Here is a 115,343-nt window from a genome sequence, read left to right as displayed (position 1 = left end):
TAAACTTTTCTTATATCACACCGAAATATAGATTAGAACCAAAACAAAAACGGTTCGCAGTCCTTTTGGTATCTTCTTCCACCGGCAGGGCCCGCCTTGTGGGAGTGGTGCATAAATAAACAGGCTAGGGCATGGACGCCCTTTCCCTATACCGCAGGGTTTCACCTGTGGAATAAAACAAAATTCAGGAGGAAAAAATTATGCGTATTCAACACAACATTTCTGCGATTAACGCAAACAGACAGCTCGGCATCAACAACAACAGTGTTTCCAAGAACTTGGAGAAGCTCTCTTCCGGTTATAAAATCAACCGTGCAGGCGATGACGCTGCTGGTCTTGCTATTTCTGAGAAAATGCGTTCCCAGATTCGTGGCCTCGACCAGGCTTCCAGCAATGCGAACGACGGTATCTCTTTGGTACAGACCGCTGAGGGTGCTCTGAACGAGACACAGTCCATTCTTCAAAGAATGAAAGAGTTGGCTACCCAGTCCTCCAACGGTACCTACCAGAATGATGTTGACCGTGAGAACATCGGTAAGGAAGTTGAAGCTCTGAAGAGCGAAATCGACAGAATTTCTACCTCTACCAACTTTAACAAAATCAATCTGTTGGATGGATCTTTGAGTGCTAAGGGTGCCGCTTCTGCATCTGCAATTGGTAAGGTTGAGGGCGCAGCAACTGGCGATGTAGCTGCTGTAGCAGGTGTTTATGCCTCTTCTGCTGCTCTTCAGGGTGGCGCAAAAGCCGGAGAATCTATGAGTTTCAGCATTGGTCTGGACAATGGAAAATCTTATACCACTAATTTCACGGTGGTTCAAGATCAAACTGGTACAACAGGTAAGTTGATTGACGCCAACGGCAAAGAGTATGGAACTGTTGCCGATGTTACTGCGGGCGTAACCGCCGGAGAAGCTTCCAAGGCTATTGTTGAAGCTTTGAAAGGAACTGGCTTGGCTAATGAATTCAATATTGCAGCACCCAGTGATATTATTACTTTAACTGCAAAAACTGCAGGAACTAGTGCACCAAAAGTTGTTTCTGTTGCTGAAGTTAACAACGGCACTGCAGAATCTCTTAGTGTAAACAATTCCACTGTGGCCACTGATGCTGGTATTTCTATTGCAAATGGCGAAGTAAGTGCTTATGATGGTACATCTGCAACTAAAGCTGAAGATGCAACATTCAGCATTAACGGCAAGAAGTTTGCATTGGTTACCGCTGGTACTGTTGATGCTTCTGTATTTGGAAAAGATGTAACTGTTTTAACAGGCGCAGATCTTGAACATGCAAATTTAAGTCTAATAGAGAAGCAGACTGGTTTAACGATGAAGGCAGAGACTGGAAAAGGTATTCAGTTGTTCGCTGGCACTGCTACTTCTGAATCTGGCGCATTGAAACTACAGATTGGTGCTTCAGCTTCTAAAGACCAGCAGGTTTCTTTGAGCATTGGCGATATGAGTTCCAAAGGTCTTGGCATCAATGGCATCAGCGTAGCGACTCAGGATGATGCTCTGGAATCCATCCAGACAATTGAAGATGCGATCAACCAGGTATCTGGTACTCGTGCTGACTTGGGTGCTTTGCAGAACCGCCTTGAGCACACCGTGAACAACTTGGGTGTGACCAGTGAGAACCTGACCAGTGCCGAGAGCCGCGTACGCGACGTCGACATGGCGAAGGAAATGATGGAGATGACTAAGAACAACGTTCTTACTCAGGCTGCTCAGTCCATGCTGGCTCAGGCCAATCAGCAGCCCCAGAACGTTCTCAAGCTCCTCCAGTAATTTATAATTTTCTTATTGAACTTGATTTAGCTACCCAGCAATGGGGTTGGATAAGGCAGACAGCGAAAGCTGTCTGCCTTATCTTTTTTTATTCATGCACCCGTCCAATGCAAAGCATATACTATTTAATATGCTTAAAAACTATTCACTTAAATATGATAAATTGATAGAAAAAAGAAGCGCATAAGAGCAGCTACCCCTCATACACTCCTTATTCACATTGTGCTTGATTTCTTCCATTTTGCTTGGCTAAATACAGCTTTTTGTCTGCACGTTCTACTAGCATTGCTGGCACCTGATTGGTTTGCGGCTGCATAGTCGCGGTTCCTAGACTAATCGTATGCGCACAAAGATTTTGCTCGCCCACAGCTGAAAACAGCATATCCCCTACACTGGTAACTAGTTTTTTCCCAATCGCTCTTGCTCTCGGAGCATCCAGACCCGGAAGAAGCACGGCAAATTCGTCGCCGCCATAGCGGTAAATAAAATCGGTTACGTGCTGAAGATCCTGCTTGAGCGTTTGCGCCACCGTTTGCAGCATGAAATCTCCGTGGCGATGCCCATAAGTATCGTTATATTCTTTAAACTTATCTACATCCAGCATCATCATGCTCAACCAGCTTTGCTCCCTCACCGCTCGATTCCATTCGTATTGAAGCTGTATATCAAATGCACGCCTATTTGGGATTTTTGTTAAGCCGTCCATTAAACTTAGCTGTTCAATCATTCGTATTTGCTCAATAATATGTATTTGAGTATCCACTCTGGCTAATACAATCGCATTTCTAAACGGGCGTTTAATATAGTCTACGGCCCCTAATAAAAAGCCCTTTTCTTCATCCTCGTCACTTTCAAGTCCAGTAATAATAATGACTGGAATATTGCGCGTATGTTCCAATTGCTTTAGCTCTTTTAAAACATTAAAGCCATTTGCCTCCGGCAGTATAATATCTAGTAAAATCAGGTGTGGTTTGAATGTTGCTATTTTCTCCATTGCATTTTGTACGGTGGATGCAGTTTCTACGGCATACTTTTCTTGAAGTATTTTTCTTAGCAGCGTCTGATTAAATAAACTATCTTCAATAATTAAGATTTTATATTTTTCAATACACTCATCAATCACTATACTTCTCCTCCGCACTTTTTCATTTCCAATACATATTTATTGGAATCAATGCCTTATCTTACCATATTGTAGCAGAAATGAGGGGGCTTCACAAGGAATCTTTCTTATTTTTATAGAAATTATCTTCCTATTATCCTGAAGATAATTCGCTCTTTTCTTTAGCCACACCCTTAAAGGTTGTACAGTATATGTGTCCACCATACAAAAAATCACATATGATGGTATGTACCTTTTTATTAAGAAGGTAACTTTATAGTAAATGAGGGTAGAGTGAATGGCATGTTATGAACCCGAAATGAGAATATATAAAAGCTGCGACCCTTGCTGCTCATGCGAGCCTGTATGCTGTTGTAACCTAATTGGTCCCACAGGTCCAACGGGTCCCACAGGCCCTTCTGGTGGCCCAACTGGTCCCACAGGCCCCACGGGTCCTACTGGCCCGACCGGAGCAATTGGTTTTACCGGTGCAACCGGTCCTACCGGCCCAACAGGTCCCACAGGCCCAACCGGAGCAATTGGTCTAACCGGTCCCACTGGAGCAACCGGAGCTACTGGTGCAACAGGTCCCACAGGCCCAACTGGCCCAACCGGAGCAATTGGTCTAACCGGACCCACCGGAGCAACCGGAGCAACCGGAGCTACTGGTGCAACAGGTCCCACAGGTCCCACAGGCCCAACCGGAGCGGATGGTCTAATCGGCCCAACTGGTCCCACAGGCCCAACAGGGGCAATTGGTGCTACTGGCCCAACAGGGGCAATTGGTGCTACTGGCCCAACTGGTCCCACAGGCCCAACCGGAGCGGATGGTCTAATCGGTCCAACGGGTCCCACAGGCCCGACCGGAGCAATTGGTGCTACTGGCGCGACTGGCCCCACAGGCCCAACCGGAGCAGATGGTCTAATCGGTCCAACGGGTCCCACAGGCCCGACAGGAGCAATTGGTGCTACTGGCGCGACCGGCCCCACAGGCCCAACCGGAGCAGATGGTCTAATCGGCCCAACGGGTCCTACAGGTCCAACCGGTGCTGTTGGCGTAACTGGTCCTACTGGACCTACAGGCCCCACAGGCCCAACCGGTCCTACCGGTCCAGCTGCCGCACTTGCTGGCTTGCTGGTTCAGCTTCAGGGAAGCAGTGGAGACACGGTAGCAGATAATAGCGATGTGATATTTGATACGATAATCAATGCTCCATCGGCAGGTATCACCTATGTTGGCGGAATATTCACCATCCAGCAGCCGGGCAATTACCTTATCAATTGGTGGGTAAATACAGATGGCGCAGGTGCACAACCTGTTGTAAACTTTGGAATTCGTGTATTAAGCGGCAGTATTTTCCCATCTGTCTTTTCCAGCTCGCCGTCTCCAGTAACCACATTACAGCTGACTGGTAGTGTTCTGTTAACCGTTACGGGATCCCCCACTACTTTCTCGCTATTCAACAACTCTGGAGCAACAGTAAACTATGGCACATCACCAGTACAGGCAAACCTTACCATTACAGGCCTTAACACGTAATACAATCTCGTTTTAAAAAAGCCTCCGAATTCTTTCGGAGGCTTCTCGTTTATTCTTCCTGAGGCGTCACATACATGGTGTGGTAATTATCGTATATTACCATGCCGGGTTTTGCTCCAGCTGGCTTGTGCACATGGCGTACCTGTGTGTAATCCACCGGAACCTGAGAAGAAGACTTCCCTTTACTGTGCAGTGCAGCCAAGCGTGCTGCATCCAAGAGCGCAGCTTCTGTGGGAGCCCTTCCATCTGTAATTAAAATCGTATGTGAACCTGGAATGTTTTTGGTGTGAAACCAAATATCGTTATTGTTCGCCAGCTTCAGCGTTAAGCGGTCGTTCTGTTTGTTGTTCCGGCCGACCAAAACCTGAAAACCGTCTGAAACGGTAAATTCCAGTGGCGCCGCTGCTGCTGCAGGCTTTTGCTTACCACCTTTTGGTGTTTTTAAATAGCCCTGTTCTTGCAGCTCCTGACGAACCTCCATTAAATCTCGCTCTGTTACCGCACGGCTTAACTCCTCTAGAACTGAATCTAAATAAAGCAGCTCATGCTGGGCGTGGGCAATCTGCTCTGTAAGCTTCTCTTCTGCTGTGCGAGCTTTGCGGTAATCTTTATAGTATTTCTGTGCATTTTGAGCTGGAGTTAATCGAGGGTCTAACCGAATGCGTATTTTAGGCAGAGATTCTTCGTAGTAGTTTTCCAATTCAACGCTAGACAGGCCGGATTCAATTTGATACAGATTTGCATTGAGCAAATCGCCGCAAATTCGCAGATGCTCGCGTTCTGCACATTGCACCAGTTCCGCCCGCTGTGCATTGATTTTTCTGCTGAGACGGTCTGATATTGTAGTCAAGTGGCGTAACAGATCCTGCTCACGAACTCTCATACGGTCAATGTGATCTCGTTCCTCATAGAAAGCATCCAGCAATTCAGAAGAGCTACTGTATTCTCGTACCACTGCACTGGTACCATATTGCTCTGGGCGCAAAAAAGTAAAGTCCAGCGGCTTTTTATCTGACCCAAGCACAAGGTGCGGCGTACCAGAGCACTGCTCTACCTCTTGCTTCAAGCGGCCTAAAAAGAACTCTAACCGCTCCCCGTGTGTATCTGTCATTTGGTGAAGCAATAGCTGCTCCCCCCTACCTACCCTGTGCTGTATTTCACGGCACACAATCGGTGACACTCCTTGCAAAACGGAGAGGAGCGCCTTTGAGAGCTCCATCTCTTTTGACTGCAATTGCAATGCTGCTATTACCTGCTTTGGTTCAACTTCCAGTAAGCACAATTTCCCCTGAGCAGGAGGAAGTTCGTACCGAAGTCCCGGAAGCACAAGGCGTTCAGAGGTCATTTCGGGGTCTACTCTTTTAAGCGCATCTACAATGCGACCGTCTTCATCTACTAAAATAATGTTGCTGTAACGCCCCATAATCTCTGTTACTACCGTAAGGCGTACGAAATCTCCCAGTTCATTAACTGCATCGAAATCCAAAAACAAGAGTCTTTCTAGCTGCGGCTGACGAATTTGCACAAGTTTCGCTCCAGAGAGTCGTTTCCGCATGAGCATGCAAAGCATGGGTGGCTGTTTTGGATTTTCCGGTACAAACTTTGTAAAATGGATTCGTGCACTATTCGCACGTGCTGAGATTAAAAGCTTAAATTGCTCTGCACGGGTACGAAGAACAAAGACCATTTCTTCCCGGTTGGGCTGGTATATCTTTTCAACCCTTGCACCCTGTGCCGATTGCTCTAATTCCTGCGATATATGTCTTAAAAAAGCTCCGTCTAAAGCCATTGGGGCACCCCCTTACAGGTATTGTGCAGGATCACACAGCACCTTAGATTTTTGAAAATGTACGGTTGGGAATTGCTCCTGCAAATTATTTTTTAAAGGCAGAATCACAACATCCTCCGTGTTAAAATGGCCTGCATCAACGAGTGTGATAAAAAGCTCTTTGGCTAATAGCAATTGATGGTGCTTGGTATCTGCCGTAACAAAGGCATCTGCTCCGGCATTGAACGCATCTTCAAGCAAATCTGCGCCAGCACCTCCGCATAAAGCAACCTTTTTAATTGCTTTGCCGCCGTCAACATATTTTAACCCGGCACAAAACAGGCTCTGTTTAACATACTCCGCAAACTCTGCCGGAGTATATTCTTGCGGGAGTCTCCCAACAAGGCCTTCCCAAAGTCCGTCATTCCCATAGGGCTTGAGCCCTTCTATATCGGTAAGTCCCAGCGCTTCCGCTAGGCAGGTATTTACTCCACCCGGAGCAAAATCTAAATTAGTGTGTGCGCAAATGGCGCCAATGCCAAACTGAGCCAACAGATACGGAACATCTTGAGGACTCATGCGGCGAAGCGGCTGAAAAATAACCGGATGGTGGCTAATGATTAACTCCGCACCAAGCTGTGCCGCTTCATGTACTATCTTTGGAGTAATGTCGAGAGCCAGCAACACAGTTGAAAGCGGAGTCTGCCGTTCCCCTACAAGAAGCCCCACATTATCAAAACCCATTGCGGTATGGAATGGAGCAGAAACATTGATAAAATCGTAAATATCGCCAGAGGTAACCATTTTCATTTTACATCCTCCTTTGGTATAATCTGTTCCAATTGATCTGCTATTTGTAAAAGTCGTGCTGATTTCTCCGGTTCTTTCTCCTTTAAGCCTTGTCCACGAACACGCAGGGACGTGATTTGTTTTTTAAAATATTGACAAGCCGCAGGAGTATTTGGCTGAAGAATACCGATATAAGGGTATAGTTCTCCGGTAACGGCTCGTCCCAGTTGCCATTGCAACAGCATTACACTGTATACATGGCCGCGCGACTCTACCGCTTCTTCCCGTAACACAACGAAACCATTCGTTCGTAGGTACTCCCTTAGCTCTGGAGCACAGGTCATCGGCTGTAAAATCAGGCGACGTTCCTCCTGTTTCACCCACGGTGCGTGCGAAAGGATTTGAGCAATTAATTCGCCGCCCATTCCGGCAATCACAATATCTTCTGCTTCTTCTGGTAAAATCGCTTCTAATCCGTTTGACAAACGAACCGAAATATGTTCTGTTTCATACCGCCTTAAGTTTTCTTCCGCATTTGCGAGTGGCCCACTGCGAACATCTGCTGCCACTGCCGAGCGTATAAGGCCCTGCTTTTCCAGCCAAACAGGCAAATAGGCATGGTCGGTACCAATGTCTGCCAATTTTGCGCCTGGCCTTACAAAATTTGCACATAGCTGAAGCCGTGCATCCAGATGAAATAAAGGTCTGCTCACACAATTCCTCCCCGTTATTCAGTGACAAGGGAGCACAAAAAATCCCCTCTCACCATACAAAACAACCGCCCGGGCAAAGAAACTGCCGGGCGGCGTAAATAGCGGATTCCTTTTGCTTATTTTGCACCTAGGTGTGCGTTCAGCTTGTCCAAAAGAATAGTAGGATCAACACCATGCACCATGCAGGCCTGTTCAATGGATTCACCACGAGAAGCGGGGCAGCCTAGGCAATGCATGCCCATTTCTAAAAAGAAAGGTGCAGTAGTTTCATCTAAATCAAGAATATCGCCAATCACGGTATCCTTTGTAATTTTCACATCTGCCATCATAATATCCTCCGTTTTTTAAACTGATTTTATTATAATACCCGAAAGTAAAAAAATCAATCCCTGCGTCATACTACAAAAAACACCCCCGCGTAAACGCAGGGGTGTTAATCGCTCGCATTTATTAGTCTTCTTCTCTCATTTTTGCAAAGCATTCGCTGCAATAAACCGGGCGATCTTCACGGGGCTTAAACGGAACCTTTGCTTCTTTACCACAAGACGCACAGGTTGCTATAAACATTTCACGTTCTGGCTTCGCCGCGTTTTTGCGATTATCGCGGCAGCTTTTGCAACGCTGGGGCTCATTAACGAAACCCTTAGCAGCGTAAAACTCCTGCTCTCCGGCAGTAAATACAAATTCTGCACCGCACTCTTTGCATATGAGAGTCTTGTCCTCGTACATTTGATGATACCTCGCTTTGAATAAAGATATTTGCCCTTAGACGGATTCGCACCGACTCCTTTGATTACCAACGCTCTACGTAAGCTACCCGGGCATAGTCTAGCTAAAATGGATTTTTAAGTTTTTTACGCACCCTCTGAATCGCATTATCCACTGCTTTTACAGTTACCACTTGTTTTTGTGCAATCTCTTGGTACGTGCAACCATTTAAATATAAAAATAGCACTTCCTGCTCCATTTTAGACAAGCTTTGATTGATACGGGCTCGTAGTCCTTCCAAGTTTTCCCTGTCAATCAACAATGTTTCCGGATTGGCAATTTGATCGGACATAAGCGAAGTTGTCCAGCAGTCATTCTGCTCCGCATCATGAAAAGAAACAAAATTATGTAAAGGTAAATTCTTTCGGCTCAGTGCCGAACGGCACGCCGTTACCATTTGATGATAAATACAAACTCCTGCATACGTTTTAAAACTGGCAGAACCACTAGAACGGTAGCTGTGTGCCGCATGAAGCAGGCCTAACAGCCCCTCCTGGTACAAATCTTCAGCATCAATTGGTACACCTCGGAACGCAGAGGCTTTCCCCCGTATCAACCCTATGTAGCGCGCCGTTAATTCAACGAAAGCATCCATATTCCCTTCGTTTACAAGCTCTGCTACTTGCTGGTCGGAAAGTTCCGGCAATTGATCATACAAAATAAGCACCTCAGGTATCAGTGATTCTTTATGGTTTTTATTTTACACGCTTTTCTCATTAAAGTCAATAAAAATTACAAAATTATTTGTATTTAATTGTAAAAATAGTAATACACGCACAAAATTTTTCTTTTTTTGATAAAATACGATATTTTTAATGTGCAAATTTTTCCCCAATTATGGAAATAGCTTAAAATGCTAGATATAATGTAATGATAATTAGGGGGGATTTTTGTGGTTTCTTTTTTATACAGCCTTGGGCTGCACGGTATGAATGCTTTTTTAGTAAAAGTGGAGGCCGATCTTTCAAATGGGCTTCCCTCATTTGAATTGGTAGGACTTCCCGATGCCGCTGTAAAAGAATCTCGCGACCGTGTTCGTTCCGCACTAAAAAACTGCGGATTTACATACCCGGTTTCTAAAATTACCGTAAATTTAGCACCCGCTGACAAACGAAAAGAAGGGCCAATTTATGATTTACCGGTATTGGCAGCTCTTCTGTATGCTTCCGGTCAACTAGAGGGGAATGTTGGGCACTGTGCCATGGTTGGTGAGCTATCGCTCTCCGGTGAAGTTCGCCCTATAAAGGGAGTTTTACCCATGGCTCTCGCCGCAAAGGAAGCCGGAATCACAGAACTGTTCGTTCCCTCTGAAAATGCGCCGGAGGGTGCTGTGGTAGAGGGACTGCGTGTATACCCGGTAAAGGATGTTTCTTCCTTAGTGATGCACTTAACGGGACAAAACCTTATCTCTCCCTGCACTACCGACCCCTTTACTGGCAGAAATGCCCCTTCTCTCCTCCCCGATTTTGCGGAGGTACGTGGGCAGGAGGCAGCGAAACGTGCCTTAGAAATAGCAGCCAGCGGCAGCCATAACGTTCTATTAATCGGCCCTCCCGGTTCTGGCAAGAGCATGCTCGCGAAGCGTGTGCCATCCATTTTACCAGATATGACCCTCAACGAAGCCATTACCACCACGCAGATTTATTCAGTTGCTGGAACACTTCCAAAGGAAAGCACGCTCATTTGGGAGCGCCCTTTCCGCTCGCCGCACCACACCATTTCCCCTGCCGGGCTTTCGGGCGGGGGAACCATCGTACGCCCCGGAGAAATCTCATTGGCGCATAACGGCGTACTGTTTTTGGACGAGCTGCCGGAATTCCATCGTGATACAATGGAGGTGCTCCGCCAGCCGCTCGAGGATGGAATCGTAACCATCTCAAGAGTAAGCGGCAGTGTTACCTACCCCAGCTCCGTTATGCTGGTCGCGGCTATGAATCCTTGCCCTTGCGGTTACTTTGGTCACCCTACAAGGTCATGCGTTTGTTCCTCCAAGGTTGTAGACCGTTATCTTGGCAAAATCTCCGGCCCACTTTTAGACCGTCTTGATTTGCACGTTGAGGTCCCCCCAGTGGAATTCGATGTTCTTTCTTCCAGCGAAAAAGCAGAATCGTCTGCTCGAATCCGTGAACGAGTTAACGCCGCAAGAGAAAGACAAAACCAACGTTTTCGAGGAACAGGAATCACCTGCAATGCACGTATTACTCCAGATTTACTGCATGAAGCGTGCCAACTGAGCCCCAGTGCCCAAACATTGCTGAAAACCGCATTTGAGCGCATGAGTCTTTCGGCAAGAGCATTTGACCGTGTACTAAAAATCTCTCGTACCATAGCAGATTTAGATAATAGCGATACCATTGAACCGCGCCACGCAGCTGAAGCGGTTCAATACCGTTCACTGGACAGAAAATATTGGCGCAGCCAATGATAACCGTAATATTAGAAAGAATCAAAACTGTGTACCGGAGGATATTTCTCACTGGAAATGAGATTGAATCGAACGACAAGCCAGTGTATAATAGAAGCATCGGAGCTGGCGAAGATGGCTTTGCTCTCTTATCTTATTAAAAAGGTGACTTTTATGAAAACACTGCTGCATACCTGCTGTGCCCCCTGTTCCATTATGTGTATTGAAACACTGCGCAGCGAAGACATTGAACCGGTAGCTTTTTGGTTTAACCCGAACATTCATCCCTATACGGAATATCGAAGCCGCAAAGAGACTTTGGTTCAATACGCAAAGAACATTGAAATGGAACTTATTTTAGAAGGAGAATATGGTCTGCGAGAATTTTTGCACAACGTATCTCCCGATTATGACCACCGCTGTGGGTATTGCTATTCTGTTCGTGCCGATGCCGCAGCCTCCTATGCTGCCGAGCACGGCTATGAAAGCTTTACCTCAACTCTTCTGATTAGCCCTTATCAAAACCATGAGCTGCTGCGAGAAACAATGGAAAGAAGTGCTGAAAAATACGGAGTACAGTTTTTGTACCGTGATTTTCGTCCCTATTTTCGGGAAGGCCAGCAAAAAGCAAGAGAATTGGAATTATATATGCAAAAATACTGTGGTTGTATCTTTAGCGAAGAAGACCGCTATCGCAAGCCTAAGAAAAAGAAAGAAACTGCTATGGCAGATGGAAAGGGCTAAATACATGTATAAAAATGACAATCTGCTTCATGCAATCTGCTCCGGTACTGCAGAACAATATCTCAGCCAAGAAAAATCAAAAAAATGGCTTACCGTTCAATCCTTAGGTGAACTCTTTTTGCCAACTGGCAAAATCGTTGCCAACGACCCCTTATGTCTCTATGAAACAACACCCTTTGAGAGAACCGTTGCACCTGGGAAATACCCAGTGAAATTACATTTGCTTCATATTGATACCGATATACGGGTTGCTTATGCTGAAATTCAATTCAGCAATACCGATCCGGTGTCTTTTGAATTAGCGACACATGCCGGAGAAGATATTACCAGTTTAAATGAAGATGAATTTTATGGCTACGGAGTCGATAGCGGAACAGGCGGTTTCATGGATTATGAAACGTGCATGGAATACGACAAGAAGCTGAAAGCGAGTAAAGATTATTCGTGGTCAGAACTGGATGATATGCTGGAAGAAAGCTATGTGGATACCTATTCCACCGCAAACATTTGCTTACCGGAAAGCGAAAAGAATGTGATTGCGTTTTCCTCCGGATACGGAGACGGAGTTTACCCCTCCTTCTGGGGACTGGATCAAAATAACCAACCCTGCCGCCTCATCACTGATTTTTGTATTTTTGATGATGGTGAAGACGACGAAGATGAAGATGTCGAATCATAAATAAACGAAATGATAATTTCTTTTACTTAAAAAAGACCCGTAAGCAGCCTACACTGCATTTACGGGTCTTTTTGCATTGTTAAATAATAGAAACCTGCCCCATCTGTTTACTCAGATAGGGCAGATTTATCTTTTATTATTGTTCGTAAGGTTGTGCAGAAACAGGGTATTTAAACCCATAAGTGTTCTTTTTGTAGTTGTAGCTGGCACTGTCCGCCTCTGCATAATTGCCAAAGGTAAACACCTTTGCTTCGCCCAAACGGCGGTAAACAAGGCCTGCATATACCTTGCCTCCTGCCTGATTCCAGCGCAGCCACTCGGTAGCAATTGCGTGAGCATCGGTATAGGCTAAATCACGCTGCATGCTTGCGGCATTGTCAAAGCGGACGTAACCAGAACGTGCCCAACCCACGGTTCCATCCGGTACCTGAACCTGGTACCAAACGGATTTTGTAGAAGCCTCTGTCATCGTTTGCAGCACTTGCAGCGAGGTAGAAGCTGCCACCTCCGTTAATCTTCCACCTGCTGAACTGGGGGAAGGATACAAATCAAAGTTTAATGTAGCCGTTGCGGAAAGCGAACCGTAAACCGATGGCGGTGCAACGGAATTAAGCATGATTTCGCGTATGTCAAACGCACTGTTGCCGTTCCAATAGCCCGCTCCTACGTTATAAGAGAAGCTGACCATAGCGTCAAAATTCTGCTGATTTGCCTTTATGTTATTATTGGCAAGGAAGGTGTTAACCGCCTGTGTATAAGAACCATTTACTGAATTCAAAAGCTGTGACCAAGCCTCCGTTTTGGTTTGGTTGTTGTAGAACAGCGTGCCCGCAGGGAAGGTTTGTCCGTAGCCAATGGTAGGAATATTATTGGCCAATGTATCTGGGTAGACCGCTGCGCTATAACCCTCCCACTTTCCAATTAACGTTAACATCTCATTGCTGACGCGTCTATTTTCACGTGATGACGTCGTTTTTTCCTGTGTGCTTACAACATAGCTGCTGGTTGTAACCCCCGTGCTGCTGTAATTAGATCCGCCAGTTGCGGAATAAACTGCTACCTGGTATGTACCGGGTGTAGAGAATGAAACGGCGGTCTTCCAAACACGGGTATTGTTTGGTGCCAAGTTTCCATTGTTGGAGTTCTCTGCGGTAAAGCTGCTTACATCATACGTTTTCTTTGAGCCATCATTCATTGTTACAACAAATCGCACCGAAGAACGGGTATTATCTGTTACTGCTACCAACTCCACCTGCTGACCAATACTTGCTAAGTTTGGCGTAGTATAGGCTGTTTTTACAGGCTCTGCTGCCGTTACAGTTACATTGCAGGTGGCCGTGCTTGAGCCTGCCCGGGCTGTAATAACCGCACTGCCGGGCTGATTGCCGTATATAAAGCCGTTGCTCACGGTCGCCACATTCGTATTGCTCGAGGTCCAAGTAACAGGAGTACCCGAGGGATTCACCGAAGCCGTCACGTAGTAGCTTTTGCCCATAGGTATCGTACCGGATGAATGAGAAATTCGCAGGCCGGATACCGTACTTTCTCCCCCATACAAATATTCAATGTAATCATTTGATAAGTACCCAACCACACCGCTGCTTGTTTTCACCTGCGTCCAGCCCGGGTAAGAAGTCGTATTTAAAACATCAACAACCACGCCTGAGCTCAGTAACGCTAAAATGGAGCAGTTGGTATTGGGTTCTTTGCGTAAATTTACACTGGTGGTCGTTCTGGCACCGGTAATGGTAGAGGAATCATTTCCGCCGGTTCCGTTGTTCCCACTATTTGAATTATTACCATTACTCCCACCGGAACCCGGTACGGTGGCCGATAAAAATGCCGTGTACCCTCCATTGGTTACGGTAATCACTGCTGAACCAGCTGAAACCGCTTTAATCTCATACAGATACCCTCTGGGGTCATTTGCATTTTTTAGCGATACACTCACCACAGAAGAATCGGAGGAAGTTGCAGTAGGATTATTACCTTTTGCAATTCCCTTCGCTAAAAACTGATAGACCTGACCAACCGATGGAAACGAATAGCTCGAGGTGTCTAGCGTTAATGGGCCGGTGTTCCCACCCGTATTACCCGAGTTATTGGAACCTGGTACTGTGGCAGTCATTTGAGCAGACGCATTGCCGTTGCTTACGGTAATTACCGCTGTACCCGCCGAAACCGCCTTAATCTCATAAATATACCCACGGGAATCGTTGGCGTTCTTCAGCGAAACACTCACCACGGAGGAATTGGAAGAAGATACGGTGGGGCTGCTGCCCTTTGCAATTCCTTTTGCCAGAAACTGATATACCTTACCAACCGAAGGAAACTGGTAACTTTTCGTATCTAATGTGATAGCTGCGGTCTGACCACCGGAAGAGGAATTCCCACCAGAGGAAGAATTGCCGTCAGACGGCTTGTTTGGATGATTCCCCAATAAAGAAATAGAACGGGTGGATTCTCCCCAAGCCTTTACGCCCTTTTTCACGGTGATCTTAATCGAGGCGTGCACTCCGGCAACCTCTGCCATTACATAGCAAACGCCCTCCCCTTTTGCCGTTACACGGTACTTGTCCGTACCTGCAACACGGGAAATAGACGCAATTCCAGTTCGGGAGGAATACACTTTCACATCTGCCTGCGTAAGTCCCATTCCCTCTACCTTTGCCCGAAAATCATAGATATTGCCCGGAGCCATAGTATAGCTGCGTGTATCAAGTGTTAACGTGCCATAGGTAGATGAAGATGAGGATCCACTTGAGCTTGAACTGCTGCTACCAGAGCTGCTGGAGCCACCGGAAGACAGAGTAGAGATATATTGTGAGCTGCAATAGCCCTGCGTTCCGTCCTGCAATTTGATTTTGTACCAGCCAGAGGATCCGGAATCCAGAGTTTCTACCGTAGTTCCTTTGCTAATGGTTTTTACAATTTGGTAGTTCGTACCCGGACCAGAGCGAACGTTTAAGCTATCTAACGTTGTGGCTTGCGCCGCCATTGCCACCGGCACCATATGAATAAACGCTGCGGAAGTGATCGCAGCCGATAGTGCAACTGAAAAAATGCGTTTGGTTAGCGCTGTATTCATTCGTTTCATTCTATAAATACCTCTCTGATTCCTAATTAATCTTCTTCCTTATTCATTCGTCCTTCTCTGTATGCAACGTAATTTAGCTCCAATAAACGACATTATAAAATACAGATTCCGGCAAAAAGCCGCTTTCTTTTCGATTATACCGCATGCATTCTTCTTACGCAACCAAAATGAGAAAACTTAAGAATTCTACCAGTCTTAACCAGAAGTTTCAGCAAAACAAAAATCCCTCCCGGTAAGGGGAGGGATTATCTTTACACTATTATTCCAGATTCAGTTTGTTTTTGAGTATATACTTTGTACCGTAATAGAATATAGCACCCAGAACGATGACTGCAATAATCATAACCCAGAGCACCCACTGTATTTGGCCCGCGGGGTTCATTCCGTTGAGAAATTTAAACCAGCCACTTTTCGAGGAAACTTCAATAAAGACTGTCATAATAATCTGCTCGGCTAACCCAATTACGAAGAATGCTCCCAATGCACCGGCTACTCGATGCTTTTGCACCAGATGTCCAATTGCCATTGCAACATACATATTCAAAATAGCAACCAGTATGGAGAGTAAAATGAGTACAATCGACTGAAATATGATTATATAGACCGAAGAATTCATCTTCGACATAACCTCGAGCATTTCGTTCCACATATTGGTAAACTCTCTCAATGATTCTTGATCAAGAGCCAATACCAACACCGAAAATACAGAAACAACCGCACTAGTAATATTCCAAAGAGTTGCTACCAGCAGCTTACTAAGGATATTGGCATCCACACTTACGGGCAGTGTAAACATCAGGTAGCCTTCATCTGTTAAAAGGTTCTTATAAAAACGCTGAATGGTTACCACCAGAGTAATTACGGAGATTGCTACGATAATCGACACATACGCCATCATAGAAATAACCATGGGAGTCTCAAGGGTTTCAGAATTAATTGATATGAACACGCGATTAATCACTGCCATTAAAAACAGCAAAAGGTATAATGGGAGATAAATGCGTGCTGTAGATTTAATCTCAAATTTTAGCAATCGACTCAGCATCGGAACACCTCCCGGAACAACTCATCTACCGATTTATTGTTTTGCTCGCGAATCTCTTCTACGGATGATGTTAACGCGATTGTTCCCTGATTAATAAAAATAATATCATCCAGAATCTTCTCAACATCACTGATTAAATGAGTCGATATAATAACGGTTGCATTTTCACTGTAATTTGAGATAATCGTATTTAAAATATAGTCTCTCGCTGCCGGGTCTACGCCGCCAATGGGCTCATCGAGTAAATAAAGAGAAGCATTACGGCTCATTACTAATATGAGCTGCACCTTTTCTTTTGTACCTTTAGACATAGTTTTCAGCTTGGCATCGCTCTTAATGTCCAGCCGCTGGAACATATCGTACGCCTTCGCCTTATCAAAATCAGTATAAAAATCATCAAAGAAATCTACCAAATTGCGAACGGTCATCCAATCGTTTAAATAGGTGCGTTCCGGTAGGTACGAAACAATCCGCTTTGTTTCAATACCTGGTGCATTTCCATCGATTAACAAATCTCCATTTGTAGGGGTTAATAACCCGTTGCACATTTTAATAAGTGTGCTTTTGCCGCTGCCGTTCGGGCCAAGTAGACCAACAATTCTGCCGCGCCCAATCTCTAGGTTTACACCAGACAGCGCAACTTTACCGGGAAAAACCTTGGTTAGGTTTTTACACTGTAAAATCGGTTCCATTACAACCTCTCCTCCTTCAACTGCTCAAGCAATGTAATCGTTTGCTGGAAGTCGTACCCCAGAGAGCTCATTTTTTCCATGAACTCCTTAATAATGTTCTGTGCTAAAGAATATTTCATGGTTTTAATAGCCTCCTCATCTTCCGTAACAAACCTACCGCTTGTTCTTTGTGAATATAACAACCCCTGTGTTTCGAGTTCCGCAAGCGCTCTTTGCATGGTATTCGGGTTTACAGACGCTTCCGTTGCCATATCTCTTACTGACGGTAGCCGAGAACCTGGTGGGTATATACCAGAAACAATTCTCAGTTCAATCTGTTCTATCAACTGAAAATAAATTGGTCTGTCAGACTTCAGATCCCAATTCATTCTTATTTCACCTCCGTCTGTATTATTGTACTAGTGGATTAATACAATAATACAACTATCTCTTTCGTTTGTCAAGCGCTTCTTTCGGCATTGTTTTAAATTTGCAAATATTGGCAGTACATGCTATAATAATAACAAATTGCGAGAGTGGGCTTTGGTTTACTTTGTGCAGAAAAGCATCGGCTTAGTGAAACCACAAGCAGGGTGTTTTTTTTAAACTTTTTTAATATTAAGGAGATAATTCGAACACATTTTATCTACTGATGTAAGACCATTAACACAATTAATTTAGATAACTTAAAACATTTTAAAACAATGTAGTTTATTGTTTTTATGGAAGAAAAGAATTTGAAATGAGGTATTTTTTCCATGAATGATTTTGTAATTTTAACAGATTCCTGCTGTGATCTTCCTGCCGATTTAGCCCGAGAATGGGAGCTTGAGGTGTTACCTCTCTCCGTACATTTAGGGGAACAAGAATTTTTGAATGATTTGGATGGCAGAAGTATTAGCTTTCATGAGTTTTACGAACAATTAAGGCAAGAGGCTTTGTGCACGACTGCCGCTGTTAATATGGGAACCTTCCAGCAGAAAATGGAAGCCCTGCTCAAACAGGGAAAGGATGTACTTTGCATCCTTTTTTCTTCCGGGCTTAGCAATACTTACAATGCCGGGCAGCTCGCGGCAAAGGAGCTCGTGGAGAAATACCCCGAGCGCAAGCTCTACACGGTAGACAGCCTTTGTGCTTCCTTGGGGCAAGGCCTGCTGATTGCCCATGCTGTTAAACTGAGAAAGAGCGGGAAAAGCATTGATCAGGTACGGGATTGGATAGAGGAAAATAAGCTCAAGCTGTGCCATTGGTTTACGGTGGATGACCTCAACCATTTAAAAAGAGGTGGCCGTGTATCTTCGGCAACCGCTTTAATTGGTACGGTATTGGGAATCAAACCGGTTTTACACGTAGATGATGAGGGACACCTCATTAATGTAGGCAAAGCACGCGGTCGCAAGGCTTCGCTGAGTGCTCTGGTTGACCAAATGGAAGAAACCATTATTGACCCCGAAAAGCAAATGATTTACATAAGCCACGGAGATTGCTTGGAAGACGCCGAATGGGTACGTGATGAGATTTTAAGGCGTTTTCATGTAAAAGAAATTCTCATTAATTATGTTGGTCCGGTCATTGGAGCGCATTCTGGCCCCGGAACCGTCGCATTGTTTTTCCTTGGTATTCACCGCTAAGCATTTCGCGTAGATGATAAGAAGATAAAAAAAGAACCTGCAAATAGCAGGTTCTTTTTTTATCTTCAGGCTCTTTGTCCTACATTCTTCTGTTTTGTAACAAAGTAAACAATAAAACCAACCACAAGACCAGCCGCAAGCGGTATTACCCACCCCATGCCTAGCGAGAAGAATGGAAGTGATTCACGGTAAAAGCCCAAAATCGTCTTAACGGTAGGCTGTTCTGTAAGCTGCTTTGGCAATGCCGCAAGAAAATCCCCCACACCGGCAAACAGCGTGAAAATGGTTGGAATGAGGTACACACAACGCCGGTTATGAAACAGAGGGCTTAATATCCCAAGCAGTATCAGCGAAATAGCAAGCGGATACAGGAACATCAGCACGGGGATGGACAAAGAGATAATCTGCGTAAGACCAATATTTGCAATAAGCAGCGATACCAGCGTAAACAATATGGTATAAGTGCGGTAGCTTAGGCGATTCGGGAACAGCTCACAGAAGGTTTGTGAGCAAGCCGTAATAAGACCAATGGCAGTTTTTAGGCAGGCAACGGTTACGATGATTGCCAAAAGCACACTGCCTGCGGTACCAAGGTAATAGTTTGCGATTTGTGCCAACGCAATTCCACCGTTTTCAGACACAGCAAACTTACTGGCACTGGTTGCACCCATATAAGCCAAAAAGGCATAGATTAAGCCCATTAAAATCACACTGACTGCACCCGAACGAATGGTATCGAGCGCTATGCCGCGTGGGCTTTTCACACCTAGCTCTTTCAGGCTGTTCACAACAATAATACCAAACGCCAAAGAGGCAAGTGCATCCATGGTGTTATAACCTTCCAAAAATCCTTTAAAAAAGGGAGACGCCGCGTATGGCTCTGCAACAGCGATTTGGCTTACGGAGCCCATGGGGGAAACAACACTCAAAACAATTAAAATAGCTAGAACTGCTAAAAACAATGGATTTAGCACCTTGCCTACCCACATTAAAAGCTTGTTGGGACGCATAGAAAACGCCAGAGCCACAGCAAAAAACACGAAGGTAAACACAGCCAGGCCCAGTTGGTGTACTTCCTGCGGTAAAAATGGAACCAGACCAATTTCATAAGACACCGTAGCAGTACGTGGCAACGCAAAGAACGGGCCAATGGTTAAGTACAGCAGTATTGTCATTACATAGCCGTAAACCGGGTGAACCCGCCCGGCAAGATCAAACAAACCTGAACTGCCGGAAATTCCAATTGCAATGACGCCAAGAAAGGGCAAACCGATTGCCGTAGCCAAAAAGCCAATGGTAGCCAGCGGTGTGGATGCTCCAGCAAGCTGCCCCATATGAACTGGAAAAATGAGATTACCGGCTCCAAAAAATAAACCAAACAGCATAGAGCCTACCAACAGATAGGATGAAAAAGACAACTTTTTATCCATGTTATTAACTCTTCCCCTCAATATTAAATCTCTTATAAGTGCAAATCAGCAATTAAGCACCCTTTATTTTATTTCGTCCTGTTACAATTTAACTTTATACTCTGCCAACCACTCCGGCCGAATTTCTTCCAGAATCGCCTGGGGTACACGGTATGCCCAAGGGTTGCGCTGAAGCTTTAACGATTCAATGGTTCGGTGCAGCTTTTCTTTGGTAATATTATCTACCTCACCTGCAATTAAATCGTGGTAATCTTTGGGAGAGGTAAACTGAAGCATATACATAAAATCTGCCCACTCAGAATACTCCGTGAGCCAAACATTTTCTTTGGGAACTTTTAAAATTAATTTAACGCTATTTGAGGTACTTCCCCCGGTATTTTTACGGTGGAACCTTAAATTCCCAAAAATGGGGCATTCGCAGTTCAGGTTTAGCATGTCGACTAAACAATCATATGCATGCCCGTACTTTTGGCTGCGGTGGGCACGGTGCACTTCGCCGGACTTTAGTATTCGAAGCACTCTTACAGATTGGTAAGTGTATATAATCACTCACGATCCTCCTTACAATATGGTTCAGTAGCCCATCGGTATAACAACTGTTCACTTTCTGAAACAGCCGGGTCATACAAGAATTTATGAAGCAGCTGGTCGTTTTCGAAGCCAGTATCTTTATAATATGCTTCTGCAATAGCGCCGGTAATACACGCCACCGTATCGGTATCGCATGTAATGCTAAGCACATTGCGAATGCTGCTTTCCCATGAATCACTTTCCATGAAACAGCGGATGGCTAGCGGTACCGAGCCTTCACAGCTCATGTCAAATTTAGAAAATGGTCTGTACATAAACAACCGACGGTTCAAAGAATACCCGTATCGGGAAGAAATCTGTTTTTTTATCTCCCTTTTAGAAAAACCATTTCTCGCTAAAAAGACACTAACTGCCACCGCCTGCGCTCCGGCAATTCCCCTCGGGTGGTTGTGGCTGCACTCAGCGCTCTTTTTTGCCTCAAGCTCCACTTCCTCCAGCGTATTAAAATACTCTCCCACAAAGCTTACCCTCATTGCAGAACCATTGCCATGGCTTTGGTAAGGGGAATGCAGGTGATCACATATCCATTCTTTAAACATAGGCCCATACCCCGCATAAGGGTAACGCTTGCCAAATAATACATACGCATCGCGATAGGAGATTTTATTTAAAATAGCGTACTTGGTTGCCACCGTCATTACAGTATCATCCGTATAAAAACAGCCATTTTCAAACAGAGAGATTTTCTTGTGATTAAACCCTTTGGGTTTGCTGAATTCATAACGGGAACCTGCGATATCGCCCAGAAGAGCTCCATCCAAAGATACCCCCCCTTTTTCCACGATTTGTACAAGAGATAAATTGCACATACCCGAACAAATCTCTAATTAATTCTCTTTTTTCTTTTTCATCCATTGGTAAACGGGCAAACCCAAGAGGGTAATGCCTAACCCGATGATTGAACGCAACGGGGCATCCATTAGTGTGCTGATTAAAATATAAATGCCGCCTACTGCACCGATAATCGGGGTAACGGGATACAGGGGAACTCGATAATTCCCCTCCTTGGGCTGCTGTTTTTTACGCAAAACAAATACACCCAATACGCCCATAGTAAAGAATATCCACAACACGAACACCAATAAATCAGTGAGAGTATTAAACGTTCCCGAAAGAATATAAACCAGTGCCAGTACACTCTGGAATATCAGGGCGTTTGCAGGGGTACGCAGCTTGGGGTGAACTTCTCCCAGGATTCTTGAAAATGGGAGCTGTCCTCTCTCGCCCATTGCCTGAGGTACTCGAGCCGCTGTCATCAAATAGCCATTGAGCGCACCGAAAACCGAAATCATAATGCCTGCGGTAATAAATGAGGCTCCACCTTCTCCAAACAGAACATCTGCCGCATCGGCTCCCGGCGTGGGAGAAGATACAATCTGCTCGAGTGGCAGTGCACGAAAAATTGCTAAATTAAATAGAGCATACACTACAATAACAAACAGCACTCCAATGGAAATGACCTTTGGTAGAGTTTTGGATGGATTTTTCAGCTCCCCAGCCATATTGGTTACACCAATCCAGCCATCGTAAGCCCATAAGGTACCTAAAATGGCGGCGCCAAAGCCTGCGCCTTGCAGCGCCTGCTGGGTAGAACCTGCAAATCCCGGAATACTGGGAGAAAGCAGACCTACCCCAATAATGGCAACAATGGGAATCAACTTACCGACCGTTGCAAGAGTCTGAATAATGCCACCGCATTTGGTAGATAAAATATTCATAACCAAAATAAAGACCAAAACACCTGCCGCCAAAAGCTTTTGCTGTACGCCGCTGATCGGAATAAAATAAGCAGCATAAATGGAAAACGCAATTGCCTGTGCCGCAACCGATGCCGGGTACGAAATGACCGTTTGAACCCAGCCAAGCATAAACCCGGCTCTTTCATCGTAGAGCTCTTCCAAATAAGTATAAAGCCCACCCGATTTGGGAATCGCCGATGCAATCTCGGCAACCGAAAGTGCCGAAGCCAGCGTGATGATACCACCCACTACCCAAGCAGCAATACTCATAGCTGGGCTGCCTGCATTGTTAAGAACAATGCCAGGTTTTAAAAATATGCCGGAACCGATGATCATACCCACAACGATTGCCATTGCTTCTACAATCGTTATTGATTTTTTTAATGTGTTTTTTTCCATAGATGTTCCACAATCCTTACTATTCTCCAATTTTGCTAACCTAGAGCAGAACATAATCAGGTTCCTTCTGCGCTACAACCTCACTATCCTGCGATTCTGTACTATTATACACGCTGCTGAAAGAATAGAAAAGCATTTTTTCTCTCATATACTAATCTCGTTCCTACAAAGAAACAGCAGCACTTCGGCCAAAAAACGGCTGTTGTGCTGCTGAAAGAAAATTCTAAAAAGTAAAAATTTATGTTTTTCATCGACAGTATCAATGAACCACCGATTTACCAATAAATTTTATTCACTTTTATTTCTTTATAACGAGCGGTGTTATTATTTCAGTTCCCAAAAGAAATTATTTTGCTACAATATTTACCAACTTACCCGGTACATAAATTTCTTTTACAATCTGCTTGCCGGCAAGTTCCGCCGCAATTTTTTCTTGCTCTTTTGCTGCCTGAATTGCCTGCTCTTTTGTATAATCTACGGGAATTTCAATGCGGGCGCGAACCTTGCCGCTCACCTGCAAAGCAATTTCGACCGTGCTCTCTTGGCATTTTGCTTCATCGTACTTGGGCCAGCTTTGCTCTGAGGCAAAACCAGAACCAAGCTTTGCCTGCTCCCAAACTTCTTCGGTAATATGCGGCGCAAAGGGATTCAAAAGCAAGGTAAATACACGCAGCTCTTCGTGGTTAATCGAACCTGCGTCGTAAATCTCGTTAATCAGAGCCATTAAAGCAGCGATTGCGGTATTAAACTTGAGGCCCTCAACATCTTCGCCGACCTTTTTGATCGTTTTATGGAACGCATGCTCCAACGCAGGAGTGATTTTATCTCCCGGAACCATGCGCTCAGCTAAGGCATAATAACGCTCTAAGAAGCGACGGCTGCCTTTAATACTGGCGGTATTCCATGGTGCGGCTTTTTCAAAGTCACCAATGAACATTTCATATAGACGCATGGTGTCAGCACCATACTCGTCCACAATCACATCCGGATTCACAACGTTGCCGCGGGATTTGCTCATTTTCTCGCCGTTTTCGCCCAAAATCATACCGTGGCTCGTGCGCTTGGCATAAGGCTCAGCAGTGGGAACCACACCAATGTCATATAAGAATTTATGCCAGAAACGGCTGTACAGCAAGTGAAGCGTTGTGTGCTCCATACCACCGTTGTACCAATCAACCGGTGACCAATACTCCAGTGCCTCTTTGCTGGCCAAAGTCTCTGCGTTGTGGGGGTCCATATAGCGCAGGAAATACCAGGAAGAGCCTGCCCACTGGGGCATGGTATCTGTTTCGCGCTTGGCGGGGCCGCCGCAGTGCGGGCAGGTCGTGTTTACCCAGTCTGTCATATGTGCCAGCGGTGATTCTCCGTTGTCCGTTGGCTCATAGGATTTTACTTCCGGCAGAGTTAAGGGAAGCTCGCTTTCCGGCAGACCAACATAGCCGCATTTATCGCAATGCACAATCGGGATAGGCTCGCCCCAATAACGCTGGCGGGAGAATACCCAGTCGCGCAGCTTAAAGTTCACCTTCTGCTCGCCAATGCCCTTTTCAGCAAGATACTCGATGATTTTCTTTTTGGCTTCATCTACTGACAAACCGTCCAAAATGCCGGAATTCACCATAATGCCGGTATCACAATCCGTGAACGCTTCTTCCTCTACATTGCCGCCTTTTACGACTTCAACAATGGGAAGGTCAAACTTCTTTGCAAATTCCCAGTCGCGGGTATCGTGGCCGGGAACCGCCATAATGGCGCCGGTACCATAAGAAACCAGAACATAATCGGAAATAAATATGGGAATTTCTTTCCCCGTAAGCGGGTTCGTTGCCGTTACGCCCTGCAAACGAACGCCGGTTTTCTCTTTTGCTACTTCGGTTCGCTCAAAGTCGGATTTCTTCGCCGCTGCCTGCTGGTAAGCGTGAATTTCGTCCAGATTTTGCAGGCTCTCTGCCCATGTTTCCAAGAAAGGATGTTCGGGAGAAAGCACCATATAGGTAGCACCATAAAGTGTGTCTGGTCGAGTGGTATAAATGGTCAACTCTTCTCCATGGCTGGTACCAAAGCGAACCTCAGCACCGGTGGAACGGCCAATCCAGTTCCTTTGCTGTGCCTTTACACGGTCGGGGTAATCCACCAAATCCAAATCGTCTACCAAACGCTGTGCATACTCGGTAATTTTGAGCATCCACTGCGATTTCACCTTGTGAACAACCTCACTGCTGCAACGCTCACAAACGCCGTTTACAACCTCTTCGTTTGCCAAAACACATTTACAGGAGGTGCACCAGTTAACAGACATCTCTTTTTTATACGCTAAACCACGGTGAAACATCTGCAAGAAAATCCACTGGGTCCATTTATAATAGGATGGGTCCGTTGTGTTGATTTCTCTGGACCAATCGAACGAAATGCCCAGTGCTTGAAGCTGCTGCTTAAAGCGGGCAATATTTTTCTCGGTTACAATTGCCGGGTGAACATGGTTTTTAATCGCAAAGTTTTCGGTTGGCAAGCCGAACGCGTCCCAGCCAATTGGGTACAGTACATTATAGCCCATCATTCTGCGGCGTCGCGACACAATATCAAGCGCTGTATAAGAGCGCGGGTGCCCAACATGCAGCCCCTGCCCTGAAGGATACGGGAACTCAATCAACGCGTAAAACTTCGGCTTCTCCGTAGTGGATGAAGCATGAAAAATCCCTGCTTCTTCCCACTTTTTCTGCCACCGTGCCTCAACCGGCTTATGTTCGTATTTCACTTGGTGCTCCCCCTTATTCCGCTTGGTTCAAAAAATCCAAATCGATCGATTCTGCGTCTTTCCACAGGCGGTCTAAATCATAAAACTGGCGTGCTTCGCCAGTAAATACATGAATTACAACATGGCCGTAGTCCAGAAGAATCCAAGCATTGGAGCGGTAGCCCTCTACGTGGTCTGCCATAATTCCATTCTCTTTAAGCTGGAACTCCACTTCGTCCGCCAAAGCCTTTACATGCGTGCTGCTCGTACCTGTTGCCAACACAAAATAATCTGCCAGAACAGAAAGCTCTTGAATACCAAGCACCTTAAGTTCATCGGCTTTTTTGTTGTCTAAAATAACTGCGGCCTTTTGGGCCAGCTCTAATGCCGTCATCTGGTAACCACCATTTCTATAATCAAATTTGTATTACTTGCCGCGTGCAACAATCTCTGCGTTATATGCGGCTAAACTATCGGGATGAATCGGTTTTTGATTCTGTGATAAATCTTGTATGGTAAAAATAAGCCCTGCCATTACGGCGTCCTGTAAGCCGTGGTGTGCTGCCTCACGCAGCTCTTGCACACCTTCGTAATCACGTTCATCCGAAATAAAATCTGCCACAAACACGATTTTTTCAAGAGCAGACATATTGGCTCGACCGGTGGTGTGGTAACGCACCGCGTTGACCACCTCTGCATCCTCAATACCCAGAACGTTTTGAAGGTACGCTGCGCCAGCCATCGCATGCCAAAGCTTTGGTGCAGAGCGCTCCACATCTGTGAGCATTATACCAGAGCTTTCCATGATTTTCAACTGCTCCTCGGGTGGGGATTCCTTCATAATATCGTGAAGAATACCGGCTAATCTAGCCTTTTGCGGGTCAGCACCGTTTTGTACTGCAAGCTCCTCTGCCGCCTTTGCAACATTCATGCTGTGTACAAAGCGCTTCTCCGACAGACGGCTGCGAACCATTTCTTCATACTGTTTTTCATCCATTGGAATTCCCCCCGTATAAATGATGCTGCAAAATATAGTCCTCCACAGCCGTTGGTACCAAATTAGCAATCGGTAGACCCTGCTTGACACGCTCCCGCACCAATGTAGATGAAATCGGCAAAAGCGATAACTCCTCCACATGTGTTTTTGCACCCAGAGCATTCAGCTTTTCAGCATACGACAAAAGCTCATTTCTACCGTTTTCATCCCGTGGAACCGCACACATTCGTGCCAAACGGAAGAGGTCTTTGTACTCCCGCCATTGTTCCAAGGTTAAAAACATATCGGCCCCCATCAAAAGGTAAAGCTCGGTATCTGGATAAGCAAGGTGAAGCTGGCGGAGTGTGTCTACCGTATAGCTTGGCCCCTTGCGGTGCAGCTCTATGTCTGACACCTCAAGCCCATGTGGCTGTGCTGCCAAACGGCACATGGCAAGGCGGTCGTTTGCGTTTGCCAAATCTTCTGCGGCCTTGTGTGGCGGCACAAGAGACGGCACCAGCATTACACTATCAATCCCCAATCGTTCGCGAAACCCCTGCACCAAATGCAAATGCCCGTTATGAATTGGGTTAAAGGTACCGCCAAAAATCGCCAGCTTTTTCATGGGTACTTCTGTTTTTAAACACAACTCGATTCCGCTCCTTTACTTTTCCCTGTAATGAATGGGAAAAATTCAGTTCTAAAGATAAAATCAAGTATTCTGTGACCCATTATTTTCTAGGAGCTCTTGGCAGAACAATTTTGGGCTCCTTGTGGTTTTTACGGTAGAGAACAAACTTGCTGCCAATCACCTGTACCACTTCTGCGGAAAGGGGACCCGCAAGCTCATCCGCTGCCTGGCGGGCGGTCATACCGGCGCTTTCCAGCACCTTGCCCTTAATCAGTTCACGAGCGGTGAGCGCATCGTCTGCCTGCTTTTCAATATCGCTGCTCATTCCGTCCTTGCCAATCATTAAAATCGTGTCAATCGAGTTTGCCAAAGAACGAAGATGCGCCCGCTGCTTACTAGTAATCATTCTATATACTCCTTTATTTTAACCGTTTTTCTTCCAATTTTCCAGTTCCTGCGCTAATTTTGATAGCGCAAGTCCGCGATGGCTGATGCTGTCTTTTTCTTCTGCCGTCATTTCCGCATAGGAACGATCCCCTACAAGGAAAACGGGGTCGTATCCAAAACCGCCCTCACCTGTTGGCCCGTAAGCGATTTTGCCCTCACAGGTTCCCTCAGCGGTAATTACCTTACCATCCGGGAACACACAGCAAACGGCACTTGCGAAACGTGCAGTCCTTTTTTCTTCAGGAACTGCCTCAAGCTCGTTTAACAGCTTTTCATAACGCTGTTTGTCGGTTGCACCCTCGCCCGCATAGCGTGCAGAATACACACCGGGTGCGCCGTCAAGTGCGTCTACCATAAGGCCGGAATCGTCTGCAATGGCAGGCATACCGGTTTCTTTGCAGGCAGATTCCGCTTTGAGCAGAGCGTTTTCCGCAAAGGTAGTGCCGGTTTCTTCTACCTCCGGCAAATCCTCGCGAATCATCGCCTCAAAGCCCAGGGGCTCTAAAATACGCTTTAGCTCTTTTAGCTTTTTTGCATTGTGTGTTGCAATTACAAATGTCATTCTTCTTCCCTCTCAAACAATGCCGCCGCGAAATCATCCGCCTCAAACGGCTGCAAATCATCTATTTTTTCACCAAGACCAATGAGCTTTACCGGCAAACCCAGCTCCTGCCGAATAGGCAGCACCACACCGCCGCGAGCGGTACCGTCTAGCTTTGTGAGCACAATACCCGTAAGACCCGCTGCATTCTGGAACTCCCTTGCCTGATTCACAGCGTTTTGCCCGGTTGTTGCGTCGAGCACCAAGAGAACCTCTTTGTCGCACTCCGGCAATTCACGGTCAATGATTCGGCTGATTTTAGAAAGCTCATCCATCAAATGCTTTTTGTTGTGCAGACGGCCGGCGGTATCGCAAATCACCACATCCATGCCGCGCGCCTTGGCAGCCGCAATGGTATCAAATACCACAGCCGCAGGGTCAGAGCCCTCTGCGTGCTTTACCATCGGCACATCGGCACGGTCTGCCCACACCTGAAGCTGGTCGATTGCCGCCGCACGGAATGTATCTGCCGCACCGAGGATGACCTTCTTCCCCTCACGCGAAAGCTTAGCGGCAAGCTTGCCGATGGTAGTTGTTTTACCTACGCCGTTCACACCGATGATAAGAATAACCGACGGCCTTGTGTTAAGCTGCAGTTCTTCCCCACCGCTAAGCATTTCAGAAACGATTTCACGCAGCAGGCCGTGCACCTCTGCCGGGTTGGTAACGCCGTTCTTTTTAACGCGAACGCGCAGCTCTTCACAAATCTTAGCAGAAGTTGCGGCACCAACATCCCCCATAATCAGCAGCTCTTCCAGCTCTTCAAACAGCTCTTCGTCAATTTTGGTAAAGCTGTTGAGCATGGTGTCGATTTGCCCGGTAATGCTGTCTCGCGTTTTCTTTAGTCCCTCTTTGATTTTATCAAAAAATCCCATCGCAAACTCCTTTTACATGCACTTTGGTATTGGTCTTGTATTTCTTAGTTTGTAGTCAACACACGGTAAAATAGCTGTTTCAAACTTACAGCATCTTGTGTGCCATTATCCGATACCAAGCTTCTGCTCCATTTCAGATGCACGAAGCTCAAGCAATTTGGAAACGCCTTCGTCCTGCATGGTAACCCCATACAGCACATCTGCTTCTTCCATTGTACCACGGCGGTGTGTAATTACTATGAACTGTGTGTTTTGATTCATTCCACGCAGGTAGCCCGCGAAACGGTCAACATTTACGTCATCAAGAGCAGCCTCAATTTCATCGAGCACACAAAACGGAGGTGGATTGACCTTCATAATCGCAAAATAGAGTGCGATGGCAACGAGTGCTTTCTCACCGCCGGAAAGGGACTCTAAATGTGCAACAATTTTGCCCGGCGGCTGAACTGCAATTTCGATTCCAGACGTAAGCACATCCTCCGGCTGGCTAAGTGTGAGCTCGGCAGAGCCTCCCCCAAACAGCGAACGGAACGTCTCTGAAAAATGCTGCCGAATCTTCTCAAACCGTTGAAGGAACAGCTCCTGCATTTTTTGAGTCAGCTCACTGATGAGTTTTCGGAGTTCATCGCGAGATTTCTCTACGTCGCCGATTTGTTCCTTCATAAACTCATAGCGCTCGGCAACCTCTTTGTATTCTTCCATGGCCGCCACATTCACCGTACCCAACGCCTTTATTTTGCCTTTGAGCTCATTGAGGCGGCGCTTAGCAACAGAAACATCTTCTAAACGCGGGCAAATTTCTTCTGCTTCACGCCGGGTTAATTCGTATTCTTCCCATAAGCGAGAAATAATTTCATCGTATTCCTTTTGCACATTGGCACGCCGTTCCTCCAACCGAGCCATTTCTTGCCCAATGGTATCGCGCGAGGAAGATTGCTCCCGCTCTAGCGAACGAAGCTGCGACGCCTTTGTTTCATATTCTGCCCGCTGCTTCGCGATTCCTTCCACGCTTTCACGAGAGACTACGGCGGTATTTCGCAGTTCTTTGGCTTGCAGGCGAAGCTGTTCTGCCTGCTCCTTTATTTCACAGTCTTTATCACCAAGCTGTGAAAGTTCTTCATTTAAGCGCTGTACCACACCAGAAAAGTTTTGGCGGCGGTTCTCAAGCTCCACCGCAGCGGCGGCAAGTGCTTCTTTTTCTTTTTGGGCTGAAAGCACCGTCATGCGAGCTTCCTGCAACGCATCCGTCAGTGCTTGGTAACGTTTCTCCAGCTCTTCACGGTCACCGGTGATTTGGCTTACGCTCTCTTTCAGAGTAAGAATTTGCTCTTCTAGCGCTTTGGCTTCACGAAGAGCCTGCTCTTTTTGTTCCTGAAGCTGCGTTAGCCTTTGTTCGGCTTGCTTTTGTTCTTTTACAAGCTCATTCGCGCCGTTCTCCAAAGACTGCCGCTCCGCTTTAATGCGGCCATGCTCGGCCTGCAAATGCACACGGTCTTCCTTTGCGGTGCTCAGCTCTGCCTGTGCGGCAACGAGCGATGCCTGTGCGGAAGAATACTCTGCCTGTGCGGCTTTGAGTGCGGCTTCCGCTTCCTCCGCCTTTTGAGAAAGCAGCAAAGCTTGCTTTTTTGCTTTCTCCATCTGTGCGGCACGGCTTAAAAGCCCTGCATTTTTTGCAAGCGAGCCGCCGGTGAGTGAACCACCTGCGTTTACTACCTGACCATCCAGTGTTACCACACGGAAGCGGTAGGAATAACGCTTAGCAATGGCAACGGCACTGTCGAGATCTTCCGCTATGACAATTCTACCCAGTAAAGAACGCATGATTCCCGCGTATTTTGCATCGCAGCCGCAAACGGAAAACGCAACACCCACAAACCCAAGGCAATCGGCAAGTCCTTGCTCCTGCAACAGATTCCCGTGGATTGTGGAGATTGGCAGAAAGGTCGCACGGCCAGAATCCTTTTTCTTGAGCAGCTCAATGGCTCGCTTGGCATCCTGCTCTGTTTCCACTACAATGTTTTGCATGGAGGCACCCAGCGCTGTTTCAACCGCTACGGCATATTCGGCAGGCACCTGCAACAAGCGGGAGACTGGACCATGAACACCACTGAGGCTACCATGGCCAACTTCTTTCATCACCGTTTTTACGCTGTGAGCAAAGCCCTCCAGATTTCGCTCCATCTCTTCAAGGAGTTTAACTCGCCTTGCTTGCTCTCCGGCATCCAGCCGAAGCTGCTCACTGTTTCGCCTAGCTTCTTCCAAGCGCTTTTGCCGGGAATCGAGGCGCATTTCGAAGCCGCGTGTCGTATTGGTCAAGGCTGCAATGGCATCCTCTGCTTTTTGCAAAAATGCACTGCACTCCTGCTCCTTTGCTTCAAGCTCCTGCTTCAGCTTTTCCCTGTTTTCCAGTGCCTGCTGCACAGTGGTGCGGCGCAATTCAATTTCGGTAACTGCCGTAACTGCCGTCATTTCGCGTATTTTTACCTGTGAAACGTCTGCGGTAAGCTGCGCAAGTAAGCGGGTCTGCTCCTCCATTTGGCCGGAATACTGCTCCATAGAGCCTTTTAGTTCCTCCAGCCGTTTTGAAACAGCCTCTACTTCTTCTTGCTGCGCCTGTACAAAGCGGTCTTTTTCCAGCATCTCGCTTTGTTTGTCATCCATTTCTTTGCGCAAATCTTCATCGGAGAGAGAGGATTGCTCCAGCTCCTTTACAATACGCTCCTGATTCTGCCGATTATGTTCTCGGTCGTTTTCTAATACGGCCGCCTCGCCGTCCTTTCGGGCAGCTTCCTCCTCCTTGGCGGAAGCGAGGGCTCTCGCCTCATCCATACGGGAGGTACAGGCATTCACTGCCTGATAATTTTCTTCTATCTGCCGTTCAATTTCAGTAGCCTTTTTATCGATCTCTTCCTGCTGGCTGCGCGCCAGTAAGAGCTTATCCTCATAGTCCCGCAAAATCTGGCCGGAACGCCCCAAAGTGTTAAGCCATAGCCCAATTTCAAGCGTGCGCTTTTCCTCGGAATACTCTAAAAACTGCTTTGCTTTTTCCGCCTGCTCTCGCAGAGGGCCAACTCGAGCTTCCAGTTCTGAGAAAATATCGTGCAAGCGCACCAAATTCTCTTGTGCCTGCTGGAGGCGCCTTTCGGACTCCCCCTTGCGGTAACGGAAGCGGGAAATTCCCGCGGCTTCCTCAAAGATTTCGCGCCGGTCTTCACTGCGGGCTGCAACAATACTATCGATTTTGCCCTGCCCAATCATCGAATAACCATCTCGCCCCATGCCGGTATCCATAAAAAGCTCATGAATATCGCGCAGGCGAACCGTGTTTTTATTGAGCATATATTCGCTCTCACCGGAACGGTAATACCGGCGGGTAACCGCAACCTGGTCACTGTCGAACGCAAGCTGACGGTCGGTATTGTCAAAGGTGAGGGTTACTTCAGCATAGCCTTGCGCTTTGCGCGCATGAGTACCGCCAAAAATAACATCCTCCATTTTGGAGCAACGGAGCACACGGGCTGACTGTTCCCCCAATACCCAGCGAATGGAATCGCTAACATTGCTTTTTCCACTTCCGTTCGGCCCTACAACCGCAGTAATACCGCGGTCAAACTGCAATACGGTTTTATCGGGAAAGGTTTTAAAGCCTTGCAGCTCCAAAGACTTTAACAGCACTCGTGTTCACCTGCTTTCACTTTGAAGTAAGGAATGTACGATAAACTCTGAGGGGAGTACCGAAGCATCCGGTGCAATTTTTGCTATGTAGCCTAGCCTGGCAAGCTCCTGTAAATTACACCGGCTCTGCCCCACTGCTTTGGAAACCCACTGCGGTGATACATGAATTTCGACACAGCCCGGCAAAATTCGCTTCTGCTCTAGAAAAACAAGGAGTCGGCGTAAAAAGAGCCTGCTTTCGCAAAGCTCACGAAACGCTGGGTGCCACGGCCCTGCAATTTGATTTTGCTGCATTTCAGGCGAGCTGTGAAGCCCTAGGCGAATCACCGGAATAGAGTGCTCATGAAATAACTCGAGCAGCTCACAGCATAGCTCCACCGTATCCTCCAAATTCATTGGATGATACTCACCGGAGCGGTAGCGTTTTGCCAGCTCCGTACCGTTCATTACAATCGTTGGGTAAATGCGAACACAATCCGGTTTTAGTGCTGCAAATGCCTGCGCTGTTTGCAGTGCACCGGCGGCAGTATCCCCCCAAAGCCCGGTCATCATTTGCAGGCCAAGAGAAAAGCCTGCGCTGTGTATCATACGGGATGCCGCACATACCTGCTCGGCGGTATGGCCTCTCCGGTTCATTTGCAGCACGGTGTCATCCATGCTCTGTGCGCCAAGCTCAATCATTTTCACGCCATAATGCTTGAGCAGTGCGAGCACCTCGTCATCAATTGCGTCCGGCCGGGTAGAAATTCGAATACCCGAGAAAACTCCATCCCATACAGAAGGAGCGGCGGCTTCCAGCAGTGCGAGCATATCGCCGCGATTGATTGCTGTGAAGCTGCCGCCGAAAAAAGCGATTTCAGCGAAACGACTTTTTTCTTTCAAATTTTCTTTTGCTATTTCGAGTGTACTTCGAACCTCATTGGGCGTAGGCAATCGATCTTTGCCAGTAATGCTGTTCTGGCTGCAAAAGGAACAATGCTGCGGGCAGCCTGCGTGTGGTACGAATATGGCTACATTTGCGTGCTTCAATAGCCCATCAGCTCCAGTGCTTCTCTAGCCGCTTGCTGTTCGGCTTCCTTTTTACTGCGTCCGCCGCCTTTGCCAATCACGTTGCTATTGAGGCAAACCTCCACGGTAAAGTGCTTGTCGTGATCGGGGCCACTTTCCCCAATGAGCACATATTCCAGTTGCTCTTCCGGGTTTTGCTGAATGATTTCCTGCAAAGCAGTTTTATAATCCTTAAATGCCTTCGGCCGCGAGGTTTGCAGCACGGGCAGAACAAAGCGCAAAATAAACTCTCTTGCCTTTTCCATTCCGGCATCCAGATAAATGGCTGCGATGAGGGCTTCAAACGCATCCGCAAGGATGGACGGCCTTTGGCGCCCACCGGAGTTCTGCTCGCCACGGCTGAGCAGGAGGTAATCCCCTAGGCCTAGTTGGCGAGAAAAACCGCAAAGCGCCTTTTCGCACACAAGCGCAGCACGATTTTTGGTTAAATCCCCTTCCGGCAAATTCGGACAGTGCTTAAAAAGGTAATCTGCCACTACAATGCTCAGAACGGAATCGCCCAAAAACTCCAAACGCTCGTTGCTGTGCCCCGCCGACTTCACCTCATTCGCATAAGAGGAATGGGTCATGGCGGTAATCAAATACTGCTGATTATTAAAATGATACTGCAATTTTTCTTCTAAATCTTTTAAATTCGGTTTAAGCATACGCACACTCCTTCCCTTATTCCATGAGGTGCCAGGTTACTCCTGCTGGGTGATGGCACGGCTAATTTCTTCGGTAACGTTTTTCTCTACATAAGCTTTGGTAAGGCGCAACGCACTTTCGAGCGTGCGTGCCTTGGCACTGCCATGCACTTTAAATACCGGTTTCGAGGCACCCATGACCGGCGCACCGCCGTACTCATTATAGTCCATGGTTTTCTTCAGCTCCGTCATATCTTTCAGGAGTATGGCGGTCGCCATTTTGTTCTTGGTGTTTTTGGTAAATACCTCTTTAAACTTACCCATGACCATTGTGACAACACCTTCAAACATCTTTAGGATGATGTTACCGGTAAAGCCATCTGTCACCACAACATCTGCCCCATCGTTTGAAATATCGCGTGCTTCAATATTGCCAATAAAGTTCAATTTCGATTCTTTAAGCATGGCAAACGCTTGGCGCTGCAGTTCACCGCCTTTGTGATCTTCGGTTCCCACATTTGCAAGACCTATTCGGGGTTTTTCGACTCCGATTACCTTCTCTAGGTAAATAGAACCCATTATGCCAAACTGCAAAAGCATTTCAGGGCGGCAGTCCACATTAGCACCGCCGTCAATCAACATAAAGAAACCGTTGCTGTTCGGCACCATTGGCGCAAATGAAACACGCTTAATTCCTTTAATGCGCTTTACAATCATGGTTGCACCAACCACTAAGGCGCCGCTATTGCCCGCAGAAACAAAGGCATCACCTTTTCCCTCAGCAACAAGACGCAAGCCCTCTGCCATGGAGGAATCCTGCTTTTCTTTCATGATAGCGCCAGCGTGGTCTTCCATTGTGAGCACCTCGGGTGCATCCACAATTTCCATTCGCTCCAAAGAGACTTGATTTTCTTCCGCGACCTTTCGGATTTCATCTTCACGGCCCGTAAGAATAATATCAATATCCAGACTCTTTATGGCGGCTTCGCAGCCTTTTAGAATTTCGAGCGGCGCATTGTCGCCACCAAACGCATCCACAATGATTTTCATCAGATTAGCCTCCCATTCCAACTACATCTTTTTGAGTATATGGTAGAAGCATGTCCAAAGAACGCTGCGCCAATGCCTCATACCGTTCTCTTTTATCTCGAATGTGTTCCTCAAGGGGCGGAAGAATACCAAAATTCGCTCCCATTGGCTGAAAATGAGCCGAATCGCATTCCACCAAATAACGGCTCAATGCACCAATCATCGTCTCGCGCGGGAGAACGACGGTTTCTTGTTCGTTCAATAGCCTTGCCGCATTCCAGCCTGCAATCAAGCCTGAGGCGGCGGACTCCATGTAGCCCTCCACACCGGTGAGCTGACCAGCAAAAAAGAGCGTGGGGTCTGCCTTTAGGCTAAAATCGGAGTGCAGAACTTTGGGCGAATTAATAAATGTATTGCGGTGCATGACACCGTAGCGAACAAAGTCGGCATTTTTCAGTGCCGGAATCATCCCAAACACTCGTTTTTGTTCTGGAAATTTGAGGTTTGTTTGAAAACCTACCAAATTATAGAGTGTAGCGGCGGCATTTTCTTGCCGAAGCTGAACCACCGCCCATGGGCGGTGCCCAGTTTTCGGGTCTCGCAGGCCAACCGGCTTAAGTGGCCCAAAGCGCAGGGTATCGTGCCCACGGCCTGCCATGACTTCAACCGGCATACAGCCCTCGTATACCTTGGGGTCGGCTACATCGAACCCATGCACCGGTGCTCGCTCTGCGGTAACTAAAGCATCGTAAAAACGCTCGTATTCCTCTTTGTTCATGGGACAATTGATATATGCGTTATCACCGCCCTTATCGTAACGAGATGCGGTAAAGCAGGCGTCCATATCGAGGCTTTCTGCGGTAACAATGGGCGCAGCAGCATCGTAAAAGCTGAGGCTGCCTGCACAGATAATCGCAATATCATCCGCTAGCTCCTGTGCCGTTAAAGGGCCAGATGCAATAATGCGAATGCCATCATCCGGAATACACTTTACCTGCTCTGTGTGAACGGTAATGAGAGGGTGATTACGAATTTGCTCTGTAACAAGTGAAGAGAATACATCACGATCAACGGCAAGCGCACCGCCTGCCGGAACACGAGCCTTGTCTGCACACTGCATGAGAAGAGAGCCCAAACGCCGCATTTCTTCTTTCAAAAGACCAGCCGCACTGGCTACCCGCTCTGCTTTTAATGAATTGGAGCAAACCAATTCGGCAAACCCGGAATTTTTATGAGCAGGAGTATAATGATTGGGTTTCATTTCAAATAAATCTACCGAAATTCCCCGTGATGCAATCTGCCAAGCTGCTTCACAGCCGGCCAGACCGGCCCCTATGACAGATATTCTCATTGTTCCTCCACTTTCTCATAGCCGCAATCGGGTGTTACACAATACAACTTGGGACTTTTCCCCTTTTTACGCAGCAAGGTTTTACCACAACGGGGGCATTTCTCCATGGTAGGCTCATCCCAAGAGACAAAATCGCAATTGGGGTATTCGTTGCATCCATAGAAAACACGGCCTTTTTTGGTTTTCTTCACAACCACCTTGCCGCCGCATTTGGGGCATTCTGCTCCGTTTTCAATAACAAGCTTCTTTACGTTTTTACAGTCTGGGTAGCCTGGGCAAGCCAAGAACTTGCCATAACGCCCAACTTTAACGACCATGTTGCGTCCGCATTTTTCACAGATGACATCCGTTTCGTCTTCTTTGAGCTGAATTTTAATGCCTTCCATGTCTTCCTTGGCTTTTTTCAAAGTCTTTTCAAAATCACCATAGAAGTTGTGGAGAGTTTGCACCCAATCGGTTTCTCCGTTTTGAACGGTATCCAAATCCTTTTCAACCTGAGCCGTAAACTTTACATTTACTATTTTGGGGAAACGCTCTCGTATTAATTGTGTAGTAACCTCTCCCAGCTCCGTGGGGTGCAGGGCTTTTCCGTCACGAACCACATATTCACGGCTTGTGATGGTAGAAATAGTGGCGGCGTAGGTAGACGGACGGCCGATTCCGTTTTCTTCCAGAGCCTTGATGAGTGAGGCTTCTGTAAAGCGCGGTGGCGGCTGAGTAAAGTGCTGGTTACCCGCCAGCTCTTTCTTTTTCAGGGGCATATCCTGTGTTAATACTGGCAGCGCACCGCCCTGCTCAGTCTCTTCGTCTTTGCCCTCTTCGTACAGTACGGTAAAGCCATCAAACGTGACGGTATAGCCGGAAGCCTTAAACAGGTACTCTCCAGCAGTAATATCGGCTTGTGTGGTACTTTGCATACAATTCGCCATCTGGCACGCAATAAAGCGCTCCCAGATTAACTTATACAATCGAAACTGGTCATTGGTAAGGCTGCTTTTTACCTGCTCTGGCGTAATGCTGGGTGTAGATGGGCGAATCGCCTCATGTCCATCCTGTGCATTCGCTTTTGTTTTAAAGTGGCGGGGAGCATCTGGCAAATACTTTTTACCCCAGCGCTCTTCTATATACGTGGTTGCATCATGAAGCGCGTCTTCTGAAATACGCAAAGAGTCGGTTCTCATATAGGTAATCAAACCGATTGCACCCATGCCCTCAATCTCAACGCCCTCATACAGCTCTTGCGCCGCTTTCATGGTACGGCGAGCCTGAAAGCCCAACTTACGGGAGGCCTCCTGCTGTAAGGTAGAGGTAATAAACGGTGGTGCGGGCGACTTTTTGCGGGACCCCTTTTTCACTTTAGAAACAAAGAAATCTGCTTCTTCCAAGCTTTTCAGGATTCCATCCGCCTGCTCTTGATTTGTAATTTTGATTTTTCCGTTCGCATCTCCGTAGAAAGAAGCCGCAAAAGCCTTTCTTTCCCCTTTGGGAATCAGCTTTGCATCAATGCTCCAGTACTCTTCTGGTACAAAAGCACGGATTTCTTCCTCACGGTCTACCACAAGGCGAACCGCAACAGATTGCACACGCCCGGCAGAAAGGCCGCGGCGAATTTTCTGCGATAAAAACGGACTCAGCTTATAGCCCACCAGGCGATCCAAAATTCGGCGCGCCTGCTGTGCATTTACTAAATCAATATCGATTGAGCGAGGGTGCTCCATACCGTTTGTGATTCCAGTTTTGGTAATTTCATTAAAGGTAATTCGATTTTGCTTCGATATATCAAGGTCAAGAATATAGGCAAGGTGCCAAGAGATTGCCTCTCCCTCACGATCAGGGTCAGTTGCGAGCAAAACTTCTTCACTTTTTTCTGCCGCACTTTTTAGCTCCTGAACCAGCTTTTCCTTCCCTTTAATAATTTCATACTTGGGTTTAAAGTCGTGCTTTATATCCACGCTCAAACGGTTTTCTTGCAGGTCGCGAACATGTCCCATGGACGCTACGACCTCGTAACCGGAGCCTAAATACTTTTTGATTGTTTTTGCCTTGGCAGGTGACTCAACAATCACCAGTTTTGACATATACAAACCACCTCTTTCTCTTAAGATTGTATCCACTCAACGTGTAGAACGCAAGAGGTAGCAGAAAATAATTGGAAAAAACTGCCACCTTTTGCAAATTATTAGCTTAAATTATAAAATTCATGAATGTAAATGAGCTGTAATCCTTCTGCCAATCATGGATGATACAACACTTATCATTCCAGACAAAGGCTCGTTTTACCATACAAGATTTGTTTTAACAGAATCTGAGAAATTAAATTATTCCCAAATATATAAAAATGAATCTTAGTAAAAAACAAAACCAAATCTAAGCGCTGTGAAAACCGACTGAATTCAGGCGATTTTCACAAAGCTTACCATAAAAATATCAATTTGTCACGAGCAGCGGTATCTTCCGCCGCCGAGTGGGCGCACTCGATCTAGTAGTTCTAGCTCAGTTAATGCTGCCAATACCCTTTGCGGTGCAAAACTACTTTTTTGTACCAGCACCGAAAGATGAATCGCATCTTCTGTAAGTAGAGAATCAATTAAAACTGCATCCTGCGAAGCTTGCTCTGTTGTAAGGGTAGCTTTTTGCTGCGGCTCATGCAATGTAACTGTTACCGGTGTGCCTGCGAGAAAGCTAGGAAGAGTTTCGGACTCCAACTCATCAAAAACAACCGCCTTTTTCTGTGGCACTCTTTTTTTAATCGGATTACCAGTGCCCGGTACAGAACGTCGCTCAGGAATCACGGCAAACGGAACATTCGGGTTGTCCTGATTTATGATGCGAATCTTATCTGGAAAACGGTCAAGGTATTGCTCCAACAGCTCTTCAGCACTGCTGATTGGAATCGCACCATTTCGAATGAGTGTATTGACTCCGCGAGAAACTGGATTATCAATCCCACAGGGAACGGCAAAAACATCTCTTCCCTGCTCCAAAGCCAAATCTGCTGTGATAAGAGAACCGCTTTTTGCCGCGGCTTCTACCACCAGAACGCCGCAGGAAAGGCCGGATATAATGCGGTTACGAATGGGAAATGCCCCTCTAGAAGCCGGAGCATCGGGAGGATATTCCGAAACCAAGGCGCCAAATTCAGCCACACATTCCCGCAGACTGGCGTTTTCCATTAAGTACGGGTAATTCACTCCACAGCCGAGCACACACACGGTTTTGCCCTGTGCTTGCATGGCGCCCTTGTGGGCGGCTGTATCGATTCCGCGCGCACCTCCGCTGATAATAACCGCACCTGCTCGAGCCAATTGATACGAGAGTGAAAATGCTATTTTTTTGCCCGAAATTGTGGCGTCCCGTGTACCGACCATCGCAATGGATGGCATTTCATCCACTTTGGGCAGTTTTCCTTTTACATACAGTACACAAGGAGGATTTGCAATTTCCCACAAAGAACGAGGGTAATTCTCCGACTCTGGAGTCACAAGGCTTATCCCCAATTCTTCACAGCGTTCGATTACTTTCTGTGCATCCTGTAATGAAAAGGAACGCAAAGCGCTTAACTCGCGAACGGTAAAAAGCTCTTGCTGTTTCCAAAACTGCGGGCCCGCCTCCCAAAATTCACGCAGGCCGGTACAACAGGATAGAACATCCCGCAGCTTGCCGCTGCCTGCACCAATCCCGTGCTGAAGCCACACCCAATAAGCGTTTTCACAGCTCATCTTAAATTCCCCCGCGTCCTCATAATCTCCCACATTAATATAGCCGCACTCGATGCCGCATTCAGGGATTCGGCTCTTCCGAGCATTGGGATGGTCACGCGTGCTTCACAAGCAGAAATGGCGGCACTCGAAAGGCCGGCACCTTCGTTCCCCACAGCCAGTAATACCGCACTGGGAAAGGTAACGCCGGTAATGGGAGCCGCATCCTCCGCTGGAACAGCGGCAGCGGTATAATAGCCTTTTTCGCGCAAGCGGCTTACACAAGGAGCAAGTTCCTGTTCATAATAAAGGGGTAAGCGAAACACCGCACCCATACCTGCCCGCAGCGCTTTTGCACCAAAGGGGTCACAACATGAACCCGCAAGAACCACGCCAGAAATACCGAGAGCCTCCGCTGTACGGAGAACTGCCCCTAGATTCGATGGGTCCTGAATTTCCTCCAAAGCCAAATAACAGCCATTCTGCCCTATTTCAGCAGTAGTTGCACGCTTCGGCAGCTCTGCCGTGCAGTACACCCCTTGCGGCTGGCGGGTATCGCTGAGTAGCTCTGCCACAGAATCGGCAACCTGATAAATCTGCTCCGCTTTGGGGAAAATCTTCTCCAAATAGGCAGCGTATTTCTCCCCTGCCCGTTCGGTATAGAACACACTGTGTATTACAAGCCCACTTTCGGTAGCATCGGCGCATAGGCGCGCACCTTCCGCAAGGAAAGTGTTTTCTTCCCGCCGCTGTGAAGCGGATTCCCGCAATTTTGCGGCGGCTTTTACTATTTCATTTTTACGGCTGGTAATTACTTGGCAGGGTATCATTTTTTATTCTCCAGACAAATTATAGTTTTAAATAATGCCCGGGCTTTAGCCCTGCATAGCAAAAATTATGCGCCCGGGCAACGACCCGGGCGCAATCACAGCTTATTATAAGGCCGCTTTCGCCTTCTCTACCAGAGCCTTGAAAGCTGCTTCATCAGAAACAGCGATTTCGGAGAGCATCTTACGGTTGAGGGTAATGTTTGCTTTTTTGAGGCCATTCATAAAAGTAGAATAGTTCACGCCGTTCATTTTGCATGCTGCGGAAATACGGGTAATCCACAAGCGGCGGAAATCTCTCTTTCTGTGTCTACGGCCGATGTAAGCGTAATTGCCGGATTTCATTACGGCCTGTTTGGCCATTTTAAAATGCTTGCTCTTTGCACCCCAGTAGCCCTTAGCAAGCTTTAGTACCTTTTTTCTTCTTTTGCGTGTTGCCAACGCACCTTTCACACGAGCCATGATCTGTTACCTCCAAATATATGGTCAAAATAAGATTTCTTTTTTTAAGTTGCTAGCCTTAGCTGTAGGGCAGCATTTTCTTAACCTTCGCCACATTGGTAACGTCGGTCACAGTGGTCTGGCGCAGTACTCTCTTGCGCTTAGTGGACTTTTTGTTCAGAATATGAGATTTGAACGCGTGACCGCGAATAACTTTGCCGTTCTTCGAAATTTTGAAGCGCTTTTTCGCGCCGGAATGTGTCTTCATTTTAGGCATAACAGTTGCCCCTCCTTAAAATAATTACTTCGTGGGTTTTGGAGCAAGGAACATGAGCATATTGCGCCCCTCAAGCTTTGAGGATTTCTCTACGTTCGCGATTTCGGAACACGCCTGCGCAAATTTCTGCATGATTTGGTGTCCCTGTTCCGGGTGACCCATTTCACGGCCACGGAAGCGGATCGACACTTTTACCTTGTCCCCATCCTGTAAAAAGCGGGTTGCATGACCCACCTTTGTATTAAAGTCATGGGTATCGATATTCAGAGAAAGACGAATCTCTTTAATATCTACAACATGCTGATTTTTTCTTGCTTCTTTTTCACGCTTGGCTAGTTCAAAGCGGTATTTGCCGTAATCGATGATTTTGCAAACCGGAGGCTTCGCCTGCGGTGCAATCTTCACCAAATCCATATTGCTTTCCGCCGCCTTTGCCATGGCCTGCGCAATCGGCATAACGCCTAGCTGACCGCCGTCTTTATCTACGACGCGCACTTCTTTATCCCGAATTTCTTCGTTGATCTGCAGTTCCTTGTTGCTAATTGGTAAGCACCTCCAAAATACGTTTCAAGCTAACAAAAAGCGCGGACAGAATTACTCCATCCGCGCATCAATACCAAATCACATGCCCTTAACTATGTTAAAAACACCGTTGTATTGACCCATGACGGACGAAACCCCATAGGTGAGAACAAAATTATGTCCTGCTTTGTTTACAGATAACATTATAGCAACCTCATTTTCTTTTGTCAAGAAAATAATTTTATAAACGGGAAGCTCCCTCGCCCACAAAAGGAAGTTCACCGGTAACCACTTGACCCAACGCAAAGGAGTACAAGGCACACTCCTTTACGGGAACCTCCAACACACGCTCGATTGCCATTTTGTAAAGGGCAACCTGCACACGGTAACGGCTCCAAAGCTCCTCCGGAGAGGATGCCCGGTCTGTTTTATAGTCTATAATCACCGCACCGTCCGGCTCAACAAACACACAGTCTACCGCACCCTGCAAAATCACCTGCTGTTCTTCGGGTACTTCCTCTTTCAATAAAGATGCAGGAATTTCTACTGTAAAACGAAATTCTCTATGGCATATTTCTGCCGCAAGCATTCGCTTTGCAATTGAACTTTGAAAGAACGCTGACACACGGTTCAGCTTTACCGCTGCCGCCTCTTCTTCTGATAAAAATCCGCCGGTTTGCAGTCGTTCCAGCTCCTTTTCCGGGTGTTCTGCCGCCGAAGCATAATTGGCAAACTGCATATACTGGTGCAGCGCCGTGCCTCTCTCCGCTGGAGTAAGGCCCGATTTGCCCAAGAACGCGGGGCGAGACATAATTTCGTAATCCTCCCCCGCACTCTCCGCGGCAAGCTCGGAGGCAGACACCTTAGCCGGCACTCCAAACAAAGAAGCATCCGGGTAAACAAAACCGATTTCCCCGGCAATACGAGAAAGTAACTCTTCATCTGGCGGTGGCATAGCCACAACAGAATCCGCCTGCTCCCATTCTTCTTCTACAAGCGGAGCAGGAAGAACACGTATCTCCCACGGTGCACCGCCGCAATCGGCAATCAGTTCGCCGCTGCACAGAGCACGGTCGCGAAGAGCACCTCCGCTCGGATGGCGCAAAGCGCAGGAAAGAAGCCAGTCTGAAATACTGGATGCCGAGCGCACCACGTATGGAGAGATTCGTTCGTCTGCCGTAAGCTTTGGTGCAATCGAGGCGAGCGAGCTGTTTAAATCTCGTACCGTAGTGAGCAGTATCAGTTTTTCTCTCGCCCGGGTCATCGCAACATACAGCACACGCAGTTCTTCAGACATTGACTGCCGCTCCTGCTCCAACGCAATTGCTTCTCTTGGCAGAGTCGTTACTCGGGCAAGCCCGCCCTGCTCCTTACGCTTAATGCCGAGGCCAAGCTCCGGGTGCAGCAAAGCGTCACCGCGTTCCTTATTAAAACGGCGCGCACAGCCAGCCAGAATGCAAACGGGGAACTCTAATCCCTTTGATTTATGAATACTCATAATACGTACAACGTTTGATGCTTCTGATATGGTAGAGGCCCCCGGCAGGTCACTGTTCTGCTCCTGCAAGCGGTCTATAAACCGAATAAAACCTGAAAGGCCGTTATAGCCGGATACTTCATATTTTTTTGCGTATTCCATGAATAGCTGCAAATTCGAAAGGCGCTGTTCGCCATTCGTCATTGCTTGCACCAAGGTAAGATACCCGGTTTTTTGGTAGATGGAGTGGAGTAGACGGTCAGAGGGAAGCGTTGCCGCAAGAGAACGCAGGGAATCCAGCTCCTCCATTACTTTGGCAGCACGGGCATCCCCTTGCTTTGCTGTTTCGCTCAGCGCCAAATAGAGTGGTGACTTTGGCAGGTGCAAGCGAACCACACTTAATTCATCTGGTGTAAAACCGTAGATTGGGCTCATGAGTACCGATAACAACGGAATATCCTGCACTGGATTATCTACCACACGGAGTAAAGATAAAATGGTGGCTATTTCCGGCGCTTCAAAAAAGCCACTGGAGGAATCTGCCCACGCAGGCACCCCACACAGCTGAAGCTCTTTCGCATATTTGGCGGCATACTGATTTGCACTTCGCAAAAGAATGCAGAAATCACGGAACACTGCTTTTCTTTGCACCCCATTTTCTGTTACCTGAAAATCCTGTGCTATGAGTTGCAGAATCGTTTCTGCAATATGGCGGCTTTCCAGCAGCTCCATTGCATCTTCTGAACCCTGTCCCATCGAAAGGTCGAGTATATCGAGCCGAGTTTCGCAGTTTTCCTGTGGCGGGTAGGCTGCACCGGCGGCAAGTAGCTCTTTACCGCTGTACTCTACGTCTCCCGCTTGTGAGGACATTAGCTGCCCAAACACAAAATTTACCGAATCCGTTACCGTAGAACGGGAACGAAAATTCTGGTCAAGCACAATGCACGCCGGATAATGGCTATCTTCACGATCATATTCCGCAAACTCCGAGCGCCTCTGTAAAAAGATGCGCGGCATCGCTTGGCGAAAGCTGTAAATGCTCTGCTTTACATCGCCTACCATAAAGAGGTTTTCTTCGTTTTGCGAGATTGCACGAAACAGCAAATCCTGCGCTTCGTTTGTATCTTGGTATTCGTCTACCATGATTTCATCGAATCGCCGCGAAAGCTCAATCGCCTCTTCGGTGCGTTCATAACCGCTCCCTGTTTCACGCACCAAAAGCCGCAGCGCCCAATGCTCTAAGTCTCCAAAATCGGCAAGTCGGCGCTCTGCTTTCATTTGGTCAAGCGTATGTGAAAATGTCGTTACCACATAAAATAATTGCTCTACGATGGGCGACAACACTCGCAGGTCCTCCGTACAATCCTGCGCAGTGGTGGAAAACAGAGCCGCAAGCTTTTTTACCGTGCTTTTCACTTCATCTCGGCAAGCCGTTAGGCGAAGCTTTAAAGGGTCTTCCGCATAGCCGCGCACCGCTTTTAGGCGAACAAACACAAAATTGGCGGCAAGCTCGCCCACAGCATCCCATTCCCCTCGCTGTGCTGCACTCTGCAACGCCGTTAGCCCTGCAAGGTCTGACTGGTACGCTTCGGTATACGCCGCACAAAGCTTTTCGTCTGCCTGCATGGATTCAAGCGAATCGCGAATAAGAGAAAGGCTGTAATCGCAGGCCTCTCTAGCAAAGTGCAGCAGGCATAGCCCCCATGGGGTTTCTTCTACCGGAACAGAACCGGAATACATCTCCGATTTTTCCCGCAGCCAACGCTCCGGGAACGGATGGGAACGGATAAAGTTATAGAGCTGATTCACCGAAAGAATGAGCCGGTTATCATCTCGGTCAGAGCTGAACGCTTCTACCAACTCATAAAAATCGGGATTTGCGGTGGCATAACATTCCTCTAACACCTGCGTGATGGCTTCTCCCCGCAGGATGGACATTTCACCGTCATCTGCAATTCGAAAATCATGAGATATATTCAGCTTATAAAAGTTCTCACGAACCAGCTCACTGCAAAAGCTATGTACCGTACTGATATGCGCACCGCCAAGCAGTATTTGCTGCCGCTGAAGCGCTGTATTAGAGGGGTCCTCCGCCAGCATACGCGAAAGCTGCTGAGCAATTCGCTCCCGCATTTCTGCGGCAGCGGCTTTGGTAAAGGTAACAACCAAAAGGCGGTCTGCATCACTGGGGTTCTGCTCATCTGTCATGCGTTCCAGCACACGTTGAACTAAAACCGCTGTTTTACCGGAACCGGCAGCGGCTGAAACCAATAGCGTGCCACCTCTTGCATGAATCGCATCCGCTTGTGCGGGCGTCCATTTCCGTTCAGACATTCGCGTCCCCCTCCTTTTCTGTTGGTTCCCCTAATATCTGGCGCAGTGTGTCGTTTTTATCAAACCTCTGGCAATCGCGCCCGCCATCCGCAGTTTCATGCCCGCATACAGCGGTATAAGGGCAATACAGGCAGGCATTGTGTTCCCCAGTAAGAGGCTGAGCGGCAACGTCTCCCTCATGCAGCGTTTGCACCATCTTCCCCGCAAGGTCCTTGATATAGTCCATTACTTTATTCAATTGAGGCTCGCTTACAACAGATTCTGTTTTCGCGGGTTTCCCGTCCTTGAGTGCAACAGGGATATACTTGCCCGCAGCTTGCTCCTCCATCCCCTGTATCACCCGGGAATCATCCAGCAGCAAACCGTTCATGCGAAGCTTCTTTTCTACCGCCGCTTCGAGTGAATCGGGTGATTCCCCTCTCGCGGCAGAGATTACCGGACGAACGGAGGGCATGTACAAAATACCAGCTGGAGAGAAGCGCCCGTTTTGAATGAGCGCCGCTAAGTAAATCAGCATTTGCATATTTACTCCATACAGCACATCCGAAAGGCGGAACTCCTTTTTCCCGGTTTTATAGTCCACAACGCGTACATATGGTACGCCATCCAGCTCCATTACGTCCACACGGTCAATCTTTCCCTCAACCGTTGCGGTTTCTCCGTTTGGAAGCGTAATTTTAAGTGGCGGGAACTCCCCGCCTTCTTTGAGCTCCAGCTCAAACGCCGCAGGCTGAAATTTACTCTGCGCCAATTCTTTTGCAATGTGTGCCACTACCACTTGGGCAGAATCCGCAATGCGGTTGACCAGAAAGCGGAAGCGGGGGCTTTTGTTCTCCGCACCGCCTAGCTGTTCTTCCACATAGCGCTCAATGCAAGAGAGAATGAGTTTCTTGAGTGCATCCTCTTCCAATTCTGACAGAACTTTTGCGCCCTGCTCCTTGAGCAAATGCTCGAGAAGATAATGAATCAGGCTGCCGTATTCGAGTGCATTGAGCTCTGCGGGACGGCGTTCTTTTGCACTAAGGCCATAGCGGCAAAAATATTGGAACCGGCACAAGTGGTATGATTCGAGCTGTGTAGCCGAGATATGACGCAGCTTTTCAAACAGCATTCTTGCCCGAGCGGGATTTTCAAAGGCGGCGGGCGCTCGCTCATGTACCCGCCGTAAAGCAGATATTCTTTCAGGATAACCCTCTCTGCCAGAAAACAACTCCTTTAATGTGGAAGATAGCACAGAGGACTGCCCCCAGAGCCGCGCGGTTATTTCAAATGCAGATTGTTCACTATTGGCAAAGCTCTCTTCCGGCAGAAGATAGCGGCTTTGAATGGCTATATCCGGCAGGATAGCGCGAATTTCACCCACAATGGAGGAAGGTGCCTTTGCCGCTCCGTCCATATCCGCCGCTGGGTAAGTCACAATCAAGCGTTCCGAAGGAGCCGCCATAACGGTATAAGCCATCAGCCGCTCATCCATAGAGGAATCCTCCATGGTGCCGTTGAGTGGTAAACCCATTTGAATTAACGCGCGCCGCTCTTCGTCGCTGAATACACCGTCCGGCGATGGGTTTCGGGGGAACTCCCCCTGCACCGCTCCTAAAAGGAATACCACCTTGGGATCAGCCGGGCGCGAACGATCCGCCGCACCTACCGTTACCTCGTCGAGCCCCTGCGGAATACTGCCAATCGTTGCAGATGCAATTACCAGCCGCAAAAGCTCGCCAAACCGCTGTGCGGTAAGCACCTTTTCACGCAGTACCAGAGCCATTTGATCGAGTATCTGCATTAAAAGCTCCCAAAGTCGGTATTGGCGGTCTGCCAGCTCCGTTTCCTCCACCGCTTTCATCTTGCGGCACATTTGCTTTACATTCTCCGGCACATTGAGTGCCAGTAGAAAATGGTAAATTGCGCGAGAAGCCGTTTCTCCGTCCGCTAAGTGAACAGCGTCCGCAAATTCACGCAGTGGCAACACAATACGCTGCCGCAGCTCGTTTAATAAAACAAGAAGTTCTGCATCTTCCTGTGTTAACTCACCAGCAAAGCCACGCGGGTGGCGAGACCAAGGCTCAAGCCATTCTCGGCCAGAGAGCTTCCATAAAAACGTGTAGTTTTCCAAAAGAGAAATCTCTTCAGGAGAATAGCCGCATAGCCCCGTTTTCAGACAGGCAAACATATCGTCAGACCGGTAGCCCGAGCGTGCCGCTGCAAAAGCACACAGCACAAGGCGCATGAGCGGTTCCGTATCAATTGCACGGGGATCATCCATAAAATAGGGAATCTCCCACCGCTCGAGAGCCGCATCTAAATTACTGCGGTACGCTTCCGGAGAGCGGGCAAGAATGGTAAAATCACGGTAACGATAGCCTTGCTCCATTACCATACGGCGAATCGACATTGCGACATACGCCGCCTCATCGTAGGTACTGCGGGCAGAATAAAGCACTACATCTCCCGCATCTCCTCGCACCGGAGTATGTCTGCCGCGGTATGCGCTGTTTTCCACAGCCTGTACTCCGGCATTTTGAAAACGAACACCTGGCTCCAGCACAACAGGAGCCGCCACCGCAACCGAGTTCTGCCGTGCGAGGCGCATTAAGCTGCGCGCCGTTTGGTATACCGGTGTAAACAGGCTCATTTCCGCATCCGCTTTGCCGAGACCATCCGCACACAGTGCCACGGTAACCTCTTTCGCATGGCAGAATGCAAGCTCTAATATGCCCAGCTCCTGTGCCGTAAAGCTTTTGAAGGAATCTACAAATACGGTATAGCCCTCAAAAAAACGGTGCGTTAACAGCACTTCCTTTAAGCGGGTCAAATCATCCTGCGGGTCAAGGTAGCTTTGCGCTACCAACGCCTCATACGCTGCTAAAATCAACGAAAGCTCCTTCATTTTTTCGCGCAGAGTTCCGTCTTCCATCTCCTCTGCCGCGCGAGAAAGCTCCTGCGGAGCTACGGCACACATTTTCATTTCCGCCGATGCCGTAAGCATCATACTCACAAGCTCTGGTGTTTGCGTGTGTTTTTGGTACAGCGGAAGATGGTCTGCCGTTTGCTCTAATGCAAGGCTCATGAGAATACTGCGCCCACCGTCATCTAGCCGCTTGCCACAGCACCCGCCAAAACGCCGGAACGCCGCATCTGCCAAACGGGTAAAGCTTACGACCTCTACCTCCGCAGCATGACGAGGCCCCAAAAGGCGAAGCATGGCGCGCTCACTTTCAAATGAAAACTGCTCCGGAACCAGAAGCATCAGCTTCTGCTCTCCCTGCCCGGCTAACCGGTGCAGTTCTTGCCGAACAAAATGTGTTTTTCCGCTTCCGGAACGCCCGAACAGCAGGTGCAGCATGGTAATCCCTCATTTCAAAACGCACCACCACTTTGGCAGCACAGATACATTTTTAACGATTTAAATATTATACCATAGAGGGACAATGAAAAAAAGCGTTCTAAAATCGGCATAGCTATATGAGGTTAATCTTCCTTGTTCCCACTGTATTTTACCTTGACATCGATATTAAAACGGAGTATGGTTTTCTATAGATTCCTATTTTTGGAAAAGCTTTAGCACTGTAAAGTAAGTATCCACTAACAAAGAGACAGCTTCTCTATACAAATCATTTGAAAAAGGAGTGCCATATGAGACACGAAGCCATTCAAACTGCGTATCAAACCTTAGGGAAAGAAGCCACCTTCTACGATGGAATGATTACCTGCTCCACCCTGCCCGGCAAATTTGTTTGCGGGCTTGTATGGAATATGAACAAAGTAAAGAATGACCACTATTTAGAAGTGGCTCTTTCTGGCATTCCAGAGGATTTTTCAGGTAAGATGCTGGAGGTTCCAGTTGGAACCGGTGTTTTAACAATGCCAATCTACCAAACCCTACCCCAAGCAGAGGTAACCTGCCTCGATTATTCTGCCGACATGATGCAGTCCGCACAGCGCCGTGCTGCCGCAGTCGGACTTAAAAATGTACAATTCCAGCAAGGGGATGTGGGAAAGTTGCCTTTTGCCGACGAAAGCTTTGATTTGGTGCTTTCCTTAAATGGATTTCACGCGTTCCCAGATAAGGAAGCCGCTTACAACGAAACTTGCCGCGTTTTAAAGCCGGGCGGAACTTTTTGCGGTTGCTTTTACATAAAAGGCGAACAAAGCCGAACCGATTGGCTAATTGAAAAACTCTACGTGCCAAAGGGCTACTTTACCCACCCATTTGAAACAGCAACCAGCTTAGAACAAAAACTAAAACAACGGTATGCAGAGGTAACGGTTACCGCCATTGGCTCCATGGGGTGCTTTACCTGCAAAAAATAGATTTATTGATAGTGATACAGAAAGAAAAGCCATCGTGTTGGAACGATGGCTTTTCTTTAATTTATAGCATTTATTTGATTATAGCTTTGTTTTACTTCGTTTGATTGCCAGCAGCCCAATGCTTAAACTGCTCGTAAAGCTCTAGCGACTTAAACCGGATTTCATACTGTCCAGATACAATTTCCATTTGCTGTGGATTTAAAACATCGTCCAGTTCTTCTTTTTCTTCTGCTGCCGGCAGGCACATGGGCGGGAACATGACACACCACCAGTTTTTTCCCTGCGCCTCACCAATGGTTACGCGCAATGCGTCGTAAGTACCGGCAGGCATGGTAACCTGCTTGTAATGCCGGGTTGTAAAATAGATGTTCTCCAGCTCCACATTTACTGGGTATTGGTAGCCGCGCTGTGCAATCTCATCTGCGGCGGCGGCTTTTAAATGAGGGATATTCTGTTTTACTACCTTTTCTGCTTCCTGCTGATTGGTTACTCCGTCGAGCATTCCGGCAGACTCCTTTAAAATGCGATTGCGTACATAAAGCTTGAGTTCTTGATCCTGCGCAGTATCTGAATTCGCCAAAACATGCAGGCGCAGAACGCGGTTCGAAATATCTTCGCATTGCTCTGCAAAAGAAAAGAAAGAGGTAAAAGAGCAGGCTACTGTAAGTACAAAAGCGATTAACAGCGCTTTTTCTATGTTCTTTAATTTCATGGAGGTATGTTTGGTATTCAAAAAGGTCATCTCCTTCGTTATGTTAACCAAAGGATTGTCCATTTTTCTACCATTTATACGAACACAAATATTAAAAATAAAAATTATAAAAGAAAAGCTATTTTCCCCCACGAAAAGCAGAGAAAAACAGCTTTGCCTTAACTCATTTATTCCGCACCAGCCGGTTCACAAACAAACACATGCTGGTAGGTTTTGCGTAATTCTTCTCTGCAATGTTCCGAAGAAATCCGCTCAGAAAAAATGCCAAACACAGCCGATCCACTCCCCGTCATACAAGCACCAAGAGCCCCCATTGTTAAAAATGCTTGCCGCAGCTGTTCAATCTGCGGGAGCGGGAGTGCCAAAGTAAACGAATTGCCGAGGCAATCTGCAATCCGGGGTAATTCTCCAATTTTTAGCGCCGCCAGCATTGCGGGCGTAAAGTGCGGGTAGGCAGCACCATCACGGTCTGCCTGCGCAAATGCCGCAGCTGTGCTGACGCTTACCTCTGGCTTGCACACGACAAAATAGCAGCTTGGCATAGACGGGAGAGGGGTTAACACCTCTCCAATCCCCTCCGCACGCATGGTTCCCCCACGAAGGCAAAACGGAACATCTGCTCCAATTTGAAGCCCTAGCTCACACAGCTGTTCTAAAGTAAAGCCTGTTTTGTATATCCGGTTCATTGCCCGCAAAATGGCGGCAGCATCTGCACTGCCCCCACCCATGCCCGCTTGATCGGGAATGCGCTTAAGCATTTGAATGCGAATGCCCGCGCTTGTAATACCGGCTTGCTGGTAAAACAGGCGTGCGGCTTTCTGCACCGTATTATCTTTCCCGCAAGGAATCCCGTCTCGGTCGCAGAACAATTCAATCCCTAAGTGCTGAGTTGGCGTGAGCATTAAGGTATCGTAGATTGAAACCGTCTGCATCACCATATCCAGCAAGTGGTAGCCGTCTGGCCTGCGGCCAAGTATATCGAGGGTTAAATTCAGCTTTGCCGCCGCATAAACAATCATCGGCTTCGCTGTGTGCATGCACGTTCCTCCATTCTTCCCAGCAAAAAGACGGCTTTGCCCACCATACCCGCAAACGCAGGAGCAGCGAGCAAAACCGTTTCAACATTCCTGTAACAAATTATTTCAGAGTGCCTAAAAAACGCTCAATTCGTTTGAGGGCCTCTGTAATATTGGCAATCGAATTCGAGTAAGCAACGCGTGCAAACCCTTCGCCGCAATCGCCAAACGCATCGCCAGGTACAATTGCAACCTTTTCTGCGTAAATGAGGCGTTCACAGAACTCTTGCGAGCTTAACCCACTGCTTTTAATACACGGAAACACGTAAAACGCACCTTCAGGCTCAAAGCAGCTCAGGCCAAGCGAATTGAAACTATCTACAATCAGGCGGCGACGCATATCGTATTGCGTACGCATCTCTTCAATGTCATCGTCACCATTTTTGAGTGCTTCAATGGCAGCATACTGCGCCATAGTAGGTGCACTCATAATACCGTACTGGTGCAGCTTTGTCATTTCAGCAATAATGGGGGTTGGCCCCATTGCAAAACCAAGACGCCAGCCAGTCATGGCATATGCCTTTGAAAAACCATTGATTAAAATGGTGCGTTCCTTCATTCCCTCAATGGAAGCAAAGCTAACATGAGGTGTACTGCCATAGGTAAGCTCACTGTAAATTTCATCGGAGATTACCATGAGGTTATGTTCTTTTACAACGGCGGCAATTTCCTCCAAATGCTCACGGCGCATTACGGCACCGGTTGGGTTATTGGGGAACGGAAGAACCAAAATTTTTGATTTCGGAGTAATCTTTGAGCGCAACTCTTCTGCCGTTAAGCGGAAATCATTTTCTGCCGTTGTCTCTAGAATAACCGGCACGCCGCCCGCCATTTGAGCAAGAGGCACATAGCAAACAAAGCTCGGTTCGGGGATAAGAACTTCGTCACCCGGGTTTACAAGCGTACGAAGAGCAGCATCGATTGCCTCAGAACCGCCAACCGTCACAACCACGTCTGTTGCGGGGTCATATTCTACTTCGTACTTGCGCGCCATCCACTTACAGATTTCTTGCCGAAGCTCCATAAAGCCACGGTTTGGGCTATACCAGGTTTTCCCCTTTTCCAGTGTTTGAATACCGGCTTGGCGTACATGCCAAGGGGTTGAAAAATCCGGTTCACCTATGGAAAGTGAAATCACATCGTCCATCTCACTTGCAATATCAAAAAACTTTCGAATTCCCGAAGGCTTCAGCGATTGTAACTGCTGATTCATAACACCCTGATAATCAATCACCATACACACCCCGTTCTTTGGTCTTTTTCTTCTCCGGAGTGCAGAACGACTCCTCCATCTTTATAGCGAGTCAAAATAAAGTGGGTAGCCGTAGAAACAACCGAATCCAGAGCAGCAAGGCGGTTCATAACAAACAATGCCACTTCTTGCATGGATTTGCCGTGTACAATCACAGCAAGGTCGTACCCGCCAGACATTAAATACACGCTTTCAACCTCATCAAAGCTCATCACGCGGTCTGCTACTTCATCAAAACCACGGTCGGGCTTCGGTACTACTTTCAGCTCAATCAGAGCCGTAACCTTATTTTGGTCTACCTTTTCCCAATCAATTAGCGCACGGTAGCCTTTAATTACACCCTGTTTTTCATACTGTTCGATTGCTTCGTTGACCTTTTCCTGCGTTGTGTCGAGCATTGCTGCGAGCTGCGCAGGGGTCAGTCTGGCATTTTCACTTAAAAGAGCTAACAATTTTTCCATGAATAGTTCCTCCTTAAAATAACTGAACAGTTCGCGGGAATTGACCCTGCGCTGTTTATTCAATAGGCAACAAAACCGGTTCGCGCCCAACATAAATAGTAAAACGGTCGAACCCAGCTTGTAGCAGCATAGAAAGCCCGGTTTCAACACCGGCGCCAATGTCGCCCCAACGGTGCGCATCGGAACCAATGGTCACATACGTTCCACCCAATTGGCGGAAACGTCGCAGAATCTCAAGCGGCGGTAAGGTTTGCCCCAGCTTTTGCCGAAGCCCAGAGGTGTTTAGCTCAAGCGCCTTGTGGTTTTGAGCCAATAGACTTAATATTTCGTCTATTCGCTCGCTAAACTCGGGATAAAGCGGAGCCGGAATACCCTTTTCGCCAACAATATAGCGGTACGGGTACGTAAGGTGCGCCAAGGAATCAAAACCATTCCAACGAACCATCTCAAGAATCTCATCAAAATAACGGGTAAGCAGAGTAGTTACATTTAGTTGATTATAATCTAAATAATAAAAATCCTCCATGCCCCTAAGATTATGGAGGGAGCCGAGAACAAAATCAAAATCGCAGGTAGAAAAAACATCCTGCGTTGCATTCAAATTATGCAAGGGTTGGCCTAGCTCAACGCCTGCATACACCCGTAGCTTCCCTTGGAATACGGCGGATGCTTTTTTTGCTTCGAAGTAAGACTGTCTTACAGAGCGGTCATAATCCTCTTTTTCATAAACATCACACTCACAGTGGTCGGTAAGAGTAATCGCATACAGCCCTTGGCGCTCTGCTGCCTCACACATCATCATAGCCGGGTCTTCTGCATCTCGGGAACAATCACTGTGCATATGGCAATCGGAAAAAAATCGATATCTCAACGCCTGGCTGCCTCCATTCTTAAAAATGCCGTTCATTCTATCATAAACCAAACTGGTTTGGGATACGTATATAGCAACACTTTATTTTAAACTACAATAAAGAAAGATATTCCTTCTATGTTTTTCATTATTTATCGGTTTTCTATCGGTCTTCCTTACTGATTTTTATTATATTAACATAAATAAGGAAAAAAAGACATCTTTTCCACTATTTTTTTTCGTTTGTAATATTATATCTTAATTTGCTTTTTTCCAAAACAAATCATAACCTAAACGACTTGACATCCTCCTCTTTCTAATCCATAATAAAGTGCAATAAGACCCAGTAAAAATTGGAATATTTCTTTTTAGGAGGCTGCCCTATGCGTGCTGTAATTACTGTGCTCGGCAAAGATATGGTAGGAATACTCGCCCGTGTTTCTGCTATTTGCGCTGAAAACCAAGTGAACGTAATCGAAGTTACCCAGTCTGTTCTGCAGGACATGTTTGCCATGATTATGATGGTGGATATTTCAAAAAGCACGATTCCCTTTAATGATTTGTCTGATAAGCTTACCGAACTGGGAACCAGCATGAATCTCACGATTCATACCATGCACGAAGACATTTTTAATTCTATGCACCGGATCTAAGCTCTAGGGAAGAATGCTGTATTAAGCAAACTCTACCTGAAAGCACATTATATATAGAAAGGAACGCTTTCATGATTAATTCCCGCGATATTCTGGAAACAATCAATATGATTGATAACGAAGACCTAGATGTACGCACTATTACAATGGGCATTTCTCTGCTTGACTGCGTTGATTCCGACCAAAATGCTGCCTGTGACAAGGTGTACGATAAAATTTGCCGCTATGCCAGTAACCTGGTAAAAACCGGCGAAGATATCAGCAAAGAATACGGCATTCCGATTATTAACAAACGCATATCTGTTACACCCATCTCTATGATTGCAGCAGCGTGTCCATCAAAAAGTCCGGCGCATTTTGCACAGGCTTTGGACCGAGCAGCCAAAGAGGTGGGCGTCAATTTTATTGGCGGTTATTCCGCTTTGGTACACAAGGGTTTTGGGCCGGGAGATTACGCTTTAATTGAGAGTATTCCCGAAGTACTCAGCACAACCAGCTTTGTCTGCTCCTCTGTTAACGTGGGCACTACAAAAGCCGGAATCAACATGGACGCTGTTGGCAAAATGGGACGCGTTATTCGCGAATGCGCGGAACTTACAGCTGACCGCGACTGCATTGGTGCCGCCAAGCTGGTCGTTTTTTGCAATGCACCGGAAGACAACCCCTTTATGGCAGGTGCGTTTCATGGCCCCGGTGAGCCGGACTGCGTCATTAACGTTGGTGTATCTGGCCCCGGTGTAGTTCGCGCGGCACTAGCAAAGGCCGATGACTGCGACATTACCGGCATTGCCGATTTGATTAAGAAAACAGCATTCAAAATTACTCGTATGGGTCAGCTCGTTGCACAAGAGGCTTCTCGCCGTTTGTTCGTTCCTTTCGGCATTGTAGACCTTTCCCTTGCTCCTACCCCTGCTGTTGGTGATTCGGTTGCCTACATTCTGGAGGAAATGGGTTTGGAGGCGTGCGGAGCCCACGGCACAACGGCTGCTCTGGCACTGCTCAACGACGCAGTGAAGAAGGGCGGCATTATGGCTTCTTCTCATGTTGGTGGTCTTTCCGGTGCATTTATTCCGGTTACGGAAGATGCCGGTATGATTGAAGCGGCTCGCCGCGGTTCGTTAACCCTCAATAAGCTGGAGGCCATGACCGCCGTTTGCTCGGTAGGGCTTGATATGATTGTCATTCCTGGTGATACCCCGGCGGAAGTAATCTCTGGCATTATTGCAGACGAAGCTGCAATCGGAATGGTCAACAGCAAAACCACAGCCGTTCGCTTGATTCCTGCAATTGGCAAAAAGGTTGGTGAAGAGCTGAATTTCGGTGGTTTGTTGGGTGGAGGGCCCGTTATGGAGGTAAATCCTTACTCTCCTGCGCGGTTTATTCATCGTGGTGGTCGTATTCCGGCACCCTTGCAAAGTCTTAAAAACTAAATAAGTCTAAAAAATATCAAATAATAAAAAATTATTTGTCATTTGTTGAGGTAAAATGTCACAATAGTAAATTTTGTAAATTTATGAGTTGTATATTTGTGACGAGCGAGCTATAATTGTGCATGTGATTTCTGAATGTTTTGTGAAACTTAGATTTTATTTATCAAGGAGGTGCGGTCATTATGAACGATATGCTGAAGCAAATCATTGAAATGGACGAAAAAGCCAGGCAGATCACGGACGCCGCCCAAAAACAAAAAATAGACACGGAAAAAGAAATATCAAGAACTCGGGAAGACATTCGTAACAGCTATTTGGCAAGAGCAAGAGCCCGTATAGAGAAGAACAGGCCCTTGGAACAAGCTGCTGCAGAAAAAACCTGGCAGGTAAAAGAGCTGCATTATAAGGCTTTAACCGAAAAGCTGGATCAGCTTTATGCAGCCAGCGGTGAAAAATGGATCGATACGATCTTCCAAAAAGTGATAGGAGAGTGATTTCATGCTTTCCAGTCTCTCTTCCAATGTAGTTTCGGCAAAAGCCCGTGCGATGTATGGACGCAGACTGAATGCGCAGAATTACCAGGATATGCTGGCATGCAAAAGCGTTTCTGACATTGCGCGGTATCTTGCTTCTAATACGGACTACGATAAGGTTTTAGCAGGAATCAACGACAGAGAAGTTCACCGTGGCCAGTTGGAAAATCGGCTGAAAAAAAAGCTACTGGCAGACTCAGCCGCACTATGCCGCTATGAAATCTCCATTGGTGATGCTCTGGCTTCGTACTTGCTGCAGCGCAGCGAGGTGGAGCAGATTTTAAATGCTCTTTTACACTTGAATGCAGACATGACAAAGGAATACTTTTTTTCTATGCCCACTCCTTTGGCTGCGCATTCGCATATCGATTTGGTTCGCCTCTCTGGCGCAGAACAATTCGATGATATTATTGCAGCTTTGTCTCACACGCCTTATCAAATGTTGATTGAGCCGTTTCGCCCCACCTACGACAATACCGTAGACTTTACGGCGGCTGAAAACGCACTGTATACCTATTTATACAGTCAACTATACGAAACCATAGAGCGTCAGAATTCTAAAAGTGTGAAACAGGATTTAAAACAAATCATTGATCTTTATCTTGACCTTAATAACTTTGCCAGAATACTGCGTTTCAAAACGTATTTTCAGGCTGGTCCGGATTACATTCGCAGCAACCTTCTTCCTTTTGGGTCTCTTAACAGGCAGCAGATTGAAAAAATGATACAAGCACGGGATGCGGACGAGGTGCGCAAGTTGCTGGTTCAAACCAGAATTGGTAAGAAAACCAGTAAAATTGAGTACAACTTTGCTGACCAGCTTGCAGAGCGCGCCTTATACGGTGTATGCCGTCGCGGTGTTCATTTTTCAGTATCTGCATCCGTTGTTTTACTGTCTTATATTTTTTATATGCAGATTGAATTGCTGGATATTATTAATATTGTTGAGGGAATCCGCTATAATCTCCCGCCGGAAGAAATAAAAAAGCTGCTGGCTTTTTCAGATTTTTAACGAGAGGAGTGGTGCTGTTTGGCTGTACAAAAACTTAAAATGGCCAGTATCATCGGCCGAATGAACGAACTGGATGAGGTAACGCTTCGCTGCGGTCAATCTGAGGTTTTCCACCCCGACAATGTTCTTTCTTTCTATGCTGATACAACGCCCTTTGTTCCCATAGGGGAGGATAACCCCTACACAACTCCTTTGCAAAAGCTTTCTGACGCCTGCAAAAAAATCGGTCATCCTCTCGAATTTGAGGGAGCACCCGATTGCAGTGCAGAAGAAGAAGACCGTAAGCTATTGGAGTATGTGGACAAATTTACTGCATACGTAGAAGCTTGCTTAAAGCAAAAAATCGAAGCAGAAGAAAAAATTCGTGAGCTCAACAATTCCCTTCGTGATTTATCTCATTTTACAGGCATGGATTTAAACCTGAAAAAAGTATTGGAATGCAAATATGTTCAGGTTCGTTTCGGTGCTTTGTCTAAAGAGAACTACGAAAAGCTTCCGCTTTACAGTGACAACCCTTATCTGGTTTTTTTCCCAAATTCCAGTGATGAAGAAAACTATTGGGGTGCTTATTTTGCGCCTATTGACCAAATTGATGAAGTAGATCGAATTTTTTCGAGCCTGTTTTTCAATCGCGTTAGTCTTACCGGGTACGAGGGTACACCGGAAGAAATGATAGAATCACTTCGCCTGCAACATGCAGAAACAACGGCCATCGTAAAAGATATGGACGATAAGCTGAGCGCTTTCTGGAAGCAGGAAAGTGATAATTGCCAGCTGATGTTCAATCATTTAAGAGAAAAGAGCATCTATTTTGGAATTCGTCATTACGGAGCACGTTACCACGAAAGCTTTGTTCTAACCGGATGGATTCCCGCCAAGAACGAAGAAAAATTCCGTGAATCTCTTGAGCCGCTGGAATCCGTTGAATATTCGTTTGAAAATGCGGATGCTCAGCTCAGCCATTCCCCGCCTGTCAAGCTGAAGAACCCCAAACTGTTCCGACCGTTTGAGTTCTTTGTAGAAATGTTTGGTCTCCCCTCTTATAACGAGGTGGATCCCACCATTTTCGTTGGCATTACCTACATTATTATGTTTGGTATTATGTTTGCCGACCTTGGGCAGGGGCTGTGCGTTTCTCTCATTGGCCTTTATATGTGGAACAAACTGCGTATGCGCCTCGGCAAAATCTTGATTCCATGCGGTATGTCTTCCATGGCATTTGGTTTTCTCTTTGGTTCGGTGTTTGGCTTTGAGCATGCGCTCGACCCTATTTACCACGCATTGTTTGGCTTAGAAGAAAAGCCGGTTGAGGTTATGCACCCTGCCACAACCAACATTATCATTTATTCGGCTGTTGGCATTGGTGTATCTCTCGTAATGATTGCAATGCTAATCAACATTTACTCTAGCGTTAAGAAAAAGAAGTTTGGTAACGCTTTATTTAGTCCAAACGGCTTAGCCGGACTTTTGTTTTATGGCTCAATCGTATTCGGTTTCGGCGGACAAATTGTAATGGGATGGCAGATTGTTACTACACCGTATATACTCTGCTTCATGATTTTCCCGTTGCTTTTAATGTTCTTCCAAGAGCTTTTGAGTGAGCTTATGGAAGGCAACAAGGGCTGGAGACCAGAAAATTGGGGCGAGTATATTACTCAGAACTTTTTTGAAGTATTTGAGTATTTGCTCAGCTACATGAGCAATACCATGTCCTTCCTTCGTGTTGGTGCGTTCGTTTTGGTACACGCAGGCATGATGATGGTGGTATTCACTCTGGCGAACATGTCTTCTGGAATCGGATATATTCTAGTTGTTATTTTGGGCAATATCTTTGTTATGGCACTGGAAGCACTTCTTGCTGGAATCCAGGTCTTGAGGCTGGAATTCTATGAAATGTTTAGTCGCTTCTTCGACGGCAACGGTCGTCCCTTCCATCCTGTATCCGCTCGCAAGGAGCAGAATGAGGCGTAAACCTCATTCTTGCTCTTAGCGGTAAATTTAAAATGATTATATTTTGGAGGCAAATCTTATGAACTACGTACTGTTTACTATCCCTGTTGCAGCATTGATTCTCTCTATTTTACTGGCTGTTCGTGCAGTCAAAAATGGCAAAAAGGCAAAAACAGCTCTTGTATCCCAAATCGCAGCATTCATGATTGTTTGCGCCGTTACTATTGCTGTTCCCATGGTTGCTAGCGCTGCTACGGAACAGCCCACAGCTACCACCACTTCCTCTAATGACGGCACAAACGCCGGCAAAGAAGGCCTTGGCCTGCTGGCTGCTGGTCTCGTAACTGGTTTGGCTGGCATTGGTGGCGGTATTGCCGTTGGTGCTGCTTCCCCTGCTGCAATCGGTGCTACTGCAGAAGACCCCAAGTCCTTTGGTAAATCTCTGATTTTCGTTGCACTTGGTGAAGGTATTGCACTGTATGGCCTGCTCATTTCCATTCTGATTCTGAACAAGATTTAAGCAGTCTTTTCAGAGTATGAGACAAAAGGAAAGCAGGTGCTGACATGCGATTTTACTTAATCAGCGATAATTCAGACACGCTGGTGGGAATGCGCCTTGCCGGTATTCCGGGGACTATGGCGCACGATGTCGGTGAGGTTCGCAAAGCTTTAAACGATGCAATTGAAATGAAGGACGTTGCGGTGATTCTAATGACCGAACGCTTGATTTCCATGTGCCCCGAGCTGGTTTACGATTTAAAGCTGAACCTAAAACGCCCTTTAATCGTTGAAATACCCGACCGTCACGGCAATGGCCGTACCAAGGATTCTATTACCCGCTATGTCCGCGAGGCAATCGGAGTAAAAATTTAAACCGCCAAGGCGGCGGAACGGGGGGTTACTATGACTTCTAGTGAAGAAAAATTAAGTAAGTTTAGTACTGCGATCAATCATTACGCGCAGGAACAGCGGGAAAAAATTGAACAAGAAATTTCTGAGTTCAAACAGAATCAGCTTGAAGAGGCAGAACGCCAGGTACTGCATGAAGCATACCAGCTTATTCAAGGCGAAATGACTGCCATGCGGGATGGAATTGTGCGTGACATTGCTCACCGTGAAATGAATGCCCGCAAAGAGCTTTTGGAGAAGAGAAAAAACATTGAAAATGATGTGTTTGCTAAGGCGAAAGAGCGTCTTTTAGATTACTCAAAATCGGCTCAATACCCTTCTCTGCTGCAAAAATACGCTACCGGCCTTTCTGAGCTGTTCCCGGAAACCGGCACTGTTCTCTGCGTGAAGAAAGAGGATCTGCAATATGAGGATCTGCTTCGTCAGGCATTCAAAAAGGAATGCACTGTTCAGGCGGACCAAGATATTTTGATCGGCGGTGTTCGTGCCTATCATGCCGAGCGCGGCATAATGGCGGATGAAACACTGGACACGATGCTGGAATCACAGCAGGAGTGGTTTGAAGAAACCTCTGGAATGTCTGTGGTCTGAGCCGTAATACCAACGATAACGGAGATGATTTGAAGATGGAGAACCAAGATGTAATTCATGGTATTAACGGGCCAGTTGTAACGATTAAAAATTCACGCAGCTTTTCCATGATGGAAATGGTATTCGTGGGCAAGGAGCGTTTGGTTGGTGAAATCATCGGTATTACCGATAAGCTTACCACCATACAGGTCTATGAAGAAACCACCGGACTGCGCCCGGGTGAGCCGGTATACGGTACCGGCAGCCCCATGAATGTTACGTTAGGCCCAGGTATTCTAGATAATATTTTCGACGGAATTGAGCGCCCGCTGAAGAAAATAGCGGACGATTCCGGCTCTGTATTTATTTCGCGCGGCAGTAACGTGCCCGCATTAGACACCGAACAGCTCTGGGAGGTTACTGTCACCGTTCAGGTAGGCGATACCCTTACAGGTGGCGACATTTACGCGGAATGCCCCGAAACAAAGATCATTCGCCATAAATGCCTAGTACCGCCCACACTGAGCGGTACCGTCACAAAGGTGAATGCAAATGGCAAATACCGTGTGAACGACACCGTTGTTGAACTTACCGATGCAAAGGGAAACAAGCATGAGCTTTCTCTTTGCCAAAGGTGGCCCATCCGTACACCACGCCCGGTTGCGGAACGTATGCAGCCCAGAATTCCGCTGGTTACCGGTCAGCGTGTTATTGACACCCTGTTCCCAGTAGCCAAGGGCGGTACTGCGGCCATCCCTGGTGGCTTTGGTAGCGGTAAAACCATGACACAGCACCAGCTTGCCAAATGGTGCGATGCAGATATTATTATCTACGTTGGCTGCGGTGAGCGTGGTAACGAAATGGCACAGGTTTTGCAGGAATTCACCGAGTTAATTGACCCGAAATCCGGCAGACCTATGACCGACCGAACCACTTTGATTGCGAACACCTCGAACATGCCTGTTGCGGCGCGTGAAGCGTCTATTTACACCGGCATTACCTTAGCGGAGTATTACCGCGACATGGGCTACCACGTAGCCATGATGGCTGACTCCACCTCCCGCTGGGCGGAAGCACTGCGTGAAATTTCTGGCCGTTTGGAAGAAATGCCCGCAGAAGAAGGCTTCCCGGCGTATCTGCCCTCTCGTCTGGCGGAATTCTACGAGCGTGCCAGCTACACGAAAAACCTAAACGGAACCGATGGCTCTATCACCATCATCGGTGCGGTTTCCCCTGCAGGTGCGGACTTCTCCGAGCCTGTTACACAAAATACCAAGCGTTTTACCCGCTGCTTCTGGGCGCTAGATAAAAACCTCGCTTATGCAAGACATTACCCGGCTATAAACTGGATGACCAGCTACAGCGAATACAATGCTGATTTGCAGGATTGGTTTAAAGAAAACGTGGGCGAGGAATTCCTTGAGTACCGCAGACAAACCAACAATCTACTTCAGGAAGAAAGCAAACTCATGGAGATTGTTAAGCTGATTGGCTCCGACGTTTTGCCGGATGACCAGAAGCTTGTTATTGAAATTGCACGTCTGATTCGTGTTGGTTTCTTGCAGCAGAATGCGTTCCATGCGGAAGATACGTTCGTACCTCTGGAGAAGCAGAAGCTGATGATGAAGGTTATCTTGCACCTGTACCAAAAATCACGGCAGCTCATTGCAGCATCCGTTCCCATTTCCAGTATTATGCAGTCCGGTCTGTTTGACAAGCTGGTAAAGATTAAGTACGATGTACCGAACGACAAGCTGGACTTGTTTGATGACTATATTGCAGAAATTGATAACACCGTGGCGGAAATCATCAATAATTGATGAACCACACGGAAAGAAGGCGGTTTTTTTATGATTCTTGATTATATTGGCGTCAAAGAAATAAACGGGTCGCTGATTGTGCTGGACGATGTGGAAAATGCCTCTTTTGAAGAAATTGTGGACATTCGTCTGGACAACGGCACCATGCGCCAAGGCCGAGTTGTACAGATGGACGGCAAACGCGTGGTTATTCAGGTTTTTGATGGCACCCGTGGTATTTCTTTGAACAATACCCGCACACGTCTGCGCGGCCGCCCTATGGAGATGCCCCTTTCCCCTGAAATCCTCGGCCGAGTTTTTGATGGCTCCGGTCGTCCCATTGACGGTTTGGGCAATATCTTCCCGCAAAAGCGCATGAATATTAACGGTACCCCGATTAACCCGGTATCCCGTGTATACCCGGTTAACTATATCAATACCGGTGTTTCTAGTATCGATACACTGATGACCCTGATTCGTGGGCAGAAGCTGCCGATTTTCTCCGGCTCCGGTATGTCTCACAATGAGCTGGCCGTGCAGATTGCACGTCAGGCAAAAATCACCGGTGCAGATGGCGACAACTTCGCTATCGTATTCGCCGCCATGGGTGTTAAGAATGACGTTGCGGAATACTTCCGCCGCTCGTTCGATGAATCCGGCGTTTTGCAAAAGGTTGTTATGTTCGTTAACCTAGCAAACGACCCGATTATTGAGCGTACCCTGACCCCCCGCTGCGCACTGACTACCGCGGAATACCTTGCTTTTGAACTGAACATGCATATTTTGGTCATCATGACAGACATGACCTCCTATGCAGAAGCATTGCGTGAGTTCAGCTCCTCTAAGGGTGAAATCCCTGGCAGAAAGGGCTTCCCCGGTTACTTGTATTCGGATTTTGCCTCCTTGTATGAGCGCGCCGGCATGGTGGAAGGAAAAACAGGTTCGGTGACACAGATTCCGATTCTAACCATGCCCAATGATGACGTTACCCACCCCGTACCTGACCTTACTGGTTACATCACCGAGGGCCAGATTGTTCTGGATCGCACACTCGACAGCATGGGCATTTACCCACCTGTCGGCGTTCTGCCTTCCCTCTCTCGTTTGATGAAGGATGGTATTGGCGATGGCTTTACCCGTGCGGATCACTCCGCACTTTCCAACCAGCTTTTCGCTTCCTACGCCAAAGTTATGGATGCTCGTTCCCTAGCTTCCGTTATTGGCGAGGAAGAATTATCCCCTGTGGACAAACAGTACCTGCACTTTGGTAAGCTGTTTGAGCAGTTGTTCTTAACTCAGCGGCATAATGAAAATAGAACCATTGACCAGAGTCTGGATTTGGGCTGGAGACTTCTCTCTACCCTGCCCCGCTCTGAGCTGGACCGTGTGGATGATGCGGTTCTCAACCAGTTCTATAAGCCAGAAACCGCTGCAAAAGAACAGAGCGAGCTGGAAGAAGATACAGACGGAACCAATAACTAAGCGAGGTGAGCGGCATTGGCGATTCAAATTGTACCAACCAAGGGCAATCTTCTTGCCACAAAGAAATCGCTTAGTCTGGCCCGCACCGGCTTTGAGCTGATGGACCGTAAGCGCAACATTCTTATTCGTGAAATGATGGCTCTTATTGAGAGAGCCAATGAAATTCAAGATAAGATTGACAGTACGTATGAAGAAGCTTATGCGGCTTTGCAAATGGCCAGCGTTACGCTGGGTATGTGCGATAAAATTGCAGAAACTGTTCCATACGACGATAATCTGAACGTGGCGTACCGCAGCGTTATGGGAGTGGAAATTCCCATGGTCTCGCTAGAGCGTACCCCACCTAGTCTCAGCTATGGTCTGATGGAGACAAACTCTATGATGGATAATGCCTACCTGAAATTCCGGGAGGTTAAATATCTTACTGCAGAGCTTGCCGAAGTAGAGAACAGTGTTTACCGCTTAGCTGACAACGTAAAGAAGACCCAAAAGCGCGCAAACGCATTGAAGAACATTATGATTCCCCGTTTTGAGGAAACTGTAAAGTTTATTACAGACGCGCTGGAAGAAAAGGACAGAGAGGAATTCTCTCGCTTGAAGGTAATCAAGCGGCAGAAAAGCCACGAATAACTCGAACAAAAAGAAGGCTCTTCCGAAAGGAAAAGCCTTCTTTTTTTATAAAATCATTTAATTCATGTTACAAAAGATGAAAACAACATTTATAATATTTGAGTGAATGGCATTCAATTAAATTGTTAAAAATACCGTAACTGCGACCCCTCGACTTAGCGCACCTACTCCTGCGCCTGTAGTAATTTGAACGGATAACAAATCGCCTAGAAGAACCGGAACACTCCCTACACCAGATGCAAGGCAGTTGGTTGGATTAGGACCGGTAACAGTAGCAGTAATACCAGTGGTTGTCGGATCTGTATTTCCACATGGGCTTGTAAAAATTTCTGCCGTTACGGTATCTCCAGCTGGTATTGTATTATCTCTAATATTTAATACAAGTCCTACTATAGTAGCATTTACAGGTATCGTGACCGTACTAGTAACAAATAATGGTCCGGATGAAGAAGTTCCAAGACCAACCCATCCGCCATCGCTTATAGACTGGTCTGTTGCCAAATAAATTGTGGTTGCTCCTGGACCGATTGCACCAGTTGGGCCAGTTGGGCCAGTTGCCCCGGTAGCACCAACTGCTCCCGTGGGTCCGGTTGGACCAGTTGGGCCGGTAACACCAGTAGCTCCTGTGGGTCCCGTCGGTCCGATTGCCCCAGTAGCACCTACTGCTCCCGTGGGTCCGGTTGGACCAGTTGGTCCGGTAACACCAGTAGCTCCTGTGGGTCCCGTCGGTCCGATTGCCCCAGTAGCACCTACTGCTCCTGTCCGGTTGGACCAGTTGGTCCGGTAACACCAGTAGCCCCTGTGGGTCCCGTCGGTCCGATCGCCCCAGTAGCACCTACTGCTCCTGTGGGTCCGGTTGGGCCGGTTGCCCCTGTGGGTCCAGTTGGGCCGGTTGCCCCGGTGGCACCGATTGCCCCTGTGGGTCCAGTTGGGCCGGTTGCCCCGGTAGCACCGGTTGCCCCTGTGGGTCCAGTTGGGCCGGTTGCCCCAGTAGCACCTACTGCTCCTGTGGGTCCGGTTGGGCCGGTTGCCCCGGTAGCACCGATTGCCCCTGTGGGTCCAGTTTGTCCTGTCGGACCGGTTGGACCAGGACAGCATATTGGAGGGCGTGGGCAACAACAAGCACTTTCGCAATGCTTATATATCTTCATTTCTGGACTAAAATCGCAATTTTCACTTTTCATCTTTAATCACCTAAATTTAAAAATATTAAGGAAATAACCTACCAATACAGTATGATATTTTTTATTTTTTTGATTATATGGGATTAAAAAATATTCTTATTGATATTATTATATATTTTTATTGAAAAACGAATATTAAAATAAAAAAAGCATCCTCTTTTACCGTAGTAAAAAAATGATGCTTTTACATTTTAAACTTTTGTGTTAGTAATCGCCATGTCTGCGTCGTACGTCATTCTCTCAAAATCCGCTAAATCCAGTACCAACTCACCTGCCTTGGCATTCTCCTGTGCTTGCTCTATGGTTCTGGCGCCACCTAGCACATTCAGGTACTCACTGCGAGCCACCATCCAAGCAATTGCGAGGTTGCCTAGAGAGCAACTATATTTTTGGGTTAAATCACGCCATCCTCTAAGCATTTCTATAGCAAATTGGCGGTTTTCAGGCATCCACCAGAATTTGTTCTCGTGAACGGAACCAGATTCAATCTTATAATCCATCGTAATTTTCCCAGTGAGAAGCCCTTGCTCCAAAGGCGAATAGGCCTGAAGGGTTATTTTATGCTCTTCACAGTAAGGCAGCAGAGATGGCTCTACGCGGCGGTCAAGCAAGCTGAATTTTTCTTGTATTACATCTATCTTACCGTATTTAAGGTATTCATCCAGATGCTCAGTTGTAACATTTGATGCACCTATCACACGTATTTTCCCTTCCTGCTTCATTTTAAGCAGTTCTTCCATTGTTTCTTGAATGGAAGCTCCATCTTTCTCTGCTTGCCAATGCGTGTAATAAATATCGATGTAATCGGTTTGCAGGCGCTGCAAGCTGTCTTCTAAATCCTTGCGGATGGATTGCGCAGAAAGATTGCGATAAACCGAATGACCATCCTTAGTAAAAGGATGACTGCCAATCTCATTGCGCCACTGTAACCCACACTTAGTAGAAAGAACAGCTCTTTCTCTACGGCCTTTTAGAGCTTGCCCCACCACCTCTTCGCTATGTCCAAAACCGTAAACGGGTGCTGTGTCAATCCAATTCAAACCTTGATCCAGCGCACTGTGAATGGTGCGTATGGATTGCGAATCGTCGTTTTCACCCCACCAGCTTCCTCCACCAATGGCCCATGCGCCCAAAGACAAAACTCCAGTTACCAAACCAGATTCACCAATTTCTCTCGTCTTCATTTCTTACCTCCACTATTTCTACCATTTCTTTTCTTTTTCTATTTTACAATAAAAGCCCTCGTTTTTAAAGTAGCTTACCCTATACCTCGTTAAATTTAAAAAATTGATCAATTTTTGAATTTATTTTGTACTGAATCAGTGCGATGCTGAACAATTTGCATATTTTTGTTATTTCAGCTTACACTAAAATCTATAATTTATTAATCATAAGAAAGGTGGTAAGAACATGATTGACATGATTGCTCTGATTCTTCTGATTATTGGAGGAATTAACTGGGGGTCCATTGGTATTTTTCAATTCGATATTGTCGCTTGGTTATTTCAAGGGCAAACCGCAGTCATAAGTCGAATTATATATACCCTTGTTGGCCTAGCCGGAGTATGGTGCATTTCTCTGCTGTTCCGTGACAACGAGATTACAGATAGAAAATAGCAAAAAAGCGGCAGAGAAAAAATTCTCCGCCGCTTTTTTTATATTTCATTACAGCTTATTTACAATCTCTTTGGTATCGCGTGCGATAACAAGCTCTTCATTGGTGGGGATAACGAATACCTGCACCTTTGAATTGGGAGTTGAGATTTTACCGCCCTTGCCGCGGATCATCTGCTCATTGAGCTCTCTCGACACTTCTACACCAAGGTAGGTCAGGCCATCGCACACGTTCTGGCGGTGGTCAACCTGGTTCTCACCCAGACCGGCTGTAAACACAATTGCATCGCAGCCATTCATTGCAGCAGCGTAGCTGCCAACGAATTTCTTAATCTGGTACACCAGAATTTTATGAGCAAGAATTGCTCTCGGCTGGCCTTCTTCAACTGCCTTTGTTACATCACGGTCATCACTGGAAATACCGGAAATACCTAAAAGACCGGATTTCTTATTCAGGATGTCACTCATCTGCTCTGCAGTGAGGTTTTCTTTCTCTTCAATAAAGGTAACAACGGAGGGATCCAAAGAGCCGCAGCGAGTACCCATCATAAAGCCATCCAAGGGAGTGAGGCCCATGCTGGTATCAATTACTTTGCCGTGGTCCACAGCAGCGATGGAAGAGCCATTGCCAAGGTGGCAAGTAATAATTTTCAGCTCAGACATCGGCTTACCTACCAGCTCTGCGCAGCGCTCGCTGACAAAACGGTGAGAGGTACCATGGAAGCCATAGCGGCGAATTTGGTATTTCTCAAAATACTCGTAAGGAATGGGGTAAATATAAGCCTCAGCCGGCATGGTGGAATGGAACGCAGTATCAAATACAGCAACCTGCGGCACCTTATCACCAAATACCTCCTGGCAGGCACGAATGCCCTGCAGGTTAACACTGTTGTGTAAGGGAGCCAGCGGAATAAGCTCCTCAATGGTGTCAATAACCTCTTGGTTAATCAGAACGGAGTTCATGAACTTCATGCCGCCCTGCACTACACGGTGACCAACTGCAGAAACTTCAGACAAATCTTTAATTACGCCAACCTCTGCGTCTACCAAAGCATTTTTAACCTGCATGAAAGCTGCAATGTGATCAGGCATGTCCACGGTTAACTTCTTCTCTCGACCATCTGCCGTTTTGTGGCCGAAAATACCGTCACCAAGCCCAATTCTCTCGCAGTTTCCTTTCGCGAGTACTTCCTCTTTGGTCATATCAATCAACTGATATTTCAGAGATGAACTCCCTGCATTAATGACCAGAATCTTCATCGGATTCCCTCCTAAACTTTCTAAATATTGCAAAAACAGCTTGAAAGTGTTATTACAATACTGTACTATAGAACCGTACACTATCATAGTACATTTTCACAATTATTTCAAGGAGTTTTTTACCCAATGATAGAGAAACCCTTGATAACGGGTATTGTTGCCGAATTCAACCCGTTACACCTTGGGCATGAATACCTAATACAAAAAATTAAACAATTCTCACCCGGCGGGCTTGCCGTTGTGATGAGTGGTAATTATGTGCAAAGAGGCGAACCAGCTGCTTTTTATAAATGGCCGCGTGCGCTTGCAGCGCTTTCTTGCGGTGCCGATTTAGTGCTGGAGCTTCCCGTTAGTTTTTCGGTTGCCGGTGCAGAGCGCTTTGCTTTTGGCGCCGTTTCTATACTCAATGCGCTTGGCTGTGTAGATCAACTTGCTTTCGGCAGCGAAAGCGGGAATGTTCCCGCACTATATTCCATTGCTAAAGCTCTGCAAAGCCCGGCATTTGAATCGGCTGTCAAGAGCCACCTTTCTTTGGGTTTGCCCTTTGCTGCGGCAAGGCAAGCAGCGGCACAGGAGCTTCTTGGTGATTCTGCCGCGCTCTTAAGCGAACCGAACAACATTCTTGGCATTGAATACTGCAAGGCACTGCTTAGCACGCAATCTACCATGCAACCAAAAACCATTCAGCGCATTGGTTCCGCTCACGACGCACCGCTTCTCACTGGCGAAACGAGAATTGCCTCCGCATCGCTTATTCGAAAACACATTCAGCAAAAAGAATCTTTTTCGGCCTTTGTTCCCAAAACAGTTTACCCCATTTTTGAAAGGGAACTTTTGGCTGGGCGTGCACCCGCATCTCTTGCGCCGTTGGAAAACGCAATCCTCTCAAAGCTTCGCACCATGAGCCGAGAGGAGCTTTCCCAATTGCCGGACATCAGCGAGGGCTTGGAGAACCGAATTTACAGCAGCATTCGTGCTTGTGCCTCTCTTGAACAGCTTCTTATTTCTATAAAATCAAAGCGTTATTCTCATGCTCGTATCCGTAGAATCCTATTATCCGCTTTTTTGGGTCTAAATCAGCAGGAGCTTCCAGAAACCCCTGCATACATTCGAATACTGGCGTTTAATGAGACAGGCAGAAATATGCTGCGGGACATACGGCGTACCGCAACCCTGCCGATTGTTACAAATGCCGCCGATTTTGCACCGCTTAGCAACGATGCAAAAGCAATGTTTGAAACCGAATGCAGAACAACGGACCTTTACTCTCTGTGTACACCAGAGAAAGGCCCCTGCGGACTGGAAATGACCTGCTCCTATTGGGAAAGGAAGGATTTTTTTGGCAATTGAAATCAAAGAAACAGAGTACCTGAACTATGGCCGGTGCGTACATATGAGCAACGGCATTATCGAAGTAATGGTCACAATTGATATTGGCCCCCGAATCATCCACTTTGGTTTAGTCAATGGCGAGAACATGCTGTATACCGACCAAGAGAGAAAATACCGTGCATTCGGTGAGGAATTTGACCAACTTTACGGAGAGGGCGCTGTCTTCTATAATTATGGCGGACACCGGCTTTGGCTTAGCCCAGAAAGCACACCAGACACCTACTACCCAGACAATGAGCCAGTTGTGTATGGCATTCTTACCGAAGGGGTAAGCTTTACTCCTGCAAGGCAAAAGCATAACGAAATGCAGCTCGGCTTTGAAGTAATGATGAACGAAAACACCTCAGATATTATGGTGGTTCACAGCGCGAAAAATTGTTCAAAAGACCCCAAAACCCTTGCTCTATGGTCTGTTACGATGATGGCACCGGGCGGGTTTGAAATAATTCCGCAGAATCAAGGGGAAGATCCACTTCAGCCCGACCGTTCGGTGATTCTATGGCCGTACGCCGACCTGCGTGATCCCCGAATCTTCTGGGGCAACCGTTTCATCACTCTTCGGCAAGACCCAACCGCCTCCACCGCTTTTAAGGTAGGAATGAACAACCGTGCTGGCTGGGCCGCCTATGTAAGAAAAAATGTAGTGATGATAAAGCGCTTTGTTCACAACAATCATGCGGTGTACCCAGACTTTGGCGCTTCCTATGAAACGTACACGAACGGTGATTTCTTAGAGATGGAATCCCTAAGCCCGCTCTGCCACATTGAACCGGGCAATACGGTACGGCATGTTGAAAACCTCACCTTACAACGCATTGACCAATCACCGAAGATGGACGATGAAGCTTCACTGGATGAATTTGTTGCGGAACTAGGCTAAATAACTACAAATAAAAATGTCCCCCATTCCTTTTGGCTCCTGCCGAAGAGAATGGGGGCTTTTGCTTTATGCTATTCTATTGAAAGGATTAAAAATATGCTGGGTAGCAATGGAAGCTTCATTGCCGAGCTTGCATTTGTTCCCGAACCTTCATTAAAGAGAAGCCCAACAGATTTTGTCCATTCCATTTGCTCATATCAAAGCGATTTTCATCTTTCATGGATAGGCCAATTCCCCATATTCTATCCTGCACCGCACATTCTGCTAAAATATGTTGCTGGGTTGCAAGCAGAAGCTTTCGAAGTTCATTGTTCTGGGCAAATTTTTCAATTAATCCCTCATATATAATAATTTGCCGAACTCCATTCCAAACGGTTTCCTCATAATTTCGAACCGAGCGCCCGAATGCCTTAATCTTCCCAACATCTGTGGTGCTCATTATTTGCAATGCAATTTCACTATCTTTAAAAAGAACGGCTTTTTGGTACATCATATACTGCTCCATCGAAGAAAAATGTACGCCGTCCTTTTCAAAATCAGACAAAAACCAATTACTCAAATATCCGTTTGCTTCATCGGGATTATGGAAGCATATTACTTTTTTCACTTTTCTTATCTCCCATTATTCATCTCTGAATCGAACAAGGTTTTATTCCGCCGTAACCTGTACCGCATCGTCATCTCTGTCGTTCGTAAGGTTGAGACAATCAAGTACATAGAAAATCAAACCCAAAGCCATGCCAACGACACAAGCAAGTACCATTCCCTTCAGCTCAACGCTTCCCAAATGAAGCGATACTCCCGAAAGACCGGTAACGAAAATGACAGAAGTCATGATGATATTGCGGTTCTTTGCAAAATCCACACGGGAATCTACCAGAATACGCAAGCCGGAAGCGCCAATCATGCCATAAAGCAGGAACGAAATGCCCCCGATTACCGGGCCGGGTATCGTTGCAATGAGTTCAGAAAATTTACCAATGAAAGAGCTAATGATAGAAAGAACTGCCGCACCGCCAATAACCCACACACTATACACACGGGTCATCGCCATTACGCCAATGTTCTCCCCGTAAGTAGTAGTGGGAACGGCACCTACCATACCAGATGCCATAGTGGAGAAGCCATCACCCATTAAAGAGCGGTGCAAGCCGGGATCCTTGATTAAATCTTTCTCAATTACCTTGCCGGTAACAATCTGGTGACCAATATGCTCCGAAATTAAAACCAAGGCAACCGGAAGCATGGTAATGATTGCATCCAGCCGGAACTGTGCCAACTGAAAATGCGGTAGTGAAAATAGACTTGCTTCTTCTACCGGTGTGAAATCTACCACACCGAGAATCGCAGCCGTAACGTAACCACCAATAATTGCAATCAGAATCGGAATAACCGAAAGAAAATTACGGAACAAAATAGAGCCAAATACCGCAATGCCCAGTGTAACCAAGAACACCGCCACATTTTTGGGTTCTACCGTTGATACAACCTGCTGGAACAATCCCTCTGCACCTTTTACCGCTACATAGCTGGTTTGGGGCAATATTTTAGCGGTAGAGGCCGCTGTTCCCGAAAGCTCAAGACCGATAAGAGCAACTACCGGTCCCATTGCAGCAGGCGGCAGAAGCTTGTCAATCCAATCGGTGCCAAAGCGCTTGATGATCAGTGCCAAAACCACAACGAGCAGACCAACCGCTACAAAGCCGCCCTGTGCGTAAGAAAAGCCGCCGCCGGGTGCATCCTTATACCGGTTAATTACAATAAGCGCCGGGCCAATGAACGCAAAGCTAGAGCCTAAGTACGCTGGGCATTTGCCCTGTGTTATCCAAAAGAAAAACAGTGTGCCTACGCCGTTCATTAACAGCACAACCGCAGGGTTGATTCCAAATAAAGTCGGAACCAAAACAGAAGCACCGAACATGGCAAACATATGTTGAATGCTCAGCGGAATCGCCTGTTTTAGCGGTGGTTTTTCATGGGTTTGAATGATGTGTTTTGACATAGATTGAATCATCCTTTTCTTTCATCTGAAATCTCTATCTGAAAACGGCTCTAAAAAAATAGGCCTTTGAAAAAGTGAAGTCAAAAGCCTAACTACGAGCCGTTACAGCGGTGAATGTTGTAAACAGACCAAAAGAAAAGCCCACCCGGTATGCAAAGCATATCGGATTGAGCTCTTTGGTCTTCTATTTTCGTATGAATGCAGATTTGGGTGCCGCACAAATGGGGCAAAGCCAATCTTCCGGCAATTCTTCAAACGGAACATCGGGGTCATTATAAATATAACCGCAAACCTTACAAATGAACTTGCCACCGTCTGAACCTGTATTATTTACGGCTACGGGGCGATACGTTGGCGCATATTCGGGAGCGGAACCTTTGAGTACTTGGTGGTAATAATTATAGGTCATTGGTGTACCAACCACTTTTTCACTACCGGCAACAACTTCTGCCAAAAATACAGTATGAGTGGCGGTTTCTACCCGATTAATCACCTTACACAAAAACCAACAGCAGGCGTTTTCTTTAATAACGGGAACACCTTCCACCAAAACGCGGTGCCGAATGTTCTTTAATTTGTTGGCACTTCTGCCAGAGTTAAACCCCAGCGCACCAATTACGGTACCCGGTGTTTCTTCCGACAAAACAGAAACAGAAAAAATTCCGGTCTCCCGGATGCATTCATGACTGTAATTATTGTGATGCATACTAACAGCAATTACGGGAGGATTTGAATTTGTTACCTGAATCACCGTATTTACAATACAAGCGGAAGGATCGTGTTCACCCTTTACACCAACAGCATACATTCCATAAGATAAGCTTGCTAACACATTACTATCCAATCAATATCCCTCCCCACGGATTCTACATGAGTCCAAAATTATATATATAATAGCACTGTGCGGACAAAGATACAAGGGTCTTTTTTTATTTTTCATCCATGATTTTTCTCCAGTACTGAAGAAATGCCTGTTCGTTCTTATTCAGCCCGGCCGTATAATACTCTGTTCCACTCAGTACATCCGGCAAATACTGCTGCTCTACCCAGTGGCCGGGGTAATTATGGGGGTAAAGATAAAACTGCCCTTTTCGTTCTTGGTCTTCCCCATCAAAATGCTTATTTTGCAGATTGCGCGGAATTGGTCCAGCTTTCCCTGCACGAATATCAGCAAGCGCTGCGTCTACCGCTAAATAAGCCGAATTCGATTTGGGCGCCATACATACCAAAATTACTGCATTCGCGAGCGGAATTCGGGCTTCTGGCAAACCGACCTGAAGAGCGGTATCTACCGCAGCTTTTACAATGGGAATAATCTGCGGCCACGCAAGGCCAACATCTTCATTCGCGCAAACAAGCAGCCTGCGGCATACCGATGGCAAATCCCCGGCTTCGAGCAGCCTTGCGAGGTAATGCACCGCGGCGTTGGGGTCAGAGCCGCGCATCGACTTTTGGTAAGCAGAGAGCAAATCGTAGTGCTCGTCGCCATCCTTATCATAGCGCACAGCGCTTTTCTGCGTTAATTCTTGTGCAGATTCCCGCTCGATATAAAGACCCTTTTCCTCACGTCTGGCAGAAAGCGTGCAAAGCTCTACGGCATTCATCGCCTTGCGAACATCTCCACCACACGACTGCGCTATGTGTAAATCCACCCCGTCTGCCCGTGTAATCGTCTCCCCTCGCTCCTGCTCGAGAAGCTGAAAGGCACGCTCTACCGCACTTAAAATTTCGTCAGTGTCCACTGCTTTAAACTCAAAAACAGTACAGCGGCTTAAAATCGCATTATAAACATAAAAGTACGGGTTCTCCGTAGTGGAGGCAATCAGCGTAATCTGCCCGTTCTCTATGAATTCTAGTAGGGTTTGCTGCTGCTTTTTATTAAAATACTGAATTTCATCCAGATACAATAAAACTCCATTGAGCGTTTCCAGTGTACCGAGTGATTCCACTACCGCACGAATATCTGCCGTAGAAGCGGTAGTACCGTTCATTTTTACCAGCTTGCGCTGTGTTTTACGGGCAATAATGGAGGCAACGGTGGTTTTCCCCACACCGGAAGGCCCATAGAAAATCATATTCGGTATTTCGCCGGAATCAATAATGCGGCGCAGCGCTTTCTCCGGGGTAAGCAGATGGCGCTGCCCCACTACTTCATCAAGCGTCTGCGGGCGCAGGCGTTCCGCCAAAGGCACTGACAATGGAATCCATCCTTTCAAAAAGCGGCGCAGCTGAAGCTGCGCCGCACACAAATGATAGCAAGTCTAGTATAAATCGAATTTCGTTCTTTCCCTGCACCAAAGCAAAAGAAAACATTGTACTTTCCTATACAGAAAGCAAAAGCTTTCTAAAATTAGTGGTAAAGCGGATAACGACTGCAAATGCTATCCACTTTCGCGCGGATGGCATCTTCGTTGCCCTCGAAACTTTGTGCCGTCATTGCAATGCACTCCGCAACCAAGTCCATGTCCTGTGTGTTGAGGCCACGAGTGGTAACTGCGGGAGTACCCAAGCGCAGGCCGCTGGTAACAAAGGGGCTTCTCTGCTCGTTGGGAACCGTATTTTTATTGGCGGTAATATACACTTCGTCCAAACGGTGCTCCAGCTCTTTACCGGTAAGCTCTTCGCCGGTGAGGTCAACGAGCATCAAGTGGTTGTCCGTTCCGCCGGAGACCAGCTTGATTCCGCGCTTCATAAGGCCATTTGCCAAAGCCTGCGCATTGTCGATAATCTGCTGCTGGTAGACTTTGAATTCCGGCTGGAGTGCTTCGCCGAAGCACACTGCCTTTGCAGCAATAATGTGCATTAACGGGCCGCCCTGCGTGCCGGGGAAAATCGCTTTATCAATCGCTTTGGCATACTGCTCTTTGCATAAAATCATGCCACCTCGAGGGCCGCGCAAGGTTTTATGGGTTGTGGTGGTAACCACATCTGCCCACTCTACCGGACTAGCGTGCAGCCCTGCCGCAACCAAACCGGCAATGTGCGCCATGTCTACCATTAGGTAAGCACCGCATGCGTCGCAGATTTCACGAAAACGCTTAAAATCGAGTGCACGGGGGTATGCCGATGCACCCGCAACAATCATCTTCGGTTTAACCTGCATTGCCTGCTCGTACAGCTTATCGTAATCAATTTGGTGCGTTACGGCGTCTACGCCATAAGCTACAAATTTGTAGTAACTGCCAGACATATTCACAGGCGAGCCATGAGTTAAATGCCCGCCCTCAGCCAAGTTCATACCCATTACGGTATCGCCGGGCTGCAGCAATGAAAAGTACACGGCAAGGTTTGCCTGTGCACCGGAGTGGGGCTGCACATTGGCATGCTCTGCACCAAAGATACGGCATGCACGGTCACGCGCAATGTCTTCCACTACGTCTACATACTGGCATCCGCCATAGTAGCGTTTGCCCGGGTAACCCTCCGCATACTTATTGGTCAGGATGCTCCCCATTGCGGCTAAAACCGCGGGAGAAACCATGTTTTCAGAAGCAATTAATTCCAGATTTCTTTGCTGGCGGCCCAGCTCCTGCTCCATAGCTGCTCCAACCTCATGGTCAAAGCGGGAAACAAATCCGATGGTATCCATCATTTCACTGAACATTGGCAACCTTCTCTCCTGTTTTCTTAAGGATATTATACACGCGATTTTTGTAAAAGGCAATCCGGTCATTCCCAGAAAATGACCTTTCCTTTTCTCCAGTTTTGTATTAAAATGTAGAAAACCGCCGTGAAAGGATACGCCGAAAATGACAAAGAAGCAATTAGCCGTTTGTGCCGTGGAAGCGATGAAAAAGGAATACCCGGATGCCATCTGTTCGCTGGAATACCGTGACCCTCTCCAGCTACTGATTGCAACCCGGCTTTCCGCGCAATGCACCGATGCACGAGTGAACCTCGTTACCCCTGCATTGTTTGCGCGCTTCCCCTCATTAGAAGCCTTTACGCAGGCTCGCGTGAAGGAGATTGAAGAGCTGATTCGCTCTTGCGGGCTGTATAAAACCAAGGCGCGCGATATTCTTGCCATGTGCCAGAAGCTGGCAGAGGATTACGACGGCATTATCCCCGACACGGTAGAGGAGCTAACAAAGCTACCGGGTGTAGGCAGAAAAACCGCAAATTTGGTCGTGGGGGATGTTTACCACAAGCCCGCCGTAGTGACCGACACTCACTTTATACGCATCACCGGGCGGCTTGGGCTGACCAAAAGTAAGGTTCCGCTTCAGGTTGAAAAAGACCTTCGGGCAGTATTGCCACCGGAGGAATCGAATGATTTTTGCCACCGGCTGGTTTTACACGGCAGAGCGGTGTGTCAGGCACGAACGGCACATTGCGAAATTTGCTGTATGAACAAATTTTGCAAAACCGGTTTAGCCGAAGAAAAAAAGAAAAATAAATAAGGCATTTTGCAAAATAAACTTGAAAAACAAAAACCCCCGTGCTATAATTAACAGCGTTGAAATTACCAGTGATTTCATCTTGTTTTATAGCATTTATGGGCCCATAGCTCAGCTGGGAGAGTGCTGCGTTCGCAATGCAGAGGTCAGGGGTTCGATCCCCCTTGGGTCCACCAAATCAAGAAAAACCGAACCTGTTAAAAACAGGTTCGGTTTTTTATTTTACTTTGTTTTTTGAACTTAGAATTACACTTGTACACTTTGAATCCATTATTAAAAAAATTTTATTTCATTTACGTAATTATAGCGTTTATTCGTGTATATTTTACAATATTAGATATTTTTATTCCTAATTAATCTAAATTATGGTAATATTATCATTGGGAGGGATGTAATGTATTGTAAAAATTGCGGAAATCAAATTACAGACGACAGTAAGTTTTGTTTTAATTGTGGTACCCCCATCGAAATAACGAAACCGGAAGAAGTTGAAACACAAAAACCTGACGACCTAGTAGACCCAGTTATAAATGAAGGAAAAGAAGAAAAGGGTTGTACTTCCAGTCTATTCTTCTTATTTTTCACCCCATTTTTAATTTGTATTGGAATTGCACTCTTAGTGAATATTATTACTGCAATAATTACACCTGATTCAACTATACCAGCAAATCAGGCTAATGCAAGCTCTAATTCTATTCCTAGTTCTACTTCATTGAATTCAGCAGCAACATCAAGCCAAATGAGTGAAGAGAAGGCCTATGCAATTCAATTTGATGAATTTATCATGAACACAATTTTAGGTTCTAATGAGGCATTAGAAGACTTAGATAATTATATTAACGCATATTCAGAGAATAAAATCAGTGCTTTAGAAGCATATGAAGCAGCAAAAAACACCAAAGAACTTATGAATACTTTAAATAAGACAATCTGGGACATAAGAAACAGTAAAACTGGTGCGTATATTGGTGTCGCGCAGGAGTTCCTTATAAATGGAAAATTTAAGGCAGAAAATATGATGAAATATCTGGATAAAAACGAAGTAAAGTACTTATCTGAAATGAAGCAAAATGACTTAAACATTTACAATTCTTTTAAAAAATTGATGCTTCAAAGAATTAGTTATTTGCAGTCTCAGGGTTTTAGCGATACGGAAATAAATGAAATTATACAAAAGACCCCTAGTTCAACGAGCAGCAAATAAAAACCAATTGTCCGCTTTGCTAAGAGTATAAGCTTAATGAAATGAAATCTAAATTAGTAAAATTCGCTATTGCCAATTTCCAGAATAGAATGATGTGATGCTTGTAATCGAATCTTAGAGGGAGTAGCTTCCCGTATTTATACGGGGCTCAAAGTCGTCATTTCGGAGAAATCCCGGCTTTGACAGCGTTTCGTTTCGTGAGACTCTACAGTTAGATTTTTTAATCTAGCCGTGGGGTCTTTTTTATTACCCATTTTTAGGGAAAAGGAGGGGAAAACCACTTTGTTCACCCGAATAATAACTGTTTTTCAACAACTGCTATCCCCTTCTGTGAACTCAATTTGTACGACTATTTCCCTCTAATCATCCTGATATCACGAAAATTAATTCCGCACCAAAATAAAGAAATAAGGAGAATGACGAATGAACAACTTTCACCAACAAATCATGGATTCGCTTAAAGTAGATACCTAAGGCCTGCACGATGCAAAAGTAAAAATTCAACGTAAGCTGGAAAGCACTCTGGTCATTCTCGCCGTTGTGGTAATCAACACCAACCTCGGTACGGTTCAGCATCGAAAGGCGGAGCAGGCCTTAAAAAGTCTAAAGGCTCCTTCCTCCCCCATTTCCAAGGTGTTGCGAAACAGAAGAAAATGAGTTATCGAAAGGTATCCACTTAAAAGAAATTCTTGGGTAAGGTAAACTTGGGAACAATCAGCTGATGATTTTATAATCAAAATTCCAACCGTACTGTTGGCATTCGGTTTTATTTCTTTGCAATATTTCATGCATTTTTTGGATATGCGGTTGAAACTCTTTTGATAAAGTATGTTCACCCACAATTTCAACCATTTCTGCTTCGCAATCACTCCAAAGAAGATCCCAAAAGGCATCCCAATTTTTTCCATACCACTCTGGGAAGTTAAAAGCAATACGAATCCGTTCCTGTAGCTCCCCTAAATATTTACAGTCTGTTAAATCCAACACAATAGTTTTCACTTCATTCACAGCGGCTTCCTCCTCTAAATAATTTCTAAAAAGGTCTCATAATGGTCATAGGTTACAAACAGTAGACCGTCGTTTGACCAGAGCAAGCGGTGCATGTTCCGTTTTCCACTATAATAATTAATATCTGCTTCCCACCAAATGCGCCCAGAGGAGGGAGGTAGATGACCATCGTCATTTCTATATATTCCCCCTGTAATCATTTTTCCAGGTGCAAATTTAGCAGGGGCTTTCCCTTTTTTCCAACCTAAAAATCATATTTCTTCTTTTGAATTATAATGATCGGGTAAAGTGACATAGTATTTTATCCACCAATCTATTCCGTTTTCTCCATCTTTTGTTGCGTTTCCCGCTAGCACAGCTTGCATTGCTTGAACAGTACATCGGCAGCGCAGGTGGACAGGAAGCTCCTCTGAGGGAGTGTCGATCATATCATATATTTTACCGTGCATATCACGGCAGGTAAAGCAGGTTTTTAAATCCAGCTTTGCAACCCAGTGCTTCCAAGTTTTACTAAGAATTGTTGGTGGGTTGTAAGTGTCTAGAAGCCCTTTCAAAAAAGTAGAAATGTGTTCCTGTGGTAATACATACCCAAACGCTTTTTTACATACATGGTTCTCACCTCTTCATAAAATAAAGGAAAATATCCTCTTTTTATAAAGCTCAAAAACAGTAAAACTTGTATTGGAAAGAGCAAGTGATAGGATTTATTTTGAGTGTAGCACAGAAAAAGAAAGAATCCAATTGATACCTCAATCAGATTCCTTGCATAATCCTTTGCCAATGTACGCTTGACTATAATCATAACCTTAAAGAAACGAAACCTGAATTTAAAATTCGCTATTGACAATTTCCAGAATAGAATGATATGATACTTGTAATCGAATATTAGAGGGAGTAGCTTCCCGTATTTATACGGGGCTCAAAGTCGTCATTTCGGAGAAATCCCGGCTTTGACAGCGTTTCGTTTAGTGAGACTCTACAGTTAGATTTTTTAATCTAGCCGTGGGGTCTTTTTTATTACCCATTTTTAGGGAAAAGGAGGAAAAAACCGCTTTGTGCACCCGAATAATAACTGTTTTTCAACAACTGCTTTCCCCTTCTGTGAACTCAAATTGTACGACTAATTCCCTCTAATCATCCTGATATCACGAAAATTAATTCCGCACCAAAATAAAGAAATAAGGAGAATGACGAATGAACAACTTTCACGCAAAGATGCCACAACAAATCATGGATTCGCTTAAAGTGGATACAAAAGGCCTGCACGATGCGAAAGTGAAAATTCAACGTGATAAATACGGGTTTAATGAGTTAGAAGAAGCCGCCACAAAAAGTGCTTTTCAAATTTTCTTTGAGCAATTCAAGGATTTTCTTGTTTTAATCCTACTTGCCGCCGCAACCATTTCTGCATTCCTCGGTAAGCTGGAAAGCACACTGGTCATTCTGGCAGTTGTGATGATTAACGCCATCCTCGGTACGGTTCAGCATCGAAAGGCGGAGCAGTCCTTAAAAAGCCTGAAAGCGCTTTCCTCCCCCACCGCCAAGGTGTTGCGAAACGAAAAGAAAACGGAGATTCCATCCCGTGAGCTAGTCGTTGGGGACATCTGCTATTTGGATGCAGGCGATTCTATCAGCGCAGACGGGCGGATACTCGAATCCTACAATCTGCAAGTGAATGAAAGCTCCCTGACTGGTGAATCCGAAAGCGTGATCAAAACAACGGATGTAATTGACAAAGAGGAAATCGCCATCGGCGATAGAAAGAACATGGTGTTTTCCGGCAGCTTTGTTACCTATGGCCGGGCAGTGGTTCTCATCACCAACGTTGGCATGAATACCGAAATTGGTAAGATTGCTCATTTGCTCGAAAGTGCCAAAGAAAAGAAAACGCCTCTTCAAGAGAGTCTCGACAACTTTGGCAAGAAGCTTGCCCTGCTTATCCTTATCCTTTCTGCCTTTGTGTTTTCACTGGATGTCTTTCGAGGCAATGACCTTATGAACGCATTTCTGTTTGCCGTCTCTCTTGCGGTAGCGGCTATCCCGGAGGCACTTAGCTCCATTGTGACCATCGTGCTTGCTCTCGGAACACAGAAAATGACAAAGGCAAATGCAATTATCCGCAAGCTGCAAGCTGTGGAAAGCCTCGGGAGTATCTCGGTAATCTGTTCCGATAAGACAGGAACCCTAACACAGAACAAAATGACCGTACAAAAGCTGTATGTAGATAACAAAGTAACAGAGCACAATCAGCTGAACCCGGAACATGATTTGGAGAAAAAGCTGGTACTCATGTCTCTGCTATGCAACGACGCAGTCACCATAGAGAAAAAAGAAATTGGCGACCCAACGGAAATTGCCCTTGTGAATCTCGGCGACTTATATCATCTGGATGAACTGCTGGCACGAAAAAGGTACCCGCGCGTTGCCGAGCTGCCCTTCGACTCGGAGCGCAAGCTAATGAGTACGTTAAACACGTGGGACGGTAACCCGCTCATGATTACAAAGGGCGCTTTGGATGTACTTCTTGCAAGGTCTGTTAACCTGCTAACCTCCGACGGAGTTCAGCCACTCACAGAGGAACACAAGCAAAGTATTGAAGCCATGAATCGGGAGTTTTCCCAAAATGGGCTGAGAGTGCTTGCTTTCGCCTGTAAGGAGTTTTCATTTAACCGAGAGCTTGTAGTGGAGGATGAAAATAGCCTAACATTTGTAGGGCTCATCGCAATGATGGACCCACCCAGAGCGGAATCTGCACAGGCGGTGGCAGACTGCCTGCGTGCAGGTATTAAGCCTGTTATGATTACCGGTGACCACAAGATAACTGCTTCCGCTATTGCAAAACAGATTGGAATATTAACCGACGATGCACAGGCAATCGAAGGCTGTGAACTGGAACATATGTCGGATGAAGTTTTGAAACAGCGCGTAGAAAATATCTCCGTTTATGCCAGAGTATCCCCCGAGCATAAAATTCGAATTGTGAGGGCTTGGCAGGAAAAAGGCAAGGTGGTAGCCATGACCGGTGACGGAGTGAATGATGCACCCGCCTTAAAGCAGGCAGATATTGGGATTGCCATGGGCATCACCGGCACGGAGGTTGCAAAAGATGCAGCCGCTATGGTGCTCACCGACGATAACTTCTCTACCATCGTTCGAGCGATTTCTAACGGCAGAAGCATTTATGCAAACATTAAGAATGCCATTCAGTTTTTGCTCTCCGGCAATACCGCAGGAATTCTTTCTGTGCTTTACGCTTCCCTACTGGCACTTCCTAACCCCTTTGCTCCCGTACACTTGCTATTTATCAATTTGGTAACGGACAGTCTCCCTGCCATTGCAATTGGACTTGAACCACACAATGAAACCGTGATGAAAGAACGCCCTCGTGACCGCAACACTCCCATCTTAGATAAACACTTTGGTTTTGAGGTATTGCTGGAGGGTCTGCTCATTGCAATTGGAACCATGCTCGCATACTATGTCGGCTTGTCAGCCGGCGGAGCGGATACCGCACGTACGATGGCGTTTGCCATACTTTGCCTTTCTAGGCTTCTTCATGGATTTAACTGTAGAGGCAAAGATTCCGTATTCCGCTTAGGTGTTTTCTCGAACAGATTTATCTGGCTCGCTACTGCAGTTGGCTTCTTGATGTTGTTTGCTGTATTGACATTTCAGCCGCTTATGGGACTATTCGAAATCACACCGCTTACCGGAATGCAATACGCAGTTATCTTAGGGGTATCACTCTTACCACTTTTATTAATTCAATCCTACAAATTGATCTCAAAAAGAAAAGGAAATAAGCAGTAAAAATAACTTAAGTTGTCATTATGTCTTAAGTGGAGTGGCATGAAAAACAAGCCTATAAGGCCGTAAGAAAAGCCAGCGTCTTAAAGACGCTGGCTTTTACTTTGTTCATGGCTCATCGGGATCGTTGCAATTTCTTCCAACATTTCAATGAACGTAAATTATGTATATATAAGAAATTAATAATTGACAAAACATTTAGAGTGTATATAATAAAAGTAAACTATCAGTTTACTTAACAACACAGCTATGTAAGAGGTGATTATTTTGGGTTATACCAAACGTAAAGAACAGGAAAAAGAAATCAAGCGGAACGATATTATTGATGCAGCAGAACGCGTTTTTTTCTCAAAGGGCTACGAACAAGCAACCATGGATGAGGTAGCTAAAGAGGCGGAATACAGTAAACGAACTATCTACGTCTATTTTAACAGTAAAGAGCAAATATACTTTGAGATTATGATAAGAGGCTATCACCTGCTAATCGATAAGATTGAAAAAGTCCTTGCTAATAATCCGCCACAAAATGCTCTGGACGATTTGCGCTCTATTTTTTTCACCTTTTTCGAGTTTCATCAAGAGGAACCAGCTTATTTCAAAGCCATAATGGAATACGAAACAAAAGAATCCATTGAGCAACCTGGCAGCGAACAACAATCCGAAGCAGAGTGCTACCAGCTAGGAGAACAGCTTTTTGGGTATTTGTACAAGGCTCTTCAAAAAGGAACGGAGGAGGGTACCATAAAGGATGGACTGGATAAGGAGATAACAGCTCTATCTCTATGGGCATGCACAATTGGAATTTATAACACAGCAGATAAAAAAGGCGCTTACTTGAAAAAGTATCACCAAATTGATACACAGAGCTTTGTAACCGAATCCTTTCATTTATTTTTACACTTAATTTTAAGAACGGAGTAAAACAGAATGAGAAAAAAATGGAACGTACGCAAAATATGGAAAGCAACAATAGCAGGAATTACCAGCCTATGCGTTCTTCTAATAACCATACTATTCTTTGTAAGCGGAGGTTTTATGAAACAGTCTTATTTGGAGCCTTGGTCAAAAGACTATGCCGCACAGTTTGATGACCCCAGAGTACGCCTTGCCGCAAATGGTCTGCTTGCAGCGAGTAACCATAATATGCAGCCTTGGAAAATAAAGCTCGACAGCACGAACGCGATGGTGTTTTATCTATATGCAGACAGCTCTCGTCTAACGCCCGCAGTCGATCCGTACGCACGCCAATTCATGATTTCTCAGGGTACATTTATGGAATATGTTGCTGTCGCCGGAAAAAATCAAGGCTTTCAAACGGAGATTCAGCTATTCCCCTATGGGGATTACGACGAAACAAAACTCAAAAATAGCATAGATCAACTTCCGGTAGCTAAAATTACACTCACAAAATCTTCTTTTGCTACCGATTCACTCTATGATTCTATTTTTCTGCCAGATACAAACCGAAATGAGTATCTCCCCGATAAACTATCTGTAACGCAAAAAAATGCCCTTATCGCTTTGTGCAATACAGAACCTATTGCCATTCAAATATATGAGGATGCCGAAAATAGAAATCGAATCGGAGAATTTGCGCTACAAAGTGCATTAATCGAAGCCGAAACCAATCGCGTAATGGAAGAATCCAGTCTAATATTCCGTTCCAATGAATATCAAAAAAATCAATATCGCTATGGTTACTCAGTAGAAGGTCAGGGCATCTCCGGTTTCACAAAACACATTATTCAAGGTTTGGTAACGCTCTTTCCTTCCATGAATACAGGAAAATCCGCTTCACAAAATATGATTCGTTCCACCAAAACCTCCATTGATAATACTCCTGCTTATGCACTGATTGTATCAGATGGGAACACCCGCAAAGAGCAGGTAAAAAGCGGAATGCTGTATAGTAGGATGGTGCTTACCGCACACACATTGGGTCTGACTGTGCAGCCATTGAGTCAGGTTCTGGAGGAATACCCCGAAATGCAAGTCCCCTACGACAAATTTCGTCAGGCATATGCTCCGAACAATGGTACCGTTCAAATGTTGATTCGTGTTGGCATTCCTACTAAGCCAATTCCGCAAAGCCTGCGTCAAGATGTGATGAGTTTCGTAGAAACGCAGTGACAAACTCGCTCTCCTATTTCGTTTACTGTTTCTACCATTTTTTTATTGCGTTTTATGCCATGCTTCTTTCAGCAAATTAACCGCAATCTCCATTTCTTCTGTTTTCAGGCTGGCAAAGCCGAGCAGCAGTAAACTATCTTGGTACTGTTGTGGCAACGCAAAATAGTATTGCGTTACGCCAAATACTCTTACTCCCTGCTTCAATGCAGCTTTAATCAAATCTGCTTCTTCCCAACCGTTATTCACACGCAGAAGGAAGTGCAGCCCAGCGGAGTCTCCCCGTATTTCAGCTTGTGGAAGCTTTTCATGTATTGTGGCAACAATTGCCTCTCTCTTTTGCTTATACAGGTTTCGCATACGGTTTAAGTGGCGCTCAAAATAACCCTCATCCATAAACCGGCATAAGGTTTTTTGGTCTATTTTGGGAACAGGACAAATATAGAAACGAAGATTTTTCTCATACTCACTGAGCAAGTGAAGTGGTAAAACCATATAGCTTACACGTAAAGCAGGTGAAAGTGATTTGGAGAAGGCACCCATATAGATAACCCGCCCGGTCTCATCCATCCCCTGCAAAGAGGGAATCGGCTTGCCGGAGTACCGAAATTCACTGTCGTAGTCATCCTCAATCAAGTATCGTTTCGGTGCTTCGTTTGCCCAGTTGAGCAGTTGAATCCTCCGGCTAACTGGCATAACCATACCAGTTGGAAATTGGTGTGACGGTGTTACGCAGGCCACATTCGCAAGGCTTTCCCGCAGGGAGTCTGGTCGCATTCCACTATCATCCAATTCAACTGGCTGGCAATTTGCACGGTTGCTCTTAAATATCATATTCAGCTTCTCATAACCGGGGTTTTCAATTCCATATACAAAATTGGTATCAAATAGCTGAATCAGCAACTGCAGTAAGAACTCAGTTCCCGAGCTAATAATAATTTGCTCGGCACTGCAATTTACCCCACGCGAATAATGCAGGTAATGAGCAATGCTTTCCCTTAAACTACGGTCACCCTTAGGGTCACCCGCCTTGAGTAAGTCACGATCATATTCGTTAATTACTTCTTTGGTCAGTTTTCGCCAAATAGAAAAAGGAAAGCTGTCGTGGTCTACCCCTTGGTACGAGAAGTCGTACCGGATACTCCCTCTTTCACGAGCATGTAGATGCTCTTTTTGGGGCACTTCTTTCATGTGCAAAATGTTCCCTAAATCGGCTACATAGTAACCGCTTTTTTCCCGGGAAATAAGGTACCCCTCGGCCACCAGTTGATAGTAAGCCGCCTGAATGGTATTTTGGCTGCAATGCAAATAGGAAGAAAGCTGCCGTTTGGATGGCATTTTCTCATTTTTCTTGCAATTACCGCTAATAATTTCCTGTTTAAAATAATCGTATAGCTGCTGAAATAACGGAAGCTCCGATTGTTTGTTGAGCTGCAAATTGATTTCATTCATAAGACCGCCTCCCATCTGGTACCATTAAATTTTCCATATCTGACTCTTTTTACACAATCAATTTCCTTTTATAATAGAGCAAACTTACAAATCTTGCAAGTTTTCGATTTACTAGACGAAAAGGAATAAAGGAGGCAGAGTTCATGAACAACCGATATACCTTAAACAAAAACTTAGCCCAAATGCTAAAGGGCGGCGTTATTATGGATGTAACAACACCCGAACAGGCCAAAATAGCCGAAGAAGCCGGTGCGTGCGCCGTTATGGCGCTGGAGCGAATTCCTGCGGATATTCGTGCAGCAGGTGGCGTATCCCGCATGAGTGACCCTACCATGATTCGCGGCATTCAACATGCAGTTAGCATTCCAGTTATGGCAAAGGTTCGTATCGGGCATTTTGCCGAGGCTCAAATTTTGCAGGCAATTGAGATAGATTACATTGATGAAAGCGAAGTACTCTCCCCTGCCGATGACCTTTACCATATTGATAAAACTAAATTTGAAGTTCCATTTGTTTGCGGAGCGAAAAACTTGGGGGAAGCCTTACGCCGTATTGCCGAAGGCGCCTCTATGATTCGTACAAAGGGTGAACCCGGAACAGGTGATGTTGTGCAGGCAGTGCGCCACATGCGCCTTATTCACCGGCAGATTCGCGAGATTCAAAACACCCGTGAGGATGAGCTATTCCATGCAGCGAAGGAGCTGCAGGTACCCTATGACCTTGTTCGCAGCGTGTTTGAAACCGGGCGTTTGCCGGTCGTGAACTTTGCCGCCGGCGGCATTGCAACGCCAGCTGATGCAGCACTTATGATGCAGCTTGGCGCAGAGGGCGTGTTTGTTGGCTCGGGCATTTTTAAATCTGGCAACCCCGCCAAACGTGCACGCGCGATTGTGCAGGCAGTTACCAATTACAACGACCCCAAGCTTTTAGCAGAACTTTCGGAAGATTTGGGAGAAGCAATGGTTGGCATTAACGAGCAGGAGATTGAACTGCTTATGGCGGAGCGCGGCATATGAAGGTTGGAGTTCTAGCTCTGCAAGGTGGGTTTGCGGAGCACATTGCTGCTTTGAACAAGCTGAACGTTCCCTATGTAGAGATTCGAAAGAAAGAGGATTTTGACGATACTGTGGAGGCACTGATTCTTCCTGGCGGGGAAAGCACGGTGATTGGCAAACTGCTGCACCAAACCGGACTATTTGCACCCATTCAAGAAAGAATTCAAAATGGAATGCCGGTATGGGGAACGTGTGCCGGGTTAATTTTATTAGCCAATCGAATTTCAAATGAGGAACACCCTTATTTAAAAGGAATCGATATTACGGCATGCCGAAATGCCTATGGCCGCCAATTGGGAAGCTTTGAGGCACAGGAAGAATTCCGCGGGATTGGTATTTTGCCAATGACCTTTATTCGTGCTCCTTTTATTGAATCCATTGGCAAGGGGGTCACCCCTCTATCATTCTTTAACGGAAAAATAACTGCTGCGGAAAATGATACAATTCTAGTGACAGCCTATCACCCTGAACTGACAGACAATACGCGTATACTAGAGTATTTTCTTCAAAAAGCATGTAAGCGCATTTGACTAAAGAATGCCTTCACAGCGGTATCTACGTCTGCAGTTCCTTTTTTTGAAAAGAAAGGACTTGTGTCCATTGAATTCGAATCAACAGTATTGTAAACACCGTTACGAAGTTGGGTACTCCTTTCGTTTTCCCAACATCTTTTTTCGCAGTGTTCCTTGCGACCACTGCGGCCATAGCATCACTCTTACTTGGCCTTGGCGCATTTTATTTATTGCAGTAAATATAATTGGTTATATTTTATCCTATTGTATTGCAGACTCTGTTGCTATACCAATCTACGGGTTTACACTCCCAGTTTCATTTCTTATTTTTGTTGCACTTATTATTATCGTGCAATGGATTAGTGGATTTATTTTAAAATTCGCATCTTGGAAAGAAGTAAAAGAATCGCATTCATAAGGCTTTCTATTATAAAAAAGGCTCTGTTCCAATGGAACGGAGCCTTTTATTTTATATTATTTTAGAAAGAAAGTACAATTCCACCATCATCCGCGTAAACCGTGCTCAGGCCGCTTGCCTGAAAGATGATTACCTCTTTAAATGTAAACAGGCTTTTAATTTTCTCACACAGTTCCTCTGCTTTCGCTCTTGCATCTACATGTGTAATCGCTAAAACAGTTTCTGTCATATTAACTGCATCGCGCCGAATGAGATTCATTAGCTTTTCCATTGCCTGCGCTTCACCGCGAGCCTTATCTTTCAGCTCGAGAGTACCTTCTTTATTCGCACCGAGGATTGGGATTATGTGCAGCACTTTGCTCATAATAACCTGAATGCCTTTAATTCTGCCGTTCTTCTCTAGGTTATTTAAGGATACAGGCACAAATAAGGTTTGCAAGTTTGCAATGTACTGGTTCATGCGAAGTAGTATCTGGGTGCTTTCCATCTGCTGTTCCAGCATACGCTTGAGCTGGAGCGCAACCAGCGTTTGTCCAGCCGCAGCAGTTTTGCTGTCTATTACATACACCTTACTGTCGCTACCCGATTCCTCCAGCATTTGCTTGGCTGCCATTGCACTTTGAAAGGAACCGCTTAGGCGAGAGGAGATTGTAACCACATAATTAACTGCACAAGTTTTATACGCTTCCAAATAATCATGCAAAGAGGGGCAAGCGGTAGAGATTTTACGTTTGCTGGCTTTCATTTTACGAATTAATTCGTCGGAATCCAGACCTTCGTCTGTTAAAGCCTCATCATCTATTAAAAGCTGAAAGGGAATCCGCTTCATTTCACTGGGATCACCAAACACCTCTTCATTAAAATCTACACAACTGTCTACAATGATCTGATACTCCACTGGGCTTTCCTACCTTTCCTTGCCTGACACAGGACATGATACTGATATATTCTAGTTTACCACTAAATAAGTAAAACATCAATTAGTAATTTCCATAATCAAATGTAAAGATTTTTAAAACTACGTTAATAACTGTATGTGTTTCTCTTATAAATATGATTATTTTCTGCCTTTTCCCGTAATATAATTCGGGGTAATTTTAATCACTTTTATTCTGCTTTGCGCTTTTTCAATATAGTCGAGCCCCTTTGGTATAAATTCGGATGAATATTTTTCTAGCAATAGCTCCAAAGCCTTTTGTTTTTCTTGCACAAAGACCTCTTCCGCAATTCCAAATATAACGATACTTTCATAATTGGTAGTGAAATCTCCCGGCAGAACCTGTGTTTTGCCTACAACACAAAAAGACACTTTTGAATTTTTGAACAAATTATCAAGCTTTGTGCCAACCGTTGCACAATGAATGTAAATAGAGCTACCGTCGTAAACATAGCTTATCGGTACACCATACGGGTATTCTTCCCCTATGGTACACAGCACTCCGTATTCCCCTTCCTTAAGCAGCTTCTCTACCTTTTCCTCAGGGAGGAGACGGTCTTTTCTTCTAACTTCCGGGAACATAATTCCACCTCATTTTTCATCTTTAGTCGGTCTCCAAATACTGCATGCTAAGTTAACCGTTCCATTTTCGCGAAAAGAAACGCCTTCCGCTTGCAATAAGCTTCGCTGCTCCTGCCATCCCGGTGCAGTAGCGCCCAATCGGTTTACCACCCGATGACAGGGAAGTGATAAAAAAGAAGGGGTATGACTTAACACATACCCTACCTGTCTTGCACTGCGTGGCTTACCTATGTAAAAAGCGATTTGACCATAGGTTACGACTTTGCCATACGGAATTTTCGCAACCCATTCGTATACCTGTTCTGAAAAAGCCCGTTGTCCCATGTCATGGTTCCTTTTCTAATTTACTCTGATTATATCGAAAGCCTTGGTAGAATACAAGGCTTTTCTTTCTATTATAATATACCATTTACAATACAGATATTTTAAAATGCCACATGCTTCACACGGTATCGCTTTTCATAATAATTTAGAAGATATTGTACAAGGCTGGTCTGAACAGATAACTGCATCATTCCGAAACGGCCAAACCAATTTAAGATTTTCATCTATTGACTTACGAATCGTCTTATACTAATATTTGAGCAATGAATGAATAATAAATTATTCATTCATTGCTCAAATATTACAACACAACAATATGGAGGTCGGATATGAAAAAGATACTCGCACTCATCGGAAGTCAGCGGAAGAAAGAAACGTACAGCGCCGTCCTCAAATTTGAAGAATATCTAAAATCGTATGGGGAGATTGAATTCGAAACCATTTTTTTACATGATTATAAGCTGAAATTTTGTACGGGATGCAAGCTGTGCTTTGACAAGGGAGAGGAATATTGCCCCTTAAAGGACGATCGAGATCTCCTGTTGGAAAAAATAAGTCGTTCGGACGGTGTAGTCTTTGCCTCCCCGAATTATGCATTCCATGTGTCTGCACGGATGAAGAATCTGTTCGACAGGCTGGCCTTTCTCTTTCATAGACCACGATTTTGGGGCAAGGCTAGTATGGCAATTGTCACGCAAGGCATTTTTGGTGGTAACAATATTGTCAAGTATTTGAACAGCATGGGGGAAAATTTAGGGTTTTACACATCAAGAGGCTGTGTTCTGCAGACACTGGAGCCCACCTCGGAAGCTATGTGCATAAAAAATGACAAGAAAATAAAAAAGGCAGCAGAGGCCTTTTATAAAGCAATGATGAACGGTACCTCCTCTCCTTCTCTTTTCAGACTTATGATGTTCCGTATGACCAGAACTATGATAGGCAAGATGCAACACAAGGGATACCGGGATTACTGTTATTTTAAAGAACTCGGGTGGTTTGAGTCCGATTATTATTACCCTACTTCGTTAGGACTTTTCAAAAAGGCCATGGGATACTTTTTCGATTTTTTTGCAAATAGAATGAAATATTAAAATAGGAATCAAAGCGCAACGGGAGGATAAAAATGGACAAAAAAGCAGAAATCTATCGCTGAGGGAAGCATTTGTTTTGTTTAAAGGGCTTTAAGGATACCAATGTTGCCCAAATCATGAAAATGACAGGAATGGCGGCGGGCACATTTTATAATTACTATTCTTCAGAGGAAGCACTGTTTCAGTATATTTACAACGATGAAAATATTGCCCTGAAAGAAAGCATTATGAAGAAGATAGACATTGCTGCCGAACCCATGCAAGATGCTCCAGTCGAACTTAGAGGGAATGAACGAAAACCCAATATTACGGGAATGGTAAAATAGAGAGTCGTTTAATAAAATTGAAAAAAGTTCCGAGAAGAAAACGGATTAGATCGCGTGGATTTTCTCTATAGCGGCTTTATCGAGATTGTGAGAAAATGGCAAACTGAGGGATGGATGCGTCAGGATATATACGCTGAAATGATTATGGCGATTTTTACTGCGCTTGTAGTCATAGAAACACATAAGGATGAAATTGGGATTGAATATTTCCCACATCTAATTGAATACCTGGCCGAATTTACAAATGAAAGGGCTCATGTCTTGCTCCGTGAATACATCACCAAACAATAGGATTAAATAATTAATTATACTATGTATAAAAAAGCAGAGCAATATTATAAGTAGAATAAAAAATTGCATGGAGTGACGGCATTGCGCCAGTGCCAACGCGGCACACTTTTCTTGAGAATAATCTCCGGCTGTGCTGATGATTGTTCTACAGAAAAGAACCGTACCTGTTTGTGCAGGTACGGTTCTTTTTATACTGCCAAAGCCGAAACTCGGTAAACAGCGCGGCAAAGCGCATACATATTTTTTTCAGGCAGGTTTTGGTTTGCCACACAGCCGGGGCCAATAATCAGCCCTCTATCCCCTGCAGCAACAATTGCTTCCTGCACATGCTGCTCCACCTCTGCCACCGAGCCAGAAACCAAAATGCTCTCTCGTATCTTTTCTCCGTTTGCATCATAAAAAGGAGCTTCGCGAATTCCCCCCAGCAGGCATTTATCTGTTATGGAACGCGCTTCTTCTAGAGTTGGGCTGCTCCACCGGTCGTGCCAATTGATGCAGTTTACAGGGTAATCGGCTATTAACCCGAACATCCCATTATCACCATGTAAATGAGCTACATTAAAAAACGTTTCATCTTGATACGCAGCAATAACCTGGCGGTCATAATATTCTCCAAATTCGCGGTACTGTTCTTCGGTTAAAAAATCGTGGTTGGCACATTGCGTCGCAAAGAAAAAGCCATTCACACCCATTTCAATATTCGCTTTTACGAAGTTAATGGTTGTTTCGGTTATAGCCTGCAAAGCTTGCTTGAATAGACGCGGGTTATCCTTCATATCGAGCAAAATCCGTTCACCCGCAAGCTTTCTCGCCGTAGTTAAGGGACTAAAAATGGTTTGAATAATCGGTAATTGCCCATTTGCCAACGCAATGGTATGACGAGCAGCCTGAAGCTGTTTGCCATAGGTTCCATAAATAGCAGGCAGCGGTTCAATCCGCTCCCAATCCTTCATTTGGTGTATCCCATAGTCGTCTACAATTGGCGGCTCATTCACCCGATTAAAGATTTTCACTTTTACGCCATAATCCTGAACGCCATACAGCCCAAACGGCATGAGCTTTATAAAATCGAAGTCGTATTTTTGAGCAAAGGCCACTTGTGCCTCTGCTAAGCTTCTTGGGTCTTGATCTACCGCTGAAAAGTGCATCCAGACATTTAGCGGAACTTTATCCACCTCTTGCCCATTAAGTGCCGCCTGAATTCGCTCAAACTTATTCATAATACACCTACCATTTCTTAAATGCCAGCTCAATCCGACGAAATACAACATCCAGCAATCCACAAAGTACCCAATAGATGAGTGCGGCTGCAATGTACGCCTCAAGGTAATGCGCATTTTGAGCTGATGCCAGTTTTGCTTGAGATAAAATATCTGCTACACCTATGGTAAAAGCAAGGGAAAGCCCCTTAATTACCCCTAGAAAAGTATTAAAAAGTACTGGTACTACTACCGCAACTCCCTGCGGTGCCACAATTCGATGCAGCGCCTGATACCCGGTCATCCCGCTTGCAAAAGCCGCTTCCCACTGCCCAGGCTCAATGGAATAAAAGGCACCGCGAATATTTTCAGACTGCCCAACCGAGATATAGAACGCATATGCTACCACAAGAACCACAAGTGGTGAAACTTGAGTACCATTGCCCAGCCCAAGCAGCAGGCTAAGGCTATCGATAACCATGGGCAGAATAAAATAAGCGAGGTATAAGTGAATCACCAACGGAACCCCCCTGGTGTAGTCGATGAATACCCGTGCAATCTGTTTTGCCACCGGTATTTGGCAAATGCGGATGACCGCGACCAGCAAACCGAGCAGAACACCAAAGAACAATACAATAAATGCCGTTCCCAAGGTAAACGGAACAACCGTAAGGATAAAGCGCATATCTTCTAAAATGATAGAACCACTCAGCATTATCCCACCTGCTTTTCTGTTTGATGACCCAATATTACTTTCTTTTCAAATATCTGGCACAGCCTACCCACTGCGAACGTAATGCACCAATAAATGATTGCCGCAGCCAGAAAGACCTCCAGCTTCTTCACTCCAAAATCATTGGAGATGATTTTCTTAGCCAACCCCATAATATCGGTTAAACCAATCACAAATAGCACGGATGTATCTTTTACAAGCTCTACAAAAGCATTTTCAAGGTTTGGCCAAGCAATTGGCAGCATTTGAGGCAGTAGAATTCTTCTAAATTTCGTAAAGCCATTCATGCCAATGCTGTCTGCGGCATCGTGTTGGCCTTTTTCCACCGCCAAATAGGCAGGGCGAAGGTACTCCGACATATAGGCACCATTGTATAAAATCAAAGCTAGAGAGGCATAGAAGGTTTTGCTCCATCCATCCGCATCAATCCCAAATTCCCGTAGAATCAGCGGCAGCCCGTAATACACCAAAAAAATGTGAATCAGGCAGGGGGTGCTGCGAAAAAACGAAACATATAGGTCTGATAAAGGCGAAAGTAGCTTCCATTTTTGAATTCGCACTGCCGCGATACCCGACGCCAAAAGAATGCCCAAGCTGCCAGATATGAGTATGACCAACAGTGTATAAGGGATTGCAACGCTAATTCGCCCTACCACATAAAATACATAAGAAAAATCAACATTCATTGTGGGTACCGCTCCCTCTGCTACCAAGCATTTTTACGAATTGGTAGCGTATTTTATAGTGTCTTCCCCATACCATTTTTCAGATAGTTTGGAAAGCGTACCGTTTTCTCTCAGTGTTTTTAATGCCTGCTCTACCTTTGCAGATAAATCCGCTTGGTCTTTTGCCAGCGCAAAATAAGTTCCGTTTATTTTTACTGGAGGTGTTACCGCTTTTACTTTGAGTCCCAATTGTTCCTTAATTTCAGAGAATCCCAAATTGTTCGGAAGTACCAAGGCATCATACTGTTTATCGCTCACCGATTTAAAGCGATCTGCCACCGAAATGCCATCGCCGGTAGAAATGGTAATCTGTTTATCGGGATGTTCTTTGTTATAGGCAGTAAGCAAATTAAAAATGCCCCCATTTGGAGTGGATGGTACTAGCTTTTTACCGACCAAATCATCCAATTTCTGAATAGAGTTATTGTCTTCGCTTACATAAATGTTAATTAGGCTCACTCCGGTAATGGCATTTGGCAGCAGATACTTTTTCTCACGTTCGGCTGTTTTATAAAGCCCTCCGCCAATAAGAACATATTTACCGGTTTCTAAACCAATTTGAGTTGCATCGCTTTCGACTAACTCCACATTAAACTGATAATCTGGAATTAGATCATCTACGGCTTTTAGTATTTCAACCTCATAACCAACTATTTCGCCTTTTTCATTTTCAAAGCTTAACGGGCGGGAAGCTGCTTCCAAAGCCACGTTCACAGTTTTGACTGAAGCGGCAGAGGAGCTCTCACTCTGCACAGCAGAAGCGTTTGCGCCTGCACTGGTGTTTGCCGCACAACCCGACAAAAGCCCCGTAAGTATAGCCGCTGTGATGAACAATTGAATGCGTTTTGTTTTCATGTTATTTCCTCCTTATTTTGTTGACACCCTCATAAAGTAATAATTGGTGTATCGTTTGCTGTTATATTTGATAAACAAAAGGCTGATAGATACAGTCTAAAAACCGTTTTGTCGCCGCTTCTTTTGGTGATGAAAATACCTCTTTGGGAGAACCTTGCTCCACTACGTTACCACCCTCCATAAAAATCACCTTGTTTGCAATATTTTGTGCAAAGCTCATTTCATGGGTAACAACCACCATTGTGATTCCTCTGTTTGCCACCTGCTTCATTACGGAAAGAACTTCGCCAACCAGCTCAGGGTCAAGCGATGATGTAGGCTCATCAAACAGAATTACCGAAGGATTTAAGGCAAGTGCTCTTGCAATGCCCACCCGCTGCTGTTGACCGCCAGAAAGCTGGTTAGGGTAAAAATCTTCCTTGCCCTCGAGTCCAACGCCTTTAAGCTGCTGTTTTGCTGTAATTACTGCGTCTGTTTTGGGAATTTTCTGTACGGTAATTAGCCCCTCCGTAATATTTTCAAGAGCCGTTTTATTTTTAAATAGGTTGTAATTTTGAAACACCATTGCTGTTTTTCTTCGAAGCGCTAGTAGTTGTTTTTTTGAAGATTTTTTATAATCGTAGAAAACCTGGTCAATGGTGATATTTCCTTCATCGGCCTTCTCCAGACCATTCATACAGCGCAGAAGCGTGGTTTTTCCCGTTCCACTGGGTCCGATAATCACCGCAACATCTCCCTGCTCTACCGTAAGGTTAATACCTGTTAATATTTCTTTGGAGGCGAAAGATTTGCGAATGTTTTGTAGTGTGATCATTGTTGCCCTCCTTTTGCTGCCGATCATTTTACCAATTTGAATCGTTAAAACATACTAATCTTATACGTTTACAAGAGTTGGTTTAATAAAGAATACGTTGCAGAGCTAGAATAGTCAACTCTTTTTCAGAAAAAAATTTATTTTTAACATTTCATATAACTAAATACCGATATGTAATATATAATTTCATGTAATATAAATAATAAATAATATCTTAAATTTGTGATTCATTATCATTTATTAGATTGGTTTTTTACTGACAGATATTAAAATAATTGCTCATGCTTTTTTTTATTTCAAAATAGAACGATTGGTTATTTCCTTTTAAATATTGAAATTATCTCAAGGCAAAAAAAAAGAACAGCATCCACTTTACGGGATGCTGTTCTTTTCTATAAAGCGCTGGAATAATGTGCCGTAATCAGTCTTCGCGACCGAGCAGCCAATCAACAGATACGTTTAGAATATTCGATAAAGCCACCAATTCAAAATCCGTTACGTAACGAATTTGCCCTTCTAACTTCGAAAGGCCGGAAGCATTCATATCAATTCCATTCACCTGCAGCTGAGCCAAAAGTTCTTTTTGTTTCATACCCAAATTCTTGCGGGCCATTTCTACATGGGCACCTACCAAATTACGATTACCCAGGGCTTGCTTGCGTAATCTCATTCTTTCATCTCCCCGTTGCTCAGGCCGTATTAAAGCCGGCCAGACAAATAATAATAAGATTTCCCTCTTCAATAAAAAAGGCACTAAATTGCTGTCGCTTTTCAGAAAGCAAAGTATTTTAAAAGAAATAAAAATACCACTATCCGGAATACATTCCATTATAGTAGATAAAATCCAAAAACGCAACAAAAATCATACAAAAATTTTAGATTCAATCCGTTTAATTTGCTGGTTTCAAATGGAACGACTCCGTCTTTGTCGAATGTCAAAAAAACATTGTTATTTAGAGGGTTTCTTGTTATAATACTATTCAACAAAGTGACCGGCATATTTTTTGAGGCTTGCCCCGAATTCGGGTAAAACACCCTGATTCGTCAACGTTTTCTCTTTGCTTTCTGATTTATAATATGCACTAACACGGCAAAGAGATTATGCTATAATAATTGCTTTTAATGAGGTGTATGGATTTGGAGGAAACAGTTCAGACTCCGTTTGGAAAAAACCTGACAATGCTCACCGATTTTTACGAAATAAGCATGGCAAACGGCTATTTTGCTAACGGCTTCCAAGATAAGATTGTTTATTTCGATATGTTTTTTCGAAAAATACCCGATGGCGGCGGATTTGCTATTATGGCTGGCGTACAGCAAATGGTGGAATATTTACAAAACCTTTCATTTACTCAGCAGGATTTAGATTACCTGCGTACCACCAAAACGTTTAATCATGCTTTTATTGATTATCTAGCTAATTTTCATTTTGAGTGCGATGTTTGGGCAATTCCGGAGGGAACCCCAATTTTCCCGGGCGAACCGATTGTAACGGTACGCGGCCCTGTTATTCAGGCACAATTTATTGAAACTATGGTGCTTCTCTGCATAAACCATCAAACCTTAATTGCAACAAAGGCAAACCGAATTGTTCGTGCAGCAAGCGGTCGTTCTGTAATGGAATTTGGCTCACGGCGCGCACAAGGTTTCGACGGTGCAGTTTACGGTGCGAGAGCCTCCTATATTGGAGGTTGTACGGGAACAGCCTGCACAATCTGCGAGCGTGATTTTGGCATTCCCGCTTTGGGAACAATGGCGCACAGTTGGGTGCAGCTATTCGACACAGAGCTTGATGCGTTTCGTGCATATGCTCGTGAATACCCCAACCAATGCGTGTTGCTGGTAGACACTTATAATGTTTTGCAGTCTGGCATCCCAAATGCCATTCGTATTTTTAATGAAGAATTGGTTCCGAAGGGTTTTCGTCCCGGGGGCATTCGAATCGACAGCGGCGACATTACCTATCTCTCCCGCAAAGCGCGTGAGATGCTGGATGCTGCTGGCTTTGAGGATTGCAGCATCTGCGCCTCAAACTCGCTCGATGAGTACATCATACGCGATATGCTGATGCAGGGTGCTCAGGTAGACAGCTTCGGCGTTGGCGAGCGCATGATTACCTCTGCGTCTGAACCTGTGTTCGGCGGCGTATATAAACTCGTTGGCGTTGAAAACGAAGACGGCAGCATTCAGCCCAAAATCAAAATTAGCGAAAATGTTGCTAAAATTACTACCCCCGGCTTTAAACGCCTATGGCGTTTGTTTGACCGTTACAGTGGGAAAGCAATTGCCGATGTAATTACCATGCACGATGAGCTCATTGATGATGAGATTCCCTATGTTATTTTTGACCCCGAATATATTTGGAAGCGTAAGAGAGTCGAGAACTTCCGTGCGGTTCCTCTTATGACCCAGATTTTCAAAAAAGGGAAATGTATTATGGAGCCGCGCAGTGTTCACGAAATTCGTGAATACTGTACTGCACAAGTAGATACGCTTTGGGAAGAGGTTACTCGTTTTGAAAACCCACACCGCTATTATGTAGACCTTTCACAACAGTTGTGGCAAATGAAGGACAAGCTGATTACCAACCACAATTTTGAAAAAAGCGCTTCTCGTGCGGTAAAGTATTCAGACACTATGGTTGAGCGCTTTGAATAAGAGCGTTACTTGACAAGAAAATAAAAATTCGTTAAAATGAACGATGCGAGCAGGCTGAGCAGTCGCGGGTAACCGCCCGAAAGGGCCTATCCGAGGAAAGTCCGAGCTCCACAGGGCAAGAATAACGGCTAACGGCCGCCGGGGGTGACCCCAGGGATAGTGCAACAGAGAGATACCGCCTGTACTTTTGTGCAGGTAAGGCTGGAAAGGCGGGGTAAGAGCCCACCAGCGCGCGGGAGACCGCGCGGCTATGTAAACCCTATTCGGAGCAACACCGGAATGGGACAAATGCGTCGGCCCGGCGCGTCCCGAACAGGTGGCACTGAGCTGCGGCGGTAACGCCCAGCCAAGATAGATGACTGTTCACGACAGAACTCGGCTTACAGGCCTGGTCGCAACCATTATAAAGAAACTTCCTGCAAAACACCTTTTTCCCCTTATAATTATGATTCGAGATCATTACAGAGGATGTACCCTCCTCAACATTTTGTTCGAGAGTACGCGCAATAACTTGCGGCATAAAGAAGAAGGAACTGGAAGATGAATCAAAACCATGAAGGTTTTAGTTGCCGTTCGCAGCTTACCTTTCATGGTTTTTGTTTTAAATCGTTATATTATTAAAATGATACCCTGCCTAAGTTTTGTGGCAGGCGAATACAAAATGGAGGGAATCGAATGAAAACCTTATACATGGACTGCTTTTCCGGTATTAGCGGTAACATGACAATTGGTGCATTTCTGGATTTAGGCGTTGACCAAGAGTATTTACTGCAAGAACTTCGCAAGCTGCAAGTGGATGGCTACGAAATTCAAATCAGTAAAAAACAGAAAAACGGTATTACTGGCACTTATTTTGATGTTATTCTAGAGGAGGAAATCAAACATTCCCACCACCACGAAAATTCCTCCGAAATCGATCATTTGCAGGAAGAGAAAAAAGAAAAGGCTCTCCCCCCCTGCACCTGCAAGCGCCACCGCACTTACTGCGTATGCGGGAAAAATAAGCTGCCCAAAGAACCTGGCAGTAAAAAGAAAAAGCATAAAAATAAAAACAAAAAATATGCCGAACATGCAATTCATTTTCATGCAGACTCCGGTTTTCATTCACATAAAGCACATGATGAACACCACCACGATGAGCATCCCGGCCATCACCATCATCATGATCATGGCGAGCACAAGCATGCCCCTCACCGCAATTTACAAGACATTACCACAATTATTGATACCAGTGAACTATCCGACCAAGTTAAGCAGCTCTCAAAAAAGATGTTCACTTTTGTAGCAGAAGCGGAAGCGAAAGTTCACGGAAAACCAATCGAAGAAGTCCATTTTCATGAGGTTGGCGCCATCGACTCCATTATCGATATTGTGGGTACCGCTATCTGTATCGATTTTATAAAGCCTGACCGCATTGTCGCCTCCCATCTTCCAGTTGGCTCCGGTTTTGTACGCTGCCAGCACGGGCTTATCCCCGTTCCCGCTCCGGCAACACTCGAGATTATTCGTAAAGGCGGTATTCCAACTTATTCAAACGGAATTCAAAAAGAACTGGCTACCCCCACTGGTGCTGCTATTTTAGCTGCCTTGGCACAGGAGTATGGCTCCCAGCCAGAAATGGAAATACAGGCAATCGGCTACGGTGCCGGCCTATACGATTTAGAGATTCCCAACACACTGCGCTTAATCGTCGGTGAGGTTCTTCCTGTTAAGAGAAAGAAAAAATCGCAGCCAGGTATTATACTTGCCGAAACAAATGTGGACGACACCACCGGAGAGGTGCTCGGCTATGTGATGAGCCGTTTGTTGGATGCCGGAGCACTGGATGTTTTCTTTACGCCCATCTACATGAAAAAGTGCCGCCCAGCGGTTACACTTTCTTTCTTATGTGAAGAAGCTTTACTGCCAGAGCTTGAGAAAATTGTATTTGAAGAAACTTCAACCATCGGGATTCGCACCATTCCGGTGCAAAGAACAGTGATGAACCGAAAAACCGAAACGGTTAATACACGCTATGGCGCAATTCGGGTCAAAAAATCGACCTATGGCAGCATTACAAAGACAAGCGGAGAGTTTGAGGATATAAAAGCCGCGGCGCAACAGAACGGTGTACCCATCCAAACCATCTATCAGGCCCTTAATGCTGATGAAAACAAATAATGGAGGAATACGCATGAATGAACTTCAAAAGAAAAAGGAACAGCTCGAGGAATACCTGCGTTCCTTAGAAAGTGTTGCCGTAGCGTTCTCCGGCGGGGTGGATTCTACGTTTCTGCTTACCGTAGCACATAACGTATTGGGAGAGAAAGCAGTTGCCGTTACCGCACGCTCATGCAGTTTCCCCCAAAGGGAGCTTAACGAAGCCAAACTCTTTTGTGAGCGCAATGGCATTCAGCATATCATTGTTGATTCCGAAGAACTCGACATTACCGGCTTTTCACAAAATCCGGTAAACCGTTGCTACCTGTGCAAAACCGAGCTCTTCCAAAAAATACGAAGTGTTGCAAATAAACTCGGGCTAAAAGAAATTGTGGAGGGCTCCAATTTAGACGACAACGGCGATTACCGCCCCGGCCTGATTGCCGTAGCCGAGCAAAATGCCAAAAGCCCCTTACGGCATTGCAATCTGTCTAAGTCTGAAATACGTATGTTATCTAAAGAGTTAAACCTGCCTACTTGGAGCAAACCCTCGTTTGCATGCCTTTCTTCTCGCTTCCCTTATGGAGAAACCATTTCGGAAGAAAAGCTCAGCCAAATCGATAAAGCCGAACAGATTCTGTTGGATTTAGGCTTTCGCCAAGTACGGGTTCGTCACCATGGCAATTTAGCACGCATTGAGGTGGAGGAAGAGCAGTACCCGAAGCTGATTGAGAAAGAGATTCGCCATACCATATCGACCAAACTCAAGGAGCTTGGGTTCGTATATGTTTCGATTGATATTACTGGCTACCGTACCGGTAGTATGAATGAAACCTTATCGCTAACAGCCAAATAAATAATAGATGAGCCCTCTTCTGCCTTGTATAAAAGCGGAAGCGGGCTTTTTTCATAACACTCTCTTCAAACAATTCTCATTGAGCTTTGGAACGGAAAATAGTGGGGCAAATTCTCTTGTTTAGAGAATTTGCCCCTTATGTTTATTTTAGAAAATCAAGGCTCCAACAATTCCAAAGATGAGTGCGCTTAATACAAGAGTAATAATCTGCGGTACGCAGCTATCCCAAATATGATCGTGCTGCCCATCGGCATTTAAACCAGCCGTTGGCCCCAAGGTGGAGTCAGAAGCAGGAGAGCCACACTCGCCCATTGTTGCGGCACCGGTAATAAGAATGACGGTTGCTCCAACGCTGAAGCCCATAACCTGTGCAAACGGAACATACAGCGCTGCCAAAATCGGAACCGTACCAAACGATGAACCGGTACCAATGGTAAGAATAAGACCCAGAAGAATCAACACTACCACAATAACAACCTTGTTGGTACCGAGTACGGCGATCGTGGAATGAATCAAGGGATCAATCTGTCCGCTATTGCTCAGCACGTTGCTGAAACCAGCGGCAGTAAGCATTACAAAAGCCATGAAGCCCATGATGCCAATACCTTCTTCTACTGCACTCTGCATATCGTTTAGCTTTACTACGCCCAGCAGTAGGAACAGCAGCAGGCCAGACAAAGCACCTAAAATCATGGTGTCAAAAATAAGCTGCACTATTACAATGGTAAGCACACTGAAGAGCGCAGCCCACTGTGTTTTCATAAGTGCTTTGCCATTTCCGCCCACATTGTTTTCCGCAACGATTTCTTCCTGTACAAAGCTGTTGTCTCCCATTGCGTACTCTCTGGGTTTTTTGTAAAGGAAATACGCAACGATGAATCCAACGAGTGTACCAAAGCCGAGAAACCAGGTATAGTGCCAAACATCCATAACGGCAATTGGCATACCGAACTTCGTCATGTTTTGAGATACAATGGTATGGAAGATTAAACCAAATCCAAGCGGAAATGTGACCCAGGTCCCCTTTAGACCAAACGCCAAAGCACAGGAGGCAAGGCGTCTGTCAAGCTTCATCTCATTCATTAATACCAGCAAGCCCGGAATAATCATTGGCATGAATGCGATATGGATTGGAATAAAGGTCTGCGATAAGAAAGACAGGAATATGAAAATTAAGAGCAGCTTTATTTTGCTGCCTTTGATAATACCTCCCAACTTACCAGACAGCCTGCTTGTAAGTCCGCAGCGCTCAATGATAACTGCCACAGCACCTAGCATTACATAGCTTAGTCCCGCTTCACAGTTTCCCACCATGCCGTCTGTAAACAGCGTCATTGTTTCTGGAATAGTCATTCCAGATAAAAGACCGCCAACAAGTGAAGAAATGATGAGTGCGAAAATAACGTTGACTTTAACAAAACACAAAACCAGCATGACCACAACCGCAATAAGTATAGGATTCGTCAACAATGCGATCATATAACACCCTCCAATATTCTGTTTCTTTTCTCTACTCTTCTTCTGTTGAGGTTCCTTCCCCGACCTGTTTTCCCACACCACACGAAACCGTCAGGAAAGCCGCGATTCTTTTTTATCCCCTAAATATTCTTTGCCCTATCTTTTTTCAGAACACAGCTATGGGCAATCTCCCATCTCCTTCCTTACAGCGGCTCACCCTAATAGCCCTGATGATGATTTTTCGAAACAGATTCTAAATTCTCCGTTTCTATTCGGGCTTGTTAATCAAACAAACAGCCCCTAGCCTAGTTCACTAAATCTTTCGGAATTTCTCCACGCAGCATGCGAATGGCATTCCATGCGGCTCGGGTGCGCAGTTCCTCAAAAGACTCTTGAGAAATGTAAGAAATGTGAGGGGTAACAATGCAATTGAGAGCGTCAAAAATCGGCTCGTTCTCTCTTGGCGGCTCATGCGTAATGACATCCAATGCCGCTCCCGCAATGACACGGTTTTCTAGTGCCCTAATTAAATCTTCTTCTTTTACAATTGCACCGCGTGCAGTATTAATAAAATAGGCACTGGGCTTCATCATTGAGAATTCTTTCTCGCCAATTAAGCCGGTGGTACTTTCCTCAAGCTTCACATTTACGCTTACATAATCCGCCTGCCGGAGCCCTTCCTCCATGGTAACTGGTTCAATGCCTTGCTTTAAAAGTGCTTCATCCTCTTGGAAAGGATCATAAGCAACTACTTTCATACCAAGGCTCTGGCAGTGACTAGCTACCGTACTGCCAATTCTGCCGCACCCAATAACAAACAGTGTAGATTGTGAAATACGGTGCGGCGTGTGCGTAACTGCCTGCGCTCCCCACTCCCCGTTTTTTAAATTGTTGTTGTATTGGGTTAAGCCCTTATAGAAATGGAAGATGGAAGCGAGCACATAATCCGCCAAGTCTTCCGCACAGTAGCCCTGCACATTTGTAACGCTAATTCCCTTAGCACGAGCCGCTGCTGTATCAATACGGTCGTAACCGCCGCCGAGCACGGCAATTCCTTTGCAGTTTTGCAGCCGCTCAATCACAGCGGAGGGAATATGTGCATAAACCTGTGCAATAATGGCGTCGGCTTTCCAGCCGAACTCCTCTAAATCCTTTTCATAATCATAAGTGGAAAAACGCAGTTCACAATCGGGATACTGCTCTTTTAAAACACTCACTTCTAAATCGTAGTCTTTCCACTCTTCATCAATAAACCAAAACAAGGGGCGATTCATTCTGTATTCCTCCTAAACGAATAAGGTCTATCCCTTACTCTGCTAAAATTTCAATCGTACCATGGTCTGCGTCTACACGGATACGGTCTCCATCCTTTACCACATTGTAAAATTCCGGGTCAACCTTGTCTACCATCGGAACCTCCATAATGATTGCACTGGAGACTAAAACAGTTTCTGGGTGCTGCAAAATCATCGCTTTGGGTGCATTGCCCTGCATATTAAGCTGATAAATCCCATCCGCCTGCACAACCGAGCTGCCCTTTCCACTCGGGAAAATTAAAATCTTTTGGGCGACGCTCTTTCCTTCTAAATCATGGGCAGGTTCAATTACCGTACCAGTTTTGGGGTCAATCAGGTAAAACATGATGTTATCTTTTGATACGATTGCTTCTCCCTCTACGACACCCTCAGAAATTTTATGGCAATGAAATACTTTTTTCTCCATTTTATCTCACCTCACCAGTTAATGCTGCTTCAATGCAGGTATCCAAATCTCGTATTACAAAATGAATTCCTCTGCGCTGTGGGTAATAGGCACACTTGGGCGATTCGGTAATCCCCACTTTGCCATTTAGATGACCCCAGCAGGGTTGGTCTGGGCAGGTGTCCGGCACAATAAAGCCTCCCGCCTGCGTAATAATGTCATCAAGGCCCATGCGAACTGCCATCTCTTTTACATGGCTGGAGGTGAGAATCCACATTTCTTTTTCCAGTTTCTTGCCGTCAATTCGCTCTGCAATGTGCTTTACTTCTTCTAATGTAAAGTGAGGGCAGCCAAACATGGCAAAATCGATTTTTCGATTCCCCTCCAGCGAGATTTTCTCCAACTCTGCCTGAAGGTCTTCATTGGTAATCACAACTTTACGTTCCGGCTCTTTGCCACCGAATGCCGCTTCGAGCGTTGGAGCTTCCGGTGTAAAGCCAACAATATGGTACATGCCATAAGCACCGGAGGTATTGAGCTCAGCACCTAGATTACGAAGTGCTTCTTTGCTGATATGCTTGGGTAGGCCTACAAACACCGGAATGCCATTGCCGATTTTTTTACCCATCATGCCAAGCATATGGTAATCATAATCGTTTTTCATGTCTGCCTGAACTTCAACGAGAATATTACCTTTCCTGTTTTCATCTAACAGCAGGCCATATTCTGGTACAAAGCCGGTTACCGCAGCACAAAACGCACTGTTTGCACCTTCACGGTTTGTTCTGGCTCCCCAAACCGAGTTTACATATGGTGTAGCGCTGGATTCGGAAAAGGCGATTACCTCCTGGTAATTGGGAACATTCGTATCAATGTAAGGGGTACAGTTGTAGCTAAGTACTGCGCCCAATGCCTTATAAGCGTTATGTGTCCTCTGCATTAAATCTGCGAATTCTGGGGGAACCATGTCGCGGCTCTTAAAGAAAGAAAGACAGAACCCGGGGTTTACCGTTGGTGATACCCTACATTTTGCACCAGCACTCAGTAGCTTTTCTGCAAACCAAAGGTCTGCCTCCTGATTGCTCAGCGCAACGTGCGCTCTTGTAATAGGAACCATTCGTTCTGCGTCAAAGGATTCACCAATTGCAACCTGAATTTTCATTGCGTATGCGGTTCCTTTGCCGTATTTACCGTCCAGCATATCTTGCTGTTCTTGTGTCAGCTTCATATCACTTTTCTCCTTATTTAAGATTCTCAGCCTACAATAAGGCCGGATGGGTTACTGCTTTAATGATAGGGACAACCTTGTTTCACAGCGCCTGCATTTTAAGGTAATACATTAGCGTGCGAAACTGAAAAAGTGAAAAGAGGATCGCGACATCTTTGAGCCGCGATATTAAAGACTCTTCTTTTTACTTTTCTGTATTATACACCTATTTTGTCGAAAAAACATCTAAAAAATCAAAAAAAGTAAAATATTTTTTGGTTTATTATCAATCTTCACTCTATAAAACTACAAATTAATTTACAAAAATACAAGTTTGTTGCTGTTAACAAGTTTCACCAACGCATAATTATACAGTTATATTTTTCGATTCTTTTAGCATTCAATTGAACAAACATCGTTATTTTATAAAATTTTACTATTCTTTAATTATTAAAAAATTAGAAATGATGTATAAAACATTAATTTTTATTATCTTCAAAAATTGCTTTTGATTTTAATAAAAAAAACGCTTTACCAATTTTTAGATATGTTAAAAGTATATTCTTAATGTATACTCCTTTTATATTCTGACGAGAGTTATTCTATGAATAAAGAAGTATAGATTTTTTATAAGCTTAAAGCGTAAATAATACGTTTTTGAATTTTCAATTATATAAACTTTCAAAAACGTATTATTTTTATTGTTTTTTAATTGCAAAATAGGTAGAAATAAAATTAACAAGAGAGAAGCATTTTAGTTTAATCCTCTAAATATCGACCTCGTTTCTCTGCTGAACACTCGTTTTATCGTTGTTTTATGTCATTTTTAATCAACTCCTTTGAAAAACCAATTTGACATTTTTTATTTGCAAGAGTATGATAACAAAAACCGCAAATGCAGGATTTAATATTTAAAACTTCAAAAAGCAGTCTCGACGATTACTCGCGAGTGTTTTGGCACTTTTTCATACAGGAGGGAAATGAGCGATGATAAAGCTAAACCATGTTTATAAAAGCTTTGGCAACTTGGATGTGCTAAAGGATATAAACCTTACCGTAGAAGAAGGTGAAAAGCTCGTTATTATCGGGCCGTCCGGTTCCGGCAAAAGCACAATGGTACGCTGCATGAATTTTTTAGAGGAACCAACCACCGGCGAGGTTTTTATTGACGGTGAAGAGCTCAACACAAAGAACAAAAACGATATTGTTCGCAATAACATTGCAATGGTATTCCAGCAATTTAACCTCTACCCACACATGACAGTACTGCAAAACGTTACCTTAGCGCCCATCAAATTACAGCATATGAGCAAAGAGGAAGCAGAAAAAAGTGCTTACGAATATTTGGATGTAGTTGGACTGCGTGACAAGGCGCACGTATACCCCACCACCTTAAGCGGTGGCCAACAGCAAAGAGTTGCTATCGCACGTGCTTTAGCTACCAAACAAAAAATCATTTTATTCGATGAACCAACCAGTGCGCTCGACCCCGAAACCGTACAAGAGGTTTTAGATGTAATGATTCAGCTCTCCCGTATCAACATTACGATGGTGGTGGTTACACACGAGATGGGCTTCGCTCGACAGGTAGCAGACCGTATCATCTTTATGGATCATGGTGTCATTCTTGAGGAGGGGAAGCCGGAACATTTTTTTGAAAACCCCACAAATGAAAGAACAAAAGCATTCCTAAGCAAAATTTTAAAGTAGCTTTGATTTAATTTCTTCCCGTTCTTAATAGAAGGGGGTATTAATACACACAGAAATAAAGGAGAGATTTTACATGACAACATTCAAAAAAGCTTGTGCGGCACTTATGGCGGTTTCTATGCTGGCGATGACAACCGCGTGTGCGGGCTCTGCTCCGGCTGGCGGCAGCAAAGCAGAAAGCAGCGGAGCTGCTGCTTCTGCAGCAACTGCTACTCCTACATTAGATAAAATTAAATCTGCCGGTGTGTTGAAGGTCGGCGTAAAGGTAGACGTTCCAAACTTTGGGCTTAAAAATACTAAAACCGGCGAAATTGAGGGGTTTGAAATAGACTTGGCCAAAGCCATTGCCAAAGACCTTCTCGGCGATGAGAAGAAAGTAAACACACAAGGAGTTACCGCCAAAACACGCGGCCCTTTACTGGATAACGGCGAAGTCGATTTGGTGATCGCAACCTTTACCATTACCGATGAGCGTAAAAAGGTTTACAACTTCTCCGACCCTTATTTTTCGGATGCTGTAAAACTGATGGTGAAAAAGGATTCCGGTATTTCCGGCCTAAAGGATTTGGTAGGTAAGACCATTGGTGTTGCACAGAGCTCGACCAGCATGAAAGCCATTCAGGCAGCGGCTGAAAAAGATAAATTAAACGTAAAGTTTGATGAATACGCCACCTACCCCGAAATTAAAGCCGCGTTGGATTCCGGACGGGTACAGTGCTTCGCGGTGGACGGCTCTATTTTAAGTGGATATGTAGATGATACCACTACTATCTTAGGTGAAAAATATGCACCCCAGCAGTATGGTGTTGCCAGCAAGCTCGATAACAAAGACCTTGCTGAATACGTGAACGCACAAATCAGCAAGCTGAAGTCCAACGGAGAGCTGGATAAGATGATTGCCAAATGGCACCTAAGTTAATTCCAACAACTCATTAAGTTTTGCGAGGGTCGCACCCTCAGACTCATCTTTTAGAAAGGCAGGGATAAGGGATGAACAATTCACCTTTTTCTTTGGATAAATGGGGAAGGTTATTTCTCGACTGGCAAACATTTGCGGAAGGTTTTTTAACCACACTACTGATTGCAACACTCGCATTGGCGCTTGCCTTGCTTTTGGGGATAGTCTTTGGTATATTTTCTTCCTCGCACCACCGCGGTCTAAAAGGAATCAGCCGTGTTTATGTAGAGTTCATTCAGAACATTCCATTGGTGATTCAGGTATTCTTTTTATACAACGGTCTTCCGCTTGTTGGTGTAATGCTGGATAAATTCACGATTGGCGTACTTGGAATCGGAGTTTACACCGGTGCATATATTAGCGAGGTTGTTCGAACTGGAATTCAGTCAATTCCGGCAGGACAAATGGAGGCGGCGAAAAGCCAAGGCTTTACCCATGTGCAGGCGATGCGGTTTATCATATTACCGCAAACAGTAAAAATCGTGCTACCGCCGCTGACGAACCAAGCCGTAAACCTAATTAAAAACACCTCTGTGCTCGCTATGATCGCCGGTGGCGACTTGATGTACCGTGCAGACTCTTGGGCAAGCAGCCAGCTGCTTTACGGCCCAGCTTATGCCATTACCGGCCTGTTATACTTTGCCCTTTGCTTCCCGCTTGCTACTTGGGCGCGCAATTACGAGCAGAAGCTAAAGAGCCACGATATTCAGGCAACTGCATTACCCGCAAAAAGCAAAAAAGTGTTTTGGGGCAGCCTGCCCGAGCTTTCTAAGAAAGGAGCAGCGTAATGGAACTACTAAGCAGCATCTTCTCAAGGGATAATGTTTTTTTTCTACTAAACGGGATAGGAACAACCGTCTTTATTGCAACCACTACCATAGCAATTGCGCTGTTCTTTGGTACCATTCTGGGGCTGATTCGAAACTACGATCGAGGTATTTTCGGCAAGCTCGCGGCGGTTTATATTGAAACCTTTCGCAATACTCCGCTAATTCTTTGGATATTGGCCATCCGCTTTCTGGTCCCTATCCCCGCTCTTTACTCCGGTATTCTCTCTATGTCTATCTTTACAACAGCGATAATGGCTGAAGTTGTGCGTGGCGGACTGAATTCCATAGAAAAGGGGCAGTTTGAAGCGGCGTATTCTCAGGGCTTTGGTTTCTTTCAGACGCTTTGGTTTATTATTATTCCGCAGTGTTTTAAAAACATTGTGCCCTCTCTGCTCTCGCAGATGATTACAACAGTAAAAGACACTTCCTTTTTATGGGCGGTCGCGATCGAGGAGTTCACCGGCAAGGGTATGATTTTAATGGGTCGTTTCGCTTCCTCCACGCAAGTGTTTATTTTATTTGCTTTCATGGCTGGCATGTATTTCATCATTAATTTTACTCTCTCCACCATAGTGCGCAGGCAAAACACAAAGGGGCAAATTGTGAAGGTGCCTGTTTTGGTGGAAGCATAAGTATTTGGTGTGTATGGCCGGCGAATGGATACAATTCTACCTACTTTTTTATTCCACTCTTTTTCTTGCAAAAGACCTCAGACATGGGATTAAACCCGTGCCTGAGGCCTTTTTGCAGTTCGCTAGGAATCAGCCGTTCTGATTCATATTTTGGAATTTTTGCTTTGCTTGGTCAATTTTCTGCTGCTCCGCTGCCGGAGTGGGGTACCAACCGCGCTTGTGCAACTCATCAAAAATCTGCGCTTGAAGTTGGTGCTCTTCATTGAGGATGTTCATGAACTCATTACGCACATTTGGAGTTGCGCACTCATTGGTAAACGTATTATAGGTACTGGTAATCGCTTTTTGCGAAGACAGTACGTCTTGAAGAACCTCTTTATCCTGCATGCAGGATTGCGTTTGATTCTGGCTTTGATTCTGATCCATTTTCATCTCTCCTTTTAATTCAAAAATCCGAGAAGCTTATCGTAATGTTGCTGATGCTTGCAGGCCAAATCATCGTATTGCTGCTTGAGCTGCTGGTCTGTGCATCCCTGAGAGTAAGCCTTCAGCTTTGTAATTAAAAGTTTTTCTCCGCTCAGCTGGTCTTCAATTGCAGAAAGCTCCTTTGTGGTTAATGATGCCATTTTCTTTACCTCCTTATTATTCGCTTTATATCCTTATTCTTTGCGAATCCGGTAAAGAATATTCTTCAGGTTGATGTTTTCAGGCATTTCTATGTAGCCTGCCTGACCTCTGCTTCAGGTTCTAAGCCAAAGCTGATAGACAACGCCTGATCAATCAACGACATTGACCCATGGTCTAGTCGCCCCATACGTTCCTTTAATCTGTGTTTATCTATGGTGCGGATTTGCTCCAGAAGCACAATGGAATCTCTCGCTAATCCTGTGGTTTCTGCATCCAACATAATGTGTGTCGGCAATTTAGCTTTCGCCCTTTGGCTAGTGATCGCTGCTGCAATTACGGTGGGGCTGAATCGGTTACCGACATCATTCTGGACTATCAGTACCGGCCTTACCCCGCCTTGTTCAGACCCGATTACCGGGCTGAGATCAGCATAATAAATTTCGCCTCTTCTGACATTCACGTTTTTCACGCTCCGAATAATTTAATGTTTGGGCCCAATCCTATTTTTGCCTCTTATAAAAACTTTCATTCAATAATTTAAATTTTTTTCTTTTTTATCTCTTTATAGGGGTTTGCGCCTCTCTACATAATATTAGCTTACCCGCCAATTGACAGTGAGATTTAAAAAGTGTATTCGTAACAAAAAACGTTTACCTGCATAGGATTGCTGTTTTCCTTATAGCTACTTGCTTTCTAAAAGAAAAAGAATATAATGAAAATAAAAAGAAAAAAGGGGCGAAATAGCTTGAGAAAAGCAAAAAAGCGAATTGCTGTTTTGTTATCTGCCTTAATGATAATGTCTTCTTCTGTAGCTTATGCCGCAGAGGCCGATGCAGTAGTAGGGAAACTGAGTATGGACACCAGCAGCTATACCATGGCTCCCGGTGGAATTTATGATTTTAAAGCCTCTGTTAGCAGCTCTGTTTTAAAACAGGAGGATGTAAAGGTTTGGTCCTCACGAGATGGTATTGCAAAAGTAACCCGCATTGCCGGAACCGGGAAATACCGTATTACCGGGCTAAAAGCAGGAGTGACCTACATAACGTCTGAAATAAAGGGAGTTCACGCCTCCATAAAGGTAATGGTGGAGAAGGGAGCGAAACCACACGGAGTAACAAGCTGGACCACCTCACTGATTCATCAGTCTGATTTATCGGCTACGGTGAACATTACTTTCCCGGAAGGAACAAACCTGATGGGGATCGCGGCGCTTCTTGAGAAAAACAAGGTTTGTAGCGCAAGCGACGTGCTTTTGGCGGCGAAAAGTACACAATTTAATAATTACAGCTTTATTGCTTCACTCTCAAACCCATCTTCCCGCTATTACCCACTTGAGGGGTATCTCTTTCCAGACACCTATAATTTTTATAAGGGAGACAGTGCCTCCAATGCTTTAAAGCGCATGCTTAACAACATGCAGAATAAGCTTACTAACATACAAACACAAGCAGCCGCACAGGGAATGACCGTCGACCAGGTTCTCACAATGGCGTCTCTCATTCAAGCTGAGGCATCCAGCACCAGCGATATGTACCTTGTATCCTCTGTTTTGCACAATCGCCTTGCGAACGGGCAAGCCAACGGTACACCGAAGCTTCAGTTTGATTCTACGGTATTTTACCCTTACCGTGTAAAGTCGGATGCCCCCGCGGGTTTTACCAGCACCTATGACACATACAGTATAACTGGTCTGCCTGCAGGGCCGATTAACAACCCTGGTGCCAACGCCATTGACGCTGCACTTCACCCAACTAGCTCAAACTATTATTATTTCTGCCACTCGGCTGCTGGCGTGGGGTACTACGCTGAAACGCTGGAAGAGCACAACCAGAACCTCATAACAGCCGGGCTACGCTGAGATTTAATCTCTAGCAAAAGCTACTGTAAGTAAAACATCCCTGATTTTCCACTCCAAGGCAGGAAAATCGGGGATGTTCTTTAATAATCAGCTATGAATATAAACTTTAACAGCCTCACTTCGCACGTAAAAGCAAAGCCACTGAGAAATCTTCTGCATAGTGGTTTGAAAAGCCGAGTGTTTTTGTAGACTAAATGCAATGTATACTTATATCCAAGGAAATAAATATCCGCCGGCTAAGCCGGCGGTTTTTCTTAGTCGCCTATAAGGCTCCATTACTGGCCGCCCTTGCAAGGGCATATTACGGCCTGACACTTGCAATAGCTTGTTACTTGCTACCCTTGAAAGGGTCTTCGTATTCTCTAAATGTCAATTGGTCTTGTAACTTATCCTCTTCTAATTGTTTT

At 45.6% G+C, this 115,343-nt stretch carries 109 protein-coding genes, 1 tRNA gene and 1 other RNA gene; 42 read left to right on the top strand and 69 right to left on the bottom strand.

Going from position 1 to position 115,343, the window contains the following annotated elements; genetic code table 11:
- The first annotated feature begins 200 nt into the window (after positions 1-200).
- Complete coding sequence (locus tag E7L17_RS02560; protein ID WP_316321708.1) at positions 201-1,784, top strand: flagellin; 1,584 nt, start codon at positions 201-203, stop codon at positions 1,782-1,784.
- Between the two features lie 211 nt (positions 1,785-1,995).
- Here E7L17_RS02560 and E7L17_RS02555 read toward each other — a convergent pair whose 3' ends face one another.
- Positions 1,996-2,907: a diguanylate cyclase domain-containing protein gene (locus E7L17_RS02555; protein WP_316321707.1), complete on the bottom strand. Its 912-nt coding sequence runs from the start codon at positions 2,905-2,907 to the stop codon at positions 1,996-1,998.
- 277 nt (positions 2,908-3,184) lie between these two features.
- Here E7L17_RS02555 and E7L17_RS02550 point away from each other — a divergent pair, with 277 nt between their 5' ends.
- On the top strand, positions 3,185-4,426 hold the full coding sequence (locus tag E7L17_RS02550) for a hypothetical protein (protein WP_316321706.1): 1,242 nt from the start codon (positions 3,185-3,187) through the stop codon (positions 4,424-4,426).
- A 49-nt stretch (positions 4,427-4,475) separates the two neighbouring features.
- Here the strand turns inward: E7L17_RS02550 and E7L17_RS02545 are convergent, their stop codons facing one another.
- The 6 genes from E7L17_RS02545 to E7L17_RS02520 form a co-directional block, all read right to left on the bottom strand.
- Positions 4,476-6,215: an NFACT family protein gene (locus tag E7L17_RS02545; protein ID WP_316321705.1), complete on the bottom strand. Its 1,740-nt coding sequence runs from the start codon at positions 6,213-6,215 to the stop codon at positions 4,476-4,478.
- Positions 6,216-6,227: 12 nt separating this feature from the next.
- Entirely contained in the window at positions 6,228-7,004 is a 777-nt protein-coding gene (locus E7L17_RS02540) for a Nif3-like dinuclear metal center hexameric protein (RefSeq protein ID WP_316321704.1), read from the bottom strand.
- Positions 7,001-7,696, bottom strand: coding sequence for a class I SAM-dependent methyltransferase (locus tag E7L17_RS02535; protein WP_316321703.1), 696 nt, complete (start codon positions 7,694-7,696; stop codon positions 7,001-7,003). The genes E7L17_RS02540 and E7L17_RS02535 overlap by 4 nt, the downstream gene beginning before the upstream one ends.
- Positions 7,697-7,812: 116 nt before the next feature.
- Positions 7,813-8,025: a DUF1858 domain-containing protein gene (locus E7L17_RS02530; protein ID WP_316321702.1), complete on the bottom strand. Its 213-nt coding sequence runs from the start codon at positions 8,023-8,025 to the stop codon at positions 7,813-7,815.
- Positions 8,026-8,146: 121 nt separating this feature from the next.
- Positions 8,147-8,425 carry a zinc-ribbon domain containing protein gene (locus E7L17_RS02525; RefSeq protein ID WP_316321701.1) on the bottom strand — a complete coding sequence of 93 codons (279 nt, stop codon included), beginning with the start codon at positions 8,423-8,425 and terminating at the stop codon, positions 8,147-8,149.
- Between the two features lie 103 nt (positions 8,426-8,528).
- Positions 8,529-9,131: a sigma-70 family RNA polymerase sigma factor gene (locus tag E7L17_RS02520; protein ID WP_316321700.1), complete on the bottom strand. Its 603-nt coding sequence runs from the start codon at positions 9,129-9,131 to the stop codon at positions 8,529-8,531.
- Between the two features lie 225 nt (positions 9,132-9,356).
- On the opposite strand from E7L17_RS02520, the gene E7L17_RS02515 reads away from it, so the two are divergent.
- The 3 genes from E7L17_RS02515 (at position 9,357) to E7L17_RS02505 (ending at position 12,291) form a co-directional block, all read left to right on the top strand.
- Positions 9,357-10,889, top strand: coding sequence for a YifB family Mg chelatase-like AAA ATPase (locus E7L17_RS02515; protein WP_316321699.1), 1,533 nt, complete (start codon positions 9,357-9,359; stop codon positions 10,887-10,889).
- A gap of 63 nt (positions 10,890-10,952) precedes the next feature.
- Entirely contained in the window at positions 10,953-11,612 is a 660-nt protein-coding gene (locus tag E7L17_RS02510) for an epoxyqueuosine reductase QueH (RefSeq protein ID WP_410470640.1), read from the top strand.
- A gap of 4 nt (positions 11,613-11,616) precedes the next feature.
- Positions 11,617-12,291 (top strand): DUF4241 domain-containing protein, encoded by a 675-nt coding sequence (locus E7L17_RS02505; RefSeq protein ID WP_316321698.1) that lies wholly within the window; start codon positions 11,617-11,619, stop codon positions 12,289-12,291.
- Between the two features lie 136 nt (positions 12,292-12,427).
- Here the strand turns inward: E7L17_RS02505 and E7L17_RS02500 are convergent, their stop codons facing one another.
- From E7L17_RS02500 to E7L17_RS02485, 4 genes are all read right to left on the bottom strand, one after another.
- Positions 12,428-15,388 (bottom strand): SH3 domain-containing protein, encoded by a 2,961-nt coding sequence (locus E7L17_RS02500; RefSeq protein WP_316321697.1) that lies wholly within the window; start codon positions 15,386-15,388, stop codon positions 12,428-12,430.
- A 259-nt stretch (positions 15,389-15,647) separates the two neighbouring features.
- Entirely contained in the window at positions 15,648-16,433 is a 786-nt protein-coding gene (locus E7L17_RS02495; RefSeq protein WP_316321696.1) for a hypothetical protein, read from the bottom strand.
- Positions 16,427-17,125, bottom strand: coding sequence for an ABC transporter ATP-binding protein (locus E7L17_RS02490; RefSeq protein WP_316321695.1), 699 nt, complete (start codon positions 17,123-17,125; stop codon positions 16,427-16,429). Before E7L17_RS02490 ends, E7L17_RS02495 begins: the two co-directional genes overlap by 7 nt.
- Complete coding sequence (locus tag E7L17_RS02485) at positions 17,125-17,493, bottom strand: GntR family transcriptional regulator (RefSeq protein ID WP_316321694.1); 369 nt, start codon at positions 17,491-17,493, stop codon at positions 17,125-17,127. Before E7L17_RS02485 ends, E7L17_RS02490 begins: the two co-directional genes overlap by 1 nt.
- A gap of 369 nt (positions 17,494-17,862) precedes the next feature.
- Here E7L17_RS02485 and E7L17_RS02480 point away from each other — a divergent pair, with 369 nt between their 5' ends.
- Positions 17,863-18,735: a DegV family protein gene (locus tag E7L17_RS02480; RefSeq protein ID WP_316321693.1), complete on the top strand. Its 873-nt coding sequence runs from the start codon at positions 17,863-17,865 to the stop codon at positions 18,733-18,735.
- Between the two features lie 65 nt (positions 18,736-18,800).
- On the opposite strand, the gene brnQ is transcribed toward E7L17_RS02480, so the two are convergent.
- From brnQ to E7L17_RS02360, 24 genes are all read right to left on the bottom strand, one after another.
- The gene (gene brnQ / locus E7L17_RS02475; RefSeq protein ID WP_316321692.1) at positions 18,801-20,165 is read right to left on the bottom strand and encodes a branched-chain amino acid transport system II carrier protein; all 1,365 of its coding nucleotides are present in this window, start codon (positions 20,163-20,165) and stop codon (positions 18,801-18,803) included.
- An 81-nt stretch (positions 20,166-20,246) separates the two neighbouring features.
- Positions 20,247-20,714, bottom strand: coding sequence for a hypothetical protein (locus tag E7L17_RS02470; protein WP_316321691.1), 468 nt, complete (start codon positions 20,712-20,714; stop codon positions 20,247-20,249).
- Positions 20,711-21,517, bottom strand: coding sequence for an ADP-ribosylglycohydrolase family protein (locus E7L17_RS02465; RefSeq protein WP_316321690.1), 807 nt, complete (start codon positions 21,515-21,517; stop codon positions 20,711-20,713). Before E7L17_RS02465 ends, E7L17_RS02470 begins: the two co-directional genes overlap by 4 nt.
- A 66-nt stretch (positions 21,518-21,583) precedes the next feature.
- Positions 21,584-22,894, bottom strand: coding sequence for an APC family permease (locus E7L17_RS02460; protein WP_316321689.1), 1,311 nt, complete (start codon positions 22,892-22,894; stop codon positions 21,584-21,586).
- Between the two features lie 346 nt (positions 22,895-23,240).
- Positions 23,241-25,649, bottom strand: a complete 2,409-nt coding sequence (gene leuS / locus E7L17_RS02455; protein ID WP_316321688.1) for a leucine--tRNA ligase — start codon at positions 25,647-25,649, stop codon at positions 23,241-23,243.
- A 13-nt stretch (positions 25,650-25,662) separates the two neighbouring features.
- The gene (gene rsfS, locus E7L17_RS02450) at positions 25,663-26,022 is read right to left on the bottom strand and encodes a ribosome silencing factor (RefSeq protein ID WP_316321687.1); all 360 of its coding nucleotides are present in this window, start codon (positions 26,020-26,022) and stop codon (positions 25,663-25,665) included.
- 33 nt (positions 26,023-26,055) lie between these two features.
- Positions 26,056-26,625 carry a bis(5'-nucleosyl)-tetraphosphatase (symmetrical) YqeK gene (gene yqeK, locus E7L17_RS02445; protein WP_316321686.1) on the bottom strand — a complete coding sequence of 190 codons (570 nt, stop codon included), beginning with the start codon at positions 26,623-26,625 and terminating at the stop codon, positions 26,056-26,058.
- The gene (nadD, locus tag E7L17_RS02440) at positions 26,618-27,253 is read right to left on the bottom strand and encodes a nicotinate-nucleotide adenylyltransferase (RefSeq protein WP_316321685.1); all 636 of its coding nucleotides are present in this window, start codon (positions 27,251-27,253) and stop codon (positions 26,618-26,620) included. The genes yqeK and nadD overlap by 8 nt, the downstream gene beginning before the upstream one ends.
- An 82-nt stretch (positions 27,254-27,335) precedes the next feature.
- On the bottom strand, positions 27,336-27,641 hold the full coding sequence (locus E7L17_RS02435) for a YhbY family RNA-binding protein (RefSeq protein ID WP_316321684.1): 306 nt from the start codon (positions 27,639-27,641) through the stop codon (positions 27,336-27,338).
- 18 nt (positions 27,642-27,659) lie between these two features.
- Complete coding sequence (locus E7L17_RS02430) at positions 27,660-28,244, bottom strand: XTP/dITP diphosphatase (RefSeq protein ID WP_316321683.1); 585 nt, start codon at positions 28,242-28,244, stop codon at positions 27,660-27,662.
- A complete protein-coding gene (gene ftsY, locus E7L17_RS02425; RefSeq protein ID WP_316321682.1) occupies positions 28,241-29,158 on the bottom strand; it encodes a signal recognition particle-docking protein FtsY in 918 nt (305 codons plus the stop codon). The genes E7L17_RS02430 and ftsY overlap by 4 nt, the downstream gene beginning before the upstream one ends.
- A gap of 105 nt (positions 29,159-29,263) precedes the next feature.
- Entirely contained in the window at positions 29,264-32,833 is a 3,570-nt protein-coding gene (gene smc, locus E7L17_RS02420; protein ID WP_316321681.1) for a chromosome segregation protein SMC, read from the bottom strand.
- A 6-nt stretch (positions 32,834-32,839) separates the two neighbouring features.
- On the bottom strand, positions 32,840-33,862 hold the full coding sequence (locus E7L17_RS02415; RefSeq protein ID WP_316321680.1) for an elongator complex protein 3: 1,023 nt from the start codon (positions 33,860-33,862) through the stop codon (positions 32,840-32,842).
- Positions 33,859-34,548: a ribonuclease III gene (gene rnc / locus E7L17_RS02410; protein WP_316321679.1), complete on the bottom strand. Its 690-nt coding sequence runs from the start codon at positions 34,546-34,548 to the stop codon at positions 33,859-33,861. Before rnc ends, E7L17_RS02415 begins: the two co-directional genes overlap by 4 nt.
- 36 nt (positions 34,549-34,584) lie before the next feature.
- Complete coding sequence (gene plsX / locus E7L17_RS02405; RefSeq protein WP_316321678.1) at positions 34,585-35,577, bottom strand: phosphate acyltransferase PlsX; 993 nt, start codon at positions 35,575-35,577, stop codon at positions 34,585-34,587.
- A 4-nt stretch (positions 35,578-35,581) separates the two neighbouring features.
- On the bottom strand, positions 35,582-36,907 hold the full coding sequence (trmFO, locus tag E7L17_RS02400; RefSeq protein ID WP_316321677.1) for a methylenetetrahydrofolate--tRNA-(uracil(54)-C(5))-methyltransferase (FADH(2)-oxidizing) TrmFO: 1,326 nt from the start codon (positions 36,905-36,907) through the stop codon (positions 35,582-35,584).
- Complete coding sequence (topA, locus tag E7L17_RS02395; RefSeq protein WP_316321676.1) at positions 36,904-38,985, bottom strand: type I DNA topoisomerase; 2,082 nt, start codon at positions 38,983-38,985, stop codon at positions 36,904-36,906. The genes trmFO and topA overlap by 4 nt, the downstream gene beginning before the upstream one ends.
- Before the next feature lie 357 nt (positions 38,986-39,342).
- A complete protein-coding gene (gene dprA / locus E7L17_RS02390; RefSeq protein WP_316321675.1) occupies positions 39,343-40,626 on the bottom strand; it encodes a DNA-processing protein DprA in 1,284 nt (427 codons plus the stop codon).
- Entirely contained in the window at positions 40,623-41,435 is an 813-nt protein-coding gene (locus tag E7L17_RS02385) for an RNA methyltransferase (protein WP_316321674.1), read from the bottom strand. Before E7L17_RS02385 ends, dprA begins: the two co-directional genes overlap by 4 nt.
- Before the next feature lie 105 nt (positions 41,436-41,540).
- The gene (gene rplT / locus E7L17_RS02380) at positions 41,541-41,894 is read right to left on the bottom strand and encodes a 50S ribosomal protein L20 (RefSeq protein ID WP_316321673.1); all 354 of its coding nucleotides are present in this window, start codon (positions 41,892-41,894) and stop codon (positions 41,541-41,543) included.
- Between the two features lie 58 nt (positions 41,895-41,952).
- Positions 41,953-42,150: a 50S ribosomal protein L35 gene (gene rpmI / locus E7L17_RS02375; protein WP_085833666.1), complete on the bottom strand. Its 198-nt coding sequence runs from the start codon at positions 42,148-42,150 to the stop codon at positions 41,953-41,955.
- Between the two features lie 24 nt (positions 42,151-42,174).
- Complete coding sequence (gene infC, locus E7L17_RS02370) at positions 42,175-42,645, bottom strand: translation initiation factor IF-3 (RefSeq protein ID WP_316321672.1); 471 nt, start codon at positions 42,643-42,645, stop codon at positions 42,175-42,177.
- A gap of 268 nt (positions 42,646-42,913) precedes the next feature.
- The gene (gene addA / locus E7L17_RS02365; RefSeq protein ID WP_316321671.1) at positions 42,914-46,483 is read right to left on the bottom strand and encodes a helicase-exonuclease AddAB subunit AddA; all 3,570 of its coding nucleotides are present in this window, start codon (positions 46,481-46,483) and stop codon (positions 42,914-42,916) included.
- Positions 46,476-49,826 carry a PD-(D/E)XK nuclease family protein gene (locus tag E7L17_RS02360; protein ID WP_316321670.1) on the bottom strand — a complete coding sequence of 1,117 codons (3,351 nt, stop codon included), beginning with the start codon at positions 49,824-49,826 and terminating at the stop codon, positions 46,476-46,478. The genes addA and E7L17_RS02360 overlap by 8 nt, the downstream gene beginning before the upstream one ends.
- 290 nt (positions 49,827-50,116) lie before the next feature.
- Between E7L17_RS02360 and E7L17_RS02355 the strand changes: the two genes are divergently transcribed.
- Positions 50,117-50,794, top strand: a complete 678-nt coding sequence (locus E7L17_RS02355; protein ID WP_316321669.1) for a class I SAM-dependent methyltransferase — start codon at positions 50,117-50,119, stop codon at positions 50,792-50,794.
- 91 nt (positions 50,795-50,885) lie between these two features.
- Here the strand turns inward: E7L17_RS02355 and spoIIR are convergent, their stop codons facing one another.
- The 5 genes from spoIIR to E7L17_RS02330 all read right to left on the bottom strand — a co-directional run bounded on the left by spoIIR (position 50,886) and on the right by E7L17_RS02330 (position 55,166).
- Positions 50,886-51,527 carry a stage II sporulation protein R gene (gene spoIIR, locus E7L17_RS02350; RefSeq protein ID WP_316321668.1) on the bottom strand — a complete coding sequence of 214 codons (642 nt, stop codon included), beginning with the start codon at positions 51,525-51,527 and terminating at the stop codon, positions 50,886-50,888.
- Between the two features lie 146 nt (positions 51,528-51,673).
- The gene (gene ispE, locus E7L17_RS02345; protein ID WP_316321667.1) at positions 51,674-52,543 is read right to left on the bottom strand and encodes a 4-(cytidine 5'-diphospho)-2-C-methyl-D-erythritol kinase; all 870 of its coding nucleotides are present in this window, start codon (positions 52,541-52,543) and stop codon (positions 51,674-51,676) included.
- 100 nt (positions 52,544-52,643) lie between these two features.
- Positions 52,644-53,819, bottom strand: coding sequence for an aminotransferase class I/II-fold pyridoxal phosphate-dependent enzyme (locus tag E7L17_RS02340; protein ID WP_316321666.1), 1,176 nt, complete (start codon positions 53,817-53,819; stop codon positions 52,644-52,646).
- A complete protein-coding gene (locus tag E7L17_RS02335) occupies positions 53,813-54,295 on the bottom strand; it encodes an Lrp/AsnC family transcriptional regulator (RefSeq protein ID WP_316321665.1) in 483 nt (160 codons plus the stop codon). The genes E7L17_RS02340 and E7L17_RS02335 overlap by 7 nt, the downstream gene beginning before the upstream one ends.
- A 55-nt stretch (positions 54,296-54,350) precedes the next feature.
- Positions 54,351-55,166 carry a histidinol-phosphatase HisJ family protein gene (locus E7L17_RS02330; RefSeq protein ID WP_316321664.1) on the bottom strand — a complete coding sequence of 272 codons (816 nt, stop codon included), beginning with the start codon at positions 55,164-55,166 and terminating at the stop codon, positions 54,351-54,353.
- Positions 55,167-55,528: 362 nt separating this feature from the next.
- Between E7L17_RS02330 and E7L17_RS02325 the strand changes: the two genes are divergently transcribed.
- The 11 genes from E7L17_RS02325 to E7L17_RS02275 all read left to right on the top strand — a co-directional run bounded on the left by E7L17_RS02325 (position 55,529) and on the right by E7L17_RS02275 (position 66,113).
- Entirely contained in the window at positions 55,529-55,798 is a 270-nt protein-coding gene (locus E7L17_RS02325; RefSeq protein ID WP_316321663.1) for an ACT domain-containing protein, read from the top strand.
- Between the two features lie 71 nt (positions 55,799-55,869).
- Entirely contained in the window at positions 55,870-57,228 is a 1,359-nt protein-coding gene (locus tag E7L17_RS02320) for a PFL family protein (protein WP_316321662.1), read from the top strand.
- 182 nt (positions 57,229-57,410) lie between these two features.
- Complete coding sequence (locus E7L17_RS02315) at positions 57,411-57,722, top strand: hypothetical protein (protein ID WP_316321661.1); 312 nt, start codon at positions 57,411-57,413, stop codon at positions 57,720-57,722.
- Between the two features lie 4 nt (positions 57,723-57,726).
- Complete coding sequence (locus E7L17_RS02310) at positions 57,727-58,773, top strand: V-type ATPase subunit (protein WP_316321660.1); 1,047 nt, start codon at positions 57,727-57,729, stop codon at positions 58,771-58,773.
- 18 nt (positions 58,774-58,791) lie between these two features.
- On the top strand, positions 58,792-60,744 hold the full coding sequence (locus E7L17_RS02305) for a V-type ATP synthase subunit I (protein WP_316321659.1): 1,953 nt from the start codon (positions 58,792-58,794) through the stop codon (positions 60,742-60,744).
- Positions 60,745-60,802: 58 nt separating this feature from the next.
- The gene (locus E7L17_RS02300; RefSeq protein WP_316321658.1) at positions 60,803-61,243 is read left to right on the top strand and encodes an ATP synthase subunit C; all 441 of its coding nucleotides are present in this window, start codon (positions 60,803-60,805) and stop codon (positions 61,241-61,243) included.
- Between the two features lie 44 nt (positions 61,244-61,287).
- On the top strand, positions 61,288-61,596 hold the full coding sequence (locus tag E7L17_RS02295; protein WP_316321657.1) for a V-type ATP synthase subunit F: 309 nt from the start codon (positions 61,288-61,290) through the stop codon (positions 61,594-61,596).
- Between the two features lie 30 nt (positions 61,597-61,626).
- A complete protein-coding gene (locus tag E7L17_RS02290; protein ID WP_316321656.1) occupies positions 61,627-62,223 on the top strand; it encodes a V-type ATP synthase subunit E in 597 nt (198 codons plus the stop codon).
- 35 nt (positions 62,224-62,258) lie between these two features.
- Complete coding sequence (locus tag E7L17_RS02285; protein WP_316321655.1) at positions 62,259-64,022, top strand: V-type ATP synthase subunit A; 1,764 nt, start codon at positions 62,259-62,261, stop codon at positions 64,020-64,022.
- 30 nt (positions 64,023-64,052) lie between these two features.
- Positions 64,053-65,483 (top strand): V-type ATP synthase subunit B, encoded by a 1,431-nt coding sequence (locus E7L17_RS02280; protein ID WP_316321654.1) that lies wholly within the window; start codon positions 64,053-64,055, stop codon positions 65,481-65,483.
- A 15-nt stretch (positions 65,484-65,498) separates the two neighbouring features.
- On the top strand, positions 65,499-66,113 hold the full coding sequence (locus E7L17_RS02275) for a V-type ATP synthase subunit D (protein ID WP_316321653.1): 615 nt from the start codon (positions 65,499-65,501) through the stop codon (positions 66,111-66,113).
- Between the two features lie 117 nt (positions 66,114-66,230).
- Here E7L17_RS02275 and E7L17_RS02270 read toward each other — a convergent pair whose 3' ends face one another.
- A complete protein-coding gene (locus tag E7L17_RS02270; protein WP_316321652.1) occupies positions 66,231-66,614 on the bottom strand; it encodes a hypothetical protein in 384 nt (127 codons plus the stop codon).
- A gap of 7 nt (positions 66,615-66,621) precedes the next feature.
- Here E7L17_RS02270 and E7L17_RS02265 point away from each other — a divergent pair, with 7 nt between their 5' ends.
- A complete protein-coding gene (locus E7L17_RS02265; protein ID WP_316321651.1) occupies positions 66,622-66,900 on the top strand; it encodes a hypothetical protein in 279 nt (92 codons plus the stop codon).
- Here the strand turns inward: E7L17_RS02265 and E7L17_RS02260 are convergent.
- Positions 66,863-67,297 (bottom strand): hypothetical protein, encoded by a 435-nt coding sequence (locus E7L17_RS02260; RefSeq protein ID WP_316321650.1) that lies wholly within the window; start codon positions 67,295-67,297, stop codon positions 66,863-66,865. The two genes, E7L17_RS02265 and E7L17_RS02260, sit on opposite strands and share 38 nt — an antisense overlap.
- Positions 67,298-67,488: 191 nt before the next feature.
- Entirely contained in the window at positions 67,489-68,481 is a 993-nt protein-coding gene (locus E7L17_RS02255; RefSeq protein ID WP_316321649.1) for an aldo/keto reductase, read from the bottom strand.
- 226 nt (positions 68,482-68,707) lie between these two features.
- Between E7L17_RS02255 and E7L17_RS02250 the strand changes: the two genes are divergently transcribed.
- The gene (locus E7L17_RS02250; protein WP_316321648.1) at positions 68,708-68,914 is read left to right on the top strand and encodes a DUF378 domain-containing protein; all 207 of its coding nucleotides are present in this window, start codon (positions 68,708-68,710) and stop codon (positions 68,912-68,914) included.
- Between the two features lie 48 nt (positions 68,915-68,962).
- Here E7L17_RS02250 and E7L17_RS02245 read toward each other — a convergent pair whose 3' ends face one another.
- The gene (locus tag E7L17_RS02245) at positions 68,963-70,171 is read right to left on the bottom strand and encodes an acetate kinase (protein ID WP_316321647.1); all 1,209 of its coding nucleotides are present in this window, start codon (positions 70,169-70,171) and stop codon (positions 68,963-68,965) included.
- A gap of 126 nt (positions 70,172-70,297) precedes the next feature.
- Here E7L17_RS02245 and E7L17_RS02240 point away from each other — a divergent pair, with 126 nt between their 5' ends.
- Together E7L17_RS02240 and E7L17_RS02235 are read left to right on the top strand one after the other, a co-directional pair.
- Positions 70,298-71,521, top strand: a complete 1,224-nt coding sequence (locus tag E7L17_RS02240) for a nucleotidyltransferase (RefSeq protein ID WP_316321646.1) — start codon at positions 70,298-70,300, stop codon at positions 71,519-71,521.
- On the top strand, positions 71,511-72,443 hold the full coding sequence (locus E7L17_RS02235; protein ID WP_316321645.1) for a hypothetical protein: 933 nt from the start codon (positions 71,511-71,513) through the stop codon (positions 72,441-72,443). The genes E7L17_RS02240 and E7L17_RS02235 overlap by 11 nt, the downstream gene beginning before the upstream one ends.
- 118 nt (positions 72,444-72,561) lie before the next feature.
- Here E7L17_RS02235 and E7L17_RS02230 read toward each other — a convergent pair whose 3' ends face one another.
- From E7L17_RS02230 to glyA, 5 genes are all read right to left on the bottom strand, one after another.
- Positions 72,562-73,050: an NADAR family protein gene (locus E7L17_RS02230; RefSeq protein ID WP_316321644.1), complete on the bottom strand. Its 489-nt coding sequence runs from the start codon at positions 73,048-73,050 to the stop codon at positions 72,562-72,564.
- Between the two features lie 42 nt (positions 73,051-73,092).
- A complete protein-coding gene (gene uraA / locus E7L17_RS02225; RefSeq protein WP_316321643.1) occupies positions 73,093-74,445 on the bottom strand; it encodes a uracil permease in 1,353 nt (450 codons plus the stop codon).
- 184 nt (positions 74,446-74,629) lie between these two features.
- A complete protein-coding gene (locus tag E7L17_RS02220) occupies positions 74,630-75,289 on the bottom strand; it encodes a flavin reductase (RefSeq protein WP_316321642.1) in 660 nt (219 codons plus the stop codon).
- Between the two features lie 85 nt (positions 75,290-75,374).
- The gene (locus E7L17_RS02215; protein WP_316321641.1) at positions 75,375-76,643 is read right to left on the bottom strand and encodes a replication-associated recombination protein A; all 1,269 of its coding nucleotides are present in this window, start codon (positions 76,641-76,643) and stop codon (positions 75,375-75,377) included.
- Between the two features lie 152 nt (positions 76,644-76,795).
- The gene (gene glyA / locus E7L17_RS02210; protein ID WP_316321640.1) at positions 76,796-78,049 is read right to left on the bottom strand and encodes a serine hydroxymethyltransferase; all 1,254 of its coding nucleotides are present in this window, start codon (positions 78,047-78,049) and stop codon (positions 76,796-76,798) included.
- Between the two features lie 145 nt (positions 78,050-78,194).
- Between glyA and nth the strand changes: the two genes are divergently transcribed.
- From nth to E7L17_RS02195, 3 genes are all read left to right on the top strand, one after another.
- Positions 78,195-78,845 (top strand): endonuclease III, encoded by a 651-nt coding sequence (gene nth / locus E7L17_RS02205; RefSeq protein ID WP_316321639.1) that lies wholly within the window; start codon positions 78,195-78,197, stop codon positions 78,843-78,845.
- A gap of 97 nt (positions 78,846-78,942) precedes the next feature.
- A tRNA-Ala gene (locus E7L17_RS02200) sits at positions 78,943-79,018 on the top strand.
- Between the two features lie 218 nt (positions 79,019-79,236).
- Positions 79,237-80,046, top strand: a complete 810-nt coding sequence (locus tag E7L17_RS02195) for a zinc ribbon domain-containing protein (RefSeq protein WP_316321638.1) — start codon at positions 79,237-79,239, stop codon at positions 80,044-80,046.
- A 714-nt stretch (positions 80,047-80,760) separates the two neighbouring features.
- Here the strand turns inward: E7L17_RS02195 and E7L17_RS02190 are convergent.
- From E7L17_RS02190 to E7L17_RS02180, 3 genes are read right to left on the bottom strand one after another with little or no spacing between them, the layout of a single operon-like run.
- Positions 80,761-81,054 (bottom strand): barstar family protein, encoded by a 294-nt coding sequence (locus E7L17_RS02190; RefSeq protein ID WP_316321637.1) that lies wholly within the window; start codon positions 81,052-81,054, stop codon positions 80,761-80,763.
- A 14-nt stretch (positions 81,055-81,068) separates the two neighbouring features.
- A complete protein-coding gene (locus E7L17_RS02185) occupies positions 81,069-81,254 on the bottom strand; it encodes a ribonuclease domain-containing protein (protein WP_316321636.1) in 186 nt (61 codons plus the stop codon).
- Positions 81,255-81,305: 51 nt separating this feature from the next.
- Positions 81,306-81,608 carry a hypothetical protein gene (locus E7L17_RS02180; RefSeq protein ID WP_316321635.1) on the bottom strand — a complete coding sequence of 101 codons (303 nt, stop codon included), beginning with the start codon at positions 81,606-81,608 and terminating at the stop codon, positions 81,306-81,308.
- A gap of 640 nt (positions 81,609-82,248) precedes the next feature.
- On the opposite strand from E7L17_RS02180, the gene E7L17_RS02175 reads away from it, so the two are divergent.
- The 3 genes from E7L17_RS02175 to E7L17_RS02165 all read left to right on the top strand — a co-directional run bounded on the left by E7L17_RS02175 (position 82,249) and on the right by E7L17_RS02165 (position 86,991).
- On the top strand, positions 82,249-84,864 hold the full coding sequence (locus E7L17_RS02175; protein ID WP_316321634.1) for a cation-translocating P-type ATPase: 2,616 nt from the start codon (positions 82,249-82,251) through the stop codon (positions 84,862-84,864).
- A gap of 264 nt (positions 84,865-85,128) precedes the next feature.
- Positions 85,129-85,782 (top strand): TetR/AcrR family transcriptional regulator, encoded by a 654-nt coding sequence (locus tag E7L17_RS02170; RefSeq protein ID WP_316321633.1) that lies wholly within the window; start codon positions 85,129-85,131, stop codon positions 85,780-85,782.
- A gap of 114 nt (positions 85,783-85,896) precedes the next feature.
- Positions 85,897-86,991, top strand: coding sequence for an Acg family FMN-binding oxidoreductase (locus E7L17_RS02165; protein WP_316321632.1), 1,095 nt, complete (start codon positions 85,897-85,899; stop codon positions 86,989-86,991).
- Positions 86,992-87,033: 42 nt separating this feature from the next.
- Here E7L17_RS02165 and E7L17_RS02160 read toward each other — a convergent pair whose 3' ends face one another.
- Positions 87,034-88,440, bottom strand: coding sequence for a PLP-dependent aminotransferase family protein (locus E7L17_RS02160; RefSeq protein ID WP_316321631.1), 1,407 nt, complete (start codon positions 88,438-88,440; stop codon positions 87,034-87,036).
- Between the two features lie 143 nt (positions 88,441-88,583).
- Between E7L17_RS02160 and pdxS the strand changes: the two genes are divergently transcribed.
- Positions 88,584-89,456 (top strand): pyridoxal 5'-phosphate synthase lyase subunit PdxS, encoded by an 873-nt coding sequence (gene pdxS / locus E7L17_RS02155; RefSeq protein WP_316321630.1) that lies wholly within the window; start codon positions 88,584-88,586, stop codon positions 89,454-89,456.
- On the top strand, positions 89,453-90,025 hold the full coding sequence (pdxT, locus tag E7L17_RS02150) for a pyridoxal 5'-phosphate synthase glutaminase subunit PdxT (RefSeq protein ID WP_316321629.1): 573 nt from the start codon (positions 89,453-89,455) through the stop codon (positions 90,023-90,025). Before pdxS ends, pdxT begins: the two co-directional genes overlap by 4 nt.
- A gap of 461 nt (positions 90,026-90,486) precedes the next feature.
- Here the strand turns inward: pdxT and E7L17_RS02145 are convergent, their stop codons facing one another.
- The 3 genes from E7L17_RS02145 to E7L17_RS02135 all read right to left on the bottom strand — a co-directional run bounded on the left by E7L17_RS02145 (position 90,487) and on the right by E7L17_RS02135 (position 92,268).
- The gene (locus E7L17_RS02145) at positions 90,487-91,323 is read right to left on the bottom strand and encodes a DegV family protein (protein WP_316321628.1); all 837 of its coding nucleotides are present in this window, start codon (positions 91,321-91,323) and stop codon (positions 90,487-90,489) included.
- Positions 91,324-91,482: 159 nt separating this feature from the next.
- Positions 91,483-91,944 carry a pyridoxamine 5'-phosphate oxidase family protein gene (locus E7L17_RS02140; RefSeq protein ID WP_316321627.1) on the bottom strand — a complete coding sequence of 154 codons (462 nt, stop codon included), beginning with the start codon at positions 91,942-91,944 and terminating at the stop codon, positions 91,483-91,485.
- Between the two features lie 9 nt (positions 91,945-91,953).
- Positions 91,954-92,268, bottom strand: a complete 315-nt coding sequence (locus tag E7L17_RS02135) for a methylated-DNA--[protein]-cysteine S-methyltransferase (protein ID WP_316321626.1) — start codon at positions 92,266-92,268, stop codon at positions 91,954-91,956.
- Between the two features lie 329 nt (positions 92,269-92,597).
- Here E7L17_RS02135 and E7L17_RS02130 point away from each other — a divergent pair, with 329 nt between their 5' ends.
- The 3 genes from E7L17_RS02130 to E7L17_RS02120 all read left to right on the top strand — a co-directional run bounded on the left by E7L17_RS02130 (position 92,598) and on the right by E7L17_RS02120 (position 93,976).
- Positions 92,598-93,359, top strand: a complete 762-nt coding sequence (locus E7L17_RS02130) for an NAD(P)H-dependent oxidoreductase (protein ID WP_316321625.1) — start codon at positions 92,598-92,600, stop codon at positions 93,357-93,359.
- Positions 93,360-93,430: 71 nt separating this feature from the next.
- On the top strand, positions 93,431-93,685 hold the full coding sequence (locus E7L17_RS02125; RefSeq protein WP_316321624.1) for a TetR/AcrR family transcriptional regulator: 255 nt from the start codon (positions 93,431-93,433) through the stop codon (positions 93,683-93,685).
- Between the two features lie 54 nt (positions 93,686-93,739).
- Positions 93,740-93,976, top strand: a complete 237-nt coding sequence (locus E7L17_RS02120; RefSeq protein ID WP_316321623.1) for a hypothetical protein — start codon at positions 93,740-93,742, stop codon at positions 93,974-93,976.
- 188 nt (positions 93,977-94,164) lie between these two features.
- On the opposite strand, the gene E7L17_RS02115 is transcribed toward E7L17_RS02120, so the two are convergent.
- From E7L17_RS02115 to E7L17_RS02090, 6 genes are all read right to left on the bottom strand, one after another.
- A complete protein-coding gene (locus E7L17_RS02115; protein ID WP_316321622.1) occupies positions 94,165-95,196 on the bottom strand; it encodes a uroporphyrinogen decarboxylase family protein in 1,032 nt (343 codons plus the stop codon).
- Positions 95,197-95,203: 7 nt separating this feature from the next.
- Entirely contained in the window at positions 95,204-95,890 is a 687-nt protein-coding gene (locus tag E7L17_RS02110) for an ABC transporter permease subunit (RefSeq protein ID WP_316321621.1), read from the bottom strand.
- Complete coding sequence (locus tag E7L17_RS02105; protein WP_316321620.1) at positions 95,890-96,594, bottom strand: amino acid ABC transporter permease; 705 nt, start codon at positions 96,592-96,594, stop codon at positions 95,890-95,892. The genes E7L17_RS02110 and E7L17_RS02105 overlap by 1 nt, the downstream gene beginning before the upstream one ends.
- 33 nt (positions 96,595-96,627) lie before the next feature.
- On the bottom strand, positions 96,628-97,488 hold the full coding sequence (locus tag E7L17_RS02100) for a transporter substrate-binding domain-containing protein (RefSeq protein ID WP_316321619.1): 861 nt from the start codon (positions 97,486-97,488) through the stop codon (positions 96,628-96,630).
- Positions 97,489-97,549: 61 nt separating this feature from the next.
- A complete protein-coding gene (locus E7L17_RS02095) occupies positions 97,550-98,302 on the bottom strand; it encodes an amino acid ABC transporter ATP-binding protein (protein ID WP_316321618.1) in 753 nt (250 codons plus the stop codon).
- Between the two features lie 421 nt (positions 98,303-98,723).
- A complete protein-coding gene (locus E7L17_RS02090; RefSeq protein WP_085833709.1) occupies positions 98,724-98,972 on the bottom strand; it encodes a helix-turn-helix domain-containing protein in 249 nt (82 codons plus the stop codon).
- A gap of 461 nt (positions 98,973-99,433) precedes the next feature.
- On the opposite strand from E7L17_RS02090, the gene E7L17_RS02085 reads away from it, so the two are divergent.
- The 4 genes from E7L17_RS02085 (at position 99,434) to larE (ending at position 103,955) form a co-directional block, all read left to right on the top strand.
- The gene (locus tag E7L17_RS02085) at positions 99,434-100,960 is read left to right on the top strand and encodes a nicotinate phosphoribosyltransferase (RefSeq protein WP_316321617.1); all 1,527 of its coding nucleotides are present in this window, start codon (positions 99,434-99,436) and stop codon (positions 100,958-100,960) included.
- 46 nt (positions 100,961-101,006) lie between these two features.
- Positions 101,007-101,359, top strand: an RNA gene (gene rnpB, locus E7L17_RS02080) — RNase P RNA component class A.
- A gap of 276 nt (positions 101,360-101,635) precedes the next feature.
- Complete coding sequence (gene larC, locus E7L17_RS02075) at positions 101,636-103,120, top strand: nickel pincer cofactor biosynthesis protein LarC (RefSeq protein WP_316321616.1); 1,485 nt, start codon at positions 101,636-101,638, stop codon at positions 103,118-103,120.
- A 13-nt stretch (positions 103,121-103,133) separates the two neighbouring features.
- The gene (gene larE / locus E7L17_RS02070) at positions 103,134-103,955 is read left to right on the top strand and encodes an ATP-dependent sacrificial sulfur transferase LarE (protein WP_316321615.1); all 822 of its coding nucleotides are present in this window, start codon (positions 103,134-103,136) and stop codon (positions 103,953-103,955) included.
- Positions 103,956-104,102: 147 nt separating this feature from the next.
- On the opposite strand, the gene E7L17_RS02065 is transcribed toward larE, so the two are convergent.
- The 4 genes from E7L17_RS02065 to E7L17_RS02050 form a co-directional block, all read right to left on the bottom strand.
- Positions 104,103-105,434: a Na+/H+ antiporter NhaC family protein gene (locus tag E7L17_RS02065; RefSeq protein ID WP_316321614.1), complete on the bottom strand. Its 1,332-nt coding sequence runs from the start codon at positions 105,432-105,434 to the stop codon at positions 104,103-104,105.
- Between the two features lie 284 nt (positions 105,435-105,718).
- The gene (locus E7L17_RS02060; RefSeq protein ID WP_316321613.1) at positions 105,719-106,687 is read right to left on the bottom strand and encodes a C-terminal binding protein; all 969 of its coding nucleotides are present in this window, start codon (positions 106,685-106,687) and stop codon (positions 105,719-105,721) included.
- Positions 106,688-106,721: 34 nt separating this feature from the next.
- Positions 106,722-107,135: an aconitase X swivel domain-containing protein gene (locus E7L17_RS02055; RefSeq protein ID WP_316321612.1), complete on the bottom strand. Its 414-nt coding sequence runs from the start codon at positions 107,133-107,135 to the stop codon at positions 106,722-106,724.
- A 1-nt stretch (position 107,136) separates the two neighbouring features.
- On the bottom strand, positions 107,137-108,342 hold the full coding sequence (locus E7L17_RS02050) for an aconitase X catalytic domain-containing protein (protein ID WP_316321611.1): 1,206 nt from the start codon (positions 108,340-108,342) through the stop codon (positions 107,137-107,139).
- Between the two features lie 966 nt (positions 108,343-109,308).
- On the opposite strand from E7L17_RS02050, the gene E7L17_RS02045 reads away from it, so the two are divergent.
- From E7L17_RS02045 to E7L17_RS02030, 4 genes are all read left to right on the top strand, one after another.
- The gene (locus tag E7L17_RS02045; protein WP_316321610.1) at positions 109,309-110,031 is read left to right on the top strand and encodes an amino acid ABC transporter ATP-binding protein; all 723 of its coding nucleotides are present in this window, start codon (positions 109,309-109,311) and stop codon (positions 110,029-110,031) included.
- A gap of 73 nt (positions 110,032-110,104) precedes the next feature.
- Complete coding sequence (locus E7L17_RS02040; RefSeq protein ID WP_316321609.1) at positions 110,105-110,950, top strand: transporter substrate-binding domain-containing protein; 846 nt, start codon at positions 110,105-110,107, stop codon at positions 110,948-110,950.
- A gap of 71 nt (positions 110,951-111,021) precedes the next feature.
- A complete protein-coding gene (locus E7L17_RS02035) occupies positions 111,022-111,777 on the top strand; it encodes an amino acid ABC transporter permease (protein WP_316321608.1) in 756 nt (251 codons plus the stop codon).
- Positions 111,777-112,451, top strand: coding sequence for an amino acid ABC transporter permease (locus E7L17_RS02030; protein ID WP_316321607.1), 675 nt, complete (start codon positions 111,777-111,779; stop codon positions 112,449-112,451). The genes E7L17_RS02035 and E7L17_RS02030 overlap by 1 nt, the downstream gene beginning before the upstream one ends.
- 129 nt (positions 112,452-112,580) lie before the next feature.
- Here the strand turns inward: E7L17_RS02030 and E7L17_RS02025 are convergent, their stop codons facing one another.
- The 3 genes from E7L17_RS02025 to E7L17_RS02015 all read right to left on the bottom strand — a co-directional run bounded on the left by E7L17_RS02025 (position 112,581) and on the right by E7L17_RS02015 (position 113,538).
- Entirely contained in the window at positions 112,581-112,877 is a 297-nt protein-coding gene (locus tag E7L17_RS02025; RefSeq protein WP_085833721.1) for a spore coat protein, read from the bottom strand.
- Positions 112,878-112,891: 14 nt separating this feature from the next.
- Positions 112,892-113,077 carry a spore coat protein gene (locus tag E7L17_RS02020; protein WP_316321606.1) on the bottom strand — a complete coding sequence of 62 codons (186 nt, stop codon included), beginning with the start codon at positions 113,075-113,077 and terminating at the stop codon, positions 112,892-112,894.
- 89 nt (positions 113,078-113,166) lie between these two features.
- Positions 113,167-113,538, bottom strand: coding sequence for a type II toxin-antitoxin system PemK/MazF family toxin (locus E7L17_RS02015; protein ID WP_085833723.1), 372 nt, complete (start codon positions 113,536-113,538; stop codon positions 113,167-113,169).
- Positions 113,539-113,823: 285 nt separating this feature from the next.
- On the opposite strand from E7L17_RS02015, the gene mltG reads away from it, so the two are divergent.
- Complete coding sequence (mltG, locus tag E7L17_RS02010; protein WP_316321605.1) at positions 113,824-114,936, top strand: endolytic transglycosylase MltG; 1,113 nt, start codon at positions 113,824-113,826, stop codon at positions 114,934-114,936.
- The last annotated feature ends 407 nt before the right edge of the window (positions 114,937-115,343 follow it).

Origin of the sequence: Clostridium sp., from assembly GCF_032576335.1 — a bacterium.
Lineage (GTDB): Bacteria > Bacillota > Clostridia > Oscillospirales > Acutalibacteraceae > Faecalispora.
This window is presented reverse-complemented; position numbering and strand designations above follow the sequence as displayed.

Excerpts from the sequence above, each read along its gene's own strand:
- E7L17_RS02560 (WP_316321708.1), top strand. The coding sequence starts at position 201 with ATGCGTATTCAACACAACATTTCTGCGATTAACGCAAACAGACAGCTC.
- E7L17_RS02550 (WP_316321706.1), top strand. The coding sequence starts at position 3,185 with ATGGCATGTTATGAACCCGAAATGAGAATATATAAAAGCTGCGACCCT.
- E7L17_RS02545 (WP_316321705.1), bottom strand. The coding sequence starts at position 6,215 with ATGGCTTTAGACGGAGCTTTTTTAAGACATATATCGCAGGAATTAGAG.
- E7L17_RS02540 (WP_316321704.1), bottom strand. The coding sequence starts at position 7,004 with ATGAAAATGGTTACCTCTGGCGATATTTACGATTTTATCAATGTTTCT.
- E7L17_RS02530 (WP_316321702.1), bottom strand. The coding sequence starts at position 8,025 with ATGATGGCAGATGTGAAAATTACAAAGGATACCGTGATTGGCGATATT.
- E7L17_RS02525 (WP_316321701.1), bottom strand. The coding sequence starts at position 8,425 with ATGTACGAGGACAAGACTCTCATATGCAAAGAGTGCGGTGCAGAATTT.
- E7L17_RS02505 (WP_316321698.1), top strand. The coding sequence starts at position 11,617 with ATGTATAAAAATGACAATCTGCTTCATGCAATCTGCTCCGGTACTGCA.
- E7L17_RS02500 (WP_316321697.1), bottom strand. The coding sequence starts at position 15,388 with ATGAAACGAATGAATACAGCGCTAACCAAACGCATTTTTTCAGTTGCA.
- E7L17_RS02495 (WP_316321696.1), bottom strand. The coding sequence starts at position 16,433 with ATGCTGAGTCGATTGCTAAAATTTGAGATTAAATCTACAGCACGCATT.
- E7L17_RS02490 (WP_316321695.1), bottom strand. The coding sequence starts at position 17,125 with ATGGAACCGATTTTACAGTGTAAAAACCTAACCAAGGTTTTTCCCGGT.
- E7L17_RS02485 (WP_316321694.1), bottom strand. The coding sequence starts at position 17,493 with ATGAATTGGGATCTGAAGTCTGACAGACCAATTTATTTTCAGTTGATA.
- E7L17_RS02480 (WP_316321693.1), top strand. The coding sequence starts at position 17,863 with ATGAATGATTTTGTAATTTTAACAGATTCCTGCTGTGATCTTCCTGCC.
- brnQ (WP_316321692.1), bottom strand. The coding sequence starts at position 20,165 with ATGGATAAAAAGTTGTCTTTTTCATCCTATCTGTTGGTAGGCTCTATG.
- E7L17_RS02460 (WP_316321689.1), bottom strand. The coding sequence starts at position 22,894 with ATGGAAAAAAACACATTAAAAAAATCAATAACGATTGTAGAAGCAATG.
- rsfS (WP_316321687.1), bottom strand. The coding sequence starts at position 26,022 with ATGACGGCATTAGAGCTGGCCCAAAAGGCCGCAGTTATTTTAGACAAC.
- yqeK (WP_316321686.1), bottom strand. The coding sequence starts at position 26,625 with ATGGATGAAAAACAGTATGAAGAAATGGTTCGCAGCCGTCTGTCGGAG.
- E7L17_RS02435 (WP_316321684.1), bottom strand. The coding sequence starts at position 27,641 with ATGATTACTAGTAAGCAGCGGGCGCATCTTCGTTCTTTGGCAAACTCG.
- E7L17_RS02430 (WP_316321683.1), bottom strand. The coding sequence starts at position 28,244 with ATGACATTTGTAATTGCAACACACAATGCAAAAAAGCTAAAAGAGCTA.
- ftsY (WP_316321682.1), bottom strand. The coding sequence starts at position 29,158 with ATGGGATTTTTTGATAAAATCAAAGAGGGACTAAAGAAAACGCGAGAC.
- rnc (WP_316321679.1), bottom strand. The coding sequence starts at position 34,548 with ATGCTTAAACCGAATTTAAAAGATTTAGAAGAAAAATTGCAGTATCAT.
- plsX (WP_316321678.1), bottom strand. The coding sequence starts at position 35,577 with ATGAAAATCATTGTGGATGCGTTTGGTGGCGACAATGCGCCGCTCGAA.
- trmFO (WP_316321677.1), bottom strand. The coding sequence starts at position 36,907 with ATGAGAATATCTGTCATAGGGGCCGGTCTGGCCGGCTGTGAAGCAGCT.
- topA (WP_316321676.1), bottom strand. The coding sequence starts at position 38,985 with ATGTCAAAACTGGTGATTGTTGAGTCACCTGCCAAGGCAAAAACAATC.
- dprA (WP_316321675.1), bottom strand. The coding sequence starts at position 40,626 with ATGAGCTGTGAAAACGCTTATTGGGTGTGGCTTCAGCACGGGATTGGT.
- E7L17_RS02385 (WP_316321674.1), bottom strand. The coding sequence starts at position 41,435 with ATGATACCCTGCCAAGTAATTACCAGCCGTAAAAATGAAATAGTAAAA.
- rplT (WP_316321673.1), bottom strand. The coding sequence starts at position 41,894 with ATGGCTCGTGTGAAAGGTGCGTTGGCAACACGCAAAAGAAGAAAAAAG.
- rpmI (WP_085833666.1), bottom strand. The coding sequence starts at position 42,150 with ATGCCTAAAATGAAGACACATTCCGGCGCGAAAAAGCGCTTCAAAATT.
- addA (WP_316321671.1), bottom strand. The coding sequence starts at position 46,483 with ATGTCTGAACGGAAATGGACGCCCGCACAAGCGGATGCGATTCATGCA.
- E7L17_RS02360 (WP_316321670.1), bottom strand. The coding sequence starts at position 49,826 with ATGCTGCACCTGCTGTTCGGGCGTTCCGGAAGCGGAAAAACACATTTT.
- E7L17_RS02355 (WP_316321669.1), top strand. The coding sequence starts at position 50,117 with ATGAGACACGAAGCCATTCAAACTGCGTATCAAACCTTAGGGAAAGAA.
- ispE (WP_316321667.1), bottom strand. The coding sequence starts at position 52,543 with ATGCACACAGCGAAGCCGATGATTGTTTATGCGGCGGCAAAGCTGAAT.
- E7L17_RS02340 (WP_316321666.1), bottom strand. The coding sequence starts at position 53,819 with ATGGTGATTGATTATCAGGGTGTTATGAATCAGCAGTTACAATCGCTG.
- E7L17_RS02335 (WP_316321665.1), bottom strand. The coding sequence starts at position 54,295 with ATGGAAAAATTGTTAGCTCTTTTAAGTGAAAATGCCAGACTGACCCCT.
- E7L17_RS02325 (WP_316321663.1), top strand. The coding sequence starts at position 55,529 with ATGCGTGCTGTAATTACTGTGCTCGGCAAAGATATGGTAGGAATACTC.
- E7L17_RS02320 (WP_316321662.1), top strand. The coding sequence starts at position 55,870 with ATGATTAATTCCCGCGATATTCTGGAAACAATCAATATGATTGATAAC.
- E7L17_RS02315 (WP_316321661.1), top strand. The coding sequence starts at position 57,411 with ATGAACGATATGCTGAAGCAAATCATTGAAATGGACGAAAAAGCCAGG.
- E7L17_RS02310 (WP_316321660.1), top strand. The coding sequence starts at position 57,727 with ATGCTTTCCAGTCTCTCTTCCAATGTAGTTTCGGCAAAAGCCCGTGCG.
- E7L17_RS02300 (WP_316321658.1), top strand. The coding sequence starts at position 60,803 with ATGAACTACGTACTGTTTACTATCCCTGTTGCAGCATTGATTCTCTCT.
- E7L17_RS02295 (WP_316321657.1), top strand. The coding sequence starts at position 61,288 with ATGCGATTTTACTTAATCAGCGATAATTCAGACACGCTGGTGGGAATG.
- E7L17_RS02290 (WP_316321656.1), top strand. The coding sequence starts at position 61,627 with ATGACTTCTAGTGAAGAAAAATTAAGTAAGTTTAGTACTGCGATCAAT.
- E7L17_RS02285 (WP_316321655.1), top strand. The coding sequence starts at position 62,259 with ATGGAGAACCAAGATGTAATTCATGGTATTAACGGGCCAGTTGTAACG.
- E7L17_RS02280 (WP_316321654.1), top strand. The coding sequence starts at position 64,053 with ATGATTCTTGATTATATTGGCGTCAAAGAAATAAACGGGTCGCTGATT.
- E7L17_RS02260 (WP_316321650.1), bottom strand. The coding sequence starts at position 67,297 with ATGAAAAGTGAAAATTGCGATTTTAGTCCAGAAATGAAGATATATAAG.
- E7L17_RS02255 (WP_316321649.1), bottom strand. The coding sequence starts at position 68,481 with ATGAAGACGAGAGAAATTGGTGAATCTGGTTTGGTAACTGGAGTTTTG.
- E7L17_RS02250 (WP_316321648.1), top strand. The coding sequence starts at position 68,708 with ATGATTGACATGATTGCTCTGATTCTTCTGATTATTGGAGGAATTAAC.
- E7L17_RS02245 (WP_316321647.1), bottom strand. The coding sequence starts at position 70,171 with ATGAAGATTCTGGTCATTAATGCAGGGAGTTCATCTCTGAAATATCAG.
- E7L17_RS02240 (WP_316321646.1), top strand. The coding sequence starts at position 70,298 with ATGATAGAGAAACCCTTGATAACGGGTATTGTTGCCGAATTCAACCCG.
- uraA (WP_316321643.1), bottom strand. The coding sequence starts at position 74,445 with ATGTCAAAACACATCATTCAAACCCATGAAAAACCACCGCTAAAACAG.
- glyA (WP_316321640.1), bottom strand. The coding sequence starts at position 78,049 with ATGTTCAGTGAAATGATGGATACCATCGGATTTGTTTCCCGCTTTGAC.
- nth (WP_316321639.1), top strand. The coding sequence starts at position 78,195 with ATGACAAAGAAGCAATTAGCCGTTTGTGCCGTGGAAGCGATGAAAAAG.
- E7L17_RS02195 (WP_316321638.1), top strand. The coding sequence starts at position 79,237 with ATGTATTGTAAAAATTGCGGAAATCAAATTACAGACGACAGTAAGTTT.
- E7L17_RS02185 (WP_316321636.1), bottom strand. The coding sequence starts at position 81,254 with ATGATTACAGGGGGAATATATAGAAATGACGATGGTCATCTACCTCCC.
- E7L17_RS02175 (WP_316321634.1), top strand. The coding sequence starts at position 82,249 with ATGAACAACTTTCACGCAAAGATGCCACAACAAATCATGGATTCGCTT.
- E7L17_RS02165 (WP_316321632.1), top strand. The coding sequence starts at position 85,897 with ATGAAACAGTCTTATTTGGAGCCTTGGTCAAAAGACTATGCCGCACAG.
- E7L17_RS02160 (WP_316321631.1), bottom strand. The coding sequence starts at position 88,440 with ATGAATGAAATCAATTTGCAGCTCAACAAACAATCGGAGCTTCCGTTA.
- pdxS (WP_316321630.1), top strand. The coding sequence starts at position 88,584 with ATGAACAACCGATATACCTTAAACAAAAACTTAGCCCAAATGCTAAAG.
- pdxT (WP_316321629.1), top strand. The coding sequence starts at position 89,453 with ATGAAGGTTGGAGTTCTAGCTCTGCAAGGTGGGTTTGCGGAGCACATT.
- E7L17_RS02140 (WP_316321627.1), bottom strand. The coding sequence starts at position 91,944 with ATGTTCCCGGAAGTTAGAAGAAAAGACCGTCTCCTCCCTGAGGAAAAG.
- E7L17_RS02135 (WP_316321626.1), bottom strand. The coding sequence starts at position 92,268 with ATGGGACAACGGGCTTTTTCAGAACAGGTATACGAATGGGTTGCGAAA.
- E7L17_RS02130 (WP_316321625.1), top strand. The coding sequence starts at position 92,598 with ATGAAAAAGATACTCGCACTCATCGGAAGTCAGCGGAAGAAAGAAACG.
- E7L17_RS02115 (WP_316321622.1), bottom strand. The coding sequence starts at position 95,196 with ATGAATAAGTTTGAGCGAATTCAGGCGGCACTTAATGGGCAAGAGGTG.
- E7L17_RS02110 (WP_316321621.1), bottom strand. The coding sequence starts at position 95,890 with ATGCTGAGTGGTTCTATCATTTTAGAAGATATGCGCTTTATCCTTACG.
- E7L17_RS02105 (WP_316321620.1), bottom strand. The coding sequence starts at position 96,594 with ATGAATGTTGATTTTTCTTATGTATTTTATGTGGTAGGGCGAATTAGC.
- E7L17_RS02100 (WP_316321619.1), bottom strand. The coding sequence starts at position 97,488 with ATGAAAACAAAACGCATTCAATTGTTCATCACAGCGGCTATACTTACG.
- E7L17_RS02095 (WP_316321618.1), bottom strand. The coding sequence starts at position 98,302 with ATGATCACACTACAAAACATTCGCAAATCTTTCGCCTCCAAAGAAATA.
- E7L17_RS02090 (WP_085833709.1), bottom strand. The coding sequence starts at position 98,972 with ATGAGATTACGCAAGCAAGCCCTGGGTAATCGTAATTTGGTAGGTGCC.
- E7L17_RS02085 (WP_316321617.1), top strand. The coding sequence starts at position 99,434 with ATGGATTTGGAGGAAACAGTTCAGACTCCGTTTGGAAAAAACCTGACA.
- larC (WP_316321616.1), top strand. The coding sequence starts at position 101,636 with ATGAAAACCTTATACATGGACTGCTTTTCCGGTATTAGCGGTAACATG.
- larE (WP_316321615.1), top strand. The coding sequence starts at position 103,134 with ATGAATGAACTTCAAAAGAAAAAGGAACAGCTCGAGGAATACCTGCGT.
- E7L17_RS02065 (WP_316321614.1), bottom strand. The coding sequence starts at position 105,434 with ATGATCGCATTGTTGACGAATCCTATACTTATTGCGGTTGTGGTCATG.
- E7L17_RS02060 (WP_316321613.1), bottom strand. The coding sequence starts at position 106,687 with ATGAATCGCCCCTTGTTTTGGTTTATTGATGAAGAGTGGAAAGACTAC.
- E7L17_RS02055 (WP_316321612.1), bottom strand. The coding sequence starts at position 107,135 with ATGGAGAAAAAAGTATTTCATTGCCATAAAATTTCTGAGGGTGTCGTA.
- E7L17_RS02050 (WP_316321611.1), bottom strand. The coding sequence starts at position 108,342 with ATGAAGCTGACACAAGAACAGCAAGATATGCTGGACGGTAAATACGGC.
- E7L17_RS02045 (WP_316321610.1), top strand. The coding sequence starts at position 109,309 with ATGATAAAGCTAAACCATGTTTATAAAAGCTTTGGCAACTTGGATGTG.
- E7L17_RS02040 (WP_316321609.1), top strand. The coding sequence starts at position 110,105 with ATGACAACATTCAAAAAAGCTTGTGCGGCACTTATGGCGGTTTCTATG.
- E7L17_RS02035 (WP_316321608.1), top strand. The coding sequence starts at position 111,022 with ATGAACAATTCACCTTTTTCTTTGGATAAATGGGGAAGGTTATTTCTC.
- E7L17_RS02030 (WP_316321607.1), top strand. The coding sequence starts at position 111,777 with ATGGAACTACTAAGCAGCATCTTCTCAAGGGATAATGTTTTTTTTCTA.
- E7L17_RS02025 (WP_085833721.1), bottom strand. The coding sequence starts at position 112,877 with ATGGATCAGAATCAAAGCCAGAATCAAACGCAATCCTGCATGCAGGAT.
- E7L17_RS02020 (WP_316321606.1), bottom strand. The coding sequence starts at position 113,077 with ATGGCATCATTAACCACAAAGGAGCTTTCTGCAATTGAAGACCAGCTG.